This window comes from Sphingobacterium spiritivorum ATCC 33861, assembly GCF_000143765.1.
GTDB lineage: Bacteria > Bacteroidota > Bacteroidia > Sphingobacteriales > Sphingobacteriaceae > Sphingobacterium > Sphingobacterium spiritivorum.
Window position 1 is genome coordinate 1 of record NZ_GL379773.1, and the last position, 115,343, is coordinate 115,343.

At 40.6% G+C, this 115,343-nt stretch carries 95 protein-coding genes and 1 pseudogene (1 of these 96 running past the window's edge); 42 read left to right on the top strand and 54 right to left on the bottom strand.

Going from position 1 to position 115,343, the window contains the following annotated elements:
- Positions 1-356: 356 nt before the first annotated feature.
- The 8 genes from HMPREF0766_RS16305 to HMPREF0766_RS16340 form a co-directional block, all read right to left on the bottom strand.
- Positions 357-1,175: a 3-keto-disaccharide hydrolase gene (locus HMPREF0766_RS16305; protein ID WP_002999562.1), complete on the bottom strand. Its 819-nt coding sequence runs from the start codon at positions 1,173-1,175 to the stop codon at positions 357-359.
- A 183-nt stretch (positions 1,176-1,358) separates the two neighbouring features.
- The gene (locus tag HMPREF0766_RS16310; RefSeq protein ID WP_037460682.1) at positions 1,359-2,777 is read right to left on the bottom strand and encodes a TlpA family protein disulfide reductase; all 1,419 of its coding nucleotides are present in this window, start codon (positions 2,775-2,777) and stop codon (positions 1,359-1,361) included.
- 31 nt (positions 2,778-2,808) lie between these two features.
- On the bottom strand, positions 2,809-4,212 hold the full coding sequence (locus HMPREF0766_RS16315) for a TlpA family protein disulfide reductase (protein ID WP_002999565.1): 1,404 nt from the start codon (positions 4,210-4,212) through the stop codon (positions 2,809-2,811).
- A gap of 120 nt (positions 4,213-4,332) precedes the next feature.
- Complete coding sequence (locus tag HMPREF0766_RS21965; RefSeq protein WP_115388730.1) at positions 4,333-5,733, bottom strand: TlpA disulfide reductase family protein; 1,401 nt, start codon at positions 5,731-5,733, stop codon at positions 4,333-4,335.
- A gap of 1 nt (position 5,734) precedes the next feature.
- On the bottom strand, positions 5,735-7,153 hold the full coding sequence (locus tag HMPREF0766_RS16325; RefSeq protein ID WP_037460772.1) for a TlpA family protein disulfide reductase: 1,419 nt from the start codon (positions 7,151-7,153) through the stop codon (positions 5,735-5,737).
- Between the two features lie 140 nt (positions 7,154-7,293).
- Entirely contained in the window at positions 7,294-8,766 is a 1,473-nt protein-coding gene (locus HMPREF0766_RS16330) for a RagB/SusD family nutrient uptake outer membrane protein (RefSeq protein ID WP_002999570.1), read from the bottom strand.
- Positions 8,767-8,777: 11 nt separating this feature from the next.
- Positions 8,778-12,380 (bottom strand): SusC/RagA family TonB-linked outer membrane protein, encoded by a 3,603-nt coding sequence (locus HMPREF0766_RS16335; RefSeq protein WP_169311223.1) that lies wholly within the window; start codon positions 12,378-12,380, stop codon positions 8,778-8,780.
- Positions 12,381-12,562: 182 nt separating this feature from the next.
- Positions 12,563-13,714, bottom strand: coding sequence for a FecR family protein (locus HMPREF0766_RS16340; RefSeq protein WP_002999574.1), 1,152 nt, complete (start codon positions 13,712-13,714; stop codon positions 12,563-12,565).
- A 219-nt stretch (positions 13,715-13,933) separates the two neighbouring features.
- Between HMPREF0766_RS16340 and HMPREF0766_RS16345 the strand changes: the two genes are divergently transcribed.
- Positions 13,934-14,494 (top strand): RNA polymerase sigma-70 factor, encoded by a 561-nt coding sequence (locus tag HMPREF0766_RS16345; RefSeq protein ID WP_002999576.1) that lies wholly within the window; start codon positions 13,934-13,936, stop codon positions 14,492-14,494.
- Positions 14,495-14,640: 146 nt separating this feature from the next.
- Here HMPREF0766_RS16345 and HMPREF0766_RS16350 read toward each other — a convergent pair whose 3' ends face one another.
- The 5 genes from HMPREF0766_RS16350 to HMPREF0766_RS16370 all read right to left on the bottom strand — a co-directional run bounded on the left by HMPREF0766_RS16350 (position 14,641) and on the right by HMPREF0766_RS16370 (position 19,546).
- A complete protein-coding gene (locus tag HMPREF0766_RS16350; protein ID WP_002999577.1) occupies positions 14,641-15,351 on the bottom strand; it encodes a hypothetical protein in 711 nt (236 codons plus the stop codon).
- 36 nt (positions 15,352-15,387) lie between these two features.
- A complete protein-coding gene (locus tag HMPREF0766_RS16355) occupies positions 15,388-16,098 on the bottom strand; it encodes a hypothetical protein (RefSeq protein WP_002999580.1) in 711 nt (236 codons plus the stop codon).
- A 37-nt stretch (positions 16,099-16,135) separates the two neighbouring features.
- Positions 16,136-16,876: a hypothetical protein gene (locus tag HMPREF0766_RS16360; RefSeq protein WP_002999583.1), complete on the bottom strand. Its 741-nt coding sequence runs from the start codon at positions 16,874-16,876 to the stop codon at positions 16,136-16,138.
- 36 nt (positions 16,877-16,912) lie between these two features.
- Positions 16,913-17,623 (bottom strand): hypothetical protein, encoded by a 711-nt coding sequence (locus tag HMPREF0766_RS16365; protein WP_081454868.1) that lies wholly within the window; start codon positions 17,621-17,623, stop codon positions 16,913-16,915.
- Positions 17,624-18,385: 762 nt separating this feature from the next.
- The gene (locus HMPREF0766_RS16370; protein WP_002999588.1) at positions 18,386-19,546 is read right to left on the bottom strand and encodes an acyl-CoA dehydrogenase family protein; all 1,161 of its coding nucleotides are present in this window, start codon (positions 19,544-19,546) and stop codon (positions 18,386-18,388) included.
- A 226-nt stretch (positions 19,547-19,772) separates the two neighbouring features.
- On the opposite strand from HMPREF0766_RS16370, the gene amaB reads away from it, so the two are divergent.
- Positions 19,773-21,302 carry an L-piperidine-6-carboxylate dehydrogenase gene (amaB, locus tag HMPREF0766_RS16375; RefSeq protein WP_002999590.1) on the top strand — a complete coding sequence of 510 codons (1,530 nt, stop codon included), beginning with the start codon at positions 19,773-19,775 and terminating at the stop codon, positions 21,300-21,302.
- A 28-nt stretch (positions 21,303-21,330) separates the two neighbouring features.
- Positions 21,331-22,626: an L-lysine 6-transaminase gene (lat, locus tag HMPREF0766_RS16380; RefSeq protein WP_002999593.1), complete on the top strand. Its 1,296-nt coding sequence runs from the start codon at positions 21,331-21,333 to the stop codon at positions 22,624-22,626.
- 143 nt (positions 22,627-22,769) lie between these two features.
- Here lat and HMPREF0766_RS16385 read toward each other — a convergent pair whose 3' ends face one another.
- The 5 genes from HMPREF0766_RS16385 to HMPREF0766_RS16405 form a co-directional block, all read right to left on the bottom strand.
- A complete protein-coding gene (locus tag HMPREF0766_RS16385) occupies positions 22,770-24,404 on the bottom strand; it encodes a RagB/SusD family nutrient uptake outer membrane protein (RefSeq protein ID WP_002999596.1) in 1,635 nt (544 codons plus the stop codon).
- 12 nt (positions 24,405-24,416) lie between these two features.
- Positions 24,417-27,479, bottom strand: a complete 3,063-nt coding sequence (locus tag HMPREF0766_RS16390) for a SusC/RagA family TonB-linked outer membrane protein (RefSeq protein ID WP_002999598.1) — start codon at positions 27,477-27,479, stop codon at positions 24,417-24,419.
- 485 nt (positions 27,480-27,964) lie between these two features.
- A complete protein-coding gene (locus tag HMPREF0766_RS16395; protein ID WP_002999601.1) occupies positions 27,965-29,680 on the bottom strand; it encodes a GMC oxidoreductase in 1,716 nt (571 codons plus the stop codon).
- 16 nt (positions 29,681-29,696) lie between these two features.
- Positions 29,697-30,188: a gluconate 2-dehydrogenase subunit 3 family protein gene (locus tag HMPREF0766_RS16400; protein ID WP_002999604.1), complete on the bottom strand. Its 492-nt coding sequence runs from the start codon at positions 30,186-30,188 to the stop codon at positions 29,697-29,699.
- 101 nt (positions 30,189-30,289) lie between these two features.
- Positions 30,290-30,952, bottom strand: a complete 663-nt coding sequence (locus HMPREF0766_RS16405) for an HAD family hydrolase (RefSeq protein WP_002999606.1) — start codon at positions 30,950-30,952, stop codon at positions 30,290-30,292.
- A gap of 174 nt (positions 30,953-31,126) precedes the next feature.
- On the opposite strand from HMPREF0766_RS16405, the gene HMPREF0766_RS16410 reads away from it, so the two are divergent.
- The 4 genes from HMPREF0766_RS16410 (at position 31,127) to HMPREF0766_RS16425 (ending at position 35,622) form a co-directional block, all read left to right on the top strand.
- Positions 31,127-31,738 (top strand): fumarylacetoacetate hydrolase family protein, encoded by a 612-nt coding sequence (locus HMPREF0766_RS16410; RefSeq protein WP_002999609.1) that lies wholly within the window; start codon positions 31,127-31,129, stop codon positions 31,736-31,738.
- A 5-nt stretch (positions 31,739-31,743) separates the two neighbouring features.
- Positions 31,744-33,465 carry a M23 family metallopeptidase gene (locus HMPREF0766_RS16415; RefSeq protein WP_002999611.1) on the top strand — a complete coding sequence of 574 codons (1,722 nt, stop codon included), beginning with the start codon at positions 31,744-31,746 and terminating at the stop codon, positions 33,463-33,465.
- Positions 33,466-33,571: 106 nt separating this feature from the next.
- Complete coding sequence (gene bcp / locus HMPREF0766_RS16420) at positions 33,572-34,036, top strand: thioredoxin-dependent thiol peroxidase (RefSeq protein WP_002999615.1); 465 nt, start codon at positions 33,572-33,574, stop codon at positions 34,034-34,036.
- Between the two features lie 116 nt (positions 34,037-34,152).
- Positions 34,153-35,622, top strand: a complete 1,470-nt coding sequence (locus HMPREF0766_RS16425; protein ID WP_002999617.1) for a glycine--tRNA ligase — start codon at positions 34,153-34,155, stop codon at positions 35,620-35,622.
- A 45-nt stretch (positions 35,623-35,667) separates the two neighbouring features.
- Here HMPREF0766_RS16425 and HMPREF0766_RS16430 read toward each other — a convergent pair whose 3' ends face one another.
- The 5 genes from HMPREF0766_RS16430 to HMPREF0766_RS16450 form a co-directional block, all read right to left on the bottom strand.
- Positions 35,668-37,386 (bottom strand): M64 family metallopeptidase, encoded by a 1,719-nt coding sequence (locus HMPREF0766_RS16430; protein ID WP_002999620.1) that lies wholly within the window; start codon positions 37,384-37,386, stop codon positions 35,668-35,670.
- 13 nt (positions 37,387-37,399) lie between these two features.
- Positions 37,400-38,278: an AraC family transcriptional regulator gene (locus HMPREF0766_RS16435; RefSeq protein ID WP_002999622.1), complete on the bottom strand. Its 879-nt coding sequence runs from the start codon at positions 38,276-38,278 to the stop codon at positions 37,400-37,402.
- 82 nt (positions 38,279-38,360) lie between these two features.
- Positions 38,361-39,611, bottom strand: coding sequence for a DUF4369 domain-containing protein (locus tag HMPREF0766_RS16440; protein ID WP_002999625.1), 1,251 nt, complete (start codon positions 39,609-39,611; stop codon positions 38,361-38,363).
- A 140-nt stretch (positions 39,612-39,751) separates the two neighbouring features.
- Positions 39,752-42,082 carry a glycoside hydrolase family 95 protein gene (locus HMPREF0766_RS16445; protein WP_236590597.1) on the bottom strand — a complete coding sequence of 777 codons (2,331 nt, stop codon included), beginning with the start codon at positions 42,080-42,082 and terminating at the stop codon, positions 39,752-39,754.
- 92 nt (positions 42,083-42,174) lie between these two features.
- Entirely contained in the window at positions 42,175-44,055 is a 1,881-nt protein-coding gene (locus tag HMPREF0766_RS16450; protein ID WP_002999631.1) for an alpha-L-fucosidase, read from the bottom strand.
- A 192-nt stretch (positions 44,056-44,247) separates the two neighbouring features.
- On the opposite strand from HMPREF0766_RS16450, the gene HMPREF0766_RS16455 reads away from it, so the two are divergent.
- Entirely contained in the window at positions 44,248-45,744 is a 1,497-nt protein-coding gene (locus tag HMPREF0766_RS16455) for a catalase (RefSeq protein ID WP_002999635.1), read from the top strand.
- 74 nt (positions 45,745-45,818) lie between these two features.
- Here the strand turns inward: HMPREF0766_RS16455 and HMPREF0766_RS16460 are convergent, their stop codons facing one another.
- The gene (locus HMPREF0766_RS16460; RefSeq protein WP_002999640.1) at positions 45,819-46,652 is read right to left on the bottom strand and encodes a siderophore-interacting protein; all 834 of its coding nucleotides are present in this window, start codon (positions 46,650-46,652) and stop codon (positions 45,819-45,821) included.
- A 213-nt stretch (positions 46,653-46,865) separates the two neighbouring features.
- On the opposite strand from HMPREF0766_RS16460, the gene HMPREF0766_RS16465 reads away from it, so the two are divergent.
- Positions 46,866-48,038 (top strand): trans-sulfuration enzyme family protein, encoded by a 1,173-nt coding sequence (locus tag HMPREF0766_RS16465; RefSeq protein ID WP_002999645.1) that lies wholly within the window; start codon positions 46,866-46,868, stop codon positions 48,036-48,038.
- Positions 48,039-48,085: 47 nt separating this feature from the next.
- Here the strand turns inward: HMPREF0766_RS16465 and tpx are convergent, their stop codons facing one another.
- Entirely contained in the window at positions 48,086-48,586 is a 501-nt protein-coding gene (tpx, locus tag HMPREF0766_RS16470) for a thiol peroxidase (RefSeq protein WP_002999648.1), read from the bottom strand.
- Between the two features lie 163 nt (positions 48,587-48,749).
- On the opposite strand from tpx, the gene HMPREF0766_RS16475 reads away from it, so the two are divergent.
- The 3 genes from HMPREF0766_RS16475 (at position 48,750) to HMPREF0766_RS16485 (ending at position 51,832) form a co-directional block, all read left to right on the top strand.
- The gene (locus tag HMPREF0766_RS16475) at positions 48,750-49,973 is read left to right on the top strand and encodes an OmpP1/FadL family transporter (RefSeq protein ID WP_002999651.1); all 1,224 of its coding nucleotides are present in this window, start codon (positions 48,750-48,752) and stop codon (positions 49,971-49,973) included.
- A gap of 28 nt (positions 49,974-50,001) precedes the next feature.
- Entirely contained in the window at positions 50,002-51,318 is a 1,317-nt protein-coding gene (locus HMPREF0766_RS16480; RefSeq protein ID WP_002999653.1) for an SGNH/GDSL hydrolase family protein, read from the top strand.
- 97 nt (positions 51,319-51,415) lie between these two features.
- Positions 51,416-51,832 (top strand): OsmC family protein, encoded by a 417-nt coding sequence (locus HMPREF0766_RS16485; protein WP_002999656.1) that lies wholly within the window; start codon positions 51,416-51,418, stop codon positions 51,830-51,832.
- A 261-nt stretch (positions 51,833-52,093) separates the two neighbouring features.
- On the opposite strand, the gene HMPREF0766_RS16490 is transcribed toward HMPREF0766_RS16485, so the two are convergent.
- Complete coding sequence (locus tag HMPREF0766_RS16490; protein ID WP_002999658.1) at positions 52,094-52,597, bottom strand: hypothetical protein; 504 nt, start codon at positions 52,595-52,597, stop codon at positions 52,094-52,096.
- A 22-nt stretch (positions 52,598-52,619) separates the two neighbouring features.
- A complete protein-coding gene (locus tag HMPREF0766_RS16495; protein ID WP_002999661.1) occupies positions 52,620-53,669 on the bottom strand; it encodes a hypothetical protein in 1,050 nt (349 codons plus the stop codon).
- A 175-nt stretch (positions 53,670-53,844) separates the two neighbouring features.
- Here HMPREF0766_RS16495 and uvrA point away from each other — a divergent pair, with 175 nt between their 5' ends.
- The 5 genes from uvrA (at position 53,845) to HMPREF0766_RS16520 (ending at position 61,512) form a co-directional block, all read left to right on the top strand.
- The gene (gene uvrA / locus HMPREF0766_RS16500; RefSeq protein WP_002999664.1) at positions 53,845-56,685 is read left to right on the top strand and encodes an excinuclease ABC subunit UvrA; all 2,841 of its coding nucleotides are present in this window, start codon (positions 53,845-53,847) and stop codon (positions 56,683-56,685) included.
- A gap of 231 nt (positions 56,686-56,916) precedes the next feature.
- Positions 56,917-58,803, top strand: a complete 1,887-nt coding sequence (mutL, locus tag HMPREF0766_RS16505; RefSeq protein WP_002999667.1) for a DNA mismatch repair endonuclease MutL — start codon at positions 56,917-56,919, stop codon at positions 58,801-58,803.
- 20 nt (positions 58,804-58,823) lie between these two features.
- Complete coding sequence (locus tag HMPREF0766_RS16510; protein ID WP_002999670.1) at positions 58,824-59,501, top strand: rhomboid family intramembrane serine protease; 678 nt, start codon at positions 58,824-58,826, stop codon at positions 59,499-59,501.
- Positions 59,502-59,515: 14 nt separating this feature from the next.
- The gene (locus HMPREF0766_RS16515; protein WP_002999673.1) at positions 59,516-60,391 is read left to right on the top strand and encodes a rhomboid family intramembrane serine protease; all 876 of its coding nucleotides are present in this window, start codon (positions 59,516-59,518) and stop codon (positions 60,389-60,391) included.
- Positions 60,392-60,396: 5 nt separating this feature from the next.
- A complete protein-coding gene (locus tag HMPREF0766_RS16520) occupies positions 60,397-61,512 on the top strand; it encodes an endonuclease/exonuclease/phosphatase family protein (protein WP_002999676.1) in 1,116 nt (371 codons plus the stop codon).
- Here the strand turns inward: HMPREF0766_RS16520 and HMPREF0766_RS16525 are convergent.
- Positions 61,509-63,101 carry a S41 family peptidase gene (locus HMPREF0766_RS16525; RefSeq protein WP_002999679.1) on the bottom strand — a complete coding sequence of 531 codons (1,593 nt, stop codon included), beginning with the start codon at positions 63,099-63,101 and terminating at the stop codon, positions 61,509-61,511. The two genes, HMPREF0766_RS16520 and HMPREF0766_RS16525, sit on opposite strands and share 4 nt — an antisense overlap.
- A 159-nt stretch (positions 63,102-63,260) precedes the next feature.
- On the opposite strand from HMPREF0766_RS16525, the gene HMPREF0766_RS16530 reads away from it, so the two are divergent.
- The 4 genes from HMPREF0766_RS16530 (at position 63,261) to HMPREF0766_RS16545 (ending at position 66,953) form a co-directional block, all read left to right on the top strand.
- On the top strand, positions 63,261-63,830 hold the full coding sequence (locus HMPREF0766_RS16530) for a hypothetical protein (protein ID WP_002999684.1): 570 nt from the start codon (positions 63,261-63,263) through the stop codon (positions 63,828-63,830).
- Between the two features lie 155 nt (positions 63,831-63,985).
- On the top strand, positions 63,986-65,383 hold the full coding sequence (gene fumC, locus HMPREF0766_RS16535) for a class II fumarate hydratase (RefSeq protein ID WP_002999687.1): 1,398 nt from the start codon (positions 63,986-63,988) through the stop codon (positions 65,381-65,383).
- 1 nt (position 65,384) lies between these two features.
- On the top strand, positions 65,385-65,921 hold the full coding sequence (locus HMPREF0766_RS16540) for a hypothetical protein (RefSeq protein WP_002999691.1): 537 nt from the start codon (positions 65,385-65,387) through the stop codon (positions 65,919-65,921).
- A gap of 27 nt (positions 65,922-65,948) precedes the next feature.
- A complete protein-coding gene (locus HMPREF0766_RS16545; RefSeq protein ID WP_002999693.1) occupies positions 65,949-66,953 on the top strand; it encodes an acyltransferase in 1,005 nt (334 codons plus the stop codon).
- 61 nt (positions 66,954-67,014) lie between these two features.
- Here the strand turns inward: HMPREF0766_RS16545 and HMPREF0766_RS16550 are convergent, their stop codons facing one another.
- A complete protein-coding gene (locus tag HMPREF0766_RS16550) occupies positions 67,015-67,392 on the bottom strand; it encodes a DUF3127 domain-containing protein (protein ID WP_002999697.1) in 378 nt (125 codons plus the stop codon).
- A 71-nt stretch (positions 67,393-67,463) separates the two neighbouring features.
- Between HMPREF0766_RS16550 and HMPREF0766_RS16555 the strand changes: the two genes are divergently transcribed.
- The 6 genes from HMPREF0766_RS16555 to HMPREF0766_RS16580 all read left to right on the top strand — a co-directional run bounded on the left by HMPREF0766_RS16555 (position 67,464) and on the right by HMPREF0766_RS16580 (position 72,813).
- Complete coding sequence (locus HMPREF0766_RS16555; protein ID WP_002999701.1) at positions 67,464-68,642, top strand: THUMP domain-containing class I SAM-dependent RNA methyltransferase; 1,179 nt, start codon at positions 67,464-67,466, stop codon at positions 68,640-68,642.
- Positions 68,635-69,282, top strand: a complete 648-nt coding sequence (locus HMPREF0766_RS16560; RefSeq protein ID WP_002999703.1) for an HD domain-containing protein — start codon at positions 68,635-68,637, stop codon at positions 69,280-69,282. The genes HMPREF0766_RS16555 and HMPREF0766_RS16560 overlap by 8 nt, the downstream gene beginning before the upstream one ends.
- A 61-nt stretch (positions 69,283-69,343) precedes the next feature.
- Positions 69,344-70,210: a phosphodiester glycosidase family protein gene (locus HMPREF0766_RS16565; protein ID WP_002999705.1), complete on the top strand. Its 867-nt coding sequence runs from the start codon at positions 69,344-69,346 to the stop codon at positions 70,208-70,210.
- Positions 70,211-70,235: 25 nt separating this feature from the next.
- Positions 70,236-71,006: a glycerophosphodiester phosphodiesterase gene (locus HMPREF0766_RS16570; RefSeq protein WP_002999706.1), complete on the top strand. Its 771-nt coding sequence runs from the start codon at positions 70,236-70,238 to the stop codon at positions 71,004-71,006.
- A complete protein-coding gene (locus HMPREF0766_RS16575) occupies positions 71,003-71,842 on the top strand; it encodes an endonuclease/exonuclease/phosphatase family protein (RefSeq protein ID WP_002999709.1) in 840 nt (279 codons plus the stop codon). Before HMPREF0766_RS16570 ends, HMPREF0766_RS16575 begins: the two co-directional genes overlap by 4 nt.
- 200 nt (positions 71,843-72,042) lie before the next feature.
- Positions 72,043-72,813 carry a DUF4197 domain-containing protein gene (locus tag HMPREF0766_RS16580; protein WP_002999711.1) on the top strand — a complete coding sequence of 257 codons (771 nt, stop codon included), beginning with the start codon at positions 72,043-72,045 and terminating at the stop codon, positions 72,811-72,813.
- A gap of 48 nt (positions 72,814-72,861) precedes the next feature.
- Here HMPREF0766_RS16580 and HMPREF0766_RS16585 read toward each other — a convergent pair whose 3' ends face one another.
- Positions 72,862-73,263 (bottom strand): hypothetical protein, encoded by a 402-nt coding sequence (locus HMPREF0766_RS16585; RefSeq protein ID WP_002999713.1) that lies wholly within the window; start codon positions 73,261-73,263, stop codon positions 72,862-72,864.
- 138 nt (positions 73,264-73,401) lie between these two features.
- Here HMPREF0766_RS16585 and pepT point away from each other — a divergent pair, with 138 nt between their 5' ends.
- Positions 73,402-74,664, top strand: a complete 1,263-nt coding sequence (gene pepT / locus HMPREF0766_RS16590) for a peptidase T (protein WP_002999715.1) — start codon at positions 73,402-73,404, stop codon at positions 74,662-74,664.
- Positions 74,665-74,696: 32 nt separating this feature from the next.
- Positions 74,697-75,266 carry a nitroreductase family protein gene (locus HMPREF0766_RS16595; protein WP_002999717.1) on the top strand — a complete coding sequence of 190 codons (570 nt, stop codon included), beginning with the start codon at positions 74,697-74,699 and terminating at the stop codon, positions 75,264-75,266.
- Positions 75,267-75,306: 40 nt separating this feature from the next.
- Here the strand turns inward: HMPREF0766_RS16595 and HMPREF0766_RS16600 are convergent, their stop codons facing one another.
- From HMPREF0766_RS16600 to HMPREF0766_RS16640, 11 genes are all read right to left on the bottom strand, one after another.
- Positions 75,307-75,993 carry a hypothetical protein gene (locus tag HMPREF0766_RS16600; protein WP_248676769.1) on the bottom strand — a complete coding sequence of 229 codons (687 nt, stop codon included), beginning with the start codon at positions 75,991-75,993 and terminating at the stop codon, positions 75,307-75,309.
- The gene (locus tag HMPREF0766_RS16605) at positions 75,953-76,489 is read right to left on the bottom strand and encodes an RNA polymerase sigma factor (protein WP_002999721.1); all 537 of its coding nucleotides are present in this window, start codon (positions 76,487-76,489) and stop codon (positions 75,953-75,955) included. The genes HMPREF0766_RS16600 and HMPREF0766_RS16605 overlap by 41 nt, the downstream gene beginning before the upstream one ends.
- An 89-nt stretch (positions 76,490-76,578) precedes the next feature.
- Positions 76,579-77,832 carry a YeiH family protein gene (locus HMPREF0766_RS16610; protein ID WP_002999723.1) on the bottom strand — a complete coding sequence of 418 codons (1,254 nt, stop codon included), beginning with the start codon at positions 77,830-77,832 and terminating at the stop codon, positions 76,579-76,581.
- 45 nt (positions 77,833-77,877) lie between these two features.
- Entirely contained in the window at positions 77,878-78,225 is a 348-nt protein-coding gene (locus HMPREF0766_RS16615) for a nuclear transport factor 2 family protein (protein WP_002999725.1), read from the bottom strand.
- Positions 78,226-78,248: 23 nt separating this feature from the next.
- Entirely contained in the window at positions 78,249-78,383 is a 135-nt protein-coding gene (locus tag HMPREF0766_RS22590; protein ID WP_370445874.1) for a DUF4180 domain-containing protein, read from the bottom strand.
- A gap of 58 nt (positions 78,384-78,441) precedes the next feature.
- On the bottom strand, positions 78,442-78,612 hold the full coding sequence (locus HMPREF0766_RS22595) for a DUF4180 domain-containing protein (protein ID WP_002999727.1): 171 nt from the start codon (positions 78,610-78,612) through the stop codon (positions 78,442-78,444).
- A gap of 308 nt (positions 78,613-78,920) precedes the next feature.
- Positions 78,921-80,132 carry a glycoside hydrolase family 88 protein gene (locus HMPREF0766_RS16625; RefSeq protein WP_002999729.1) on the bottom strand — a complete coding sequence of 404 codons (1,212 nt, stop codon included), beginning with the start codon at positions 80,130-80,132 and terminating at the stop codon, positions 78,921-78,923.
- A gap of 28 nt (positions 80,133-80,160) precedes the next feature.
- Positions 80,161-80,742, bottom strand: coding sequence for a RagB/SusD family nutrient uptake outer membrane protein (locus HMPREF0766_RS22600; RefSeq protein WP_002999730.1), 582 nt, complete (start codon positions 80,740-80,742; stop codon positions 80,161-80,163).
- Complete coding sequence (locus HMPREF0766_RS22605; RefSeq protein ID WP_002999732.1) at positions 80,700-81,668, bottom strand: RagB/SusD family nutrient uptake outer membrane protein; 969 nt, start codon at positions 81,666-81,668, stop codon at positions 80,700-80,702. Before HMPREF0766_RS22605 ends, HMPREF0766_RS22600 begins: the two co-directional genes overlap by 43 nt.
- A 12-nt stretch (positions 81,669-81,680) precedes the next feature.
- Entirely contained in the window at positions 81,681-85,055 is a 3,375-nt protein-coding gene (locus HMPREF0766_RS16635) for a TonB-dependent receptor (protein ID WP_002999735.1), read from the bottom strand.
- Positions 85,056-85,154: 99 nt separating this feature from the next.
- The gene (locus HMPREF0766_RS16640; protein ID WP_002999737.1) at positions 85,155-86,300 is read right to left on the bottom strand and encodes a FecR family protein; all 1,146 of its coding nucleotides are present in this window, start codon (positions 86,298-86,300) and stop codon (positions 85,155-85,157) included.
- A gap of 187 nt (positions 86,301-86,487) precedes the next feature.
- Here HMPREF0766_RS16640 and HMPREF0766_RS16645 point away from each other — a divergent pair, with 187 nt between their 5' ends.
- The 3 genes from HMPREF0766_RS16645 (at position 86,488) to HMPREF0766_RS16655 (ending at position 93,383) form a co-directional block, all read left to right on the top strand.
- Positions 86,488-87,105: an RNA polymerase sigma-70 factor gene (locus HMPREF0766_RS16645; RefSeq protein ID WP_002999738.1), complete on the top strand. Its 618-nt coding sequence runs from the start codon at positions 86,488-86,490 to the stop codon at positions 87,103-87,105.
- 255 nt (positions 87,106-87,360) lie between these two features.
- Entirely contained in the window at positions 87,361-92,496 is a 5,136-nt protein-coding gene (locus HMPREF0766_RS16650; RefSeq protein WP_002999739.1) for a LamG-like jellyroll fold domain-containing protein, read from the top strand.
- A gap of 8 nt (positions 92,497-92,504) precedes the next feature.
- Entirely contained in the window at positions 92,505-93,383 is an 879-nt protein-coding gene (locus HMPREF0766_RS16655) for a PorP/SprF family type IX secretion system membrane protein (protein WP_002999740.1), read from the top strand.
- Positions 93,384-93,467: 84 nt separating this feature from the next.
- Here the strand turns inward: HMPREF0766_RS16655 and HMPREF0766_RS16660 are convergent, their stop codons facing one another.
- The 4 genes from HMPREF0766_RS16660 to HMPREF0766_RS16675 all read right to left on the bottom strand — a co-directional run bounded on the left by HMPREF0766_RS16660 (position 93,468) and on the right by HMPREF0766_RS16675 (position 99,562).
- Complete coding sequence (locus HMPREF0766_RS16660) at positions 93,468-95,246, bottom strand: acyl-CoA dehydrogenase family protein (RefSeq protein ID WP_002999741.1); 1,779 nt, start codon at positions 95,244-95,246, stop codon at positions 93,468-93,470.
- An 85-nt stretch (positions 95,247-95,331) separates the two neighbouring features.
- Positions 95,332-96,504 (bottom strand): acetyl-CoA C-acyltransferase, encoded by a 1,173-nt coding sequence (locus HMPREF0766_RS16665; RefSeq protein ID WP_002999742.1) that lies wholly within the window; start codon positions 96,502-96,504, stop codon positions 95,332-95,334.
- Positions 96,505-96,653: 149 nt separating this feature from the next.
- Positions 96,654-99,083, bottom strand: coding sequence for a 3-hydroxyacyl-CoA dehydrogenase/enoyl-CoA hydratase family protein (locus tag HMPREF0766_RS16670; protein ID WP_002999743.1), 2,430 nt, complete (start codon positions 99,081-99,083; stop codon positions 96,654-96,656).
- Positions 99,084-99,094: 11 nt separating this feature from the next.
- Positions 99,095-99,562 carry a MarR family winged helix-turn-helix transcriptional regulator gene (locus HMPREF0766_RS16675; protein ID WP_002999744.1) on the bottom strand — a complete coding sequence of 156 codons (468 nt, stop codon included), beginning with the start codon at positions 99,560-99,562 and terminating at the stop codon, positions 99,095-99,097.
- A 233-nt stretch (positions 99,563-99,795) separates the two neighbouring features.
- Here HMPREF0766_RS16675 and HMPREF0766_RS16680 point away from each other — a divergent pair, with 233 nt between their 5' ends.
- The 5 genes and pseudogenes from HMPREF0766_RS16680 to HMPREF0766_RS22485 all read left to right on the top strand — a co-directional run bounded on the left by HMPREF0766_RS16680 (position 99,796) and on the right by HMPREF0766_RS22485 (position 103,612).
- Positions 99,796-100,287: an RNA polymerase sigma factor gene (locus tag HMPREF0766_RS16680; protein WP_002999745.1), complete on the top strand. Its 492-nt coding sequence runs from the start codon at positions 99,796-99,798 to the stop codon at positions 100,285-100,287.
- Entirely contained in the window at positions 100,284-100,943 is a 660-nt protein-coding gene (locus HMPREF0766_RS16685; protein WP_002999746.1) for a hypothetical protein, read from the top strand. Before HMPREF0766_RS16680 ends, HMPREF0766_RS16685 begins: the two co-directional genes overlap by 4 nt.
- Positions 100,944-101,084: 141 nt before the next feature.
- Positions 101,085-102,047 carry an isopenicillin N synthase family dioxygenase gene (locus tag HMPREF0766_RS16690; protein ID WP_002999747.1) on the top strand — a complete coding sequence of 321 codons (963 nt, stop codon included), beginning with the start codon at positions 101,085-101,087 and terminating at the stop codon, positions 102,045-102,047.
- Positions 102,048-102,209: 162 nt separating this feature from the next.
- Positions 102,210-102,650 (top strand): annotated as a pseudogene (locus HMPREF0766_RS22745) (DUF3472 domain-containing protein); the annotation flags it as partial.
- Between the two features lie 212 nt (positions 102,651-102,862).
- Entirely contained in the window at positions 102,863-103,612 is a 750-nt protein-coding gene (locus HMPREF0766_RS22485; protein ID WP_380948237.1) for a DUF3472 domain-containing protein, read from the top strand.
- 65 nt (positions 103,613-103,677) lie between these two features.
- Here HMPREF0766_RS22485 and HMPREF0766_RS16705 read toward each other — a convergent pair whose 3' ends face one another.
- The 3 genes from HMPREF0766_RS16705 to HMPREF0766_RS16715 all read right to left on the bottom strand — a co-directional run bounded on the left by HMPREF0766_RS16705 (position 103,678) and on the right by HMPREF0766_RS16715 (position 106,159).
- A complete protein-coding gene (locus tag HMPREF0766_RS16705) occupies positions 103,678-104,442 on the bottom strand; it encodes a porin family protein (protein WP_002999752.1) in 765 nt (254 codons plus the stop codon).
- Positions 104,442-105,554, bottom strand: coding sequence for a PCMD domain-containing protein (locus tag HMPREF0766_RS16710; protein ID WP_002999753.1), 1,113 nt, complete (start codon positions 105,552-105,554; stop codon positions 104,442-104,444). The genes HMPREF0766_RS16705 and HMPREF0766_RS16710 overlap by 1 nt, the downstream gene beginning before the upstream one ends.
- A 245-nt stretch (positions 105,555-105,799) precedes the next feature.
- Positions 105,800-106,159 (bottom strand): MmcQ/YjbR family DNA-binding protein, encoded by a 360-nt coding sequence (locus tag HMPREF0766_RS16715; RefSeq protein ID WP_002999755.1) that lies wholly within the window; start codon positions 106,157-106,159, stop codon positions 105,800-105,802.
- Positions 106,160-106,369: 210 nt separating this feature from the next.
- Between HMPREF0766_RS16715 and HMPREF0766_RS16725 the strand changes: the two genes are divergently transcribed.
- From HMPREF0766_RS16725 to HMPREF0766_RS16740, 4 genes are all read left to right on the top strand, one after another.
- On the top strand, positions 106,370-106,855 hold the full coding sequence (locus HMPREF0766_RS16725) for a DUF4822 domain-containing protein (RefSeq protein ID WP_037460705.1): 486 nt from the start codon (positions 106,370-106,372) through the stop codon (positions 106,853-106,855).
- An 86-nt stretch (positions 106,856-106,941) separates the two neighbouring features.
- Positions 106,942-107,790, top strand: a complete 849-nt coding sequence (locus tag HMPREF0766_RS16730; protein WP_002999760.1) for an AraC family transcriptional regulator — start codon at positions 106,942-106,944, stop codon at positions 107,788-107,790.
- Between the two features lie 82 nt (positions 107,791-107,872).
- Positions 107,873-109,204, top strand: a complete 1,332-nt coding sequence (locus HMPREF0766_RS16735; RefSeq protein WP_002999762.1) for an amidohydrolase — start codon at positions 107,873-107,875, stop codon at positions 109,202-109,204.
- Between the two features lie 64 nt (positions 109,205-109,268).
- On the top strand, positions 109,269-109,886 hold the full coding sequence (locus tag HMPREF0766_RS16740; protein WP_236590598.1) for an ankyrin repeat domain-containing protein: 618 nt from the start codon (positions 109,269-109,271) through the stop codon (positions 109,884-109,886).
- 92 nt (positions 109,887-109,978) lie between these two features.
- Here the strand turns inward: HMPREF0766_RS16740 and HMPREF0766_RS16745 are convergent, their stop codons facing one another.
- The gene (locus HMPREF0766_RS16745; RefSeq protein WP_002999767.1) at positions 109,979-110,530 is read right to left on the bottom strand and encodes a thioredoxin family protein; all 552 of its coding nucleotides are present in this window, start codon (positions 110,528-110,530) and stop codon (positions 109,979-109,981) included.
- A 213-nt stretch (positions 110,531-110,743) separates the two neighbouring features.
- On the opposite strand from HMPREF0766_RS16745, the gene dnaK reads away from it, so the two are divergent.
- Positions 110,744-112,651: a molecular chaperone DnaK gene (dnaK, locus tag HMPREF0766_RS16750; RefSeq protein ID WP_002999771.1), complete on the top strand. Its 1,908-nt coding sequence runs from the start codon at positions 110,744-110,746 to the stop codon at positions 112,649-112,651.
- Positions 112,652-112,712: 61 nt separating this feature from the next.
- Here dnaK and HMPREF0766_RS16755 read toward each other — a convergent pair whose 3' ends face one another.
- From HMPREF0766_RS16755 to HMPREF0766_RS16775, 5 genes are all read right to left on the bottom strand, one after another.
- Positions 112,713-112,913, bottom strand: a complete 201-nt coding sequence (locus HMPREF0766_RS16755; protein ID WP_002999773.1) for a helix-turn-helix transcriptional regulator — start codon at positions 112,911-112,913, stop codon at positions 112,713-112,715.
- Positions 112,903-113,376 carry a hypothetical protein gene (locus HMPREF0766_RS16760; protein WP_002999775.1) on the bottom strand — a complete coding sequence of 158 codons (474 nt, stop codon included), beginning with the start codon at positions 113,374-113,376 and terminating at the stop codon, positions 112,903-112,905. The genes HMPREF0766_RS16755 and HMPREF0766_RS16760 overlap by 11 nt, the downstream gene beginning before the upstream one ends.
- A 70-nt stretch (positions 113,377-113,446) precedes the next feature.
- Complete coding sequence (locus HMPREF0766_RS16765; protein WP_002999776.1) at positions 113,447-114,118, bottom strand: TIGR02117 family protein; 672 nt, start codon at positions 114,116-114,118, stop codon at positions 113,447-113,449.
- A gap of 106 nt (positions 114,119-114,224) precedes the next feature.
- The gene (locus HMPREF0766_RS16770; RefSeq protein ID WP_002999778.1) at positions 114,225-115,136 is read right to left on the bottom strand and encodes a nucleotidyltransferase family protein; all 912 of its coding nucleotides are present in this window, start codon (positions 115,134-115,136) and stop codon (positions 114,225-114,227) included.
- 67 nt (positions 115,137-115,203) lie between these two features.
- On the bottom strand, positions 115,204-115,343 hold the final stretch of the coding sequence (locus HMPREF0766_RS16775; protein WP_002999780.1) for a helicase HerA-like domain-containing protein. The gene runs 1,402 nt beyond the window's last position; the window shows 140 of its 1,542 coding nt (coding positions 1,403-1,542); its start codon lies off the right edge, out of view; its stop codon occupies positions 115,204-115,206.

Consider the following 115,343-nt stretch of genomic DNA (forward strand, 5'->3'; position numbering starts at 1 on the left):
CTTTTTCACCTCCTGATCGCTATGCGAAACCATTCGGCTTAGCTCCCGTAAGGGATGGCAAAGGTAGAAATCTTTTTTGAATTGCACAAATCTTTTTTACAAAAAATATGCCCTCCCGTTATTCTAAACCTCCTTTTTTCAGTAGTCATCCCTTGCGAAACAACTATCCCTCCCTTGCGGAGTGGTGCAAAGGTAGAACTTTAATCACATTACTTCCAAATGTAATGGAAATGTTTTTCTTTACCTGAACTTAATACGCTGATAACATGCGTTATAAAATTAAAGAATTAGCCCCTGAACAATAAATACAACCTATATAATGCCGTCACAAATCTTTTTAGGTGTGCAATATCCTGCTAATGCCTGTACTGAGAAGAAAGATCCTTTATACGGATATTTCTGAAATCTACGGGTTGTCCTTCGCTTTGGAGTGCTATAAAGCCACTCTTCAAAAGCTGTCCGTCAATTTTGATTCCCGGGTCATAGCGATTGGCAACTCCCCCTCCTATCTGTGGTTTGGAATATTGTAATACCGTATCACCTTCAATAATATGGGTAATCAGCGAATCCCCCAGTACAATCAGCTCTGCACTCACCCATTGATCTCCGTCGTATGTCTTAGAAGTAGAATTGAGACAATGTGAAGCAGCTATCTTCCCTTTATAGATCACATGGGTTCCTGGCGAACACATATTACCGGTAGGTCTGGGTTTTCCGTCTCCCAACCCGCCCAGAAACTGCATCTCTACAGAGATCGGCCAGTCCTGTTCCCTGGGCATAGTCGCCGGATCCTGTGAATGAAACATCACACCGCTATTACGTAAGGTATAATCAGGCGCTCCGGAATGAAGCTCCCCTACGAATCGGTATTCAAGTTTGAGGTGGTAATAGGAATAGGGTGTTTTATAATAGAGGTGACCATATTGCTCATTGAAATCGCCGTATTCATCGTAACGGACCTGAATCATACCGTCCTGTACACGAAAGGTATGTCCATAATTGACTCCAAAATCATGATGGTGAATCTTAACATTCCAGTCATTGATATCTTTACCATTGAACAGGGATTTCCATTCCTGTGTTGTTGTATCTGTATTTTCTTTAGCTTTTTTTACAGAACAACCTCCGGTCGTTAACAGAGCGATCCATATATACAGGAATAGATTTCTTTTCATCAGGTTTTGTTTTTAAGGGTCGGCCTAAAATACAAAAAACCGGATGTATCCTCCAAAAATAAGGGACTGAAAAAATAACCAGTCCCTTATGTACACATCATCACAACACTTAATACTATACTAATATGTTTAAAAACCGATCCCGTTTAAGAAAACGGAACCGGTCCCTAGTCCTATTTTTTCTTATTCGCTTTTAAGTGCGTCTATTATTTTGTCATACGTAATGTCCTGACTAGGTCTTGGAGCATCATTATCAATGATTTTTCCATCACGACCAATAATCACATAACGGGGAATACCTGAAATATTGAATGCCTTGGCTACTACACTTTTCACACCTCCCTTTGACAACAGATGTATTCCTTCTATCTTATCTTCCGCTATAGCCTGACGCCATTTATCCTCGCTGTCATCAATGCTGATATATAAAAATATAACATCTTTGTTGTTGGCAAGTTTAGCATGCAGCTTAGGACTGCCATTTTTCATTTCATACCTGCAGGGAGAACACCAACTCGCCCAAAAATCGATGTAGATAACCTTTCCTGCAAAATCTTTCAGAGAAACTTGTTTCCCATTTATATCATTCAGCGTAAACGGAGGAGGCACAGCGCCTGCTGAAAGTTTTAAGGCCTGATCATATACACGCTGCAGTTCGGCCAACTGTTCTTTACTGCCTCCGTCAGCTGCAAACTGTTTTATATAGTCTTTGCACTGATTTACATCCTTAGCACTGAGCAACATATTATTTACAATACCAAACAAAGCCAAACTACGTATTTTACCGCTCAGGTGTTCTTTTACCTGTTCGTATTCCATTTTACGTTTTTCTGCTTCGGGTAGAGTGGAAGCACTATCCAGTTGTCCCAATTGATTCAAACGACGAAACCGTAAAAAAACAGGTAAAGTACCTCTCACAAACCTGTTATAAGTATCATGAGCTAACAACGCTTCGGAAAACTTTACCTTTTTCATAAGGTCCATATACCCCGGAGGCAATGTTTCACTAAATTTTTTATTCAGTCCCTGGCTCAGTAAGTAAGGCATTATTACTTCCATCCCCAACGCATCATAATAGAATTTGGTTCGCTGATGGTCATAAAAGCTTTTGGATACTTTAGATTTATTATTATCCAGAAAATCCAGATTTGCCTTATTCATCTGCTCGTTTTGCTCATAAAGAACATTTAACGGAATCTTTGTCGCATCCAGTTTGTTATAATTTGCCAGATAAAGATCCATCAGCTCCTTTAATACTCCGGCATTCTCTGCCCCTGTTCCCGAAAAGCTGGTATTATCTTTAAAATCTGTCCTGATCAGCAGATTATCCCCCGGCTCCAGATACAACGGTATTGATCCTTTTACAGGGTTGTCTATTGATACACGTCCATCTGTACCTCGTTCTAAAAACGTCGAAAATTCAAACATACCTGTTGCATCCGGCTTTAATTTTTGCGGCTCTGTTTTCCCGTCATCTAGGGAAACCCACATAGAATCCACCTTCAGAGGACTCACATCTAGACGTATCCGGGTTTTCTTTCCCTGTCCCCATACTATACTTACGTATATGCAAAGGAAAATTAGTGTTGCTATTTTTTTCATTTTTATCTGTATTTATTTTTGATCAGGATGTTTATTTAGCCAGTGCCTCATTGATCTTATCCTGCGTAATATCCTGGCTGGGTCTTGGTGCATTATTGTCAAAAATACGACCATCACGATCAATGATCATATAACGGGGAATACTGATAATATTAAATGCCTTAGCCACTGCACTTTTCATGCCTCCCTTTGACAACAGATGTATTCCATCTATTTTATCTTGAGCTATTGCATCCTTCCAGTCAGCATAATTATCGTCTATACTGATATACAGGAAGACTACATCCTTATTGTCCTTAAATTTGGGATGAAGTTTAGGATTTCCTCTTTTCATTTCTCCCCTGCAGGGTTGGCACCAACTGGCCCAGAAATCTATGTATACGACTTTACCTGCAAAATCTTTCAAAGTCACTACTTTATTATTGAGGTCTTTCAGTTCAAAATAAGGCGGAACTACTCCCAGTGCTGTTTTTTTGTTGTTTTCATAAGAGGCGGATACCAAACGGGCATCTTCCGTATTCATAGAATCTAAATACATATCAACCAATGGTTTGTAAACCTGAATATCTTTAGCTTCTGTTAATGATGTAATCAACAGATCTCTTCTGGCCGCACTTTTAGACTTTCCCGTATACATCTGATCCATATTACGCAGGTCAAGTCTCACATTGGCTTCTTGAGAAAAGGTGCTATCCAGCATACCTAACCGATTTTTTTCCTTATTTCTCAGGTACTTTATGAAAGAATAACTCATAAAAGATCTATAGAAGAAGTTACTCAGCAAGTTTTCATCAACTTTAACACGCTTTTGTAATTCCCAATAATCCGGAGGAATACATTCGGACAACTTCTTACCGGACAAGGCCTGACAGGTAAAAGGAATTCTCATCATTTCATCCAGTTCCTTGTATTTTGATGAAACAGACTTATATGTATAAAATCCAGGGGTTACCTTTTGTTTATTTCTTTCCAGAATATCCAATATCGGCCGCCACTTGGCAGTAACCCTACCAGACAAATCAGCGGGATTCTGACTATTGATTTGTTTATTATGCATATCGAAGTCTAATTCTGTTTTCGTGAGCAGATAATTTACCCTATTATTTTCAGCACCCCGGCCACCAAAAACGGGCATATCTCCGCTATCAATCTTAATCAGCAGATTATCATCTTTCTCTAGAAACAAAACAATTGGTGCTGGTTTAGATTCATCCATTAAAAGTATAACCGTAGGGTCAAGATCGGGTGCGATACGAAATACATATTTTCCACTCTGATCCGGCCTTGCAAATGTTTGTGTCAGACCATTATAGAGGACATAGATAGAGTCCGGTTTGGGAAAAGTAGTAATATCAACAGTGATGCTGACTTCTTTGGTCTGAGCATATCCTGCACTTACCAGCAGGCATAGCATTAATTTTATGAGGTATTTCATATGTATGTGTTTTTTCGCAGATGCGTCAAATGGCGCATCTGACTTACATTTATTAATATTTTTAGAGCATTTCCAGCATAAATAATTTATAGTAATATTTCGTATACATCAACAGGATGTTTATTTAGCCAGTGCCTCATTGATCTTATCCTGCGTAATATCCTGACTGGGTCTTGGTGCATCGTTATCTGCGATCCTACCATCCCGGTCAATAATTACATAGCGTGGAATCCCCGAAATATTAAAAGCCTTAGCCACCGGGGTATTTACACCTGATGTGGCCTGCGAAAGCAAATGGATACCTTCTATCTTATCCTCATCTATCGCCTTTTTCCAGTCATCTGCTTTACTGTCCAGACTTATATACAGAAACACGACATCCGGGTTATCCTTGAATTTTGTATGTAGCTTAGGTGAACCGTGCTTCATTTCTCCTCTGCATGGCCCGCACCAGCTGGCCCAGAAATCAATGTATACCACCTTGCCTCTGAAATCCCTCAGTGAGACATCTTTACCCTCCAGACTTTTTAGGGTAAAGTCCGGAGCCATTTTGCCGGTTGATAACTTGTCCATTACAGCATATTTTTCTCTCAGTATTTTTGCTGTAGAATCATCCGCGTATTTCGCAATATGCTCATCCAGAAGGGGCTTTACAACACTCAGTTCTTTGGCCTGATCAAGTACACTCACTATAGTTTTACTCAAGGCCTCATTCTTTACCTTACCCTCCGGATAATATTTAAGGATCATCTGATAATCCGTAAAAGCATCCTGCAATTCGTGCGGACTGTCTAACTTTCCTTGTAAAAAAAGCTCCTTTCTACGCAGATAGGGAGGATAAAAGTATAAAAGCAAGGCGTCATAAACACGATTACCCAGCAACTGATCATCATATTGAACCTGTTGATCCAATACCCACAAATCCGCAGGAGATTCTTCAGCAAATTTCCCCTTCTTACCCAGAATATAATAATAGCCATACCACATATAATCCTGTAGCTTTTGATAACTAAAACTGGTCATTGCGTAATTGTAGAATGAAGAAGTTATCCTTTGTTTGTTCTGATTAAGCAGATCTATCGGTATTTGATTGGTATTATTTAATATATCAAAAAACTCTTTTGCGGTCATTTTGCTCGCATCGATTTTCACCTTAGCTGCTTCAACAGTATTCATGATATGATTAAAAACTTCCGAGTTTTCTGCCCCTTCGCCGGTATAGGTCGTTTGCTCAAAATTCGTTTTGATATTCAACCGGTTACCATTTTCGAGAAATACATAGACCATTTTATTTTGTGGCCCTACCAGTATAACTTCTTTTGGCAGACCATCTGTCAGGTTATAAACAAACTTGCCGTCTTTATCCACTTTCGCATAAATGTCATCATAGTCGTATTTAAAGAGACGGAGCGAATCCAATTTTAGCGGACTAACGTCCACTGTTATAGTCGCCCCTTTTTGCTGTGCGTATGCAAGTATTGTCCAAACGGACAAAAAAAGAATTATAATGTTTTTTTTCATTTTATTTAGCTTTAACTGCATCCATTATTTTATCATATGTAATATCCTGACTGGGCCTTGTAGCATCTTTGTCCACGATTCTTCCGTCACGACCAATAATCACATAACGGGGAATACCTGAAATATTGAATGCCTTAGCCACTACACTTTTCATACCTCCCTTTGACAACAGATGTATTCCTTCTATTTTATCCTCCTGTATAGCCTGACGCCATTTCTCCTCGCTATCATCTATACTGATATATAGAAACACAACATCTTTATTGTCTGCAAGTCTGGCGTGGAGCTTAGGGCTGCCATTTTTCATCTCGTAGCGACAGGGAGAACACCAACTCGCCCAGAAATCGATGTAAATTACCTTACCCGCGAAATCTTGCAGAGAAACCTGTTTGCCATTCAGATCATCCAGCGTAAAAGGAGGAGGTACTGCGCCAGCAGAAAGTTTCAAGGCCTCATCATACGCACGCTGCAACTCATCCACCTGCTGCTGACTCCCACCATCAGCAGCAAACTGCTGAATATAGCCTTTATACTGAGTTACATTCTTAGCTCTTTGCAGTGTATTATTTATGATACCAAAGAGCGCCATAATACGTGATTGACCGGTCAGGTGTTCTTTTACCTGTTCGTACTCCATGGCACGCTTTTCTGTCTCAGGCTGCGTGGAAACGCTGTCCAGTCGTCCCAACTGATACATACGGCAAATTCTTAGATACGCAGGCAGATAATCTTTTACAAAATTGGTATAACCCTTATGAATGAGCAGCGAATCAGATAATTTCATTTTTTTGAACATGTCTATATAACCTGATGGAAATACTTCACTTAATTTCTTTTTCAGCCCCAGACTTAAAAGATAGGGCATTTGTATATCTTCTCCCAATGCTCCATAATAAAACTGAACCTTTTGATCTTCATAAAACTCTTTCGACACCCGGGATCTGTTTGCATCCAGAAAATCCGTATTCGCCTTATTGACCTCTGCAATCTGTTCATAAAAAATAGCTAACGAAGTCTTTGTCACATCTAACTTACCGTAATTAGTCCTATACATGTTCATCAGCTCGTTTATAACGCTGGAGTTTCCCCCTCCTTTTCCGGAAAAAATCGTATTTTCTTTGAAATCTGTCCTGATCAGCAGATCGTCCTCCGGCTCCAGATACAGATGGACTTCTCCACTGATGGGATTATCTATTGAAATCCGCGCATCTGTACCCTTTTCTACAATTGTCGAAAATGTGAATGTTCCGTTTGCATCCGGTTTTAATATTTTTGGCTCTGTCTTTCCTTCATAAACATTGACCCACATAGAATCGACTTTCAGCGGACTCACCTCTACACGTACCCGGGTTTTCTTTGCCTGTCCATATATGGCACTGACATATGCACAGAGCAGAACTATTGTTATGAGTTTTTTCATCTTATCATTTTTTTCACTTTGATTGCTATATTGACTTATCGGGTTCATGATTCATCCTCTATGTCGCAATGTCCGGCTGCTGTCAATAACACCCGGACACTTTCCTAATTGTATCTGTACTAATCTTTTTTAATTCATTTTTATGGATTTTGCGGCATACTCGGATTCGAATTCATAATGTTTAGCGGATAACGAAAGGTCAACCTCTCCGGCTTTAGCGGATATGATTTGATAATATTCCCTGCTGTATCGTATACATGATGTACCATCCCTACAGTCGATTTATAGGTATCATCCACTGATAAGCGGCGCATATCCCACCAGCGTTGACCCGTTGTGGCATACTCCCGGATTCGTTCCTCTAAGATATATTTGGTAAGTGCAACCTTATCCCCTGCCACATTTGACGGGATATCCGCAGCCCCTGCTACCGTATTCTTCATTCTTTTCTTTCGTAAAGAAAGCAGATCATTAATAGCATTGGGGAGACTGCCTGCACGGGATTCGCATTCTGCCTTTAGCAATATCATATCCGGTACACTTACCCCCATATTATTAAATCTTCCATAACCGCGCATCATATTAAGCGGATAGGTAACTCCGGGTGCCCCAAAAGGCGATTTTGTGAAAAAATTAAGCCGCAGATCTGCCGGACTATACAGTTTCACGGTCTGTGGATTGATCGGGAAACCAGATAAGAAATAGTTATAGAAATCATATTGTCTTTTTAAGTATAACACCTCTTCATCTATAGCAAGGTTCAACCTGTTTGGTCCGGTATACGGATTAATGGGATAAAAGGCTCCTCCGGGGCCAAAAGTAGTATTAAAATCATACAACCTGACCGGAATATCCGCATTGGATAACTTTGAAATAGCGGAAGCAAACAGCGGAAGAGCCTTATCAAACTGCTGCATATTCATATACACTTTCCCGAGTATAGTCTCTCCTGCAGACTGAGACATACGAAACCTGCTGATAATACGGGGAGAGAGGCTGGGGATAGCTTCTGTCAGATCGGCTATGATCAGATCATAGGCCGCCTGTACAGAGAGCCGTTCGAAGACTGTCTGTGTGACATCAGCTACTGTGATCAGAGGGATACCCGGATCTACAGCTGCAGTAGCCGCATTATAGGGCTTACCGTAAAAATTAACCAGTGTAAAATTTACCCAGGCTCTTCCGGCCAGTGCCTCGGCACGAAGCGCTTTTTTGTACTGCTCATTACCTTCCTTGGAAGCCATCACCTCATTGATTACTTTATTATAGGTATATAATTGTTGTACCAAATCGCTCAGTTCAGAATCTTCTTCGGTTGGCAGGTATATATCATCCTGATATTCAAATGCCTTGAGATCAGAGATTACCGTATATCCGCTTCCTAAAATAAGAAAAGGCTTATAAGCCGCCAGTTCATCGGACATCACCACATTAGTGCTTCGGTACATAGAAGAAAGAAAACTATGATTCAATAACCGTTCATAATCAGATGTCTTGCTGGCAATGGCCGCACCCTTTGGCACTACTTCGAGAAAATCTTTCCGGCAAGAGCAAAAGCCGGTGATTAATACCGCCAAAACGGCTATTTTAAATATATTTTTAGCGTAAAACATGTCTTTGTAATTTAAAAAGTTAAATGAACACCCAGATTGACCGCATTTTGCCCCATACGAAGAGATCTTGACCCAAATTTCGCATTCTGAAATTCAGGATCTATGCCATATGTATTGGCCTTCCATAGCATAATATTAGACATACCTGCACGTACACTCAGGCCTTCGATCTTCCATCGGCCGGTAACCGATCGTGGCAATGCATAGCTAAATGTGAGATCTCTTATTTTTATATAAGAAGCAGATACCACATTTTGCTTGCCATAAACGTAATAATCGGTATTCCTTTTCGAGCTATTGTTAGCGCTTGTGAATGCGGGGATATCGGTTATGTTCTCATCCCCCGGCTTCTGCCAGCGGTTGGCAAACTCGGCATGCAGGTTACCGCTTTGAAAATTTTGAACGTCGGAAAAGCCCCGCCCGGCAAAGTCTTCCATGTACGTACTGTTTACATCCCTGAACATCACATGCCCCAGGTTATAAATCATATTAATATTGAGTGAAAAGTCCTTATATCTGAATGTATTGGACAATCCTCCGTTCCACACCGGCTGAAATACGCCCATCAGCAGGACATCCTTTGCCTTGGGCAGACCGTCATTGTCAATACCTAAGGATACCGTATCGTTGGCAAGTCTTACAAGGGGATTTCCATCTGCATTTAAGCCTGCGTAATCATAGGCAAATACTGAGAAAGCGGCATAACCCTCCAGATATTGCTCCATCATTTGATTACGTCCTGTGGTAACGGGATTCAATAGATTTACTTTGGTCACCTTATTTTTATTGTAGGAAAGGGTAAAGGAACTGGTCCACTGAAAATCAGTTTTTTGGATATTCACCGAGTTCACCGAAGCCTCTATGCCTTTGTTGGTCATGTTACCTACATTGCCTACGATCGATGGAAAACCAGTGAGCTGATTTACTTTGAGTGACCCGATCAGATCCGTTGATTTGCGTTGATAGTAATCCAGAGAAGCATTCAGTCTGCGATCGAGGAATGCAAAATCCAGTCCTATATTCAGCGTACGGGTCTGTTCCCAGGTCAGTTTTTTATTACCGGGTGTAGTAATAAGATAGGATTGTCCCCCCGGCACATATGGATTTTGGTAAGGGTTTAGGACATCCTGACTGGAACTCTTACCGGGTAAAGGAGAGTTTCCACCTATACCATAGGTAACGCGGGCCGACAGTTCATTGATAAAACTCACATCCTGCATAATGGACTCCCTGCTTAACAGCCATTTACCTCCTACACTCCAGGCCGGTTTGCGCTGTGCGGATTTATCAACACCGAACAGGTTGCTTTTGTCTTGCCTCCAGCTCGCATTGAAGGTATACCTATTCCCATAGGTGTAACCCAGGTTGCCATAATAAGAGCGGAAGCGGAGCATTATCTCCTGCTGCGAAAAAGGATTTTCTCCAAATGTAGCGGAACCTCCTAACGCAGGGATGATTCCCACTACACCTTTTGTTCTCAAAAAATCGTAATCCAATGCGGTAAAGGTCTGCGCACTTTCATTATAGCCGTAAACCGTGCTACCTGTGATGATGTTTTTTTGCTCCTGTTGCTCATAACCTGCCAGCACATTCAACTGATGGAGCTGATTGGCTGAGGTATAATCATACACTAACTGGTTTCGGATTGTCCAGTTCTCATCGATTATATTGGATGTCCCATACCTGCCTCCGGTATTGGGCAGATTATATTTAACTGTTCCATTATCCACCTTGGCAAACCTAAGCAACTGTATATTCTGATCGTAATTGGTATTGTCATCGTAACTTGTACTGCGGTTGTTTCCGCGTATATAACCAAGCACAGCTTCATAGCGCAGCCCCTTGTACAGACTGAGCGTGAGTCCAGCCGTAAGACGCGCTATCAAACCATTACTACTGCTGGTACCGGTAAGGGCATTACTGATCGGATTGTAACGCAGGCTGCGTCCTGTGAGTTGTTCAATCTTAACCATGGATTCATGGGGCATAATACCAAGATAGGACATATCCAGATTATTACCAGACTCATCCTGAAACAATTGATAAGGCAGGAAACGGTTGTCGGGTGAGACTGCACGGTTTGAGGATATACGCTGATTAGTCAGGTCGGCAATAAGGAATGCTTTCATCCAGGAGTTAAAGGTATAATCGTTGCGGGTATTCAGCTTGAAGGTATTGTTTTTGTTCCCGGGCGTATAGTCCTGGTCTCCTGTATAGGCCAGAGATGTATAATTACTAAATTTTTCTGTACCGCCCGCAAGAGACAGGGTATGGTTAGTCAGGATCTGTGGACGGTAAAATATATCCCGCATCTGACTGAGGTTACTGATCCCTGCGAGACTATCCAGTCTGGCATCCCGCTGTGCGGCGGAGATCAATCCGCGATTGAAATCCCACATGATCTGCCTGTCGGGGGAGTAGCCTCCATCTCCGACGGCAGGAGTGTAAACGGGGTTATAAGTGGTGGAGACCGGGTCAAAAGTCTCTCTGGAAGCCTGTATAAACTGGCGGCTGTTCAATACAGGAAAGTAATCAATGTCCGGTTTGCCCTGAAAACTGGCAAAGGCATCGTATGTAATGCGCACTTTCCGGTTATTATTCCCCTTTTTTGTGGTGATCACAATTACTCCGTTAGAAGCACGAGCACCCCATATGGAAGCGGCCGTAGCATCTTTGAGTACGCTTACATCCTGTACATCCTGCGGATTGATACTGGACACATCAGCCACTGCGATACCGTCTACTACGAATAGCGGAGAGGCATTGGTATAGTTACTCCCGGTGACCAAAGTACTTAATCCGCGAATCAGAAACTGTTGTTTTCTAGAAGTCGGGGAGTTATTGATTACCAGGCCCGGTACGAGACCATCCAGACGCTGAATGATATTGGTGCTGGTAGCCCGGTTGGCCAGCACTTCCATATCCGGTTTTGCGAAAGAGCCTGCACTGCGCTCCTTTGAGATACTCTGATAACCGGTATTTACAATTACTTCTTGCAGGCGTCCGGCGGGTTTGAGACGTATAGTCCCCAGATTTGAAGCGACTTTTACGCTGTAAGACTCATATCCGACATAAGAAACAGATAAATACGCTTCTTTGCTGATATCGCTCAATTCAAACTCTCCGTTGCTGTCTGTAACAGCCGCAATCTTGCGTCCCTTAACGGTCATCGAAAAATCACCGGTTTCTTTGTTTTCAGATGAAATCCGAATAATTACGGCAATAGTAGCTCCCTGTAAGGGGTTGCCGAGAGAATCCACCACCCGTCCGCGTACATGTATCTGCTGTATATTCTCCGGCTTTTTATCGTTAACCGAAAGCGTGGATTTTTTGATAGACACAAATTTGTCTGTAATGGTATAGGTCAGAGAGGTATTGGTAAACAGGATTTTCATGGTCTCATCGAGACTGGCATTCTTGACCGATATATTGACAGAACCCATATCTTTTGCAAGATAGCTGTCAAACAGAAAATCATATCCGGTCTGTAGCCTGATTTTATACAGTACATCCCTGAAAGAACTGTTCTTTTCATTCAGGTTTACCCGTTGTCCGTATGTTGCAGCATAGACCTGCATAAAGGACAGGAAAATTATGGCGGTGGTCAGGCGCATAAAAATCAGTTTTAAGGTGTAAATTTTATACATTTGTTCAGGTATTGGTTAGTTGTGTCAAAACACGAAGAGGTTCGAAGCTTAAGTGTTTTGAGGTTAATAATTAATCGTACACTATGGTCAGGGGTGTTTCCAGCACTCCCGGCCTGTTTTTTTGTTTATAGTTTATATACGCTTTGTATTTATTTTGTCAGTAAAATCCTCCTTCCTTTTATTTCAAATTTTATATTTCCGGCCAGTTCTATTTTATGAAGGACATCAGAGAGCCGGCTGCTTCTTGCAATCCAGCCATCGAGTCTGATATCTTTTATATCGGATTCCTTATAGACAAACTCTACATCATACCAGCGTTCTATCTTACGCATGGATGCCTCAAAACTTTCCGTTCCAAACACAAAGTCCCCGTTTTTCCAGGCTATTATTTCATTGACATCAACTTGCTGCATGTATAGATTTTCTCCATTGACGACAGCCTGCTGATCAGGTTTCAATAGGAGTACAGTACCAGATTGCAGATTGTGAACCTTTACTGCCCCTTCTATCAATGTGGTTTTTACTTCTTTTTCATCCGCATAACTGCTGATATTAAAATGTGTGCCTAATACTGTTACCTTCTGTTTAGCTGTAGTCACAACAAAGGGGCGCCTCTTATCTTTCGCAACTTCAAAATAAGCCTCCCCCGTAAGGGTCACAGATCTGGAATTTTGCTCATTAAATGTTGGTGAAAAGGTCAGAGCAGAGCCCGAATTGAGCCATACTTTAGTTCTGTCCGGCAATGTCATCATATACATCTCGCCTTTGGCTGTACTCAGCGTATTCTGAGCAGTGGAAGATTTACCGGCCGACTCTTCATCATACAGGAGCCCTCCATCGGCAGTCTTTGAAATACGTGTACCATATTCCGTGACCAGTTCTCCCACAGCGGCATCTGACAAACGTATTTTCCTGCCATTGGCTAAAGTCAGGGTCGCCCCGCTCTTTCCCGGGGCTATACTGTCCTGAGACTGTACTTGCCGGGAATGCTGTTTTTCGGTTGTACTGTATCTGTAGACATAAAAACTTGCGCCCAGTAACAGGAGAACGGATGCGGCAACACTGATACGTGTCCACAACGAATAAACGCGTGTTTTATGAATCCGGCTGTTGATCCCTTTCAGCATCCTCTCCGCTAACTGTCCCTCCGTCTGTGCGAAAGATTCCGAAATCTCTATTATTCCGTCCGGATCGCTTTCATACCAGGCATTGAATACCTGAAGTTCTTCTTCGGTAATGGTTTTATCCAACCATTTAGAGGCCAGCTGTTGGTATTTTTCTTTGTCTTCAGGGCTGTACATATTCAGGCTTATTTACTACTATGTACCTTCAGAAATACAAATCCCTTAGTCCGGATTAAAATTATTTTAACTTTTTCCTTACATTGGCGAAATACACTTTAGGTTTCCAAAAAAATGAGACGGAATCAGGTTTAAGATTTTTTATACTTATATTCAAAATATTATGGAGATTCGCATATCGATTTATTCTTCCGTTATTGAAATAGATCATATAAGATCATGACCAATTATACAGCTTATACGGATTCTGAACTGATCAATGCTCTCCGCGAGGGCAATGATGCTGCTTTTACAGAAATCTACAGAAGATATTGGAAACGTCTTTTTTATATTGCCGCAAAGAAATTACATGACCCTGAAGAGGCAGAGGAAATCGTGCAACAAATTTTTGTATCGTTGTGGAACCGCAGGGAAGAACTGGAAATCAGCACCACACTCCATGCTTATCTGGCTGTTTCCGTAAAATACAGAATTATAAAGGTACTGGATAAGCATTACCATCAGCAGAAGTATGCGGAAAGTATGACTTCCAGGTTTCTCGATGATTCTACTCAGGAGTGGCTGGCCTTTCTGGATCTGAAAGATATTCTTGAGAAAAGTATTTCTGATCTGCCGGAAAAATGCCAGCTTGTTTTTCGCATGAGCAGGGAAGAACATATGTCTCAAAAAGAGATTGCCGTCGCTCTGGACATCTCAGAAAAGACTGTAGAAGCACACCTCGGGAAGGCGATAAAGACTTTAAGACAGAAATTAAGTCGTTTTCTGATGCTTCTGTTGTAAACAGGCTACCATTTTGCGAAACCTTTCGATTCCTAAAATATCTTTCATATCCGTTCAATGGCTAAATTATTATCCAAACAGTTGGCGGGGACGCCAACTGACGCAGGGGGGTATTCATATTGATTTATACTTCTTATTATTCCGGACTACTCCGGCAGATCTATGCCAATCTCCATATGCTCAGCAATCCATTTTAGATTATCTACAGCTTCCTGCCGATTGCTGTTGACCGTATATATACGTACCTCGACCTTATATCTGTATCCTTTATCAAAGGCGACCAGTACCGGATACAATCGCATCGGACTTATTGTCGGATATGCGTAGCCAACCTCCAATGTATTGTTAGTCCGCTTTTCACTCGTCATCCCCGGCCAGATTTTGCCCTCCAGATCCAGTAAACCAAAAGCATCCAGTACGTAACCTTCCACCAGATAAGCCCCTGTACCTTTAAATCCATTATAAGGATTCCAGTATTTCTTTGTCGGAGATGCAGGTTGTGTAGTACCCGGAGAGCCTTCCATTTCCTGAACCCTGATATTCTGCTGAATATGCCATTTGATAGAGTCATTATATACCTTACATGACATTACAATATTACCTTTTTTATAATAATTAACTTGATCAGAAGTAAATCCAAAAATCGCCCGTTTACCAGATCTTTCCATAAAAAAAGTATCAATCACATCAAGTGCTTCTATATGACTTATGCGAGTAAATCCTGCAGGTATAAATCCGGTTAAAAAGGTTTCCGGATCAGGCATATACAAATCTTTAAAATCCTCAATCTGCTGAACCTGAGCTTTTACTGAGCTTAACAATGAAGCAAGCATTATTAAAATAAAATATCTTTTCATATTGTTGCCTCTTATTTACATATGTCACTGCCTGAGCTACTCCGGCAGATCTATGCCAATCTCCATATGCTTAGCAATCCATTTTAGATTATCTACAGCTTCCTGCCGATTGCTGTTGACTGTAAATACCCGCACTTCGATCTTATATCTGTATCCTTTATCAAAGGCAACCAGTACCGGATACAATCGCATCGGACTTATTGTCGGATATGCGTAGCCAACCTCCAATGTATTGTTAGTCCGCTTTTCACTCGTCATCCCGGGCCAGATTTTGCCTTCCAGATCCAGTAAACCAAAAGCATCCAGTACGTAACCTTCCACCAGATAAGCCCCTGTACCTTTAAATCCATTGTAAGGATTCCAGTATTTCTTTGCCACAGATACAGGTTGTGTAGTACCCGGAGAGCCTTCCATTTCCTGAACCCTGATATCCTGTTGAATATGCCATTTGATAGAGTCATTATATACTCCACAAGACATTACAATATTACCTTTTTTATAATAATTAACTTCAGTTCCCGTATAGTTAGGCGCGGCTTTTTTACCAGATCTTTCCATAAAAAAAGTATCAATCACATCAAGCGCTTCTATATGACTTATGCGAGTAAATCCTGCAGGTAAAAATCCGGTTAAAAAGGTTTCCGGATCAGGCATATAAAGATCTCTAAAATCTTCAATCTGTTGAACCTGAGCCTTTACTGAGCTTAACAATGAAGCAAGCATTATTAAAATAAAATATCTTTTCATATTGTTGCCTCTTATTTACATATGTCACTGTCTGGGACTACTCCGGCAGATCTATGCCAATCTCCATATGCTTAGCAATCCATTTTAGATTATCTACAGCTTCCTGCCGATTGCTGTTGACTGTAAATACCCGTACTTCGATCTTATATCTATATCCTTTATCAAAGGCTAATAGCACGGGATACATTCTCATCGGATTAACTGATGGATATGCATAGGCTATCTGAAGTGTATTACTTGTTCTGGTCTCACTAATCCATCCATCCATTAACTTTAGTTCAGGTCGATGAGAGATGGGTTTACTATCATCAACTTCTAATAGTTGAAAAGCTTTCCAAAGATAAGACTCTACCATAAGAGCACCCGATCCTTTAAATCCATTGTAAGGATTCCAGTATTTCTCTGTCAGAGATACAGGTTGTGTAGTACCCGGAGAACCTTCCATTTCCTGAACCCTGATATCCTGCTGAATATGCCATTTGATAGAATCATTATATACCCCACAAGACATTACAATATTACCTTTTTTATAATAGTTAACTTCAGTACCTGTATAGTTAGATACTGCTTTTTTAACGGATTTTTCCATAAAAAATGTATCAATTACTCCAAGAGCCTGTGCAGGAGTAATACGAACAAAGCCTGCAGGTATAAATCCGGTTAGAAAGGTTTCCGGATCAGGCATATAAAGATCCCTAAAATCTTCAATCTGTTGAACCTGAGCCTTTACTGAGCTTAACAATGAAGCAAGTATTATTAAAATAAAATATCTTTTCATATTGTTGCCTCTTATTTACATATGTCACTGCCTGAACTACTCCGGCAGATCTATGCCAATCTCCATATGCCCGGCAATCCATTTTAGATTATCTACAGCTTCCTGCCGATTGCTGTTGACCGTATATATACGTACTTCGACCTTATATCTGTATCCTTTATCAAAGGCAACCAGTACCGGATACAATCGCATCGGACTTATGGTGGGATATGCATAGGCAACCTCCAATGTATTGTTAGTCCGCTTTTCACTCGTCATCCCCGGCCAAATTTTGCCCTCCAGATCCAGCAAGCCGAAAGCATCCAGAACATAGCCTTCCACCAGATAAGCCCCTGTGCCTTTAAATCTATTGTATGGATTCCAGTATTTCTTTGCCACAGATACAGGTTGTGTAGTACCCGGAGAGCCTTCCATTTCCTGAACCCTGATATCCTGTTGAATATGCCATTTGATAGAGTCATTATATATCTTACATGACATTACAATATTACCTTTTTTATAATAATTAACTTGATCAGAAGTAAATCCAAAAATCGCCCGTTTACCAGATCTTTCCATAAAAAAAGTATCAATCACATCAAGTGCTTCTATATGACTTATGCGAGTAAATCCTGCAGGTATAAATCCCGTTAAAAAGGTTTCCGGATCAGGCATATACAAATCTTTAAAATCCTCAATCTGCTGAACCTGAGCCTTTACAGAGCTTAACAATGAAGCAAGCATTATTAAAATAAAATATCGTTTCATATATGTAATATAATAATTAATTTCCATTACAATCAGGGATCACAGTTTACTGCTTGTGAAGAGATATACCTAACCTTTATAACCTTATCAACTCTATAAACCTTATTAACTCTAAAACTCTCAAAAAGCACTGATTCTTATTATATCCTGTCCTATTGTCAGCAGACAGATATGAGGTACATCCTGATAGATAACAATTATTCCTGCTTAGCTGAATGACTCTTCAGTTCTTATCCCAACCATCACTAACAGTTGGCGGGGACGCCCAACTGACGCGGTGGCTACAGAAGTGAGAACAGCAACATACGCAGGTATACCTGGCTTTATAACTTTATAACCTTATCAACTCTATGAACCTTATCAACTCTATAAACCTTATTAACTCTAAAACTCTCAAAAAGCACTGATCCCGGTTATATCCTGTCCTATTGTCAGCAGACAGATATGAGGTACATCCTGATAGATAACAATTATTCCTGCTTAGCTGAATGACTCTTCAGTTCTTATCCCAACCATCACTAACAGTTGGCGGGGACGCCAACTGACGCGGTGGCAACTGATGCGGTGGCTACTGAAGTGAGAACAGCAACATACGCAGGTATACCTAACCTTTATAACTTTATAACTTTATAACTTTATAACTTTATAACTTTATAACTTTATAACTTTATAACTTTATAACTTTATAACTTTATAACTTTATAAACCTTATTAACTCTATAAACCTTATCAACTCTATAGACCTTATTAACTCTAAAACTCTTAAAAAGCACTGATCCCCGTTATATCCTGCCCCGTGATCAACAGATGGATATCATGTGTACCCTCATAGGTAATAACCGATTCCAGATTCATCATGTGTCGCATGATCGGGAATTCACCCACGATTCCCATTGCACCCAGCATCTGCCGGGATTCTCTGGCGATCTGCAGTGCCATATTCACATTATTACGTTTGGCCATAGATATTTGTTGTGGGGTCGCTTTTCCTTCATTCTTAAGTACACCCAATCTCCAGCTCAGCAACTGTGCTTTTGTAATTTCAGTTAAGAATTCCGCCAGTTTCTTTTGTTGCAACTGATAAGATGCAACAGGCTTTCCGAATTGTTGTCGCTCCAGACTATAGCGAAGAGCAGTCTGATAACAGTCTACAGCTGCTCCAATAACTCCCCATGATATACCGTAGCGGGCTGAATTGAGACAGGAAAGAGGTCCTTTCATAGAACTGACATCGGGGAGTATGTTCGCTTGCGGTATACGTACATCTTCAAATATAAGTTCTCCTGTCTTCGAAGCCCGCAGCGACCACTTATTATGGGTCTCGGGTGTGGTAAAACCATTCATCCCTCTTTCCACAATAATTCCCTTTACTTTCCCTTCCTCATCCCTTGCCCACACGACTGCCAGATCGCACACGGGAGCATTGGTGATCCACATCTTTGCTCCGGTGAGTATATATCCGTCCCCGTCTTTGGACAGGCGGGTTTCCATTGCTCCGGGATCAGAGCCGTGATTGGGTTCTGTAAGTCCAAAACTTCCTATCAGTTCTCCGGTCGCAAGTTTTGGCAGAAATTTACGCTTCTGTTCCTCGCTTCCATAGGTGTAAATCGGAAACATAACCAGAGAAGACTGTACAGAAGCTGCAGAGCGGACAGCCGAGTCTCCGGCTTCCAGCTCCTGCATAATCAGTCCGTAAGAAAGCTGATCCAGTCCGGCTCCACCGTACTCCTGTGGGATATAAGGTCCGAGCGCACCTATTGCACCCAGTTTTTGCATCAGGCCGGGTATATCCTTATGCTGCTGTGCAGCCTCATCTATGACCGGCCGGATCTCCTTATTCACAAATTCGCGAACAGTATTCCGTATCATCAGCTGTTCTTCTGACAGTAACTCGTCTATCTGAAAATAATCGACCTCTTTCATATGTCTATAATTTGATTTTCAATGGCCATATGGAATATCCAAACTATATTCATTGGTGTTTGTACAGTCGGCAGTACATGGATATTTCATAGTTTGAAAAATGAATATAAAAATAAAGATATGAAATATTAAGACTTCTTTAGAAACAAATATTATTCATGAAATCATTATAAATTCAGAAAATAATTCCCTAATTTTAAAAAACAAACGAATAACAATTATATCCATGATCAAAAAAGAATTAGACCTGTTAGGCATAAAATCTGAAAATCCGGGCACTTCTACCGGGACGAAATGGTTTGCCAAAGGCAATAAAATCACATCTTTCTCCCCGGTAGACGGTAAAGAGATTGCTGCAGTACTTTCAACAACACGTAAAGAATACGATAAAGTTATTGAAACGGCACAAAAAGCCGCATCGGCCTGGAAAGATATCCCGGCACCAAAGCGTGGGGAAATCGTCCGCCAGTTGGGTGAGCAGTTACGTATTTTAAAACCTACTTTGGGCAAGCTCGTATCCTACGAAATGGGGAAATCATACCAGGAAGGAATGGGAGAAGTACAGGAGATGATCGATATATGCGACTTTGCCGTTGGACTGTCCCGTCAGCTCTATGGCAATACGATCCATTCCGAACGTCCCGGACACCGCATGTATGATCAATATCATCCCTTAGGTATCGTCGGAATCATTACGGCCTTCAATTTTCCGGTAGCGGTATGGGCATGGAATGCGGCTCTGGCTCTGGTATGCGGAGATGTGGTGCTGTGGAAACCGAGTGAAAAAACACCTCTATGTGCGATTGCCTGTCAGCATATCATTGCGGATATTCTGAAAAAGAATAATCTTCCGGAGGGTATTTCATCTGTCGTGAGCGGAGATGCTGAAACCGGAAAGTGGATCAGCGAAGATAAACGTGTGGCACTGGTATCAGCAACAGGCTCTACACGTATGGGTAAAGCCGTAGCGGTAACAGTAGCCGGGCGTCTGGGAAAATCTTTACTGGAACTGGGAGGTAATAATGCGATTATCGTAACGCCAAATGCGGACCTGAAGATGACTATCATAGGCGCGGTATTCGGAGCTGTCGGAACTGCAGGTCAACGCTGTACCAGCACAAGAAGGCTGATTATCCACGAAGATATCTACAAAAAAGTAAAAGACGCTCTGGTTGCAGCCTATAAACAGATCAAAATCGGAGATCCGCTGGATGTGAAGAATCATATGGGGCCATTGATCGATACGCAGGCTGTAGATATGTATACAGAGGCTATTGCTAAAGTAAAAGAACAGGGAGGTAAAATCTTGGTAGAGGGTGCCGTACTTTCGGGCAAAGGATATGAAAGTGGCTGTTATGTAAAGCCTGTCATCGCAGAAGTAGAAAATCACTTTGATATTGTACAATCCGAAACATTTGCTCCTATACTTTATCTTATCAAATATAGCGGAGGTGTAGAAAATGCTATAGCGCTTCAAAATGATGTTGCACAGGGTCTTTCTTCAGCTATCATGACTTCCAACTTGCGCGAAGCAGAATTATTCCTGAGCAACAAAGGATCAGACTGTGGTATTGCGAATGTCAATATCGGAACTTCGGGAGCCGAAATCGGGGGGGCATTCGGAGGTGAAAAAGAAACAGGAGGAGGACGTGAGTCCGGCTCAGACGCCTGGAAACTTTACATGAGAAGACAGACAAATACGATTAACTATACAACTGAACTACCGCTGGCACAAGGCATCAGGTTCGATCTATAAACGAATAACCCTATTTTAAATACTGATTATGATAAAAGAAGCGACAGTACACGAGAGATTAGCAAAACATATATTGGCCGACGGACTCCCGTTAGTGATAGACCTGGAAAAGTCACATGACTCCTATATCGTAGATATCGAGGGTAATGAATATCTGGATATGTTCAGCATGTTTGCCTCTTCGCCTATCGGCTATAACCATCCGCATATCGTTAAGAATAGCGATCTGTTAAAAAAAGTTGCCATCAATAAGCTGGCACTTTCGGACATTTATCCCAGAGAATTTGCAGATTTTGTAGATACCTTCGAGCGTGTAGCCATCCCTGCGGAATTAAGTTATTGCTTTTTCATTGACGGAGGTGCACTTGCTGTTGAAAATGCGCTGAAAGCTGCTTTTGACTGGAAGACCAGATTGAATATTTCGCGTGGTATACAACAGGAAGCCAGTGAGGTTATACATTTTAAACAGGCTTTCCATGGACGTACAGGATATACTTTATCCCTGACCAATACGAAAGACCCAAGGAAATACATGTATTTCCCGAAATTTGACTGGCCAAGGATTACAAATCCCAAACTTCACTTTCCTTTAACAGAAGAAAGTGTTACTGAAACAATAAAAGCAGAGCAACAGGCTATTCAGGAAATAGAGGCTGCTATCGCTAAAAATCCGGATGCCATAGCCTGTCTGATCCTGGAGCCTATACAGGCTGAAGGCGGTGACAACCATTTCCGTACGGAATTTTTTCAGGAATTGAGACGCATATGTGATGATCATGATATTTTGTTGATTCTGGATGAAGTACAGACTGGACTGGCATTGACGGGTAAAATGTGGGCCTATGAGCATTACGGAATTATACCAGATCTGATCTCCTTTGGAAAAAAATCTCAGGTCTGTGGCGTACTGGCGCACCGTGAGAAATTTGACCGTGTCGAAAAACATGTGTTTAAAGAATCCAGTCGTATTAATTCCACGTTTGGAGGAAATCTTGTAGACATGATGCGCTTCAAATTAATACTGGAGGTCATCGAACAGGAAAATCTTGTTCAACAGGCCGAAAGTCTGGGCGAATATTTACTGGAAAAACTGGAACAGCTCGCTAAGCGTCACAGTCAGCTTTCCAATGTAAGAGGAAAAGGACTTCTGGCGTCATTTGATTTCCAGACTGAGCAGCAAAGAGATGAATTCGTAAAGCGTGCCATGAACAATAAGCTTCTTATTCTGGGTTGTGGTGACAAAAGTATACGCTTCCGCCCGCATCTGACGGTTACGGTAGAACAATTGGACAAAGCATTGGCACTTGTTGAAAAAAGCTTGTAAGAAAATTACTGGTTTGTCTCAACTTCGTATTCCAGGTGAGCAGCAAATGCTTTGCATACTTGAGCATAAGAATATAAATTAAAATCGGGTACCTGCGCTATTTGCTCAGGTACCCGATCTTTTTTAACAAAATCCGGGATTATTTAATATCCCGGATTTTGTTGCAGATTGGGATTAATGGCCAGTTGTGCCTGAGGTACAGGATATAACTCTCTGCTGGCATCGTTTACAGGTTTATGATCCCACCAGGTAGCCGTGGTATATTTACCAAAGCGTATCAGATCTGTACGTCTTTTTCCCTCGAAGATAAATTCTCTTCCCCGCTCAGCCAGCAATTCATCCAATGTAAGGGTAGCAACAGAATACTGAGCTGCAGGCCAATCCGCAGCCGAAAAGGCTCTTTTCCTCGAATCATTGATTAACGAGACAGCCTCTGTTGTTGCCGTTCCGTTATTTTTGCGCATCAATGCTTCCGCCTTATTAAAATAGATCTCGGTAAGGCGATACAGAATATAATCATTCTCCTGATAGTTGACATCGCTCAGACGGCCGCTTTTGTATTTATTAAAGCGTGCTCCCGAATTCTCTTCCCCTTTATCCATTCCTCCTTCACTGGTCAGATCTCCTTCACTTTCTCTACGGATAGAATTAACAAATGATAATGGTTTACCGGAATATTCCTCTGTCCCCAACACAGGCGTAGTTGTTCCATATTTATACTGCGGTCCAAACAGGAACCAGTCTTTCCTGCGGATATCATTAGCTGCATAGGCATCGAATGCTGTAGGTATTACCACAAATGCATTCCAGCCTCCATAACCTACGTCTAATGCTTCTTTCATATAATCATACCCCATAAAGAATCCTCCCCAGTCAAAAGTAAATCCGGCTTTCCGGCTATACTGAAACTGGAATAAAGATTCCGGATTGGCACTGTTGGTATTGGAAAATAATGTATTAATATCCGGAGACAGCTTCGGAGCACCTCCGATACCCCCCGCCTGTCCGGATATGATCTTATCACATGCAGCAATACATTCATCCCACATAGGGGTACCACTCCATTTTTCTGCATTGAGATACAGTTCGGCCATCATGGCATATCCGGCAGCCCTAGATACCTGCCCGATATTCTGTCCGGAAGTAAGCGGCAGTTTGGGTACATTTTCTTCCAGCTCTTTCTTTATAAAATCAAATACCTCTTTACGGGGTTTAGTCGCCAGATTGGAAGGACTTTGAGAGACTTCAAGAGCGATAGGAACATTTCCCCACATATCCATGATTTTCATGTAATGGAATGCACGAAGTACTTTTAACTGAGCCAGTACAAAGTTCATCTCTTCCTGCGTCATCCCTACTTTCCGGATATCCAGCGCAGAGATATCACTCAGTGCATTATTGACATAACCTACTCCTCCCCACAGCAGCTCCCATGCGCTTAATAATCTGTTTTCAGTAATGGTCCAGGTATGATAATGCTGCCGAAAATGATCTCCGCCATCGTATCCGTGCCGTCCTTTCTGCGGCCAGGCCAGTTGATCAGAACTCAGTTCGGAGTGATAGTAATAACCGTTGCCTCCGGTTGGAGCCAGCCAGGCCTGCATATGTGTAAACGGACGTAAAGCGGCCTGCATTACTTCCAGTTTATTTTTATAGAAACTCTCTTCTTTCAAGGTACTGTACAGATTTTCGTCCAGATTGGTACAGCCTTGCAATCCGAATAGCGCTACTCCTACCCCAAAGGCAGACGCCAGATATTTATTTTTTAGTAATTTCATGATTATTTCCTATTAAAATCCAACATTAAGTCCTACAGACCATGATTTAGTACGCGGATAGAAACCTCTAGAATCTATTCCTGAGGCAAATCCTGTATCCTGCAATTCCGGATCAAGACCACTATAACTGGTAATCGTAGCGATATTGCGACCTGTCACATATACATACAGATTACGGATATAATCGGTCTTCAATTTAAAATTATAGCCCAATGTGATATTATCCAGCTTCACAAAACTTCCGTTCTCTAAATAGTAATCCGAATATTGCGGATCGTCTTTGATATTGGCATGTTTAGTAAAAGCACTTTCCAGTACATTATTCGGCAGCCATTTCTGATTTCCGAAAAACATATCTGCCGTATTCAGAATATCATATTTGAACTTACCTCTGAAAAATACGGTGAGGTCAAATCCTTTATACGAAAAGCGGTTGCTTAGAGATGCATTGAACTTAGGAACACCATTACCGATATAGGTCAGGTCATCATTGGTAATCTCTGCAGCTGTACCGGTGCTTCCGTCAGCTTTATAGAACAACCATTTCCCTTCATCTGTCAGCCCCGCATATCGTTTACCGTAAAAAGAGCCGACTTCTCCTCCTTCTTCCAGACGTATGGCATTCCCCAGATTTCCCGGTGAAGGAAGTCCTCCGAATTCCAGCCAGTTACTTTGGAAAATCTCATTCGACAACTTTGCCAGTTTATTCTTTTGGTAATTACCAGCGAAATCTACATTCCAGGAGAAGTTTTCTTTCTTAACAGCTGTTGCTGACAATTGCAGCTCAATACCTTTGTTATCCACCTGCCCGACATTATACCATATTTTAGATTGTACATATGCCGGCTGCTGTGCCCGGTATTCATCAATAAGATCTTTTGTTTTTCTGTTGTATACATCAATGGAACCTGTGATCCGGTTATTCAGAAATCCGAAGTCCACTCCGATATTTGTTTCTGCTTTTTGCTCCCATTTCAGATCCGGATTTGGATTAGCGGCAGGGCCATAGGTTTGATAATAGATACCATCCTGCGGATATACTCCTCCAGTACCCAGTCTCAGAATGGACTGATAATTCGGTATACCCTGATTCCCCGTCACTCCGTAACCAACCCTTAATTTCAAATCATTGATCACTTCTTTATTACCGAAGAAACTTTCATTTGAGATCGTCCATCCTCCTGATATTGCAGGAAAATTACCCCACTTATGATTCGCCCCGAATCTGGACGAACCTTCTCTGCGCAAAATAGCACTTACAAAATAGCGGTCCGCATAGTTATAATTAACACGTCCAAAGAAAGCCACCAGGGTATTATCTTCCTTAAAAGATCCCATTGTCGGTCTCGGAAGCTGTGCATTGGTAAGAGCCGTTCCGGAGTTCATATCCCAATCCAGAAAACCATCGGTCGTAAATCCGTTGTTAGACATTTCAAAACGCTCATATCCTGTATATTGATAACTATACCCCAATAATCCGGTAATGGTATGTTTTTCATTAAAGGTCTGGTTGTAGTCAATAGTAGATTCAATGGTTCTGGTCCAGTTCAGTTCATTCCTTTTGTAGGCATATGCTGTACCTCTGTAATCTGTATTGGGACGTTGATCCCAATCCTGGGTAGAACGGTAACGCCTGTCATTCCAGTTGTCACGGACATAGGATCCGAACACCGAAACACTTAAAGGATCAATAATTTTCAGCTTTAATTTTGCATCTCCTGAAAAAGTTTGCTGATTCCGTTCATCTATACGATATGCCAGGCGACTCATAGGATTATAGTTGTTGTATTCCTGCGTCTGATAGAATGTCCCGTCCGGATTATAGATAGGTGCGGTAGGATTACGCTGGATAGCCTGTTCAAAGTCCGGTACATTTTCACTGTCTTCATCCTTTTTACCTCCCAACATATTAGCTTTGTTAAAATTGGCGGCTATATTTCCGGAAAAGGTAAGCCTATCTTTCAATCCTGTCTGAGAAAAACTGAATCTTCCTCCAAACTGCTTTCTGCCATTCTGTTTAGCAATACCATTCGCATCCTCATAGTTGATAGAAGCTCTGTAGCTGGATTTGTCCCCGCCGCCACTCGCGATAAAATTATGGAAATTCGAAAAATTATTCTTGTCGATCAGCTCGTCAAACAGATCTGTACTGGCTCCGAGATCAGATTGCGGACGATTAAGACCTTTGACTACATACTCTCTGAACTGATCCGCTGTCAGCATATTCGGTTTACTGGCGACAAATTCTTTTTGTCCGTAGGTAAAATATTCAAACTGAGGAGCTCCGGGTTTACCCTTTTTGGTGGTAACTAATACGACCCCTCCATTACCGCGGGTACCGTAGATCGCCGCAGCCGAACCGTCCTTGAGCACACTTATGGATTCTATGTCTCCTTGCTTGACCAGATCCAGACTACCTCCCGGGATACCGTCAATAACGATCAAAGGCGAATTGGAACCCTTCAAAGATGCCATACCCCGCAATTGTACAGAAGTTCCCGAGTTTGGGTTACTTCCCTGTGCTCTGGTGATGTTAAGACCTGCTACTTTTCCCTGCACCAGTTCCATAGGATTACGCATCCCTCCCTGATTAAAATCTTTTTCCTTTACTGTCTGTACAGCTGAGGTTACTTCACTCTTTTTCTGTGTACCATACCCTACTACTACGACTTCCTCTAATGATTCGCTTTCCGGCTTTAGTTTGACAGCGATACCGGAAGTGCCCGTGACAGGTACTTCTACAGGCGAAAAACCGATATAGGAAACGATCAACGTACTCCCGACTTTGGCTTCCAGGCTGAAATTACCATCCTGATCGGTTTGTGTCCCGACAGCCGAACCTTTCAGTTTGACGGTTACCCCCGCCAGTGGAGTACCTGTTTCCGCGTCTGTTACTTTTCCGCTTACTGTTTCCTGTTCGGATTTGTTTAAATAGGTTACTTTGTCATGAACAAAGCGGCTTTCTGCTGTACCGTCTGTTGCATAAGCATAATTTAATGCGAGCAGGGATAGCGGGACTACCCACCATTTCGCTCGACGGCCCGCAGGCCGTAAAGGTTTAATGTAATAATTCATGTTTAGTTAGTATATGTTTGAAAAATCTATAATTAGTTAAAATTTACTAAAACGTTTTACCTAATAGACACAATAAAGGGCAACAGCAATACCTCCTTAATCATTCTATGTTGAACAGGTAATTTTTACAATTTATAAGGTGATTTTTCTTTTTTACTAAAACGTTTTACTTCGTGGTGCAAAAAGAACCAGCATTCACGTATACAAGAAAAAATTAAAATCGGTTTATTTTCATATGGCTATTCTAAAGTTAAGATTTAAATCTTAAAAACCGTTGATCTTTTTTCAGTTTTTAATATAACATATAACCTATGCTACAAGTACTTATTAAAATTTCATAAGTAAAAACAACAAAAAACCCCGTCTTAATATATATTAAAACGGGGTTTGTGTAGATTTTAAAGAATCTGTGTCAGATCTGGAGACAGGAAGCGTTTTCAGGCAGGAACCTGATATGATTCTGTCACAAAAGGTTTCGCATTAGTCTAAATATTTCCCTTCTTCATTTCCTGCAGCGCATAGTCAACCGCTCTGGCAGAGAAGGCCATATAGGTTAGGGAAGGATTTTGAGTAGAAGTAGAAGTCATGGCTGCTCCATCTGTCACAAATACATTCGGAACGCTGTGCATCTGATTCCATTTGTTGAGGACAGACGTTTTAGGATCATTCCCCATACGCGCTCCTCCCATTTCATGTATATCCAGTCCGGGTGCCTGACCATGGTCGTCTTGCTTTATATTGGTAAATCCGGCTTCTTCAAACATTGCTGTCATCTGCTCCAGATAGTCTTTTTTCATTTTTGCATCATTGTCGTCATATTCAACTGCAATTTTCAGCAACGGAACTCCCCAGGCATCTTTTTGAGAACTATCCAGTGTGACCTGACCGGATTCTTTCGGAATCGTCTCACCCATCATATGTGATCCTACGCCCCATAATCCATACTTTGGATTCAGAAGATTATTTTTGAAAGATTCACCGTATCCGGACTGATCTGCACTCTTTGAACGGTAAGCTCCAAATCCTGCTGCATATCCTCTCAGAAAATCTGTTTCCTGTTTATGTAAATTGCGGAATCTAGGAATATATCCTCCTCCGGCAGGATTACGGCCATCGGTAGTATAGTCCATGAAACCTTCATACTCTGCATATATACGTGCGCTGTAATTGTGAAAAGCAACATATTTACCTAACACACCGCTGTCATTGCCCAGACCGTTTTCGAAGCGCCTGGATTTGGAATTCAGCAAAATCAGATTCGTATTTAATGCCGCAGCATTTACAAAGATCACCTTTGCAAAGAAGTCCATCTCCTCTTTAGTTTCTGTATCAATGACTTTAACACCTACCGCTTTTCCCTTCGTATCATCATACAGAATAGAATGGACCACCGAGAAAGGTCTGAGTGTCATATTTCCGGTCTTCGCTGCCCACGGAAGTGTGGATGCATTAGAACTAAAATAACCTCCGAACGGGCAGCCTCGCTGACAAAGTGTACGATTCTGACATTGTACACGTCCCTGATCGAGATGAATTTTATTAGGCTTGGATAAATGCGCACAACGAGCCGAGATCACTTTTCGTTCGGGATACTTGTTTTTCATTGTTTGCTGAAAATATTTCTCCACCACATTCAACGGATATCCCGGAAGAAACTCACCATCCGGAAGCTCAGGAAGACCGTCTTTATCTCCGGCAATACCGGCAAAACGTTCGACATAATCGTACCACGGCTTCAGATCTGCATAGCGGATAGGCCAGTCAACAGCAAACCCATCGCGTGCAGGTCCTTCAAAATCAAAGTCTGACCAACGCTGTGTCTGTCTGGCCCAAAGCAGAGATTTTCCACCAACCTGATAGCCACGGATCCAATCGAATGGTTTTTCCTGTACATAAGGATGCTCCTGATCTTTTACGAAAAAGTGAGCCGCATCTTCATGAAATGCATAACAACGGTTAACAATAGGATTTTCCTGCTGCACCTTATACGGCATCTCTCCGCGGTGCTCAAATTCCCAGGGATAAAGATTAGTGGTAGGATAATCCTTGACATGCTTTACATCACGGCCTCTTTCCAATACCAAAGTCTTTAATCCTTTTTCACAAAGCTCCTTTGCAGCCCAACCACCACTTATTCCCGAACCAATGACGATAGCATCGTATGTTCTGTTCTTTACGCTGTCCGTATTTATATTTGCCATTTTCCTTGATTCTTTATTATGCGTTGATTTTCATTGCACCATTGTACCTGCCGGGAACTAATTCATAAATTAGTTTATTCTTCATGACATATTCCGAATTGAGATATCCCTGAGTAGCTCTTTTTTTGAATATCTTATAAAAAGCACTCTTTTCCTTTGCTTCTTCTTCCGACTTGAAATATGCTCCGATCTTATCTGCCGCAGCACCATCCAGATCAGATCTGTTTTTCTCCAGGCCTTCCAGGAAAGCTTTTTGATCTTCAGGTGAATGACAATCATCTACCATTTTCATTACAAAAAGGTGAAGATTTAACTTTTTACCTCCAGGAGAATCTGTCTCAGGAATAAGTACATCTACCAGATTAGCCAGAAATTCTTCATCCTTAGCAGATAACCTGATGGTATGCAGATCTATAGACGTTCCACCCTGCTCCCGCAGGCAGGAAGGCAATAACGCAAGCCCTCCAGCAATAATAAAAAGTTGTTTTACCGCAGTCCTTCGGTTCATAACATGATGTTTATAATTTGTAATATTAGAAATATTCTAACAAAAATCAAAAAGCTAAATCGATTAAAGCCAGTAATAATTTCAAGACATTCTGGATTATTTTATGAGATGTTATTTTTAAGGTGGTCCCAGACCTCCTGCAGATCTGTGAACAATTGATCAGCAATAATTAGTTTTTCCCGTTCTACTGGTTGTTTGGTAACTCCTATACAATACAAACCGGCAGCCTTAGCTGCTTTCGTTCCTGTAATAGTATCTTCAATGGCTACACAATCTTTCGGGTTTAATCCGGATTGCTTAGCGGCAAGAAGATAGGGTTCAGGATCAGGTTTTGGTGACTGTACATGGTCTCTCGTCACAATCAGCGAAAAGTAGGAGAGCAGATCATGGTGGCCCAGTACCGTATCGACAGTAGTCTGATAACTTGAAGTAACCAATCCGATTTTGACCTGATGCGCTTTCAGATGTTCCAGTATTTCCTTTGCATATGGCATCAGTGCAATAGTCCGCATATCCGATTGTGCATAAGCCGCTCTGGTACGTTTCCACATATATTCATCTGTTGTATCTACATTCCACACTCTTTTCATTGTCTCAATATTGACTGCTAAAGTGTGACCCGCAAAATGTACAATCCAGTCTTCAAAATTAATATGGATAGCAAAATCCTCCGCCAGAATAGGTTGCCAGTTTTGGAAATAAAAATACTCCGAATCTATAAGTGTCCCGTCCAGATCAAAAAATACAGCTTTAAATTTGTTCATGATACAAAGCTAAAGTTTTTGATCCGGTAAACTAAAGATTTGATATTTAAGTCTTCCCTCCGGATAAAAGACTTCTGTCTACATAACAAAACTAATACTTGTGAAAAAAAGCAAGTTTGGGTAAGTTTGTTGAGTATACGCACATTAACACTTTAGCACTATACCTCAATTGATATGAAGATAATAGCCGTAGGTCGCAATTACATTGACCATGCCAAAGAACTCAATAATCCTGTACCGAAAACTCCTGTCATCTTTATGAAACCGGATACAGCACTGTTAAAAGACAACAAGGATTTTTACTATCCCGAGTTTTCCAAAGATATTCATTACGAAGTCGAGGTTGTACTTCGTATATGCAAAGAAGGCAAACATGTATCTCCAAAATTTGCGCATACATATTATGATGCAATCGGTCTTGGTATTGACTTTACTGCACGGGATATACAGCAGCAACATAAAGAAAAGGGACTACCCTGGGAACTGGCCAAATCCTTTGATGGTTCGGCAGTCATAAGCCCTTTTATCCTGAAGGACACATTTTCAGACCCTGCTCAACTCAGCTTCAGTCTGCAGAAAAACAAAGAAATTGTGCAATCCGGACATACGAAAGATATGATCTTTTCCTATGACCAGCTGATCGTCTTTATATCACAATACATTACTTTGCGTAAAGGAGATTTTATCTATACAGGAACGCCTGCAGGAGTAGGGCCGGTCTCCATCGGAGATCGACTTGAAGGATTTATGGAAGAAAAAAGCATGTTTACCTGTCAGATTAAATAATTTAAATGAAGAAACTAAGTATATATCTGGGGATACTGGCATTGACAGCAACGTCTGTATCTGCTCAAAATATTATCAAATCCCGAACATATCCGCAGAATTATTTCAGACAGCCTATGGATATTACTCCGCAGGCTTCGGGAGGATTCGGAGAACTAAGAGGAACCCATTTTCACGCCGGAAACGATTACAGGACACAACAGCGAATCGGAATCCCGATTTATAGTGCCGCCGAAGGCTACGTATCGAGAGTCCGTGTACAGATCGGCGGAGGCGGCAACTCGGTTTATGTTGATCATCCCAACGGGTATACATCTGTATATCTGCATATGGACAGCTTCAATGATCAGCTAAGTGAAATTGTTAAAGCCGAACAGTATAAAAAGAAAAGCTTTGATGTGGATATAGACCTCCCCCGCAATAAGGTTGTCATGAAAAAGGGACAGCTTCTAGGTAAATCCGGCAATACCGGAGGATCAGGCGGACCTCATCTTCATTTCGAAATAAGAGATACCAAAACCCAAAACCCGCTCAACTCGCAACTCTTTGGCTTATACTTTGAAGATAATGTATCTCCCGTAATCCGTGGAATTACAGTGTACGATATAGGGAATGATGTATTTGATGAAAATACTCCGCGCAGGCATCAGGGTATAAAAACTATCGGAAGTGGCACTTACGGTTTAGCAGGAGGTGCTCCTATACCGGTTAATGGAAAATTCGGATTGGGCATCAATACGATTGACAGACATTCAGGAACTAATTTTAGTTTTGGTGTATATTCCATTGAACTCTTGCTGGATGATGCTCCTGTAAGTACGATCGTCTTTGAGGAATTATCGTTTGCAACTTCCCGGGCGCTCAATTCCTATATAGATTACCCCTATTTTATGAAGACGCAGGCAAAAATTCAAAAAAGCTTTAAGGATCCGAATAATACCGCACCGATCTACAAGCAGTTGAATAATCTGGGCTTTATCGAATTAAAGGATAACAATGTGCATAAAGTTGATTATATAGTCAAAGATGTGCATGGTAATACCAGCAGGATCAGTTTTAATGTACAGCAAAACCCCACGTTCAATATCAGCCGTAAACCGCAGACCGGGACAACTGTATTCAAATACGGTCAGGAAAACAATTATGCGGCGGACAATGTCCGTATAACTGTTCCTAAGGGAGTGCTCTATAATGATCTTTATCTGAACTATTCTCAGGGAGCAAAGCCAAGAGGAGGATATTCTACTCTGCAGCGTGTACACAACGATATGGTCCCGTTGCTGGACAATTATAAATTGAGTATCAAACCGGATGCTACTCTACCGGTTTCATTACAGAGTAAAGCTATAATTGTTGATGAAAGGGGCCGGTCCAAAGGAGGACGCTATGAAAATGGCTGGGTTGTAACTTCACTTCGTGATATGGGAAGCTACTATATTGCTGTAGATACGGTGGCTCCGGTCATCACGGCACGAAATCTGACAAACGGTAAAAATCTCGCAAATCAATCTAAGATAGATTTTACCATATCAGATAATCTGTCCGGTATACAGACTTTCAACGCTTATATTGACGACAAATGGGTACTGATGGAATATGATCCTAAAAATCGTCATGTATGGCACACATTTGAACCCTCGCTGTCTAAAGGTAAACATACCTTCAGACTGGAAGTAAAAGACATGAAAGATAACACAAAAATATACGAAGCGACTTTTACTAAATAAGCAAAGAGAAAGAACTTCTATGTCCCGGAATAAGAAGCATAATATTCCGGCATTATTCGTGGATCAGCATTATATTATTTACATTTAACTCTTAAATTTTTCACATATGTCAACACTTGAAACAGGAAACAAAGCACCGGATTTCAGTGCCAGAAACCAAAACGGAGAAACAGTTCATCTTTCGGATTTCAAAGGGAAGAAAGTCATTTTATACTTCTACCCAAAAGACAATACTCCTGGTTGTACAACAGAAGCCTGCAACTTCAGGGATAATTATCAGTCACTGAAAAAAGAGGGTTTTGAAATCCTCGGCGTCAGTATTGATACGGAGTCTTCACACCAGAAATTTACAGCTAAACATGAGCTTCCTTTTCAATTATTGGTAGATGAGGATAAGAGCCTGGTAGAAAAATACGGGGTATGGGTAGAGAAGAACATGTACGGTAAAAAATATATGGGGACGGCCCGTACAACCTTTGTTATTGATGAAAAAGGAAATATTGAACATATCATCAAAAAGGTAGATAACAAAAATGCTTCGCAACAGATCCGGGATCTTTACGCCAAATAATAAAGATACAGGGGGACAACACGGATGCTGCTATCCTACAGAAGCAACAACATCCTAAGTCTAACTCTGATATTATCTGAATACTAAGTATCAAATATTTCTTATATTCGCCTCTTATGAGCAAACAGACTGACGATTTTTTTAAAAGTGTAGTATCACACGCGAAGGAATACGGTTTTGTATTCCAATCAAGCGAAATATATGATGGCCTTAGCGCTGTATACGATTACGGCCAGTTAGGGTCTGAATTAAAGAATAACCTGAAGACGTACTGGTGGAAATCTATGGTGCAGTTGAATGAAAATATTGTCGGTATTGATGCCGCCATTTTCATGCACCCGACGACATGGAAAGCTTCCGGTCACGTAGATGGATTTAATGATCCTATGATCGACAATAAGGATTCGAAAAAGCGTTACCGCGCGGATCAGTTGATCGAGGATAAAATAGCTCGTTACGAAGCTGACGGAAAAACAGATAAAGCAGCTGCTTTATTAGCGGATCTGAACAAAGCATTGAATGCTGATGATCTGGCAGGATTGAAAACCATCATCGAAGAACATAATATTGTATGTCCGGTATCCGGAACCAAAAACTGGACTGAAGTACGTCAGTTCAATCTGATGTTTGCGACTCAGATGGGCGCTATGGCTGATGGTGCAGAGCAGGTATACCTGCGTCCTGAGACTGCTCAGGGTATCTTTGTGAACTTCCTTAATGTACAAAAAACAGGTCGTATGAAGATTCCGTTCGGTATTGCTCAGATTGGTAAAGCTTTCCGTAATGAAGTGATCGCCCGTCAGTTTATCATGCGTATGCGTGAATTTGAACAAATGGAGATGCAGTTTTTCTGCAGACCGGGAACTGAAATGGAATGGTACAACAAATGGAAAGAAACACGTCTGAAGTGGCATTTAGCGCTTGGTTTTAATCCGGACAACTACCGCTACCATGACCACGATAAATTAGCACATTATGCAAATGCTGCAGTAGATATTGAGTTTAATTTTCCGTTTGGCTTTAAAGAAGTAGAGGGTATACATTCCCGTACAGACTTTGACCTGAAACAACATCAGGAATTTTCTAAAAAGAAAATGCAATATTTCGATACGGAGATCAATCAAAACTATATTCCATATGTGATCGAGACCTCTATAGGACTTGACCGCTTATTCCTTACTGTATTGTGTAATTCACTGGTACAGGAAGATCTTTCTACAGATGAAAAGCAGGATTCCCGTGTAGTATTGAAATTCCCGCCGGCTCTTGCTCCTGTTAAAGCAGCTATTTTACCGTTGACCAAAAAAGATGGTCTTCCGGAAAAAGCACGTGAGATCATGGCTACTTTAAAACTGGATTACAATGTACAATATGATGAAAAAGATGCTATTGGTAAACGCTACCGTCGTCAGGATGCTATCGGTACACCTTTTTGTATCACAGTAGATCATCAGTCTCTGGAAGATAATACCGTTACGATCCGTGATCGCGATACTATGAAGCAGGAGCGTGTAGCCATTGCTGATCTGGAAAGAATAGTAAGTGATCTGGCAGGCTGGAACACGTTATTAAAAAAGTTAATATAAGCCTCTAACATAAAAAAGAGCAGTCAATGACTGCTCTTTTTTATGTTATCTGACTACTATCTGCAACCGCTCACTTACACAGGTTGTCTCTTTATCTACCTTTTGTACAAATATGCGCAACGGCTTATGAGGCTGTTTGATGGTCAGTGTATTATTCTTTCCTGTTGGCCTTACAAATTCGCCACCCAATTCATCAAATTCATATAAGGGTTTACCGTCTTCGTAACTCCAGATATAGTTATATCGTTCATCATCTTTTTCATCTACGAGGAGCAATACCTTACCCGACTCTTTTATTTTTTTAATGACCACTTTCCCCGGCGGATCTATTGCAGGAAGTATTCGCACAGTCACAGCTGTACGGGCAGATACCTGCCCCTTCCATGTACTCTCCACATAATACGTTTTACTTTCTTTTGAACGCGGAACAACAAAATTCGCGGTAGACCGCAAAAGTTCTCCACCGTAGGGCACTTCATACCACTGATAGGCAATCCCGGCTTGAGGATTTTTGACCGAGAGTGACTGATAACCATTGAAGCATGTTTCCAATGTGTCTCCCCAGGTAGATACAGGCGCTGTCAGCACAGTTTCTTTTTCGGCATGTATACTCCAGACCGCAGTGTATATATGTTTGGCATGTTCTTCTGTTCTCACCAATTTCGTATTGTCATACACGACAGCTTTGAGTTCATTCGTACCGGCATGAAACATTCCCCTATTGATATGGATCGCTTCCTTATCCGCATCTATCTGCTCTCCGTTTAATATCCATTTTACATCAAGTGTATTAGGAGAAGGCCTGATCAGACTTAGTGAAAATTTATTGACAGTATCCGCAGACAGTACCTGCGTAGTTCGGGGAGAAGTATTTTTGATAGGATTAGTGAGTTTATGAATGGTTTCGACAAATGCCTCCTGACAAACATTACAAAATGGCGCTACAAGATATTGCATCTTACAAAATTCATGTGGTCTGAACCATGTTGAGGGCGAAGCTTTAGATCCGTACGCATACACCCCAATTCCATTTGTACCGATCCAGTTTTTCCATCTTACTTTAGTAGGATTCCCTTCCTGAGAACGATTCGGGCTTTCTATAGCGTATTGGTTTCCGGCCCAGTATTCATCTGCCAGCACAGCAAAGGAATGGCCTATCTCATGTACGGCAATATCATTACTTGCGGCATTGACTGTAGCAGTTGCATATTTTCCTCCCGACCCTCCGTAGTAAGGTGAATTTACCAGAATCACAACCTGAGAGTAATTTGGAATATGGTCTTTCAATACTTTTTGAATAGCCTCTTCATGATGTGGTATGACCAAACGATGTAATCCCATATTATCAAAACTGCTTCCAAAGATCGTTTTCGGATTGGAGGCAGGAACATTTGTATTTCTGGTATACTGATTGAAACGAACGGGCATATTTCCATGTCCGTGGTCTTCTTTCGGGCAATCATTGCTCACTCCCTTGTGAATAGCTCCCGATTCTTCCGAAGGTGTGCGGATCGCAAACACATTAAAGTAACTGGTATATTGACGAAAGGGTTCTGTATTGAAAAAATAGCTGTTAAATCTCCTGGCGTCTTCCACAAAATAATCCAGCTCAGCTGCAGTATAACCATCTGCCAGAATAACCATGTTCACAATATGCTTATTAGTGCCCTGATATTGTAACGTATCGATCCTGTATTGCTGAGCAGAGGAGAGGTTAACAATTGACAGGATAGCCAATAATAAGAAGGCTCTTAATATATACATGTTACTTAGTTGTTTATAATCCTTTGGCTTTATAGGTAGTCAGATAGTCACTTGGTGATAATTTGGTTACTTTCTTAAATACTCTGTTGAAATTCACAACATTATTAAATCCGGTACGGAAAGCGATATCGGCCACATTCTCAGACAGTCCGTTGATCAGTAATTTACAGGCTTGCTCTATTCGGATTTCATTTAGAAAAGTTACATATGTCTTACGTGTATGTTTTTTGAAATACTTACAAAAAGCATGTGGAGTCATATGCGCGATAGAGGAAATCTGTTCCAGAGAGATCTTCTCTGCAAAATGCTTAAAGGTATACTGAAAGATATCATTGATACGTATTCCTTCCGCATCCGAATATTTTTTCTGTGGAATTCCGGTGTAGAGGGAGGTCCACAGCTCTATCTTTTTGCTCAGATAATCCACAAGATCCAAAAATTGTAAAAGCCTCGAGGTGCCCTCCGCAGCATTGATATCCAGAAATCTGGATTTCAGATGGACAGCATAGTCAGCCGTTAGTTTTTTACTGCCCTGTATATGTTCCAGAAATGACTTTACACTATCAAATTCGGAAAGATTCAGAAAACTTGTAAAATTATGGTAATCAAAAAAGATATGAATCGCATGGATGCCGTTCTCATTGGCCTGTTCGGACACCATATCGGCTTTCTTGAACATATGCGGTTCATCAGCATCTACAATAAAGATCTCATCCTCCTGAAAATGATGGGAGAAATTCCCGATCAGAAAAGTACCTTTCCCTTTCAGAATATAGGTTAGCTGGATTTCTTTGTGTCTATGATAATTTCCATAAAATTCAGGCAGAATATCTTCCTGAACACAAACAGAACCCTGATCCGGAACCGGAACTGTAAACTGGACAATTCTCATTTTTTACCTATAACAAAACTAATATTGCTCATTTGTCCAAATATAAGGTTTTTTTTAAGCAAAAAATGTAAAGCTAATAGCTTTACATTTTTTGAAGTTCCTTTTTCAGTGTTGTCATAAATTCCGGGGTAGCCGGATCTGCTCCTCTTAGATTCACCACTTTCAAAGTTGCGGGATTTACCCATAGATATGCGGGAAACTGAGTTACATTATAATTATTAATGATAAAATCTTTATCTGTTACATTCAACAGATAATTATTCAGCCCCATTCCTAAAGTCTTACTTCCCTTTTGCCATTCTTCAAATTGCTTTTCTACAGACAGATAGATAACAGGTACACCAAGTGCTTTCAACTGAGATTCTTTACGGAGCAATTCCGGAATATCCATCCTGGAAAACCTGTCTTTACTGGACCATACCGCTACAATCAGTAATTTATCTTTATTAAACCGGGATAAATGCAGAGAATCACCTTGTACGTTACGTGGTGTAATATTCGGGAAGGCCGGCATATTTTCATAGAAATCCTTTACACGGTCTACTTTTTCCCGTGCAGCCAGCGTCAGCGGATGCTGCTGGATAACGGGTTCCAGACTATCCAGGACTGCAGCATATTTCGCATAATTATCCTCTCTGATTGTTATAAACCGAAAAAGATAAGGTGTCATTAAAGAGGCACGATGTACCGGATTGACTACAAAAGCTGCACTGACCTCAATTTTAGGATCCAGTGCAGCTAATGCCCTGCTTTCGGCCTGCGCTGCATGCATACGGTCTACTGCACGCCCATACGCCGCATCTTGTCCCGGCCCCAGCGTCAGCAATAATTCGTTTAACTGATTTCTTTCATTCGAAAGACTATTAATTTTCTGCTTTAATTCGGCTTGTTTTCCTTCTACAGCCTCATTAAATGCAAAAAGATCATTTGATGCCTGCGAAGTTGTCTTTATAGCTGCTTCCTGAATGATATTTTTGTCCTTATAACGGATCACTTCAAAATCATAAGTACAATCATTCTCTAAAAACACAGGTAATACATATTTGAAGGGCTTGATCCCTTCTCCCTTATCTGCGCGCACTATCAGATCATAAATACCATCACTGGCCAATTCTCCCTCCAGCTCAAATATCCCGTTTTGAATAGTTGTCTTCTGAAATTGTTGCAACTGATTGTCATGATTCTGCAGATATACCTGCTGTCCTTCATTAAAAGCGACCTTTCCTGTGATTTTATATTTGATAACACCTCCCGTTTTAGGCTTATCTTTAGGATTGGAAGTACAGGATAACAATCCCGTTATAAGAAGAATACAGAAAAGATATTTTTTCATACTTGGTTATAAATTTATGCTATCGCAAATCAGGAACAAAACCTGTACTGTTACTAAATATACAAAATGAGGAGGAATTCAGCAGTCAGTCATACCTTTACGCCTTACCGGCAAAACGGAAATCAGCCTTCCTCCCTTTATTAATCCAGTTTGTGCTGCACGACCACATCATTGACCAATACAAGTGTATATCCTGTTCCTCCCGTGATTTTATATTCCAGGACGCGTCCGTCTTTCCAGATCATATCTATAGTATGACCGCCTCTCGCTTTGAGACCTTTCACCTGTCCGCTTTTCCATGCGGAAGGCAAAGCGGGCAATAAATGAATAAATCCGGAGTGGCTTTGGATCAACATTTCAGCAATCCCTGCCGATCCTCCGAAATTACCATCGATCTGAAAGGGCGGATGTGCACAAAAGAGGTTTGGATAGGTCCCGCCACCGGCACGGTAATCCGTATCATCACGATAGGCAGGTTTCAACAATTGTCTGAGGATCTCCAGAGAATGGTTTCCATCCTGCAATCTTGCCCAGAACAAAATCTTCCATGCTCTCGACCATCCTGTCCCCTCGTCTCCTCTTACAGTAAGTGTCTTTTTAGCTGCATCCACATATTGAGGAGTGATTTGTGGTGATATAAAATTGGCCGGATACAACCCATATAGATGTGAAACATGTCTATGCTGCGGCTCTACTTCTTCATAATCTTCCAGCCATTCCTGTACTCTGCCACTCTTACTAATCAATACGGGGGGTGCAAGTTGCTGAATCTGCGTACGCAGCGTATCTGTGAAAGTATTATGCTGACCTAAAATACTATCTGCGTCTATAAGATTCTTATATAGTTCTCTGACTATCTGATTGTCTATAGCCGGCCCCATCACTACAGCAGCAGTTTTTCCGTTTTTCATCCGAAAAGCATTTTCAGGAGATACGGAAGGTGAGGTTACGAGCCATCCGGTTTTGGGATCTGTCACCATGGTATGTGCATAAAAACGGGCCGCACCCTGCATAACCGGATATACCTCTTTGAGATATACACTGTCTTTAGTAAACTGATAATGCTCCCACAAGTGATTACATAACCAGCCGGAGGCCGTACTTGCCCCCCAGGAAGCCTGTTCTCCGGGAGCAGAATATCCCCATACATTTGTCATCATATACACCACCCATCCCGGAGCATTGTAATAGGCTCTGGCTGTTTTCTCTCCTGTTTTTGCGATTTTTTTGATCAGCTCTATAAAGGGAGTATGATACTCCGAAAGATTATTGACTTCCACCCCCCAGTGATTCATCTGTGCATTAATGTTGAGGTGATAATCTCCATTCCATGGGGTCTGTATCTGATGTGCCCACAGGCCCTGCAAATTGGGAGGAAGTGCTCCTTTTACATCCGGTGCAGTACTTGAAATATTAAGATACCTCCCAAACTGATAATACAGGGCTGCCAGTCCGTTATCCTGTGCAGGATTATCATAAAAGGCTCTGAGACGTTTATCTGTGGTTATGTCAGACTTATCAATATCATCTTCCAGCTGTAAATCTACACGGTTAAAAACAGATTCATATCGGGAGAGATGCTGCTTGAAGAGTTGCGGGTAAGGTGTATCATACGCCAGTTTCAATTGCTCATTTACGTATTGCTGAGGGTCAGGATGAAAGTAACTCGTTGCTGCCGCAAAGAAGATCAATACTTCTGAGGCTTTAGAAACAGTCAGTGCTGTATCCGAAGCTGCGACTTTTCCTCCTCTGTGGAATATCCTGATTTTGGATGAAAAAGAAATTCCGTCACCTCCCTTTCCATCGGGCAATACTCCTGACATGGAAAATTCATTACCTTTTGAAGTATACCGTGCCCGTTCCTCTCTGCTTAGCGATGCAGAAAAATTTAATGCTCCTTTTTTACTTGACGTAAGGCGTACTACACCCACATTCTGATCATAGGATGTAAAATATTCACGGGTATATTTTACGCCGTTGATGGTAAAGTGAGTCCGCGCTACAGCATCTTTAAGATCAAGGGATCTTTCATAGCCTGTGGGCTGATTAGTCCCCGTAAATTGCAGATTTAAAAATCCAAGATTCTGATAACATCCAAAAGGTACATTTGCCCCATTCCCGTGTCCGCTTCCTTTGCCACTGGTTACAAAATTCTTATTGACGAGTCGTTCAGCCTCATCATTTTTGCCCTCGAACAACAACTTTTGAATTTCCCCCACACTCTTATAAGCTGTGTAATTGTTGGGATCTTCTTCACTTCCGGACCACATGGATATCTCATTGAGTACAATCTTCTCCTTCTGAACTCCACCATCAGGCATCATACCAATCAATCCGTTTCCTAATGGTAATGTTTCTTCCCATCTCTTTGCAGCCTTATCATACCATAGTTTTAAGGAATTGGATTGTGCAACAACAGTTGAAAAACCAGTTAAAAATGTACAGGCCAGAATAAGGATTTTTTTTCTCATGAGCATATAATAGTTATGAAGTACCCTTGCTGACCGCTGAAGGTGAGCAATCGGCAAGGGTATCTTTTTTGTCAGTGTACTACAGGTACACCTTATGGAGTATACAATTCAAATCCTGCTGCTGAAAATGTATTACCTAACGTTTCTTTAGGTATAAATTTAAGATATTTCGTGTGTACAGGTTTATCAAAAAATATCTTTTGCAGAATCGGATTCGCTTTGATATTCGCAAATTCTCCGCTTTGGATTAGTTTCCAGTCCTTATTATTATCACTTGTATAAATCTCATATTTAGTCGGTAACCCTTCTGTACTGCCATCCTGTCTCGGAAGATACCCCAATCCGGATAAGGCAGCATTTACTTCAAATATTATTCCTTTATCAGCGTCTTTGGTTACGCCAAATGTCTGCGGATTACCATCAAAAGCTTTATCCAGTCCTGCAGCAGGATGAACAGTGTATTGTGTAGCGGAAAGCGTTTTAACAGCCGCCGCTGACAATGTAAACGGTTCATCAAATTCTTTGAACAATCCAAAATCACTCAGCGCGGGAGCGACAGGAGCATACAGATGTAATCTGAGTTTGCCGGCTTTGACCGGCTTGTCCAGTTTGATTAAACGCGTCGATCCTATACTGGTCGCTCTGGCAAGTGGAGTCCATTTATTCTGTGCCCACACTTCAATAAACACACTATCCACCCGCTGCCCCAATTTAATATTTTCACGCAGACGAATCAGATTAAACTCCTTTTCACCTTGCAATTCGATCTCCAGAGTAGGGTTATGCACATTGTCCTCTGTTGCCCAGTAGCTGTAACGGTCATTATCCAGTACATTCTCCGGTTTAAACAACTTAGCTTTTCCCCGTACGTTGGATGCCTTTAGTTTTGCTCCCTGAATCAGATTATGATGAAACGTTTCTGTTATCTTCTTGCCGAAAGCCGCCAATGAACGGACATCATTTTCATGAAGCTGTCCGGACGGCATAGGAGCCAGACCCAAATTCATATTTGCACCGCGCCCTACACTTTTCAGATAAATCTCAAAAAGCTGATTAGGCGTCTTGACTTTATCATTCTGATCCGCATGATAAAACCATCCCGGTCGCTGAGGCACATCGCATTCTGCCGGAATCCAGTATTTACCATCCCGATCTCCGGTAGGCAGATTGCTGTCATCTACGACTCCGGGTACAGGTTTTTTCCCATCCAGACTTTTAGGTGTAATAGTCGCCCAGCTAGTTTCTGCTGCAAATCCATGTTCATTGCCCACCCATCTCATATCCGGACCTACATCACTGAATATCATAGCCATGGGCTGCAGCTTACGTACGATAGGCCATGTTTTTTCTTCCCAGGCATAATAGGTAGTACGATCGACGACTCTTTTCTCATTCCTGCCACCATAATAACCGTCGCCACCATTTGCTCCGTCATGCCATGAGGTAAACAGTTCACCATAATTGGACATCAATTCACGGAGTTGCTCACGATAGGCATCAGCGTATGCCGGAGTACCATAGCGGGTATCGTTACGATCCCAGGCAGACAGATATACTCCAAATTTCATTCCTGCGCGATGAGTCGCATTCATAAATTCTTTGACCATATCCCCTTTCCCGTTCTTCCAGGGTGTAGAAGCTATATTATATGTTGTAGTAGCAGTAGGCCACAGACAGAAACCATCATGATGCTTGGCCACACTGATAAGCCCTTTGAATCCGGCACTGGCAGCGGCCTGAGCAATCTGATCGGCACTGAAATCTGAGGGATTAAACAGAGAAGTTGGTGCATCTCCGTATCCCCATTCCTTATTCTGGAAAGTTGTAGGCGTAAAATGTACTAAACTATACATCTCCATTTCATGCCATTTCAATTGTCTCTCCGAAGGGATAGCACCATATGGCTTTGGCTCTTGCTGTGCAATTAAACATGCGGGCAACAACAATGCCCCTATTAGGTTGGTAAACTTCATTTGGTAGTAAGTAAAACAAAACCGTAAAATACAGTTTTTCCGGAGAAAAAATACATAAATATAATATATAGGATCTGATTAATTATATAGAATTTATTTATAACACATTATTTTTTAGAATGTGTTATATCTAATAGATGTCCCTACTTTTGAAGAGTAAACTAAAGAGAGAAATGTATAATAATTAAGGTTATGGAAGAAAATAAAAAGAAAATTACAACTGCATCCGGTGCCCCTGTAGTAAATTATGAAGACACAATGACAGCCGGCCCACGGGGCCCGGTTTTATTGCAGGATTACTTTCTGCATGAGAAATTGGCGCATTTTAACAGAGAGCGCATACCGGAAAGAATTGTGCACGCCAAAGGTTCGGGTGCTTATGGTACATTTACCGTGACCAATGATATTACGCAATATACACGTGCAAAATTTTTGAATGAGGTCGGTAAACAGACGAGATTATTTATTCGCTTTTCTACAGTCGGGGGCGAAAAAGGATCTGCTGATTCTGAGCGTGATCCCCGCGGATTTGCGGTTAAATTCTATACAGAAGACGGAAATTATGATTTAGTAGGTAACAATACTCCTGTATTCTTTGTAAAGGATGCAAAAAAATTCCCTGACTTTATCCATACACAAAAACGTGATCCGTATACCAACTGTAAATCTCCGACAATGATGTGGGATTTCTGGTCCTTAAATCCGGAATCTTTGCATCAGGTTACTATTCTGATGTCAGATAGAGGAACACCTTACGGATACCGTCATATGCACGGGTTTGGAAGCCACACTTTCTCAATGATCAATGCCAATAATGAATTGGTTTATGTAAAATATCATTTCCGTACAGAGCAAGGCATCAAGAATCTGACCGATGCTGAAGCCGCCGACATGAGACGTGAAGATCCGGACTATGCACAGCGCGATCTGGTGGAAGCGATAGACAGCGGTAACTTCCCGAAATGGAAACTATATATACAGGTCATGACTGTAGAGCAAACCAAAACATTCCGATGGAATCCTTTTGACCTGACAAAAGTATGGTCTCAGAAAGAATATCCGCTTATAGAAGTCGGTGTAATGGAGTTAAATGAAAATCCGGACAACTATTTTGCTCATGTGGAACAAGCTGCTTTTGCTCCGGCACATGTGGTTGACGGTATCAGCTTTTCGCCGGATAAAATGCTGCAGGGACGAATCCTGTCGTATCCCGATGCTCAACGGTATCGCCTGGGAGGAAACTACGAACAAATTCCGGTAAACAGATGTCCTTTTATGGTGACAAACTATCAAAGAGATGGACTGATGACGGTCAATGGAAACAGCGGATCAGACCCGAATTATTACCCGAATAGTTTTGACGGTCATTATGAAGATCAAAGTTACAAAGAACCTGCAATCCAGTTAGACAGTACTATAGGTGATCATTATGATCGTAATGCTCCTGGAGAAGACGATCATTATACACAACCGGGAGATCTTTACAGACTGTTAGATGCTGAACAAAAACAGCATCTGATCAATAATATTGTGGGTGCAATGTCAGGTATTGAAGGGCCTAAAAAGATGGAAATCATCAACCGTCAATTGTGTCATTGGTTCAGAGCAGATATCAACCTTGGTATAGGAGTGGCACAGGGACTGGGATTAGATATGGCCGAATTGAGTAAACATATGCCACAGAAATAAGATGCAGCAAATCTCAATTGCATGCAATTGAAAAGGGCCCGGATTCGAAAGAAATCCGGGCCTTTTGTTTTACATTAATTGGATTGCTTACCGTAGCTTTCCTCATGTCGGTCTGCGGCAGACCCGTCTTCCGTCTGTCCTGCTTTCCAGTAGGAATACGCATACAGTTCATCTTTGGTCCATTCCAGTTCTTTTCGGAAATAATTGCGCAGCTCTTTTACGGTACGGTATTCCGTTGCAACATAAGCGAATTTGCGCACGTCCTGTGGTATTTCAATACTCCTTGCAAAGGAAGCCAGATCACTGCTCTTTTCGGGATTTATATTGTGTAGCCAGTGGATGCGGTATGACGCATTAGTTTCAGGTTCGATTTCATCTTCTTTGCCATGTACTTCCAGAAGTACTTCTGCATGTGCATTAGCAGGCAGATCTTCCAGAATAGCGGATATAACCGGAATAGCTGTTGCGTCTCCGATCAGAAAATACCAGTCTGCCTCTGCATAAAGAACAGAAGGATCCATATGCATCATAATACCCAGCAAATCTCCTTTTTGGGCGTGAATAGCCCATCTGGACGCGGGGCCAGCTTCTCCGTGTGCTACAAAATCGATCACCAGTTGTTTCTTTTCCACATCAATCGCCCGGTGGGTATACGTTCGTACAACCGGGGCTACTTCAGGGGCGGGATACAACCACTTTCCGGTCTCAAAATCAAATGTCGGAAAATGGATCTCATCGACTCCGGCAGGAGGAATTAAGATTTTGTTATTAACGCCTATTGTCGCATCTGCATATAAAGGAACGTCTTCTGATGTTAAAATAATCCGGATCAGATGGGGAGTCAAATAGATCTTTTCGACTACTCTGGCTTCAAACTGACCTGATTTACTTTTTGTCTTAGCTGCCATAAATTTATTGTTTTAATCAAAAGTAGCACATTATTTATAATTATTCTAAATAAGGTTGTTTTTATTTTCGATCGGTTTCAATCTTATCACAAACGAGCGCTATTACGACCAACCTCCTCAGCATCAGGAGTAATGTCTTGTGATACTAAAAAAATAATAAATCTACCATTCAAGTAGAATATAAAAAAAACAATTATGTACATTTGAACCATCATGAATAAAGATCAATCTAAAATCATACGCGAACAAGCCGATCGTTCAGCACAACGTGAGCATTCGGTTCCTTTATACTTAACCTCAAGTTTCATTTTTGATAGTGCAGAGCAAGGAAGAGCTATCTTTGCAGAAGAAGAACAAGGAATGGTGTATTCCAGATATGCCAATCCTAATACTACCGAACTGATCAATAAAGTGTGCATTATGGAGCAGGCTGAAGCGGGTCTGGCTTTTTCCTCCGGAATGGCTGCCGTATTTGCTTCCTTTGCAGGCATTATAGAAAGCGGAGATCATATTGTTTCGTCCCGTGCGATATTCGGTTCTACACATCAATTATTTACCCAGCTGTTTCCGAAATGGGGAGTAACGACTACATATGTCGATGCTGCTCATCCGGAAGAATGGGAAAAAGCAATACAACCTAACACCAAGATTATCTTTCTGGAATCTCCCTCTAATCCGGGTCTGGAATTGGTTGATCTGGAATGGCTGGGCAAATTCAAGGAAAAATATCCGAATATCATTTTGTCAATAGACAACTGTTTTGCAACACCTTATCTTCAAAAACCAATTTTATACGGTTTTGATCTGGTCATCCACTCTGCAACCAAATATATGGACGGTCAGGGGCGTGTTCTTGGAGGAATTGTGGTCGGAAAGCAGGAACTAATTGATAAACTAATGTTCTTTATCCGCCATACCGGTCCTGCATTATCACCGTTTAATGCATGGGTAATTTCCAAAAGTCTGGATACCCTTGGGTTACGTATGGACAGACACAGCAGTAATGCGCTCGCATTGGCGGAAGCTCTGGAGCATCATGCGGAAATAGAGGATGTGAAATATCCTTTTCTTCCTTCTCATCCACAATATGAACTGGCGAAGAAACAGATGAAAGCCGGAGGCGGGATTGTGACATTTGTCGTAAAAGGCGGCTTCGAAAGAGCAAAAGCTTTTGTGGATCAGCTGGAAATGATTTTGTACACTTCCAATCTTGGAGATTCACGCTCCATTGCTACACATCCGGCATCAACGACGCATTCCAAACTAACCGAAGAAGAAAGACTCAATCTTGGAATCCGGCCGGGAAGCATACGCCTTTCGGTGGGTCTTGAAGATAAAGAGGACATCATCGGAGATATCCTGCAAGCATTAGATAAAACCAAATAACATAAGAAAGGCCGCAAATGCGGCCTTTCTTATGTTATTTGATCTGTTTATTTTAATGTTGCCAAAGCAGCATCATAATCAGGTTCGTTTACAATTTCGGAAACCTGCTCTTCATACACGACCTTTCCTTCTTCATCCAGTACAATCACCACACGGCTCAATAATCCTGCTAAAGGTCCGTCCGTAAGTCTCAACTGATAAGCATCAGAAAACGAAGAGTCTTTGTATTCCGAAAGCGTCAGAACGTTACTGATTCCTTCTGCAGCGCAAAAACGCCCCTGTGCAAAAGGTAAATCTTTGGAGATACACAATACGGTCGTATTATCCAGATCCGCAGCTGCTTTATTAAAAGCACGGACTGAAGCAGCACAGGTACCTGTGTCAATGCTGGGGAAAATGTTTAAAACCACTCTTTTTCCTTTAAAATCAGTAAGTGATTTATCAGAAAGATCTCCTGCAGTCAATTTAAAATCAGGAGCTTGTGAACCAACTTTCGGAAGGTCACCTTGTGTATGTACATCACTTCCTTTGAATGTAATTGTAGCCATAAATTATTGTCTTAATATATTATTTGATACGCTTTACTTAATAGTACTAAAGATACGACCAATAAAAATATTACACAAGATTTATTATTTTTCGCCAAAAATTTATTATGTTAGCATTGTATTTTTACTATGCAAGGAAAAGTACTAACCAAATTATACAGGTATGAAGAAATTATTATTCGCTTTGCTCTGTGCTTCCCCTTCCTTACTATGGGCACAGGGATCTCAGGTAAACCTACAAAGTCCAAAATCTGTCGGTATGGGTGGAGCTGGCTCGGCTTATTTTATTGATGAAGCCTCCATCTTTTACAGTCCTGGAGCATTGGCAAAAATGGATCATAATGCAGTAATGGTAGCCGGAAATGCAGTGATGTATAAATCTGCTTTTCGCGAATCCGGGAGTTCGGTTGTCAATCACACCAAGTCTCAGATATCACCTCCTTTCTCACTTTTTGCAGCATTCGGTCCTAAAAACTCCTGGTGGAAAGCCGGTATCGGTGTATATACTCCCTATGGAGGCGGTGTAGACTGGGGTACAGAATGGGCCGGAAGATTTAGTCTTGTCAGCCTTTCCTTAAGAGCTATTTATATACAGCCTACTTTAAGTTTTAAACTGACCGACAACTTCAGTATCGGAGGGGGATTTGTGTACAACATTGGAAGTGTGGATTTGGAAAACTCTGTTCCTGTATTCTTTCCTGACGGAAGACCGGGATTAGCCACCCTGAAAGGTACAGGCACAGGTACCGGATATAATGTAGGTGTGCATTACAACCTTGAAGATGATTTTGCGATCTCTCTGAGTTACCGCTCTAAAGTCGTTACCAAATTAAAAGACGGAGATGCCCTGTTTGATGTACCTGAATCTGTAAGAAGCTCATTCCCTGAAGGCAATACGTTTACTTCTGAACTACCACTTCCTTCAACTTTTGCACTGGGTATAGCATTCCCGTTGTCTGAAAAAGTCAAAGTGGCTGTAGACGGTACATTAATCGGTTATTCGATCTACAAAGAGCTTAATTTCGATTATAAAGAGAATACTGCTGCTCTGCAGGATACCCGTTCAGCCAAAAATTATGTAAATGCAGGTTCTGTAAAAGCAGGACTTGAGTATCTGGCATCTGAAAAATTGCAGTTACGTGTAGGTGGTGGCTATATGGCAACCCCTGTACAGGCAAATTATGTATATCCGGAGACACCTGACAATACCCGTTACCTGATCTCAGGAGGATTCACATTTCATCCATCCAAGAAATTTGATGTAACAGGTTCTTTTGCTTATCAACGTATTATGCCGAGAGAAGCAAATAATGTGGAGAGTCATTTGTCCGGAACCTATAAAACTAACATTTTCGCTCCCGGGGTTTCCGTAAGCTATAAATGGTAATTTTTTCAAACGCTAAAAAGAATACGTCATGAAAAGAAATAAACTATATGTAGGGTTAGCATTACTGGTTCTGGGAGTAGCTTCCTGTAAACCGGAGATCAAAGACTTTACACCTGCCGCAGGTGGCACAGCAAACTTTAGTAAATATATAGCCGTTGGTAATTCACTGACATCTGGTTTTGCAGATGGCGGACTATACCGGGAAGGCCAGCAAGTGGCATTTACCAACCTGATGGCTCAACAATTTAAACAAGTTGGCGGTGGGGAATTTACCACACCTTTATTCAGTGAAGCACAAGCCAACGGATCCGGTTATATTCAGTTAGAATCGCTTGTAAACGGTCAGCCTGTGATGAAACAGATCACAGAAAACCTGGCTTATCGTTCTGCAAGCCCTAAGTTATTAACCAAGTATACAGATCCTATTCAGAATCTCGGCGTACCGGGTATGCGTCTGGATCTCGCTTTTGTACCACAATTCAGTTCGCTGAACATGTATTTCGAACGCTTGTTACCGGATGATCAGGTTGGCAAAAAAACATACTTTACCTATGCCACAGAGCATGATCATACATTCTTCAGCTTTTGGCTTGGAAATAATGATGCACTTGGATATGCAACAAACGGTGCGGTATACAACCCGCTTGACCCGACAACAAAACTAACGGATCTGGCAACCTTCACCGGTGCATACCAGAATTTTATAAATGGATTGACAGCCAAAGGTTCTCAGGGTGTCGTAGCTACTATCCCGGATGTAACCGCTGTACCTTTCTTTACAACAGTTACCAGAGCGGCTCTTTTAGCGGCAGCGAATGCAGCAGCTAAAGCGGCAAATCCAAATGCACCGGAGATTAAGGATATCTATATTGCAACCAAAACAACTCCAAGAGCTGCTACTGATAAGGATTACTTTGTTCTCCCTTTTTCTTCAGCAGGATTATTAGGCAAACCAAACGGTGCTAATATCCCATATGGTCTGCACCCGGCAAATCCTGTAGCAGACAATTTTGTATTGGATGAAGCAGAAGCAGCACAGGTCGTAACCCGTATCAATGAATTTAATGCAGCTATCAAGTCTATCGCAACAGCAAAAGGTCTTGCGGTAGCAGATGTGAATGCATTTTTAACTTCTGTAAAAAATGGTATCCGCATCAACGGCCTGGCTGTAAGCAATAAGTTTATTACAGGAAATGCTTTTTCACTGGATGGTATCCACCTGACTCCTATCGGAAATGCAATCGTAGCCAATGTATTTATCGATGCTATCAACAGCAAATATGGATCATCTGTCTCAAAAGTAGATGTATCACAATTCAGAGGAGTGAAACTTCCTGAAAAATAGATCTTAAAACGAATCTTTACAAAGCCGTCCCGAAATTCGGGACGGCTTTTTTATTATCCATAAAGTTTAGCTAAATTTGTATCTAAGGAGAAGAAAGATGAAAGTATCATTAAATCGGGTAAATAAAGCTGTTCACTTTGAAGCAAACAGTGAACTTTCAGATGTAAAAGTTCACATTGACGGGTCTAAAGAAATCGGTGGTGAAGGCAAGGGTGTAAGACCAATGGAATTGGTATTGATGGCCTTAGGGTCCTGCAGTGTGTTTGATCTGGTAAGCATTCTGAATAAACAACGTCAGGAAATCGAAGATATACATGTTGATGTTGAAGGTAAACGTCGTGAACAGATTCCCAATATTTTTACAGATATTCATATCAGTTTTACGCTGAAAGGTAATATTGATGAAGTAAAGGCTCAAAAAGCAGCTGAACTGGCCGTCAAAAAATACTGTTCCGTACATGATATGTTAGCAGCAGGAGGCGTGAATATCACCTATAGCATTAAGATCAATTAAGGTCGGTCTCCGATTTTTGAGAAAGCCACAGAGATATAAAGTGTGATGAAAACTATAGTTTTTAGCCCCTCAATGAAATAGCACTACTACATATTCCCTCGCCTTAAAAAAGGCGAGGGTTAGGTTTCTTAAATTCAACGGTATTAGCCGAAAACTCAAACGAAAGATTAGCACTAAGATAACCGACAACTTCAAACTCTCTCCCGATAAACCGGGATCTCTCCTTGTTGATGTCAACAGTAAGATGTATTCAGTTTTAGGTTAATCAGGCGTATTGATCAATTGTTTCAATATATCTTTTGTACTTTTTAAGTCTTTGTTTGTTCCAAAATAAACATTATCTATTCTCCAGGTCTCTTTCTTAATCAGTACGACCTCATCTTTCCAGCTTTCCTTATAACCTGTATTTGCAAACTGTACTACTACAAATGCACTGTCACCTTTGACCTTTATTGTGTCAATCTGAAACGTATCCTGTCCTTCATACACGCTTGTAAAAATATCTCCTTCTATCATCAAGGGTTTATCGTCTGGATGATCACTCTTGGCGACTTTCTCCGCATCATCTTTCTCGCGGGCTATCGCTTTGCCAATCAAAGAATCAAGATCAGGGCTAATCAGTTTACGATCGACAGCTCCGTAACGAACTTTCTTATTAAAAAAATCACTTATACTCTTCCGGATTTCAGCGTCTTCATTTTTGCTACAGCTTATTAAAAAGACAGCACACAGACAGATGACCAATGTAAAGACAGATTTTTTCATGACTTAACTTATTACGTGAATACTATTTCCCATTCTCCCGTTTTTTCCAGATCCGTTCGGCCCAGCGACCAACAAACCAAAAGGACACAGCCAGGATCAAAAAGAAAATAGTACGATTAATATTATCCCACAAATACTCCACAAACCGGGTATACAGGTTAAGAATAAAGAATACAAAACCAATCTCTCTGGTTACATTATCTTTGGTCTTCAGTCCGTAAACCACCAGTCCTGCTGATACTAATGTGGATAACAGTCCCCAATAAAAAATATGGAACTGTCTTACACGTGTCCAGGCTTCAAAGTCGCTGTAGTTTCCAAAGATGGAAAGACACCAGAGAGCAATCATTGTATACAACAACCCAATCACATAAGAAGTCGATTGAAATTCAACCAGTTTCTTAAAACGAGGCTGTACAAAAATTGCAAATGCTGTCACCAGCACTCCAAAAATAGTAAACCGCAACGGGTAATTCATCCCCCAGAACCTGAATCCCCAGTCACTATGATAGGCTGTTTCTGTGGCAAACCATATTCCCAGACTGATCAGTGTAAATGTCCAGATCAATTTGGAATCCAATTTGACAGCCAGAATACCGTAAATAGCTACAGATAATAAAAAAAGCAAGGAGAAATGCAGTTCGTTTCTATCCAGTACCTGCCCCAGAAATCCTATACTGGTAGCTGTTGAAAAAGCTCCGGCCAGCATTAATGTCTCGTTGGAAAATGTTTTTTCAGGGAACTTTTCTTTATTCCTGAATCCGAGAAAATAAAACAACACTGCAAGTGCGGCAAAGAATATAAAAAACACGATATTCGGAGCTTCGTAAAACCGTTTTACAAAGTCAAGAAAAGTATCATCTACAAATAAAGAGAGAACAGAAAACACCAGAGAAGCCAGTGCAATCCAGAAAGCATATTTGGCCAGCATTCCCCACTCAAAATTCTTAACTTCCATCGAATTCCGAAGTTCTTCCGCTACCTGTTCATTCACGTATCCATGCTTCTGCCAATGGGTGATAGCAGAATCCAACGTCTCCTTTTCCTGCTTGCTTACGTCAATTTTTTCCAATAGAGTAGTTTTTTAAAGAAACAAAATACAAAGATTAATCCAACTTATCAAAAGCATCATTTTAAAATCAAATTTCACGACTTCTTTACCATCAGGTCAATCATAATCTTTTAAAATTCTGTACCTTTGCACTTTGCTGTTTTCTGAACGGCTTAAAGCTAACTCTTGCAGGTTCATGACAAAAAAAACAACTCCGGATTTAGGCGAGCAACACGAAGTAGAGGTCTTTGGGGCACGTGTTCATAATCTTAAAAATATTGATGTTACATTTCCAAGAAATGAACTTGTTGTCATCACAGGTCTAAGCGGGAGTGGAAAATCTTCCCTTGCATTTGACACCATCTATGCCGAAGGGCAACGCCGGTATATGGAAACATTCAGTGCCTACAGCCGTCAGTTTCTGGGAGGAATGGAGCGTCCGGATGTAGATAAAATTTCGGGCTTAAGTCCTGTTATTTCTATTGAACAAAAGACAACCAGCAAAAACCCTCGTTCTACTGTAGGTACAATCACAGAAGTTTACGATTTTTTGCGCCTTCTCTATGCCCGTGCAGGTGAAGCTTTCTCTTATGTGACCGGCAAACGTATGGAGCGTATGTCCGAAGATCAGATTGTAGACCGCATCCTGGATGAATTCAACGGAGAGGCTGTAAATATCCTGGCTCCGATTGTCAAGGGTCGTAAAGGTCACTACCGCGAACTTTTCGAGCAGATCCGCAAACAGGGATATACTAAAGTACGTGTCGACGGAGAAATCGTAGATCTTGCTCCTAAAATGCAGGTGGACAGATATAAGATCCACGATATTGAAACTGTCATTGACAGGCTTACTGTAAAAGCTGAAGACAGAAAAAGGTTATATACCTCTGTTATGCAGGCAATGAAAGCAGCAAAAGGAATTATCAAGATTACAAACAAAGAGAATAAAGAACAGTTTTTCAGCCGCTATCTGATGGATGCCGAATCGGGTATCTCTTACGATGAGCCTCAACCGAATACTTTTTCGTTCAACTCCCCTTATGGTGCTTGTCCGAAATGTGACGGTCTGGGTTATGTATTCGAAATAGATAAACAGGCCGTTATTCCGGACCGTAAGCTGAGTATCCAGAAAGGTGCTATTGTACCGTTGGGCCCTGCCCGTGAATCCTGGAATTTTCAGGTGTTGAAAGCAGTAGCCAAGAAGCTTGAATTTTCGCTAACCACTCCTGTAGAAAAACTTACGGAAGAGCAGATTGACACCTTACTGTTTGGTGCAGAAGAACCGATTCCTATTACGGTAGAATATAGCAGTTATAGTGTACGCGAACACAAAGTTACCTTCCAGGGTATCTTTGCAATGCTGGAAGAACAGATGGGACGCCAGCAGGATGACAGCACATCATTGGAAGATTTCCGCACTAAAGTAACCTGCCCGGTATGTCATGGCTCCCGGCTGAAAAAGGAGTCACTGCATTTCAAAATAGATCAAAAGAATATCAGTGAACTTGCAGCGATGGATATCACTTCTCTTATGGAGTGGTTTACTGATCTGGAATCCAGACTGGATGAACGTCAACAGGTAATTGCAACTGAGATTCTGAAAGAAATCCGGGCACGTCTTGGATTTTTGCTGGATGTGGGACTAACCTACCTTACACTGGATCGCACATCGAAAACACTTTCCGGCGGAGAAGCACAGCGGATCAGACTTGCTACACAGATCGGATCACAGTTGGTCAATGTCTTATATATTCTGGATGAACCCAGCATAGGACTACACCAACGGGATAATGAAAGGCTTATAAAATCTTTGAAAAACCTGCGTGATATCGGCAATTCAGTATTGGTTGTTGAACACGATAAAGATATGATTCTCAACGCGGATCATGTGATCGATATGGGGCCCGCAGCAGGTCTTCATGGCGGACAAGTCGTGGCAGAAGGATCACCGGAAAAAATTCTGAAGGCGGATTCGCTCACAGCAGCTTATCTCAATGGCCGTAAGGAAGTCGCTATTCCTGAAAACCGCAGAGCGGGGAATGGTCAGTCACTGATCCTCAAAGGAGCCACAGGTAACAACCTGAAAAATGTAACGGCAGAATTCCCGTTGGGAAAACTTATCCTGGTTACCGGTGTGTCGGGCTCGGGCAAGTCAAGCTTAATCACAGGAACACTATACCCTATACTCAACAAACATTTCTTCCGCGCGAAGGCTGTCCCTCTTCCATATGAAAGCATCGAGGGACTGGAGCATATTGACAAGATTATTGAAATCGATCAAAGTCCGATTGGTCGTACTCCCCGTTCCAACCCGTCTACCTACACGGGTGTATTTTCGGATATCAGAACATTGTTTGTACAGCTTCCGGAGGCTAAAATACGCGGGTATAAGCCCGGCAGATTCTCCTTCAATGTGAAAGGCGGAAGATGTGAGACCTGTCAGGGTGCAGGAATGAAGATCATCGAAATGAACTTCCTTCCGGATGTACAGGTTCCTTGTGAAACATGCCACGGAAAACGCTATAACAGAGAAACTTTAGAAGTACGCTATCGCGGAAAATCTATATCGGATGTATTGGATATGAGTGTGGATGAAGGAGTTGCATTCTTTGAAAATATTCCTTCAATCTACAGAAAAATAAAAACGCTGCAGGATGTAGGCTTGGGTTACATTACTTTGGGGCAATCTTCAACTACACTTTCGGGTGGTGAGGCTCAACGTATAAAACTGGCGACTGAACTTTCTAAAAAAGATACCGGAAAAACATTTTACATCCTGGATGAGCCGACAACAGGACTTCACTTCGAAGATGTCAATGTACTGTTAGGGGTGATCAACCGTTTGGTAGATCGCGGCAATTCCGTATTGATTATTGAACACAATCTGGATGTGGTAAAAACTGCTGACTGGGTAATCGATATGGGACCTGAAGGTGGCCGCAGCGGCGGGCAGTTATTATTTGCGGGAACACCGGAGGAACTGATCAAGAATAAGAAAAGTGAAACTGCACGATTCTTAAAACTGGAAATGAAATAAACAGAAATTAAGGAGCGGTATTATCACCTGAAAATATTGCTCCTTATATCCTTCATTGCCTTATTCCTTTTCTGTATTACAATCTGAGAAGGCACATCATCCGGATTCACCGGCTAAAGGCTTTAATAACGAACATCTTGTAAACTGTTTAACAAAGATATATTGTCATTCTTTCTTCACTTTAATCTACACTAAAATTTCGGATCAATTTTTCGTAACTTCGCATAGATTATGTCAGATATTATTCAATTGTTGCCAGATGCTGTTGCGAATCAAATTGCAGCCGGAGAAGTCGTGCAACGACCTGCTTCTGCGGTAAAGGAATTGATTGAAAATGCGATTGATGCCGGGGCAGACAAAATAAAACTTATCGTAAAAGATGCTGGTAAATCAATGATACAGGTCATTGATAACGGGTGTGGCATGAGTGTGACGGATGCCAGATTATGTTTTGAAAGGCATGCTACCTCTAAAATACGTAAAGCGGAGGATCTTTTCGCCATCCGCACGATGGGATTCCGTGGTGAAGCGATGGCTTCTATCGCGGCCATCGCACACATAGAACTGAAAACCAGACGTGTAGAAGATGAACTCGGAACAGTTATTGAAATCGAAGGATCCAAAATCACAGATCAGCACCCTGAAGCCTTGTCTCCGGGAACCAGTATATCCGTAAAGAATCTTTTTTTCAACATTCCTGCAAGACGCAATTTTCTGAAGAGCAACGCTGTAGAGATGCGTCATATTATTGATGAATTCCAACGTGTGGCTCTGGCGCATCCGGAAATTTTCTTCAGTCTGCACAGTGACGGTAATGAAGTATACCATCTTCCGGCGGAAACATTGAAGCAACGGATTGTCCACTTACTGGGCAACAATTATAACCAACGACTGGTACCTGTGGAAGAAGAGACCTCCATAATTACTATCAATGGTTTTATCGGTAAACCTGAGTTTGCCAAAAAGACCCGGGGTGAACAATTTTTCTTTGTGAACAAACGATTTATAAAGGATCCTTATCTAAATCATGCTGTTCTTAATGCATACGAAGAAATACTGGCAGCAGATAGCTACCCGCTGTATGTGCTTTTTATTGACATAGATCCGGCCAAGATTGATATCAACGTTCATCCTACAAAGACGGAGATCAAATACGAGGATGACAAAGCAATCTATGCCATTCTGCGATCTGCCATAAAGCGATCATTGGGCCGCTATAATATTGCACCAACGCTGGACTTTGATCAGGAGACAGGCTTTTCAAACATGATCAGTCAAAAGCCTCTCGATGAAATTCAGGCGCCTACGATCAATTTTAATCCGGACTTCAATCCTTTTGAACCGGGCTATAAAGAATCAGCTTCCAAATCGAGATCAGACAATTATACATCCGGATTTGAGAAAAAAGCCGGAATACCGCAAAACTGGGATACCCTTTATCAGATTACTGAAAGCGAGGCAACCACCTCCACTCAGCTTCCCCTACTTCCTGCAGAACCGGAAGAAGAAGATATTGATATCAACGTACCGGAAGTCAGCGTACAACAAAGCAAACAATTCTTCCAGTTGCATAACCGGTTTATCGTATCACAGATCCACTCTGGTTTTATGATTATCGATCAGCAGGCGGCACATGAACGTATATTATTCGAACAGTTTCAGGCTCATCTGGAACAGAATCAGGGTATCAGTCAACAAAGTCTGTTTCCGCAAACAATAGATCTGAACAGCGCTGATCATGCTTTGATGGAAGAAATATTACCCGAAATTCAAAGCCTTGGTTTTCAATTACGTCCTTTTGGAAAAACAACGTATATTGTAGATGGAATTCCTGCCGATCTGGGGAGTAATGTCAATGAAGTGGCAATTATTGAACGGCTTTTGGAAGACTTTAAACATAACAAATCCGAATTGAAATTAAACAAACGGGAAAATCTGGCTCGTAGTCTTGCTAAAAGTGCAGCGATCAAACCCGGGACTCTTCTGGACAATCAAGCAATGGCAGAACTGATTGACAGACTGTTTGCCTGCGAATCACCGAATATTTCGCTGTATGGCAAACCTATAATTATTACATTTACAATGTCTGAACTTCTGGAAAAGTTTGGCAAAAATTAATTAGTAAACGAGAATTACATATGTTTCCAAATTTATCACCGGTAGTAAAGAATCTATTGATCATCAATATTATCTTCTTTATTGGATCAAGCCTGGTCTCACAATCTTATGAGTATTTAGCCGCTTTCTATCCGGACTCGCCATATTTTAAAGTATGGCAGATCATCACGTATATGTTTATGCATGGCGGGTTTACACATATTTTCTTTAATATGTTTTCCTTGCTGATGTTTGGTCCTATGATCGAACAGGTCTTGGGATCAAAACGTTTTCTTAATTTTTACCTCTTCACCGGTTTAGGTGCTTTGGTATTACAATACGGTATACAGGCGATCGAGCTTTACCAGTTAGTAGGCACTAGTTTTCCGGTAAGACAAGGTATAGACATGAATGCATTGTCTTTTGAACAAATTGCCTTTATAAAAGAAATCAACTACACTCCTTTAGTGGGTGCCTCCGGAGCTATATATGGGATTCTGCTTGCTTTTGCCTATTTATTTCCAAACATTCCGCTACAATTGATATTTATCCCTATACCGATCAAAGCAAAGTACTTTATCGGCGGATTAATCGTTATAGAAATTTACCTGAGTCTCTCACGGCCGGGAGATTCTGTCGCACATCTGGCACACGTAGGCGGTGCGCTGTTTGCATTTATATTGTTGAAAATGTGGGGTATTAGAAAAGGTATATATTAGTTAAATTTGTGAAAATGGCACAAAAAGAGTTTAAATCCTTTTGGAGAGAAACTTTTAAATCAGGATCTCCGGTTCCCATTGTTATTGTGGGACAAGTAGCTCTTTTTGTGATTATTCACCTTTTTGATCTGCTTGCAGAATTAAAAGTAATCCATTATCCGCTCTACGATAAGACCCTGCAATATCTTAGCCTGCCGGTCAGTTTTGAACATTTTCTGAAACAACCCTGGTCTGTTTTCTCTTATTCATTGGTGTATACAGGTTTGTTTCGCATTCTGTTTGACAGCTTGTGGTTATACTGGATGGGCAATCTGTTTCTGAATTTTCTCAACAGGAGACAGCTTTGGTATATCTATCTTTCGTCTTTATGTTTAGGAGGTGTATTCTACTTAGCTCTGGGTCAGATTCCTTATCTGGCAAATAGTCCGCAGACCTTGCTCAATACAGCATCCCTTCCTATCGCAGGAGTCATTACAGCAACGGCATCTCTGGTACCTTACACAGAAATGCGCCTTTTATTTCTGGGAAACATCAAGTTAAAAACAGTTGCTTATGTATACCTCGGGCTGGAAGTTATATTTTATGCATTAATTAATAAAACTGCTGCAGCAGCATATTTGTGTATTATACTATGGAGCTTTATGTTTATCCGTTCACTACAAAACGGAAAAGACTGGAGCAAGGTGTTCGCTGCAAAAAGAAAACGGATCAGCAGACTACAGGTGGTGCATCAGAAGGTCGAATACGCTAAATATTCTCATTCCACGATCAATGACCTCCCCAATCAGGAAGAAATTGATCAGATCTTAGATAAAATTTCTTTGTCTGGCTATGAAAGTTTAACTTCACGGGAAAAGGAAGTATTATTCAAAGCGAGTAAGCAAGATTAGAGGGAATGGCAAAAGTGCACCTGTTAAAAAAAAAGCTGGGTTTTCTGAGCAAGACTGTTTTCATAGCCAATTTGCTGGCTGTGGTCGCTTTGCTTCTGAGCTATTCCGCCTCTTTTATTAATCCTAAGACCTTTTGGCCACTGGCATTTTTCGGATTGGGCTATCTTCCTATTTTACTGATCAACATCGGCTTTGTAGGCTACTGGCTTATGCGAAAGCCAAAGCATGCTCTGATCTCATTTATAACGATCCTGATCGGCTGGAATCTTCTTACCAAACACTGGAATTTTAGCGGTGACCATACACAGGAGATCACAGCTGCAGATAGCAGCATCCGTGTACTGAGTTTCAATGTACATCTCTTCAAAACAGCAAAAAAAGGAGAAGAAAAAGACTTCAAACGGGAGGTATTGGGAATTATTGACAGTATCAAACCGGACGTCATCTGTTTTCAGGAATACTACAGCAAGATTAAAGGCAAGCATGTGTATGCAAAGGAACTGCGCGAAAATTTTGGTTATAAATACTGGTATTTCGAACCTGCATCTGTCAATGATTACGAGGCCTACGGACAAGCTATTTTTTCTAAATATCCTGTTATCCATTCGGGAACTATTGTCAAGAATGAGTATGGGATAAATCGTATTATCTATGCAGATATAGAGAAAGGCAAAAAAAGCATGCGGATTTATAATGTTCATCTTCGCTCCTTTGCCTTACAAAACGAGGACAAGGATTTCATTCAGAACCCTTCCGGAGAAAGCAACAAAACTGCTACCCGACGGGTTGGCCGCAAATTAAAACAGGCTTTTGCTTCACGAAGTGAACAGGCGGAAGCTTTAAAAGAACATATAGAAACGGCTAAGATTCCCTATATGGTAATGGGTGATTTCAATGATACCCCGATGTCCTATAGTGTGAATCTGATTGGTAAAGGCATGCAGAATGCGTTTCAGAAAAAAGGTTCGGGCTGGGGAGTTACTCACTATGAAATGCTTCCTATATTTCAGATTGATTATATCTTTACAAGCAAGGATTTCAACATTCTGAATTATCAGATTGTCAAAAGAAAACTTTCAGATCATTACCCGATATGGGCCGATGTGCAGCTGAAGAATTAATTTAATATCGGAGCCAATACATTGACCGCTCTTTCTACAAATACATCGTGCCTGTTGCGCACTTTGAAATACGCATCCCTTCCAAAATAAAATCGTCCAACCAGAGATTCAATATCAGTCTGTATCAATTGGTGCAAGTCATTTTCCTGTTTTTTGCTCAAAACAATTCCTTTATTTTTCAGAAAAGTCATAAAGTCTGCATACTCTTTATCTGGCAGGTGATAGCCCTGAATAAAGTTTTCAATAGAATATGCCGGAGACTTCTTGGTGAAACGCTCATACACAAACTGCTCAGTAAGACTGGATGAATTGATTTCCTGATATTTGAGACTCAATGCATTTGAATCAATTGGAACAACCACATCCGGATAGATTCCTCCGCCATTATAAACCTGATTCCCGCCTTTGGTGACAAAAGCCTGCTCATGCACGTAAGTACTGTCCATAAGCCACAAAGGCTCTGCACTAGTAGGACTTACGAATGCATTAAGTGTATATTTTTTTTGAATATCTCTGCCTAAAGGAGTAAAGTAACGGGCTACACTCAGATTGATTGTAGATCCGTCCGGTAATTCAAAGCGCTCCTGTACCAATCCCTTACCATATGAACGTCTTCCGACGATGGTACCCCGGTCCAGATCTTGTATCGCTCCGGCGAAGATCTCACTTGCTGAAGCTGAATTCTCATTGATCAGCACAGCAACTTTGCCGTCAGGAAATACCCCGTCAGCCGAAGAGAAGTAATCTTTTCTAAGCTCATTATATCCTTTGGTATACACAATAAGCTTTTTGTCTTTAAAAAACTCACTTGCCAGCTGTATAGCGGCATGCAGATAACCGCCTCCATTTTCACGAAGATCGACTATAATACTTCTGGCACCGCGTTTTTCCAGTTCTTTGAGTGCTTTTTTAAACTCCTCGGCAGTCTTCAATCCGAATCTCCGGATTTTGATATAGGCAACTGTAGGCTGGATCAGATAAGCTGCATCCAGAGAACTCACATTGACCTGATCGCGGATTACCTTTATGGGCTTACCCAACATATATCCTTCCCGTTTTACCAGCACCTGAAGAGCACTGCCTCTTTTACCGCGGATCATTTTGTCTACTTCACTCAGTGGCATACCGACACCTGCGATCGTCTTTGTGTCAATCTGCAGAAGCTGATCTCCGACTCTGAAACCGGCCTTATCCGCAGGACCGTTCGGAATAATACTTACGACGAGAAGTGTATCATTCAAATTAAAATATTCAAGTCCTATTCCTTCAAATGTACCCTCTAATGTTTCATTCAGATTTTGGGCTTCGGCAGCCTGCAAATATGCAGAATAAGGATCCAGACGTGACAAAATATGCGAAATGGCATCATCCTGTATCGCGTCCATATTGATGCTGTCTACGTAGCTGCTCGATATCAGATCCATCATCCCCTGAATTTTATACGAGTTATCCACCCCCAGCGGATCCAAAACTCCACCGGCAGCAGTTCGCTGTTCATTTGAATAATATTGACCTAAAATGAGACCCAGCATCAGCACACCACCATAAGTCGCCGCCACAAAAATATTCCGCCTTGTATTTTTTTGCATGTCTAGATTTTCCGACACAAAATTAACGAGTTTTTTAAACTTTTGAGTTAATATGTAAGAGATATTATAGTAACAAATCTATCTTTATTTAGTTTTTAATCAGGATTTTTTACCAATTTTGACACCAAAACGATAATCGAATTCAATTAACAGAATATCATGCACGAAATCGAGCCTTTTTATAATTGGAGAGACTATTATATTGCCTCTGAAGATGAACTGTCCCCTTTTTACGGAACGATCTATAACGAGTTTGAATACGACAAACAGATTTATAATTTTTTACTTCATCCGCAGTGGGATCACTTTGGCTCTTCCACCCTGTACCTCAAGGTTTTGTATGTAGATTACGACAAGGGATATACTATTATTGAATTTATCGGAGAGTGGAATGATGCCATCTATAATGACATTATGCTGCTGAAAAGAGAATTAATAGACCTGATGATCGATGAAGGAATTAACAAATTCATTTTAATAGGTGAAAATGTGCTCAATTTCCATGCTTCCGATGATCTTTATTATGAAGAATGGTTTCAAAATATAGAGGACGGATGGATTGCAGGGCTCAACTTCAGGTCACATGTCATCGAAGAATTTAAGTCTCATAATATAGACTATTACATCAATTTCGGCGGAATATTCGATCAGATGCCATGGCGTACCCTGAAACCAAAACAGCTATATCATCATGTGAATGAACAGCTGACGAGAAGACTGGGCTATTAGCAGTTGTATCTGCCGGTATCCGCAATAATCCATATAAAAACAGTATACACAAAATGATCTGCGGATGATAAGCCGTCCTTACAATCTGACAGATATCATTTTCGGTTTAAGGTTTAGTTCATTAACTTTGTGAGATAACAATAAATATAAATACTATGTCATTTAGAATCGAAAAAGATACTATGGGCGAAGTACAGGTCCCTGCAGATAAATACTGGGGGGCACAAACGGAACGCTCACGCAATAATTTCAAAATCGGACCTTCTGCATCTATGCCTCATGAGATTGTAGCAGGCTTTGCTTACCTAAAAAAAGCTGCTGCTTATGCTAATCATGAATTAGGTGTATTACCTGTTGAAAAGCGTGACGCTATCGGTGCTGTATGTGATGAAATCCTTGCCGGTAAACTGGATGATCAGTTTCCGTTGGTGATCTGGCAGACAGGCTCAGGTACACAGTCTAATATGAATGTAAACGAAGTCGTTGCTAACCGTGCTCAGGTGCTTGCCGGTTTTAAGATTGGCGAAGGCGAACCTGTCCTGAAAGCAAATGACGATGTCAACAAATCTCAATCTTCTAATGACACTTTCCCTACCGGAATGCATATTGCAGCTTACAAAGCTGTGGCAGAAGTAACCATCCCCGGTGTAGAGAAACTTCGCGATACGTTGGCGAAAAAAGCAGAAGCATTTAAGAATGTAGTAAAAATAGGCCGCACACACTTAATGGATGCTACGCCATTGACATTAGGTCAGGAGTTATCCGGATATGTAGCTCAGTTAAATCACGGTTTGAAAGCGTTGAGAAACACATTATCTCACTTATCCGAATTGGCATTAGGTGGTACTGCAGTGGGTACAGGATTAAATACTCCTGCCGGATACGACGTCGTTGTAGCTAAATATATTGCTGAATTTACAGGTCTCCCGTTTGTTACAGCAGAAAACAAATTTGAAGCTTTGGCCGCTCATGATGCCATTGTAGAAACACACGGAGCACTAAAACAACTTGCTGTTGCATTAAATAAAATTGCAAATGACATCCGTATGCTGGCTTCTGGTCCTCGTTCAGGAATCGGAGAAATCCTTATTCCGGAGAACGAACCGGGATCTTCTATCATGCCGGGAAAAGTAAACCCTACACAATGTGAGGCTCTGACTATGGTTGCAGCGCAGGTAATGGGTAATGACGTAGCTATCACTATCGGTGGTACGCAAGGTCACTATGAGCTTAACGTATTCAAGCCTCTGATGGCGGCAAACTTCCTTCAGTCTGCACGCTTATTGGGTGATGCCTGTGTATCTTTTGATGAACATTGCGCAAGTGGAATCGAGCCAAACTACAAACGCATTAAAGAACTTGTAGACAACTCCCTGATGTTGGTAACAGCTTTAAACACTAAAATAGGTTATTACAAATCTGCGGAAATTGCACAGACAGCACATAAAAACGGTACTACTCTGAAAGAAGAGGCCGTTCGTTTGGGCTATGTAACTGCTGAAGATTTTGATGCATGGGTGAAACCTGAAGACATGGTGGGAAGCCTGAAATAATATGCTGAAGATTAAAAAATCAAATTCTTCACTTTTAAAAGCATACCTGCTGCCTTTAGCAGGTATGCTTTTGATTTTTGGAAGCTGCCAGCGGCGCTCTGATATCCAGGGAAAGGGTGCAGAATATCTGCAAGGCATCTGGGAACAGGATAGTATACCACATCAGGATCAGATGCTGTCCTATACTTTGCATTCCTTCAAAATCACCTGCGACTCCATTTATACGACCATGGATGTGCATTCAACTGTACAACGCATGTCAGATAGCTGCTATCAAAACGGCAACTGGAAAGAATATGCCAAAGCTGTCTATGTAGTAAGAGGAGACAGTATGATCGTAGAGGGAGTTTATACGAAGGAAAACGGAAAACAGAAATTATCCGGTTGTTACAAGCAGGGACAATATCTGCCGAGATTCAAAATTGCTAAATACAGCAAAGATACTCTCATTCTGGAAAACCGCTTTGATCAGCGTCCAATAGTACTCCATAAAAAACAAGACATCACCTGTGTTCCGAAAAAACGCTGGGAATTGTAAATCATCCACACCTTTTTATCACAAGCCATGGCTACCCGCGCTATTTACATCAGCAATATCCGCATTTTGGCTACCATAGGTGTAATCTTTATCCATGCCACTACCGGATATCTACAAAGTGCAGCCGTGGGATCGTTTAACTGGGATTATGCGAACTGGATAAACGGGCTGACCCGTTGTGCAGTACCTTTGTTTGTAATGATATCAGGTGCATTGCTTTTGCAGAAGGATGAAAGCACTACAGATTTTTACAAAAACAGACTATTAAAAATTGTCCCGCCGTTTTTGTTCTGGACTATCGTTTATATCGTCTATTATTTCTCCCGTTACACTTCGTTTGATCAGCTGTCGTTTCAGCAAATTGTCACTATATCCTGGCAAAAAATGAGAACAGGTGCTAATGCTCATCTATGGTATCTGTATATGATATTAGGACTTTATCTTACAGTTCCCTTTTTAAGAAAGATGATCAGATCAGCCTCTTTAAGGGAAATAGAAATTTTTCTTGTGATCTGGTTTGCTTCTTTGTACATCAGTAATAAAAGATGGGAGGAATATTTCCTGAAGATAGATCTCACCTTCTTCTCCGGATACATTGGTTATTTTGTACTTGGCTATTATCTTTCGGTCAAAGACTTCAGCCGGCAAAAGATTTTTTCTTTGCTCATCTTTACTGTGGCATGTGTTTTTACAATTTATATAACTCATCACCTCAGCATAGCTCAACAAAAGTATGATCCCTCTTTCTACGGTTATGTCCTCCCTAATACCGCACTTGCTGCTGCAGGCATTTTCACTTTTCTGAAAGCGGTTTCTTCTACCCGGAATATCCCGGGATGGATGGATGCTGTAGACAAATATAGTTTTGGGATTTACTTAGCTCACATTCTGATATTGAACTATGTACATCCCCGGTTACCGGATGAGATCTGGATCAAAGTTCCTCTGGCTACTATCGCTACACTGTTGGGAAGTATGCTACTGATTTATCTGATACGCAAAATACCTTACGGAAAGTATGTTTCCGGATAAAAATAAGAAAGGCAACAATGATCATTGTTGCCCTTGCTATATATTTTAATTGCTGATCAGATTAGAAAGGCAAGTCGTCATCATCTGAACCTGAAGAAGAAATATCAACCGGTGCAGGCATATCTGCATATCCGGGAGCCGGAGCCGCAGCTGAAGAACCAGCTAATTTTGTTACTCTCCATGCCACCAAAGAATTGAAGTATGTAGTGATACCTTCTTTATTTGTCCAGGGACGACCTCTCAGGTTAAATGAAATTTCAATTTCTTCACCAATTGTAAGGTTATCGAAAATGGACGTTCTATCCTGCGTAGCTTCAAAACGAATATATTCTACAAATTGCGGGTTTTCTGCATAAGCAACGATGATATCACGTTTTTTGAATGATTCTGTTACCTGCTGAGTTGCCCCAACTTCATGTACTTTTCCTCTAATTTCCATAATGTTAAATATTAAACCGTAAAAATAAGCAATTTTTGAGTACAAGATTAACTAACTTTGTCAAAATTACTATGGAAGTTTTCAACACCCCCAATAAAATCATTATAACTTGCAATAAGAGACTTTCTCCTTATCTGCAGGAAGAAGTTCAGGCCTTAGGCTTTGAGATCAAACGCACGTTCAACACAGGAGTAGAACTATACAACTCTGTAAACGAATCTATTAAGCTTAATCTCAATCTGCGTACGGCTTCACAGATCTTGTATTCTTTAAAGGAATTCAAGGCCTCTAATCCGGAAGAATTATACAACGAACTGGTCAAAATCGAATGGGAAAATCTGATCCCGTTTGATAGTTATTTTTCTGTAACATCCAATGTAAGTAATGAGACAATTACGACACCACTTTTTGCGAATGTAAAAGTGAAGGATGCGATAGTAGACCGGATCAAAGAGAAAAAAGGTATCCGCCCGAATACGGGACCGGAGCTTAATAAGGCTGTAATTCACCTTTACTGGAAGGATGACCGTGCCGAAATCTTTCTGGATACATCGGGAGAAACACTTGCAAAACATGGCTATCGTAAGCATCCGGGAAAAGCTCCTATGCTGGAAGCACTGGCTGCAAGTACCATATTTGCGACTAAATGGGATGATAAGTCTCCATTTGTCAATCCGATGTGCGGATCGGGTACTTTAGCCATTGAGGCTGCACTTATAGCGACAAACCGCAGACCGGGACTATACCGCATGAATTACTCATTTATGCATTTTATCGGGTATAATGAAGAGGTCTTTTTTCAGGAAAGAAGAAACCTGAAAGAGCAGGTGAATAAAAAAAATACGCCAACAATAATTGCCTCCGACATTTCGGAAGAAGCTATTGAAATTGCGAAAATGAACGCACGTACTGCCGGCGTGGATCAACTGATCCATTTTGAAGTATGTGATTTTGCAGAAACATCTGTCCCTGACGAAAAAGGAGTTGTTGTATTCAACCCGGAATATGGAGAGCGATTGGGGACGCATACCAAACTGGAAATTACCTACAAACGTATGGGTGATTTCATGAAGCAGAACTGTAAAGGATATAAAGGCTATATTTTTACAGGAAATCCTGATCTGGCTAAAAAGATCGGACTTAGGGCTTCCAGAAGAACAGAGTTTTATAATGGTAAATTAGACTGTAGATTGCTGGAATATGATCTGTATGAAGGCACACGCGATAAGACAAAAGTAATTTATGAATAATATCATCGAAAAAACGGTAGCATTTGTTAAAAAAAGTCTTGAGCAGGCCGAATCCGGTCATGACTGGTGGCATATACAACGGGTGTGGAATAACACCCGTATGATTCTTCAACATGAAGAGGCTGATGAGCTTATCTGTGAATTGACAGCACTTTTGCACGATATTGCAGACAGTAAATTCCATAATGGCGATGAAACAATCGGCCCTCGTATAGCCGGAGAATTTCTAAGCAGCGAAGGTGTAGATCCTCAAATCATAGAACAGGTACAGGCGATTATTCTGAACATGTCATTCAAAGCGAGTCTGGGAGAGCGCAATTTTCATTCAAAAGAACTGGAGATCGTTCAGGATGCAGACCGTCTGGATGCAATAGGAGCAATAGGAATTGCAAGAGCCTTCACTTATGGTGGTTTTAAAAACAGGGAGATCCATAATCCAAACATTCCTGTAATGGAAAATATGGATAAAGAAGCGTATAAGAAAACAACTGCCCCCACCATCAATCACTTTTATGAAAAGCTGTTGTTACTGAAAGATAAGATGAATACACCTACTGCTAAAAAAATGGCAGAAGGAAGACATCAATATATGGAGCAATTTCTGGAACAGTTTTATGCAGAATGGGAAGGAGTAAAATAACAGTTACTTAACCGTTATTTTATTCTAAATAGGTAAATTAGTAGTCACAAACTAATTTCCTATGAATCGTTTTGCGTATGCAATAGTTCTTTTATCCACATGTATATTCCAGTTTTCTTTTGCGCAGGAAAGCGATTCTTTACTTGTATCAAATAAGCAATGGAAAGAAAAACAGCTTAAACCCGGTATTATATGGAAACAGGGTCATTTTGATAATCTCTTCAAAGCTGAACAGGAGATCAACTTCATTGAAATTGATCTTCAGAAAATAAAACAACCGATCCGGCTTGCAGGCCTGCAAACTGGATTTAAAAATACAACAACATTTGCGTCGGAAGCCAATGCGCTCGCAGCCATCAACGGTGCTTTTTTCAATACTAAAACGGGCGGTGGAACCACACTGGTCAGAATCAACAAACAGCTCATCAACGAAACTGTACTGAAAGAAGGTAAATCTCCTAAAAGAAGCTTTCGGAGTAATGCAGCATTGGCATTTGACACTAAAAAAATCGTTATTATCAAAGGTGATGACAGAGACAGCACATGGGATAAAAAAATAAAAATGCCCAATGTGATGACCTGTGGACCGCTGTTATTGCACAAATCCCATCGTGCATATCTTGATAGTAATGCTTTCAATAACAATCGTCATCCACGCAGCGCAATAGCATTAACAACAGAGCACAAACTAATTCTGATCACCGTTGACGGCCGCAATGCACAAGCCTATGGTATGTCTCTTATTGAGCTTTCGAATGTGATGAAATGGCTAAAAGGAAAAGATGCCCTTAATCTGGACGGTGGCGGATCTACAACATTGTACATAAAAGATGAAGGTAAAAATGGGATTGTAAATTATCCCACAGATAACAAGCTATTTGATCATGAAGGAGAAAGAGCTGTAGCAAATGCCATTTTAGTTTTATAAGCGATCAACAACAAATTAAACATATATGAAAAACCTGGTTTTAAGTCTGCTCATTTTAGGAGCAAGTATTTCTGCTGTATCTGCCCAAAAGAATCCTATTATTGCCCATCGTGGTGCATGGAAGAACACAAACTTACCTCAGAATTCTCTCGCTTCTCTTGATGCGGCAATTACAGAAGGCGTATTTGGCTCCGAGTTTGATGTTCATCTTACAAAAGATGATGTTCTGGTTGTAAACCACGACAATGATTTCTATGGGTTGGATATTGCCACATCTACATACGATGAATTGTTAAAGAAGAAACACCCGAACGGCGAATCCATACCTACTGCAGAAGAATATCTGAAAGAAGGTCTGAAACAGAAAAAAACAAAATTGATCTATGAACTCAAAACAAACAAACTGGGTCTGGATCGTACCTTATTAGCAGCCCAGAAATCTGTAGAGCTTGTCAAAAAGTTAAAAGGAGAAAAGATGGTAGAATATATCGCTTTTGATTATAATGCCTGTAAAAAATTTGTAGAGCTCAATCCAAAAGCAAAAGTTCATTATCTGATGGGAGATAAAAGCCCTCAGGAATTGAAGAACGATAAAATGACAGGCGCCGATTACCACTTCTCGGTTTATAAGAAAAATCCAACCTGGATAAAAGAACTTCAGAATCTGGGTCTTAAAGTAAATGCATGGACGGTAAATACAGAAGAAGAAATGCAGATTTTGCTGGATCAGAAGGTAGACTATCTGACTACAGATAATCCTGAGTTGTTAGCTGAACTTTTAAAAAGTAAAAAATGAGAAAAACAATTATAGCTACTGTCCTTGTTGCGCTTGTCAGTACGATGACATATGCACAACAGTTCCGTATCGCAACTTACAATATTCGTCAGAAAAACACGCACGATACAGGTAACATGTGGGATGAACGAAAAGAAGCATTAACGAATCTGATCAAATTTCATCAGTTTGAAATATTCGGAACACAGGAGGGATTCAATGACCAGCTAGCTGACATGGAGCGTTTATTGCCCGGGTTTAAATACATTGGTGTAGGGCGTGATGATGGCGCTGAAAAAGGGGAATACTCCGCAATTTTCTACGACACTAAACGATTTGAAGTCTCCAAGAGTGGAACGTTCTGGCTCTCGGCCACAGATATCAGCAAACCAAATAAAGGATGGGATGCCGCTTTGCCACGGATCTGCACATGGGGAATATTCAAGGATAAAAAAACAAAAAAACAATTTATCCTTATGAATACTCACTTTGATCATGTCGGTGTCACAGCCCGTAAGGAAAGTGCAAAACTGATGATGGCCAAAGCCAAAGAATTTGCAGGAAACTTACCACTCATTATTACCGGTGATTTTAATGTTTCGGAAACAGATGAAGCGTATTTTACATTAGCAAACAGTGGTATTGTCGCTGATAGTTACAGCAAAATTGACAGCAGATATGCTCCAAACTCTACCTTCAATGGTTTTGGCAAGAGCATTAAACCTGCAGAACGTATAGACCATATATTTATCACGCCTCAGTTTTCTGTTAAAAAATATGGAATCCTGACGGATACTTATGTTGGAAAATATCCTTCAGATCACTTCCCTGTCATGGTAGATCTGGTACAGAATTAAGGTTCATTCTGCTACACTGAACCGGCATACCGATTACTGACTCTGATTCCAGGAGTCAGTAATTTCTACTTCCCAACGACAGCTTGCTTCTTTAGCTGAAGACCTGCCTTTCCATTATTTTTCCTACTTTTTCAGCGGTAGATTAAACGCTACACGATTTTCGCAATCATACTGTTATCTTTGTAACAGATTTTTACGACATGAAAAAACACATTTACCTTACTCTCGCTATATCATTATTAGCCGGGTCACTCACACAAGAGACTCATGCTCAAATTCTTAAAAAAGTAACTCAAAAGCTAAATCAGCAACAACCAAAAGATACTTCTGCAAGCAAGACAACGGTGAGCAGTACGGAAATGAATTCCGGACTCAAACAGGCGCTGAGCAATGGACTGACATCCAGTATAAATTCGCTGTCCGCAAAAAATGGTTTTCTTGGGGATGCTGCTGTGAAAATTTTAATGCCACCTGAAGCACAGAAAATAGAAAAAACACTTCGAAGTGTAGGCATGGGAAAATTGTGTGATCAGTTTATTGTCAGTCTGAATGGTGCTGCCGAAACAGCGGTCAAAGAAGCTGCTCCGGTATTTGCCAATTCCTTATCTAAAATGACCATTACGGATGCTTATAATATTCTTCTGAGTGGAAAACAGGATGCCGCTACTACATTTTTCAAAACAACAACAACTCCGGAGTTAACCTCCAAATTCAGCCCTATAGTCGAAGGAGCATTAGGAAAAAATAATGTGAGTACCTACTGGACACAATTGACATCAGCCTATAATTCTCTTCCTTTATCGCTATCAAAAGTAAATACAGATCTGAATGCCTATGTCACACAAAAAGCAATTGACGGTCTTTTTATCAAGGTAGCAGATCAGGAACTAAAAATCAGAAATAATCTGGGCGGTGCACGCACAACGCCGCTGTTGCAGAAGGTTTTCGGGTGGGCTGACGGTCAAAAATAAAAAACTTATCACACATACTGCTTTGTACAGCATCAAAGCAGTATGTCTTTATAATTGTATGGACTTGATACCCCTGCCCAGGTAAGCCTGATACATCTCTGTCAGTTCCTGATATTTGAAGATAATAACCACACCTATTCCCATTAGCAGTCCCTTTACAGCCAGACTCAGCATAAAATAATCTGTGATCATAATATGCGTAGCCAACAGATAAGCACCACTCATGATAAAAAATAATCCACAGATAATAATATACAGTTTAAAAAGAATCTGCATATTTTTCCGGCCTCTTTTCAGCAAAAGATTCCATATTGGAATCAGCAGGTAACTCAGCAATATCCCTAAGCCTGTTCTAAAGCAAATTTCGTTATCACTAAAAATCAGGAAAGCCTGCACAAGTAGTAATATAACAAATGTGGTCTTATAAAACGGAAGCGCTTTGTTTTTCAAAATTTAAGATTTTACATAAAAGTAACTTAAAATAAGGCAATTACCAAATAAAAAGAGGAATGGCAGTTAAAATTCGTCAATACCTTTATAGTTTCGTAATTTTGTGCTTATCATTTTTTTAAAGCGTAAATTTTCACCATGAGTACATTTGATATCAATAGCATAACAGATTTTTCGGTTTCCGAAAGATTTCAGCGCTATGTACAGATCGACACCCAATCAGACGCCGAATCACCTAGCTGCCCTTCCACTGAAAAACAAAAAAACCTTGGCAATCTACTTGTAGAAGAGTTGCTGAGCCTTGGTATTACAGATGCGGCAATAGATGAAAATGGCTATGTATATGCTACTATTCCTTCGAACACAGATAAGAATGTTCCTAAGATCTGTTTTTGCTCACACATGGACACTTCTCCTGACTCATCAGGTAAAGATGTAAAGCCTTTGGTACACAGCAATTATCAGGGGCAGGATCTGGTATTACCGGATGATACAACTATTGTCATCAAATTTGATCAGCATCCGGATCTTGCCAATCAAATCGGCAATGATGTGATCACCGCAAGCGGAACAACTTTGCTGGGAGCAGACGATAAAGCCGGAATAGCTGAGATCATGGATGCTGCCCGACTCTTCATGAATCATCCTGAAATCAAACACGGAGATATCAAGATCTTATTTACACCGGACGAAGAGATTGGCCGCGGGGTAGATAAAGCAGATCTCAAAAGACTGGGTGCAGACTTTGCTTATACTATGGATGGAGAGCGTGCCGGAACAATTGAAGATGAAACATTCTCTGCAGACGGCGCCACAATCACGATTCAGGGTGTATCTGTACATCCGGGATTTGCCAAAGGCAAAATGCAGAACGCGGTCAAAATTGCCGGAGCTATTATCGATGCACTTCCCAAGGACAGACTTTCACCAGAAAGCACCAGTAAAAAGGAAGGTTTTATACATCCTGCAAGTGTATCCGGAACTGTTGAAAAAGCGGTTATTCATTTTATCGTTCGCGACCATATCACTTCCAATCTCAAAAAACACGAAGATGAACTGGAAGCGATTGCGGAATCTGTTATCGCACAATATCCCGGAACTACTTTTACAATAGAAGTAAAAGAACAGTACCGTAATATGAAAGAGGTGCTTGACCAGTATCCGCAGATCATGGAAATCGGGATGGAAGCTATCAAACGAGGAGGCATGACTCCTGAAAGAAGAAGTATCCGCGGAGGTACTGACGGATCCCGTCTATCGTTTATGGGCCTTCCATGCCCCAACATCTTTGCCGGAGGACATGCTTTTCATGGCAAACAGGAATGGGTATCTGTACAGGATATGCAGAAAGCGGTCATCACTATTCTGCATATTGCAGCATTATGGGAAGAGAAAGCATAAATTCTAAAATATAATTTTTGACTATATACAATATGAGCAATAAGAACGAAGTAATCGAGGCAATACAAACACGCAGAGCAGTTTTTCAAGCCAATTTCACAGATCAGGAAGTCAGCCGTGAAGATATTCTGACGATATTGGAAGCTGCAAACGCTGCACCTACACATAAAAGAACACAACCATGGCGTTTTGTAATCTTCCGCAAAGAAGGATTACAACGTTTGGGAACAGAGCTTTCCCGTATTTATAAAACGGTTACACCTGCAGAGAAATATCAGGAAAAAACAGAGATCACGATGGGCGAAAAAGCAACGTCTTCCAATGTCGCTATTGCGCTTATTGTCAATTATACAGGCGAACTGCCTGAATGGGAAGAGTTGGCTGCAACATCATGTGCTATAGAAAACCTTTGGTTAGCAGCACACTCTCTTGGGTTGGGTGGTTACTGGGCCAGTCCTGGATTAATCAATCATCTGGGAGAATTCCTGAATCTGGAAGAGAATCAAAAATGTATCGGTATCTTTTACCTGGGTCATCATCAGGCAGAGAGCAGAGAGCCGATCCGTACACCAATAACAGAAAAAATCCGTTGGGAAGAATAATAAAAAAGAAAGGATGAATCTCTGATTCATCCTTTCTTTTTTATCTTGACGGGTACACTATACGGAGTGTAGCAGCTTTACCTTCCCATTTAGGTCCCTTTTCCAGTAATGTCTTTGAGCTGTTTGCGATCTGGTCATTATCCGCTTGTTCTATGCGGATATTATAAGGTTTGCCCTTCTCATCTATCTCAAAAGAAACAGTTACACTTCCCCCAACCTCCAAACCGGGATTATTTTTATGTATATAGTTATCCAGTTGTTTCCAGCCTCCTGCCGGCACCGCTTCTCCTCCGTTCATGATAGGTTCAACCTGAATACTGTATTCTCCCACACTTAACTCTACATCTACTGTCCGTGACTGCTTTTGAACCATATAATTTTTCATCCACAGGAACACCAGTGATACCACGAATAATACAGCTGCTGCTGAGGCAATGGAAAGTCTTTGCCACCCGAAAAAGCGAACTCCTTTTTCCTGATGTTGCTCCGCTACCCGCTTATTCAGTCGTTGTTGTAGCAAACTCAGCTTTCCGATATCCACCTTATTCTGCATCCGGTATCCATCGATCGCATCCTGCAGGAAAGGGTCTTCCAGCGCTTCACGTTCCAGCTGAAACATCTCATCCTTACTCATCAATCCATTGATGTAGTTGTGAATACGTGATAATTGATAATTATTTTCCATTTTACTTCTTCTCCATACATATTTTAAGGTTGCGCTTACCATTCTGAATGTAGCTTTTCACCTTATTCATATCATACCCGGTTTCTTCTACTATATCCTTATAACACTTTTGTTCCAGATAAAATAAACGTATACAGCGCTCCTGTTCCGGATTAAGGGTTAACATACAGGTTTCCAGTTTTTCAAAATGGACTTCATCCCATAACTGATCAGAGCTGTTATCTAAAAAGTGTTCGCTTTCTGCGAGATGGTCCTCAATGTCCACCTGCTGCACACGTTTATCTTTACGTAGTTGCATCAGGCAATAGTTACGCGAAAACGTGTACAACCAGCTTTTGAAGTTGTCCACCTGATGAATTCTCAATTTGTCGATCAATTCTTCAAATATTTGCATCACTGCATCCTGACTGCGATCTGCATCATTCAGGTATTTAAAGCATACACCATACAAAAGCGACATATAAGGAGCATATAACTTGCCCAATACATCCAGTTCGCCGCTGGCACGATATTGTTGTAAAAGTTCCCTTTCTGTCATAAATAAATTATTCCTTCACTGGTATTGATGCTTTAAGGTACATTTTTCCATACAAAAAAATGGAAAAATAACCGGTCACTAATCCTGATTTACCGGAATAATACCAGCGCAATTAGCAGCGTCACTATGATATTGAAAGTCTGTGCGATCAAAAATGCGTAAAGCGGTTTTTTATTATCCTGTTTAAAAAGATCTTTAAAGTTGGTTTCTAAACCTATAGAGGTAAAAGCCAGAGCAAACCATAATCCCTGAAGGCTTTTTAAACTTCCTTTTACAGTATCCACTTTTTCCGGTGAGATGACGAAAGAGAAAAGTAAGGAAGCAAAAATAAAACCGATTACAAATTTGGGGAATCTCTCCCAGATAACTTTTAATGTAGGCTTCTCCTGTTTTGTCTCTTCATTGACGGATTTGGAATAGCTCCAGTAAATACTGATTGCAAAAGCAGCAATCCCTAACAATACATTCTGCGAAAACTTAACGATGGTACTTATTTTCAAAGCCTCCTCTCCGACCAGTGATCCGGATGCAACCACAGCACCCGTCGTGTCGATACTTCCCCCAAGCCATGCTCCGGTGACTTCCTGTGAAAGTCCCATCCAGCTGGCCATATAAGGCATAAAAATCATCATCGGTATAGCTGTGATCAATACCAGTGAGATAACGTAAGATAGCTTCTTACTGTCTCCTTTGATGGCTCCGGACGTAGCAATTGCTGCAGAAACTCCACAAATAGAAACGGCACTGGAGATCATCAGAGACATTTCATTATCTATCTTTAATTTTTTACACAGCCAAAACGCAAAATACCAAACGGAAAGAACGACAACAAGGGCCTGTATTAGTCCCAAAGAACCTGCTTTAAGGATATCACCAAAGATGACAGTAGTTCCCAGCAATACCAAACCTATCTTGACATACAATTCTGTGCTTAATGCATCCTTAAACCACTGGGGTAATTTAAAGAAGTTGCTGATCACAAGGCCTATCACTAAACTAAAAATCACGGCTTCCAGATTATAATCCTTGACAACAGCATTGCCCGCAGCAATTAGCGCTAATACAGTCAACACAAAGACTACCGGAAATACAATTAACAATGCTTTTAAAGGTTTGGACAGCAATATGGCTCCAACAATTGCCGTTCCGTAAACTGCTGCAAACTGAAAAAATATGGCTCTAATATTTTCGAAATTCAGGACATCATGCTGCAGAGACGAGAGATCTGACCAGGAAAATTTTGGCGTTGGAATAATGATTCCCGATAAAGCTAAAGCAATAATTCCCAGACCTAAAATGACCACTACCCAGTCTTCTGAAAATTGAAATTTTTGATTGTCCATAATTTTAAGGTTGATTAATTTGTGATGGTTAGGGATTCGTTGCTTTTACCCTGTATAATGAGCAAACATTTTGTTTACCTTCCCATATTCGTCAAAAAACATAACTTCAATTGCCTTTTTATTCATCACTGATTTGTAATATAGAGCAACAGAATTAACTCCCACCGTTACATCGTATAACTCAAAATGAAGGTCCGGCAATTTATTTAACGCCTTTTGCCAATAATCTGCTACAAGGTCTTTCCCTTTTAACGAACCATTATCTACACCCAGAGCCAATTTTATCATTGGGGTTGTAATTTCAATGTCATCTGAGTAATGAGATAATATGTCTTCCAGATTGTGCGTATTCCAAGAATGTATCCATTCTTCTGCAAATTTTCGTCCGTCCATATATTATGTTATTTTTTTTAGATTTATTTACTTGAAAGAACGTTTAACGCTTCCTCCATTGAATTAACAAAGTTAATATGTCTGCCTTTGTTACTTTCATAAATGAAGTCCGTTAAACTTTTACTATTGTATTTTGAGTACTCACCAACTATTGCCAACTGAACTCGATAATTAGAAAATTTTTGAAGTATTTCATCTGCTATTCCAGTTCTCAGGTCAAAAAAAATCGGGTGTTATGTTACCTTTATGAATTACTATCTTGTCAAAGCCTTGATAATATAAATTTCCTAACAAATCTAACCCGTCTTGACTTGTATTTATGATTCTTGCAGCAGATAAAATTTCGGCAATTTTAATGTTGTTTAGATTGTGTTCTTCAATTTTCATTTTGTCAGTCTGTTTATTTTACTTGTTCGTTCTACAATGACCGCTAACTAGCAGATTGATCAATAAATAATGCTGAATCTAAAAATAACGAATCACAAAAGTAATCTTTTTTACAGTAGACGCAAAGTTCTCTATATGCTCTTTCGCTTTTATTAAAGCATGTAAACAGGAAGTTACAATTCATTTTAAATATATAAACACTTCTTAGGTCAGGAATTGCTTTATCACTTAAATGCTGACAAAAAAATAGCCGGTACAAAAATATGTACCGGCTATAAATTACTGAATGAAAGATTGGCTTTCTAATACTATAACAATGCTTTATAGCGCATCAGTGCCTCTACATAATAATAGTCCGCATAAGTCAGAGGTACATCTATTTCAAAATTAGCAGGAATATGGCCTACGGAATGCTCTAATATAAAACCTCCATTAGTACCATTTTCCGCTTTGTAATTTTTCGACCCCAGACTTTTCAACATTTTTTCTGCAGCCAGCAGATACTTTTCCTGCTGTTCTTTGTTGACATATGACTGTAGCTCGAGCAAAGCTGAGGCCATGATAGCCGCTGCAGAAGCGTCCCGTTTAGCATCCGGAATATTATCAGCATTGAAATCCCAGTAAGGAATGCCGTCTTTAGGCAGATTGGGATGATTTAATATAAACTCTGCGATGTGAATGGCCTGATTAAGATAAGTTACATCTTTGGTATCCCTATACATCATAGTATAACCGTACAATCCCCATGTCTGCCCCCGCGCCCATGCGGACTCATGTCTGGCTCCCTGAGCTGTATGCCTGTTTCTCACTTCACCTGAGATGGAATCATAATCTACAACATGATAGGAGCTGTAATCGTCCCTGAAATGATGTTTCAAAGTTGTATTTGCGTGAGTTTTAGAAATATTGATATATTTCTGATCACCACTTTCACGAGAGGCCCAGTTCAGGAATTCGAGATTCATCATGTTATCAATAATTACCGGAAATTGCCATTTACTGTTGACAAGATCCCAGGACTTGATACAGCCTACTTTGCTATTGAAACGTGAGATCAGTGATTCAGCACCTGTCAACAGGATTTGCTTATAATGTGCACTTAGCTGCAGGCGATTGGCATTGCCGAAGCTACAATAGAGCATGAAGCCCAGATCATGTGTAGTTTTATCGTCCTTTTCTTTTTCAAGTATCCGGAGCACTTTATCTGCTTCAGCTTTCAATACAGAATCTCCTGCATATTCATAAAGATATAGTAATGTCCCCGGATAGAATCCTGATGTCCACCATTCCGGTCCGCTTGTTTCCAGAGAATCCTTATTTGCATAATACGTTTTAGGAAGACGACCTGGTTCATTCAGTCTTGTGGCCATATACTTATATTGTTTCACAGCATCCTTAAGCTGTGTATCTACATATGTCGCAGGTAAGTGCAACTTTCCTTTATTCTGCCCTGTTTTGGTTTGTGCAGTGAGTATTACCGATACACACATCAGCACTATAATTGAAATTAATCCCTTCATTATATATTTTTTTGTTACGGATATAATTTTAGTAACCCGGGTTTTGAGGCAACAGATTAGCATTGCGACCAATTTCTTCCTGAGGTATAGGAAGCAATGCATGAAAAGACTTCACATTTGGCTGACTTTCATAAGCTGTCGCCCCATTAAATGCCTCGACAATTACTCCCCACCGCTTTAGATCATACCAGCGTTTCCACTCAAAAGCTAACTCTACTCTACGTTCTTCACGTACAGCCTGACGGAAAGCATCCTGACTCATACCTGATTGTAAATCTGCGGGATAAGAGCGACTTCCTTCCGGGGTATAGCGAGCTCTCGCACGAACAGCATTGATATAGCTATACGCTGCAGAAGTCGGGCCTCCGTTTGCTTCATTTATTGCTTCTGCAGCCATAAGGAGCACCTCGGCATAACGGAAGATTACATATTTATTATCTGAATCCGAACCTTCCGCACTGGCATTTTTCCCCGGATAGAGGCACCATTTAGCCATATGGATTCTCGGCCATTTCCATTTCTGATAAGAGGTCATAACGCCTTTGACTGGTGTCTGGGTAAGAAAACTTACTTTTTTCCGATAGTCTTCATCAGAGACACTGTTATACATTCCTGTTGAAGGTCACTCCACCCCAGCATATCCGCATCTCTCACCCCTGTCATTGGTGCTGTATAGTCAACATTTGCATTATTTTCTCCCGTCATCTTACCTGCAAAATCTACAACCCATATATGTTCGGACTGATAGCCTAGATCCGCTTTCCACAGATTTTGATAGTCCTGTACCAACCCATACTGATAAGTAGACGCATTTTTTATAACGATTTCGGCCTGTTCAGCAGCTTCCGGCCAACGTTTTAAGATCATATATACAGAAGCAAGTAATGTATGTGCCGAACCTTTAGTTGGTCTCGCTTTCACAGCTCCCGAATATGTGTCCGGAAGATTTTTGATAGCGAATTCACAATCAGCTATAATATTCTCATAGACTTTTTCCGCAGATGTTTTACTAATGTTCGTTACTTTGGAAGGGTCGCTGACATATTCACCTATATACGGGATGTCTCCGAAGAGTTGTACCAGATGATAATAATATAAAGCTCTTAAAAGACGTGCCTCAGCTATCAATGCGGCTTTTTTTGTGTCATTCATAGTTACGGCCGGAATACCGTCTATAGCTGCATTTGCAGCTCCGATACCCAGATATGCCGTACGCCACACCGCAAGAACATCCTGATTGCTGGAGTCATGTCTAAAACTGTTCAATTGGATACGACTGGATTGTGTACCAATATCACCAATATCACAATCATCTCCCAACAGTTGAAGTACCATCACCAGACGCCGTCCATAGCTGTCTGCATTTGCCAGTAAACTATAAATTCCCATTACAGAGGCTTCTGCATCGGCTTCTGTTTTAAAATATTGTTCCGGTGTCAGAATGCTGACAGCTTTTTCATCAAGCTTTGTACAGGAAAAACTAGTAACGAGAAGTGTCGTTAATACTAAAATTCTGAATAATGTGTTCTTTTTCATGATATTTCAAGATTAAAATCCGGCATTAAAACCAAAAGTGAATGATTTGATATTCGGATAACTCATGTAATCCAGACCTATGTTTTGATTGGAGTCCTGAAAACTTACTTCCGGATCATATCCGGAATATTTTGTCCATGTCCATATATTTTGAGCACTGAAAAATACACGCAGGCGTTTTACACCGATCTTCTGAAGAGATTTTTCAGTAAAATTATAACCCAGGGCAAGATTTTTCAGACGGAGGTAAGATCCGTCTTCAATCCAGCGTGAGGAGACTTCAGGATTGTTTGCCGAATTTGCACGGGGAATGTCCGTATTGGTATTTTGAGGAGTCCAGCGCCGCAAGGCATTTTTGGTTGCATTTCCTTTTCCTGCCATCCAGTCCAGCTCCATACGGGTTATATTCAGCATATCATTCCCATATGACCCCTGCATAAAGATGTTCAGATCAAAATTTTTGTATTTCAAGTCATTATTGAATCCAAATGTGAAATCAGGATGAGGATTTCCGATGACCTTACGATCATCAGCGTTGACCACACCATTCGGCCCATCTGTCAGATTATTAGAGGCATCGCGACCGTAAATATCCTTATACCGGACATCTCCCGGTTTCTTGCCGGGCTGTGCACTAAAGTCGTCACCCTGTTGATACAGCCCGTCAAACACCCACCCGAAGAAGGCTCCGACAACTTCTCCCTCACGTAGAATCTGTGATTCAGTAGATAACATATGAGCCGGAATACTATTATAACGGATATCACCCTTAGGAAGTTGAAGGATTTTATTGCGGTTGAATGTAATGTTAAAATCAGTATTCCATTTTATCTTATCATTCAGATTAACAGTTTGCAATGCAAATTCCCATCCCTTGTTTTGTACACTACCCACATTTTGAAGAGAATTGGTAAATCCGGAATAAATAGGTAACGGAACCTGATACAGCAGGTCAACAGTCTTTTTATAATAATAATCTACTGTCAGGTTTATTCTGTTATCCAAAAACCCTATGTCCAGCCCTGCATCAGTCTGTCTTGTAGTTTCCCAGGTAAGATTCGGATTAGCTACATTCGTGGGACGGACAGCATTCACCGGCATTCCACCTATCGTAGTCAATGTTGGTGAAAAGCGAGCCAGTGATTGATAAGATCCTATTTCGGAATTTCCGGTTTCACCATAGCTTGTTCTGATCTTTAAATTACTGATTGCCTCTAAGGATTGCATAAAGGGTTCCTGCTTAACATTCCAGGCAAATGCTCCTGATGGGAAAAATGCCCATTTATTATTTTTCCCAAATCGCGAAGATCCGTCATAACGACCTGTGACTGTAAACAGATACCGGCTTTTAAAATTATAGTTGACACGTCCGTAAAAGGAAGACATCAGCCAATCTTCCAGATTCGAAAATGCATTCTGATAACTTGATCCGGCACCTAAGTTCCAGAAAGAAAAGCTATCTGAGATAAAATTACGATTATTGGCCTGCCAGGCTTCATTACGCGAACTTTGATAGGAGTACCCTGCCATCGCAGTAAGGTTATGTATATCATTGAATGTCTGATTATAGGTCAGGAAATTTTCACTAATAAGATTCGTATTCTTCGCTGCATATATAGATCCTATACCTCCGACATTTCTCCCTTCAACAAGTGCTTTAGAGGCGTAATTACCTGTACGCTCATTGCTTATCTGGATGCCAAGTGTGCTTCGGAAAATCAGGTTTTTCAGAAGACCCAATTCTATATATGTATTTCCCTGAAAGAGATCGGTAGTTACATTATTTTGACGTTCCGTAGCAACTGCTACAGGATTATCATGCGGATCGCCTACCTGTTTCAATGTATACTTGCCATTAGCATCATATACTCCCTGGGTAGGTTCAAAGCGCAGAGCAGCAGCTATTACTCCAGCTGTAGTCGTACCGCTACCGGCCTCCTGTGTACGGACACCACTTAAGTAGTTTCTGTTAAACATAAGTCGTGTTCCCATTTTTACCCGATCAGAAAAAGTAATATCCATATTTGATGTTCCGGATAACCTTCTGAAATTAGAGTTAATAATTACTCCTTTCTGTCCGTAATGATTTAATGCTGTGTAATAACGAATATTATCCGAGCCACCCGAAACAGCGAGTTGATTATTGAGCAGATTTCCTGTACGGAAGATCAGATCCTGCCAGTCTGTACCTGTTCCATAACTCTCCGGATTGGGATATGGAATATTATTGTTTCCGGAATTGATATAGGTATCATTAATATAAGATGCAAATTCTGATGCATTCAGCAACTCGAGTCTTTTACCCACTTTGTGTGTCGCCAAAGAGTTATTCAATTCTATAACCGGCTTACCTACTTTTCCTTTTTTAGTTGTAATCATTATTACACCGTTTGCTCCTCTGGATCCGTAAATAGCTGTCGCTGAAGCATCTTTTAATACTTCTACGGATTCTACATCTTCAGGAGCTGGCGGAGTACTTCCTGGAAACCCGTCAACAACATATAAAGGATCGCTGCTGGCATTTATAGAAGTACCCCCACGTATACGAACACGGGGAGCTTTTCCCGGTTCGCCATTAGTACTGGATACAGCAACACCCGGTGCACGTCCCTGCAGCGCCTGTGCTGTGCCGGCCAGTGGAAAAGCACTGATCTGCGCTTTATTAATAGAGGCTACTGATCCTGTCAGATCACTTTTGCGCTGTGTACCGTAGCCTACCACTACTACCTCTTCAATATCCGTACTCTTGCGATTTAGTCTGACGTTAAGGACAGATCCGCCCTGTACTGCTATTGTTTGTGTTTCATAGCCGACCATACTAATAATCAGTGCAGCCCTGGAACCTGGTATTTGTATTTTAAACTGTCCCTGTTCATTTGTTGTTGTTCCTTGTCCTGATACCCCTTTTACAGAAACAGTTGCACCTGCAACAGGACCGACAGAATCTGTCACAGTACCACTTATTGAGGTCTGTAAGGCCTCATTTTGCTTAGGAGGGATCGTCTTATCTTTAGAGGAATTGTGTAAATTTTCCTGTACAACAATAGTCTTCTTATTAATTGTATATACCACCGGTTGATTAATAAAACACTGCTTTAAGGCCTCTTCCAGTGACACATCCTTAAGATTCACTGATACAGGGCTACTGTTTAGCAGCATCCGCGGATTATAGAGCAAATGGTGACCACTTTGTTCACTGATCTCAAGCAACGCTTTTTCCAGTGTTGACTTTTTAATGGCCAATGTTACCTTTTGGGCGTGAACAGCGGCATTCGCAGACATCGCCCCAAGCACCATAAAAAATGCTAATAGTTTCATGATTCTCCAGATTGTTGTGCCTCTTGAAAGACCATACAGTCTTGTCTGCACATCATAATTTTTGTACATTTGGTTTACGGTTTAATGTAATTAAATAGGTTTTAATTGTATTAGCTTCAATACCGGGAGCGCTGCAATCGCTTCCGGTTATCTGATTTTAAATAGAGTTTATCCCATAACGTATATCCTCCTTCCCTCTATTCTAAACTTTACTGATCCTGTAAGCGCAAGCATATCAAGCACATCCTGCACTTCTCCGAAACGTGAAATAGTTCCAGAAAATATTTTGTCCTTCATATCACCCTGGTAGACAATTTCCACATCATACCATCGCGCTATTTTGCGCATGATACTTTCTATTCCTTCTGCATCGAAGAAAAAATTACCACTTTGCCAGGCCAGGATCTCTTTTGGATTAAATGTCTCTGTATCTACACGCTTACTTCCTTTATCATAAGTCGTACGTTGTCCGGGATTGAGATTGTACCTCTTGCTATTAACATCCAAAAGAATTTTTCCCTCAATCAGGGAAGTTTGTACTGAAGACTCTTCTACATAAGCATTCACATTAAACCGTGTACCAAGTACTGTGATTTTCTGATCTGCTGTCTTCACAATAAATGGTTTTCCATTTTGTTTCTGTACGTCGAAAAAGACCTCACCTGTAATTTCAACGACTCGTTCTTCGCCCGTAAAAGAAGTAGGAAAACGTACAGACGATTCCGCATTAAGCCATACCCTGGTTCCGTCTGACAAATCGATCTGATATTGCCCGCCTCGTGGCGTGCGCAAAACGTGGTAACTGATCTTTGAAGCTACTGAGCTAGGCTGATCGTACGTAAGCTGCCCTTCAGCATTTTTACTCGCCACTACCTGACCCTCAAATGTTAAATCACCGGTTTTCAACGCATTGAGATCCACCTCAGTACCATTGTCCAATGTAAGAGTAGCTTTGTTTCCTCCCGGAAGTATTTTTTTATTGACGACTTTAGCCCGAAGATTATTTCCGGAATCATCTTTCAGGTTCCATAACCAATAAGCTCCGAAACATAGAATTAAAACGGCTGCCGCAGTCTGAATACCCCTGTATAAAATTTTATACTTTCTGAAATGCGAAATTTTAATATGGTCTTTTATCTTGCCATGGATTCTTCTTTTCACATCTTCTTTTTTTCCCATGCGCATTTCATTCCAGTTTGTTTCCTCCAACTCAAAACTATCCTCATAGGATTCCAGCATAATATATTCTTCTTCCGTACAGAGTCCCTGCTGATATTTTTCGTATAACCGGATATATTCTTCTTTGGTTAGCATACTCTCCTCTATTTAGGTTTCTATTTCTATAGAGTGTATTTCTGAAGTGTAACACACCTGCAAAAATATTTTTTGTTTCTATTTTATTTTTTATAATTGTATATGGTAATGGTTAGACATAATCATTACTCATCCATCAAAAAACCAACTATAAATCAGATACCATCACGCTTATAAAGCAGATTCGATGCCTTTACGTAAGAAGCAATATTATCAGAATACATTGCTGACAGATCAGCAATTATGGGTGACCGTTCAAATTGAGGATTGTCAGATAGCTTTTTCTACATTATATGATCGGTTTTGGTCTCTTATTTACACAACAACATTTTCCTATCTGAATGATCGTGAAAAAAGTGAAGAAATAACACTTGATATATTTTTGAATCTGTGGAACAGGCGTCAATATCTTCAGATTCGTTCATTTTCGGCTTACCTTCGGACATGTGCCAGATATCATGTTTATAAAGTGCTGAAAGATTCAAAAGAAAATCAGATTGCATTCAACCAATATCAGGAAGTCACAACCGAAACAAGTGTTTCCAATTTAGTACTTGAAAAGATGGAACAGGAAGATATCAAATCTTCAGTTGGGGATGTTCTGAAAAAATTATCGCCTCGTTGTCAGGAAATTTTCCAACTAAGTCGTTTTGAAAATCTCAGTAATGATGAAATTGCAGTAAAGCTCGGAATCTCAAAACGTTCTGTAGAAAATCAGATAACGAAAGCTTTAAAACATTTACGGATAGCATTCGGGACATTGTCAGGTACTATCATTTTCTTAACACAATGGTTCCGATTGTAAACAGCATTTAACTTCTTCAGCCCTCCCTATCAAAGCACCAACTCTTCTCTACCCCAACTCTTCTTTCCATTTAAGTGGCTCAATCCGGTATTCTCACGACTTTAATCAGGCTAATTAAGTCTAAGATTATCCCCTATACCGGAACAGGATAGTTCAGGTCAGTCATCTCACAATTAATGGTAAAATTTGCAAAAGGGTCTCCTTCCTATGGGATACTCCTGAAAATTAACCAATTGTAAAACTCAAACATCTGATATGAAAAGAAAGTATGTTCTTTGCATGTTGTTCTGCCTGCTATTTTCGCTCGAAAATCTTCAGAACAGTTTAGCACAAACATTAGCATTTCCCGGTGCAGAAGGTTTCGGCCGATATGCTACCGGAGCACGGGGATATAGCTCCCGATCGGTATATTTTGTAACGAATCTTAATGACAGTGGTCCCGGATCCTTCAGAGATGCCGTAAGTCAACCCGGTAGATTTATCATCTTCAAAGTTAGTGGTATCATCACGCTCAGCAGTAAAATTCAAGTGGCCGCCAACACTACCATTGCAGGTCAGACTGCTCCCGGCGACGGAGTCGTACTCTACGGACGCGGAGTTTCCTTTAGCGGAGCGTCCAATACGATTAGCCGTCATCTTCGTATACGACTGGGTGTCAACGGAGGCGCCGGAAAAAATGATGATGCTTCCGGTATTGCCAACGGAACGAATATCATCCTTGATCATATGTCCTTTTCCTGGGGACTGGATGAAGTATTTTCAATCAACTGGGACAATAAAGGTAGTGAACCTGATAACATTACTATACAAAACTCTATTATCGGACAGGGATTACACCGGCACAATCACTCTGCAGGCGGACTGATTCAGACAGGTGGAAAAATCAGCATACTGAAATCGCTCTACATGAGCAATAAGACCAGAAACCCCAAAGTAAAAGGTATAAATGAGTTTGTCAATAATGTCGTTTACAATTTTGGAAATGCCAATACCACTTATGCCGATCACAGCATTTCGGCAGATGCTTATATCCTTGGAGGAGAATCTTCCGGAGAATCGAATGTGACCTTATTAAACAATTACTTTATTGCCGGTCCGGCAACTCCACAATCTAAATCAACCCCATTTTCCAGAGGAAATGGTAATTTCAACCTGTATCAGCGAGGCAACTACTATGACCGCAATTATGATGGGGTATTGAATGGCACGGAGATGCAAGCCAACAGCACCTGGTATCCGGGAATTGAGCCTGAAAATTTTAAAAATGCAGAGGATTATTCCAGCTATCCAACGATAGCCCCTGGCATGTCTGCCTCCGAAGCATACCAATGGATCGTATCTAATGTAGGAGCAACCTTCCCCAATCGCGATCAGGTAGATGCAGGTATGATCGCTGATCTGATGAGTATTGGCAAATCAGCACAATACATGTACCGTGAAACGGATAACGGACTAAGCAACGGAGGTCTGGGAGACTTCTATCCGGCACAACTTCCTGCGGACACTGACAATGACGGTATTCCGGATGAATGGGAAGAACGGTTAGGACTCAATAAAAATGATCCGTCAGATGCCTTAAAGGAAAGCAGTGCTCATGCTCCCTATCTTAATATTGAGGTATATATCAATATGCTCACAGATGAGCAACCCACTGACTTCGTAAGGCCTCCAAAAAACATCAAAGCAACGAGTCTCTCGTATGATGAGACACCTGCCAGAAGTGTCGTTACCTTGTCCTGGGAGAATAATTCGCCTGACGTAAAAACACATATTGAAAGATCTGTTGATGCTATACAATGGACTCCGGTAACCACTACAGACATCAATAAAAATACTTTTAACGACGATAACCTCAAACCTAACACCCTTTATTATTACCGGTTGAAATCAATTCACAATCAGGAAGAATCGGTATTCAGCACTGCTTTATCTCATCGTACAACAGCCATACCTACTGCTCCTGTTCCTGCTGCACAACCTTCTCCGGTTCATTTATATAACCATGTGATTCTGAATGAAGGTGCTATAGACCTTTCCTGGACTGGCAGCAGCAACACCAAAACCTACGCGGTATATTTCGGAAAAGACGCCGGTAATCTTATTTTGAAACAGGAAGTCGCTTATAGTGCAAGACCCGGGATTGTGATATCCGATTTGGAAAATAACACTTCCTATTACTGGCGGGTAGACGCCAGTAATGACAAAGGAATCACAACCGGTGAGGTCTGGACATTCAGGACGGAGCAGCTCTTTCCAAAAATGCTTGTCGGACACTGGAATTTTGACGAGACAACAGAAGAACTGGAAACAACCTTACTTGATCAGTCAGCTTTTGCCAATCACGGTGAGCTGTCCCGCACTTCAGATCTGGGGATTTCACTCCGCACGGAAGGTGTGCATAATGGAGCGCTGGATCTGAAGAAAGCCGATCCCTCCACTTATTCTGCCAGTATACCACATAAGGATCATTTATACCTCAACAACTCTTCTTTCACCATTACCTTCTGGATGAAAGCCGCTCAGGAAGATCGTCCGACTTCTACGAATAGCTCCTATATATTATGCAAAGGATCAATTACCAAAAATACGACCACAGGCGCTACCGGCAATCGATTTAATATAGAAGTAAAAGAAGAAAATTTTCGGTTTGCAATCGATAACGACAACCTTGGAAAGGATGAGATCACTGCTAAAACTTCAGATTTCTACACCGGACAATGGACACATGTAACCGTAATCCGTGATACAGAAAACAAAAAAATCAGGCTTTATCGCAACGGGAAACTGAATGTGGAGGCAACGATCAGTAAAGCAACAAGCGGCATAGGTGAATTATCCGACCTGATTATCGGAAATATAGGAGAACTGGAGTTTTTAAAACAGAACAATCTCAACTCTGCACCATATTTCGGCAAACTCGATGAACTGAAAATCTACAATTATGCATTAGCAGACTCGGCCATTCAAAGGGATTATTTAGAGCATGTCGGACTATTGGCTGCACATACTCCATTTCCTACAGATAAAGGTATTTCTTCAAGAGGAGATCAGACAACTGTCAGCTGGTCAGGTGGAGAAAATACAACTTCTTTTGATATTTACTTTGGCACGTCTGCAGATCAGCTTCATAAAGCAGCATCCTTACCCGCAACCGAAAAGAACTTTACCTTCCGATTACTTGATCCCGGCAGCATTTATTACTGGAAAGTCATCGTACAAAACAACGGGGTGAGTAAGGAAAGTCCAGTATGGAGCTTTACAGCGAATCCGAATAAGCGTGAATTAGTAGGTTATTATTCTTTTGATGATCAACAGGCAGTCGGATACGATTACAGCAAATATGCAAATCACGGAAAAACACGCTCCTTCAGTGCATCGCCTTTTGTGGCTTCGGGAAAAAGTAATGGTGCTGTTGAATTTAAAACAGCCAACGGAACAACTTCAACTAAAGCAATCGTTATACCGGCGAGAGAACAAAACAAATTTGACTACAACTCCTTCAGCATATCCCTCTGGATGAAAGGCAGCAGCAATACCTACACGACCTCCGCAACAAATGCCTACCTGATACAAAAGGGTACTTTTTCGGGTGTAGGAAGATGGTATGGTATTCAATTAAATAATAACGGTAATCTTGTTTTTGCTATTGATGACGATTCCAGCGTCAGCGGACGTGGTAAAAACGAAGTGACCACGGGGATAGCGGCCAACAATTTGTTCAATAATCAATGGCATCATATTGTTGCCGTGCGGGATGTGGAAAATGCCAAGATATCCCTTTACATTGACGGAAAATTTATCAAAACTGCCTCTGCGCTCGCACAAAATATAGGACAGGATAATGTAGACCTGCTTATCGGTAATTCTGCCGAAAATAAAATATACAGAGACCAACTGGACGAAGTAAAGCTTTACAACTATGCTTTGTCTGACGAAGATATTTCTCAATTGTATGCGACCGGTATTCCTGTAGCTCCTCCGGTATTGATTACTCCTGCACAAGATGCTGTTTTGCAAAATGCACTTAACCCTGTCTTTAAATGGAGAAGTGATGAAGAAACCTACAGTGTTTTTCTGGGTAAATCAACTGATGATTGGATCAAAATTGCGGACCACATCAGACCGGCTACATTTACGGTTCCTGAGGAACTGGAATACATACAGAGTTATTACTGGAAGGTAGAAGCATTCCGGGATACAGAAAAGGCTTCCAGCAATATTGGTAAGTTTACTACTGAAGAGCTACCCAGACCCGTTGTACAGGTCGTTCCGATAACTGTAAATGAAGGAAGTCCCAAAGGAAATATCCTGACCAGATTGCAGGCTACGAATCCTTTAAATGGTCCTTTAAAAAACTGGAAACTCCTCAAAACCGATGATCCCAATCAGAATGGTATTCCGGCAATCGAAATGGATACAAGCTCAGGCGAGGTACGCATTCTGGATCCTGCAGATTTCAGCTATGGCCTGACCCAGAGTATTAAATTTACCACTACTGTAGACAATGATCGCAAAACCAGTGAAGAAACGGAACTGACTATAAACATCAATTTTGTCAATCAGGCTCCGACTTTTCAAAACATCGCTGACCTGACATATTGCAACAGCGGGCAAGAATATGAAGTGCTGATAAACGGAATTTCTCCGGGAAAAGAATCCAGTCAGCAGACGACGCTGTCCATTCAGGCAGATCAGGCAGATCTCTTTGATGAGCTGCAGATACTTCAAACCACATCTTCTACCGGAGCCATCAGAATTATATTAAAAGAGACATATGCAGGGACAACCCGTATCAACGTTACCGTCAAAGATAATGGAGGAACAAATAACGGAGGAATAGATTCTTATACCCAAAGTTTCAATATTACAGCCACCTCTCCCCCAGAATTAAAGATCGCATATGATAACAGCAGACCTCTGTTAGAGAACAAACCTGTAACACTCAATGTGGTAAATCCGTCTGCTGATTACAGTTACGAATGGTTTGCAAACGAAAGTTCCATAGGTTCAGGCAACAGTATAACCCTAAATGCCGGCAGAGGAATCAACTATAAAGTAACCGGTAAATCTTCAGATGGTTGTATTGCCACGGCATCATTACAGTTGGATCTGATCGAATCGACTTATCAGCTGAAGATCAATAATATCATTACACCGAATAATGACGGTATCAATGATTACTGGCTGATCAAAAATATCGAAGCTGATCCTGAAAATGAAGTATATGTATATAGTCAAAACGGGAGATTAGTGTTTTCTGCACGGGATTACCAAAATGACTGGACCGGAATATCCAATTCGAGCCCTCTGCCGAATGGCACCTATATGTATAAGGTCATTTTCAATAAAAAAGAATATGCAGGCTACTTAGATATCGTAAACCCTCAATAACCTTTATTATGAACTCATATCAAATCAACAGGTATATTATTTCCTGTTATTTAACCTTTATCATACTGTTATTTTCATCTTTAGGATTTGCACAACAAGTACCTTTAGCCTCGGGATTTTTTACAGACAAATACCTCCAAAATTCGGCAAAGTATGGCATTTCTGCTGAAAACTCGCTGCTGCTTGGCATCCGTAATAATGTGGCGAACAACCATGCAAACCAGAATGAGCAATTACTAAATTTAAACCTGAACCATAATACAAATGGTTTTGGTGCAGGAATACATAATATAAATTCAGGATCGTTCAAACACACCAGTTTACAGGCTTCCTATGCCCACCATTTACTGTTTGATAATCCGGGGCATATGCTGAGTCTGGGGACTTCACTAAGTTATACAAGTGAAAATATCGATCTCAAAAAGATTGAGGGAGAGACCAATGATCCGACATTACTGGATTTCAACAGAAGAACCAATAAATTGGATCTTGATCTGGGTGTTGCATACAGCGTTTCGGATGTTGATATACAGCTCTCTGTCAATAATATTCTGGCGAAGAAGACCACTTATTTTCTGGTCAATAAAAGCAGGCTCTTCAGCAGTGTCAGCTATACAATAGAAACAGCAAGCCGTCTTCGGTTTTCTCCTCAGGTATCTTACCGGAAATTATTAAATGATAATGATGTCCTGGATCTGGGTGGAGCTGTTGCATTCAACCCAAACTTTCAACTGTTTGCGCTCTACCACAGCAATCAAAATATAACAACAGGAATGAATCTGAATATTAAAAAGTTTAAGTTTAATTTTGCTTATCTGAAAGGCACATCGGGAATTCAGAGAAATACCGCGGAATGTCTGGAATTTGCCTTAGGTTACCGATGGTAATGTAAAGTCAATAATGGAAATTACATCATAAAAAAAGCCAGCGTGCATAAACACGCTGGCTTAACAACCTAAAACAATAAAAGATTAAAAACAATATTTATTCTCCTCAATCAGCTTTTTGGCAATACGCTGACGGGCATCTTTAACATTAAATGGTTCTGCCTTTGTAAATCTGCGCAGACCTACCAGCATCATTTTTAATTCATCTCCTTCTCCAAAAGAATAAAGTGCCTCTTTACCTGCAGCATTTATTTTATCAATCGCTGTATACAGATATACTTTAGCAATATCGGTAGCATAAGCTGCTGCATCTGCTCCCTGTGTATGGAAGATCTTCTCGGCACGTAACAGGACAGATTCGGATACATATACGTAACCGATTATGTCTGCAATATTCATGAGGATTTCCTGTTCTTTGGACAGGGACATCATCAATTTCTGAACAGCTGCACCTGCAATCAGCAACCCTGCTTTTTTGAGATTAGCCAATATTTTTTTCTCTGCTGCAAATGGTGTTTCATCTTCATCTCCGAAATCAGGAATAGACATCAGTTCACCCGCGACAGCTGTCGCAGGTCCCATCAGATCCAATTCCCCTTTCATCGCACGTTTCAATAGCATATCTACCACCAAAAGACGGTTTACCTCATTTGTTCCTTCAAAAATACGATTGATACGAGAGTCACGGTATGCTCTTTCCATTGGTGCATCTGCCGAATAGCCCATACCTCCGTATATCTGTACGCCCTCATCTACAACATAATCCAGCATCTCTGATCCCCAGACTTTGATAATAGCACATTCGATAGCAAACTGTTCCACAGATTTTAGTTTGGCTTTTGCCTCATCCATTCCTCCTGCAACCAAAGCATCATAGGCATCATCAATATTTTGTCCGGCACGGTATGTAGCTGATTCTACAGCAAACAAACGAATGGCGGCTTCTGCAATTTTATAGCGGATAGCTCCAAACTTAGAAATAGGCAGGTTAAACTGCACACGTTCGTTTGCATATTTTATGGCTTGTGTCAATACACCTCTTGACGATCCGATAGTCGCTGCACCTAGTTTGATACGTCCGATATTCAGGATATTAACTGCAATTTTAAACCCGTTTTCGCGATCTGAAAGCATATTCTCTACAGGAACGGCACAATCATTAAAAAAGATCTGACGCGTAGACGACCCTTTGATACCTAACTTATGCTCTTCAGGATTCATGGTGATACCACCAAAATCTTTCTCCACAATAAATGCAGTCAGATTTTTATCATCATCAATCTTAGCAAATACGATAAAGATATCTGCAAAACCACCATTGGTGATCCACATCTTCTGACCATTGATAATATAATGAGTGCCTTCTGCATTCAGTTTAGCCGATGTACGACCTGAGTTCGCATCCGACCCGGAGTTAGGCTCTGTCAGACAGTATGAAGCCTTCCATTCTCCGGAAGCCAGTTTAGGAATATACTTTGCTTTCTGCTCTGCATTTCCATAGTAAAGAATCGGTAGAGTACCAATTCCGGTATGGGCAGACAAAGCTACAGCAAATGAATAACCCGAACCGACGGCATCTGCAACTAACATTGACGTATTAAAATTCTTACCAAAACCACCATATTCTTCGGGTATCGACACGCCTAATAATCCCAGTTCGCCGGCCTTATCCATCAGACTTGGCATTAGGCCTTCTTCCTGTGCATCTATACGTTCCAGTTTATTGAGAACTTCAGTATCCAGAAAGTCCAGACAAGTCTGACGAATCATCCTTGCTTCTTCATCGAATTCCTCCGGAATAAAAATATCTGTATACGGTGTTTCTCTAATCACAAATTCACCGCCTTTGATTGCTTTGCTCATAATATTCAGATTTTAGTAGTGTATATTGCGATCGTTTCCTCCGTCCGGACATACATCCTACAACTTTTATAATTCTTATTTTATACTATAATAACTCAAATATTCCTGCTGCTCCCTGTCCTGTACCCACACACATGGTAACCATACCATATTTTTTGTTGCGACGCTTCAGTTCATTCAGTACCTGCACGGTTAGCTTTGCTCCGGTACAACCAAGCGGATGTCCTAATGCAATAGCTCCTCCATTTACATTGACCTTTTCTTCATCCAGTCCCAATTCACGTATGATCGCCAGAGATTGTGAAGCAAATGCTTCATTCAGTTCAATCAGATCAATATCCTGCAGATTTAATCCTGCCTGCTCCAAAGCTTTTGGAATGGCGTAAATCGGACCTATCCCCATAATACGGGGAGGCACTCCAGCAACAGCATAACTCACTAAACGTGCGATAGGTTGCAGATTTAATTCCTTCATCTTTTTCTCCGAAACAACCAGTACGAAAGCTGCGCCGTCAGATGTCTGTGAAGAATTCCCCGCTGTCACGCAGCCGTCTGCAGCGAATACAGGTTTTAATTTGGATAATACTTCCAGTGTAGAATCTGCACGAGGACCTTCATCCGTATCTACGACATATTCGCGTGTGGCAATCTTACCATCTTTCAGGTAGTTTTCTTTAACAGTAACAGGAACAACACCATCTTTCAGATGGCCGTTTTTGATTGCTTCGACGGCGCGCTGGTGCGATCGTAAAGAAAATTTATCCTGATCTTCACGATTCACATTATATTCTTTAGCAACAGCTTCTGCCGTAAGCCCCATCCCCCAATACCAGTCCGGATTTTCTTTTGCAACTTCCGGATTCGGCACAATTTTCCAGCCTCCGAACGGCATACCCGACATCACTTCCACTCCTCCGGCAATAATACAATCTGCCATTCCGGATTTGATCTTTGCCACAGCTGTTGCAATAGTTTCTAATCCTGATGCACAGTAACGGTTAACGGTGACACCCGGAACTTTATCTGTCTGCAAACCCATTAACGAGATCAGGCGGGCTACATTCAGTCCCTGCTCCGCTTCAGGCATTGCATTACCGACGATTACATCGTCTATTTCTTCTTTATTGAGATTGGGCACTGAGGCTACCAAATGCTTGATAACATCTGCCGCTAAATCATCTGCCCGTGTAAATCGAAATCCTCCTCTCGGAGCCTTCCCGACTGCGGTACGATATCCTGCTACAATGTAAGCTTCCATATTCTTATAGTAGTTAGTAATGAGTTATTGGTATCGCCTACTGCGACACCTATCCTCACCAATCCTTTTATTTTAATTATTTTTTTCTTTATAAAGCATTGATGTTTATAACAGATTTTTGTATTTCATCAATACCTTTTTTGAGAATACTAATTTCGTAATGCCTTGCCTTTGGTCAGCATAAACTGAATTCGTTCCAGTGTCTTTCGCTCAGCACACAATTCCAAAAATGCTTTTCTTTCCAGATCAAGGAGATATTGCTCTGACACCTCCGTCGGTGCAGACAGATCTCCGCCACACATCACCCAGCCTAATTTTTCTGAAATTTTCTTATCATGATCTGAAATATAATTACCGGCACGCATGGAGCTTGCACCAACATATACTATACCTAACCCCTGTTTACCAAGAACTTTAATATCATTACGCGGAGCAGGTTGTACATATCCGGCATCGGCCAGTTCCAATGCTTTCTCTTTTGCATCTGCCAGCAGACGTGCCCGGTTCATCGTAATGGCATATTTGCCTTCCTGAAGATATCCCAGCTCAAATGCTTCGACGGCAGAAGTTGAAACTTTTGCCTGACCGACTGTAAGGAAACGATCTTTCAATGTATTCTGAACGATCTGATCATCTCTATATTCATCAGAAGCCCGCAATGCAAATTCTTTGGAACCTCCTCCTCCCGGAATCACACCGACTCCAAATTCAACCAGTCCCATATACGTTTCGGCATGTAGTTGAACGAAATCTGCATGCATAGAAAATTCACAGCCGCCACCAAGAGTAAGCTGGAATGGAGCTGCCACGACCGGAATCGAAGAATAACGGATACGCATAGAAGTATTCTGAAAAGCACGCACAGCCATATTCAGCTCTTCATAATCCTGTTCAACAGCCATCATAAAGATCATCCCGATATTGGCACCTGCTGAAAAGTTCTTTCCATCATTGGAAATCACTAATCCACGATACTCTTTTTCGGCCAGATCAATGGCTTTATTGAGTCCCTGAATAACATCGCCACCAATGGTATTCATCTTCGTATGGAATTCACAATTGATGATACCATCACCAAGATCTATAATCGAAACTCCTGAATTTTTCCAGATTGTTTTTGTTTCGCGGATATGATCCAGTACAATCAGATCTTCTGCACCCGGGATTGCTTTATAAGATTTGGATGCAATATCATAATAATGTCTTACACCATTTTCAACTTTATAGAAAGATTCATGTCCGGCATCCAGCATATCATGAACCCAGGCTGCAACCTCACCGGTCTGTCCCGGAAGACGTTTTTCTTCCGCTTTGATTTTATCAATCGTCTCTCTTACGCCTAATGCATCCCATACTTCAAAAGGACCTATTTCCCAGCCAAAGCCGGCACGCATGGCATCGTCTATACGGAAAAAGTCATCTGTAATCTCCGGAACTCTGTTAGACACATATTCAAACAATGGATAGTGCATCGCCCTGAACAACTCCGCTGCTTTATCTTTACCCTGTTCATAGACTTTCATGCGTTTGCGGATATCTTCTACCTGCTTCGTCGCCTCCAGTGTCTGCGATTTCACTTTTTGCTGAGATCCGAATTCCAGTGTTTTGAGGTTTAAGGAAAGTATTTCGGAATTACCTTTGGCATCTTTTACTTTTTCATAAAAACCCTTTTTGGTTTTCTCTCCAAGCCATTTGTTTTCAACCATTTTAGTGATGAAACCCGGCAATTGAAAGACTCCTTTAGCTTCGTCTTCCGGCGCATTCTGCGCCAAACCATTGGCAACATTTACCAATGTATCCAGTCCTACCACATCTGCTGTGCGGAAAGTGGCTGATTTGGGGTGACCCATTGCAGGACCTGTATATTTATCAACTTCCTCGACTGTAAGGCCTAAAGGTTCGACCAGATGGGTCAGTGCCAACATGGAATACACACCTATTCTATTACCGATAAAAGCGGGTGTATCTTTACATAAAACCACAGTTTTACCCAAAAATTTATCACCATATTCCATCAGGAAGTTTACGACCTCTTTTTTGGTATGAGGCGTAGGAATAATTTCTAATAATTGCAGATAACGTGGCGGATTGAAAAAGTGTGTTCCGCAGAAATGATCTTTAAAATCTTCACTTCTTCCTTCCGTCATCAAATGAATAGGAATACCGGATGTATTGGAAGTGATTAACGTTCCCTCTTTACGGAATTGCTCTACTTTTTCAAATACGGATTTTTTGATATCCAGACGTTCAACAACGACTTCAATCACCCAGTCTGCATGTGCGATTTCCTTCATGTCATCGTCAAAATTTCCGGTCTTTATCCTTTTGACAAATGACTTACTGTAAATAGGTGACGGATTGGATTTAATTGCAGTCTCCAACGAGAGGTTGACGATGCGGTTGCGTACCGGTTTGCTGTCCAGAGTAAGGCCTTTCGCCTCTTCTGCCGGCAGCAATTCCTTTGGCGCAATATCCAAAAGCAAAACTTCCAGTCCGATATTGGCAAAATGACAGGCGATTCTTGACCCCATCACTCCAGAACCTAAAACGGCTACTTTTTTAATACTTCTGTTATTCATCCTTTTATATTTTATGTTGCGGCAATATTATCCGCAGCGTTTGATTGTACTTCTTCCTGATAGTCTTTTGCCAGTTCATTTATTTTGATGAGTGTCTTAATCAGTTGAGCACGTTCTCTGGCACTGATATTTGCTTCCAGGTATTGATTAAAGCTACGCACCACATCCTTAGCAATTTTTCGCTTCTCTTTACCCAACTCTGTCAGATAGACCTTGACAGACCGCTTATCCACGTCACTCGCTTCTCTGTAAATAAAACCTAAGGTCTCCAGATTATTTAACACTCTGGACAAGCTCGTTGTTTTTACACCTGTCAAATTTGCAATTTGTGAAACAGGAGTGCCTTCTTTGTGTATATTTATCAAGATATACCCGGCAGCCTGCGTAAAACCGTACTGCGATGCGATCGTATTGTATTTATTGGCCACAGTCTGCCAACCGGTTTTCATGAAGTAATCAATTGTATTATCCTGACTCATAATTTATTTTTAGCTATTTTACTATGCAAGCATAACAAATTTAATTTATTTATTTGGACATTCCAAATCACATCTGTTAATTTTTCGATAAATCTTTGTCTGATTCTGATACTTCAAAAATAGATTAAACAAGCACAGGACAGATTTTATTCATTTTTACTATCAATTGTAATGTTTTTACCTTTTTCAAGACTAACAGATAAAGTAATTTAAAGAAGGCATCCAACTATAACATGGACATCGAAAAAGAATTTATCGGATTAATAACTTCCAATCAGGCCATTATCCATCGTATATGCTGCATGTATGTGGACAACAGAACGGACAGAGAAGACCTGTTTCAGGAAATAATACTGCAAAGCTGGAAGTCTTTCAAAAGCTTCAGAGGTGATTCCAGATTTCAGACCTGGCTATATCGTGTAGGGCTGAACACGGCAATCACCTACATAAAACGGGATCGTAAACATATGGATGCAGAGCTACAGTTTACACAGGAAAGCTATTGCGACATTATCTATCAGGAGAATGAAGAGATTCTGGCTATGTATCGGGCGATTGGTCAGCTTTCAAAAATCGAGAAGGCACTCGTTGCCCTTTATCTGGAAGACTACAGTTATAAAGAAATCGGAGATACAATGGGTATGACGGCCAATCATGTGGCTGTAAAAATATCCCGGATCAAAGAAAAATTAAAGGACCTCAGTAAAAAACAGCTATCATTATGAAATTAGAAGATCTTAAATATAACAACAGACAGAATAGTCCAACTACTTCATCTGCCCTATTGTTTCTTCCGCAAGAAGCAATTGAAAAATTAACAACACAGAAACCGACTAATCTGCTCGATACAATAGATGAAAACCTGAAGAAAAATATCCGCTACCGGTCGCTGTTCATTCTTGTAGCCACCGGCATTCTGTTGTATAATTATGACAACACGTTCTGGGGCTGGTATTTTATTCTGGGATCATTGGTAGAAGCCGGAATGACCTATATCGCCTATAAACTGCGTAAAAAAATTCATGAAAGCTTTGAAACCGATCTTCCGTTATCGGATCGGTTTATTCAAATACAGGAATTGATTCGAAAATACCTGAAATTCAACAAAACAGCACGAGGAAGTATTCTTGTAATATTAGCAATAGCTGTATCCTTAAAAAACATACAGTCCTTTGATTTACCATCTCTGTTTTCGGGTGATGTAATTTTAAGATTCTTCATTCTTGGACTGATTTTCTATTTCATACATTTTTATAGTTTTAAAAAATTCGCAAAACCACATCAGGATATGCTGGTGGATCTGCACTATTATCTTAAAGAATTAGAAGAACTGCCTCAGGAAGACATTCAAACCCATACACAGAAGAATGCCGGAGAATAAGCCGGCATATTAAAAATGTGGAAAACTTTTTTGTTTTACAAATCAATAAGTTAAGATCAAAACGCCTGCACTTATTCACACGGGTGTTAGAAAATTCAAAATTAATTCAATTACCTTTGTTCGTACAAAAACAGAAATAGTATGGCATTAGTTAACATACCCAGATTAGATTTACTGAATTACACTTCAGGTTCTAAAGAACAACGCGAACAATTCATTCAGGATATTGGTAAGGCTTTTAATGAAACCGGATTTGTGACGATCGCCAATCATGGTCTTTCCAAAGAGTTGATTGATGAATTGTATCAGGTGGTTCCTGCATTTTTTGCTCTTCCGGATGACACCAAATATCAATATGAGTTTCCTGAATTGGCAGGACAACGTGGCTACACTACAAAAGGCCGCGAAAAGGCTAAAGACTCTAAAACTCCGGATCTGAAAGAATTCTGGCAAAGAGGCCAAACGATTGTAGGAGAAGAATACTCAAAAACAGACTTTCCGGATAATCCTGAAGTCAAAGAGTTACCTCGTTTCAATACGATCACTGCAGAAGTATATAAAAAACTGGAAGATACAGGACGTCAGTTATTGAAAGCGATCGCCACTTATCTTGATCTGGAAGAAAATTATTTCGAGCAATATGTTATCAACGGAAATTCTATTTTGAGAGCGATTCACTATTTTCCGATATTACATCCCGAAGAACTTGCCCCTGATGCTGTACGTGCAGGAGCACATGAAGATATCAACCTAATCACGCTTTTGATAGGAGCCAGTGCAGATGGTCTGGAAGTATTGACTAAAGATGGCGAATGGTATCCGATTAAAGCTAAAGGAGAAGATATTGTGATCAATGTAGGGGATATGTTGCAAAGATTGACAAATAACAAACTAAAATCCACAACACACAGAGTTGTCAATCCTCCTTTGGAAAAAATGGGAACTTCAAGATTTTCAATTCCGTTTTTCTTACACCCTAAATCTTCCATGAGTCTGGCTTGTCTTTCATCCTGTATTGATGAAAAACATCCTAAAGCATACCCGGATTATACTGCCGGAGAGTATTTAGATGAACGGTTAAGAGAAATTGGCTTAAAGATGTAATCTCAGCCCGATAAAAGTAACTTTTGAAGGAGGAAATGTAGGATTTCCTCCTTTTTTATTTTGTTTTACAGCAATCAATCGATTGCACAACCTGCTCATAATCTTATTATTATACAGTAAAAGAAATAACTTTGATCCTGACATCATAACCAATCGCTAAACATGATATTAAAATTTTTCAGGATCAGCCCACTGTTGCTGTTCATATTCCTTTGCGAGACATTAAATGCACAGGAAAAAACATTTACCATTCCCGCAAACAAAGCCTATGCGGTTCCTTACACTCCTGATGAAAAGGAAGTAGGAGTATCTGTTCCGGTGGGTTACCCTGAAGACAAGGGTAGTATTTCGAACTGGACAAACAAAAACCGCAGTATTGTCTGGTATCTTTATCAGACTGCAGGTACTTATTACCTGGATTTCGACAATACCACCGCAAAAGGTAAAAATCTGACGTTTAATTTAAAAATGAGCCCTTGCTACGCTCCTTTGCAAATCTCGCCGTCTCAAACACAAATTGTCTTTAAAGGGCAAGGCAGACAAACCCGGACATCAGCAGGAAGTATCCTGATAAATCAAACCGGCTACTATAAGTATGAGCTTTCTCCTCAATCCGAGCCCTCAAATGCTATAGTCATTCATAACCTGATCTTCAAAAGTACAACCGATAATGCACATGTCAATCATACCGACTATCAATCCACACCTTCCGTTCATATCAACTTTAGCTCAGCAGCGGCTACGACTAAGTCATACAACTGGCTTTATGAAGAAGTAAATGTACCACAGGGTGCAGCCCGCTTCATACCTTCTATATGGCTATCGGTTTCTACAGAGGCTATCTCGGCATGCAGACGAATAGCAAAACAGAAAGAAGAGTGTTGTTTTCAGTATGGGACAGCAAAGATGCAGAGCATGATGCAACGACTACTCAACATGATTATGTATCTCTTGTAGACCGGTCGGAGACCACTACTGTCAATTCATTTGGTGGAGAAGGGACAGGAGGGCAATCTTATGTCAAATCTGCAAACTGGAAAACCGGGGAAACTGTAGCTTTCCTAATGAATGTACTGCCTCAGGAAAACAATTCTGTGATCTTATCTGCATGGTATAAACTTGCTTCTCAGCAGCAATGGAATTATATTGCCTCCTGGCGTGCTCCAAAAGAAAACAGATATTTTAACGGTTTTCATTCCTTTTTAGAAAATTATGGATATCCGAATGGTCAGCTTCGCCGTGAAGCAGATTACTTCAATGCATGGGGCAAGGAAAATGAATCAGGTAAATGGATCAATTTTAATAAAGTTCGTTTCAGTAATACGGATGGTAAGGAAGGCCAGCGGGTCGATTACGAACAAGGAGTATCTCCGCGTAATGCAAAGCATTTCTATATGTCCAGCGGAGGATATACACCGACAGTCAAGACTGCAAATGAAATTCCTTTGGCTACAGAGCCTCCGCTTAAGGATCTTTCCGCTTTTGAGAATCGCGTAAAAGAAGCCCTGAAAAATGAAGCTCTGCATAAAAACAGCGTGAAGGGCAAAACGTTGAAAAAGAAATAAAAAAATCCCCATGCGCCAACTCTTAAAATTAGCAGACGCATGGGAATTATAACATTATACAAACTCTACAATTTTATTCCTACTCCAACATTCAGGAAAATGTTATGAAGACCGAAACTTATACTTTCGAATCCTGTTTTCATTATATTATTAAATCCGTAGTCAAATTGTGCCAGTGCAAAATAACGTCTGGAAAAATTATAGTGTGAGCCCAGGCTCATTCCTACGTCCAACGTACGAACACTTCTCTTAAAATCATAATCTGCCTTGTCCACATTGATTTTATCTCCTGTAGGATCATCCTTGCGCATATATCCATTAGTCGCTGTACCGGTGAATTTCTTTTTTACTGCAAATGCGAAATAAGGTCCTGCCTGAAAATCCCATTTTTGTGATAGCCTGAAAGTTGCCTGTACTGGTACAGAGAGGTACAGGTTTTCTACATTAGTCTCAATATCACCTGTATAGTATCCTTTGATATTTTCTTCCGGATCTTCGTTGGCATTAAATGTAGTTTTATATCCTTTTACTGTTGCCTCCGTATTCATGCCCTTGCCTTCAAAGGTCACCCCCAGACTTATGCCCCATTTATGATCTATATTATATAACGTCTTTACCCCCACAAAAAATGGAAGAGCCGGAGCATAGCTTCTGATTTTACGGATCTCAGCAGGCAAAGATAGGGGTGCAGAACCTCCGATCTTCGTACCCAAATCCACAGAGAACCCAAATTTGCCGGATACACTATCCGCAGGAAGATGATTTTCTGCCTTTGCTGTTATTGAAAGAATAACAAACAAGATTGTTAATATATGGTATATCGGTTTCATTATTTTGTAATTATTTGTACATCATCAACAATTAAAGTACTTCCTATTGCTCCCTGAAAGTTATCTCCGTCCTTACTCGCAGACATCACTATTGCAATCCCGTATTTGAGTTTGTTAACATCAGCTATATTAACATCCTTTACATACTTAAATGGAATACTAAACTTAGTAAAACCTTCACCTGCAGTAGCTTTTCCACTTTCTAACTTTGCTGTTGCCACTACACTTTTACTTGTCCAGACATTCTCGCCACTGAGATAGCTTTTTTGAGTTTCCTTCATCAAATCATCTATATTGTAAAAGACTGCATAGATGGTACACTCATCTTCACCTTCCACAGGTTTGGACGCACTGTTGATCAGCTGTTTGCCGGGAGTATATCTGTAATAACCTTCAAACGTCTTTGGGACATTATTATATGGCAATCCGAAACGAGTAGCTTTTAGTGGAGAAGCCAACGCCATTGTTACATCAAAGACTCCTATGAAAAGATTTCCTGCAGCTATTGGTTTTCCGAACATTGCCCCGAAAGGTCCTGTAGATTTAGTTTCTAAAAGAGCTGCGGACTTTCCACTTCTGCTTTTATCGGTGGCTCTTGTAGGATACATTTCCGGTTTTTTTTCTCCAAACAGAGAAATTGCAAAACCTGGATTTCCCGATGACCAGTTATTAAACGAATTGTTATTTACTATATCAAAGAATTCATGGTACTTATTGGTTTCATCCGTTCTGAAGTTTTCAAAATCAAATTTAGAAGGCACAAAACCATCCGTCACCTCAATAATACTAACCAAGTATTTTTTCTCAAACCGCTTATCCTGAGAGGTTACTTTATATGTTACCACTTTATCAGTATTCTGTCCCACATCAGTTGTAATAGTCGCTCCTGGTGAGAGGTCAAATTTCAACTTATAATCAGGGCTTCCAGCTTCTTTTGGTTTGACATATATGGTTACCGAATTATTCGTAATAAGAGGCTCCGTGATCAAACTACCCTGCTCCAGATACACCGCAGTTATGTCCGCCTCCATATTTAATGGCTCATCTTTAATACAGCTATTGAGTAAGAACATGCTTACCGCTATACTTATAATTACAATTTTATTTAACATTTCTTTAAATTATTTTCACAAACATATTATAAAACATACAAAAACACAGCATTTCAATAAAATTATATAACAAATAATTATATTTCTACAACTAAGCGTCAGCAGAAATCACCAATTCATGAGATAATGAATACATTTATGACAAAGAAAATTCAGGTTATAAAACCAAATAATTGCTGAAATGATAAGCGGTAACCTCTTTTCTTAAATCCGAACCGCTTGCTTTAAACAGACAGACTTCTTTTTTATAAAGAGAGCGTCTCTCTGATCTTCAGAGGAAGGGCTTTTACTATGAGGTCATAGCTATGATCTATCAGTACAAATAATTCTTTGTCCGAAAGAACTTGATTGGCAAAGACCGTATTCCAATGTTTTTTGTTCATATGGTAACCAGGTAAAACAGTAGATTCGTACTTTTCACGCAGTTCTACAGCGTATTCGGGATCACATTTGACATTGAACGACAACTTATCAATCTGATCCAGTCCGACCAGCAGAAAAACTTTACCTGCGACTTTGAAAACCAAGGTATCCGGGCCAAAAGGCAGCTCTTCAGTTGCTCCCTTTTTACAAATACAATATTCCCGTAATTGTTCGATGTTCATTACCTGTATAAATTGAATGCTAAAATTAACTATTAAATCTGAAACTTATAGCCTGAATATTATTATAATGGTTTTGCAGCTTATTTATGGAAGAATCTCTTCTAACCATCTCCAACTGTTACTAATAAAATTCACAAGTTTATCTTCGCTTTTCACAATAACGGGAGTTAAGGGAGAGATAATTTTGCAGAACACTAAATATAAATGATTATGAGATCTTTAAAAAACTTAGGACTAATTGTGCTGACTCTTGTAAGTACAACTTTATTATTCAGCTGCAGTGATGATGACAAAGAAGTCACACCAGTACTCACACCAAGCGAAATATTGGCAAGTACAGCCTGGGAAACGACAGGAGCAAAAAACAACAAAGGAGAAAATGTAGCTCTGACAGATGCTAATGTTGCAGGAGCTGTTGGTTATGCTTATTACGACATTAAGGGTACTTTTATTATCTATGATCTGAAGGATGTATTCCGGATTCAGGGAGACTGGTCTGTTTCAGCAGATGGTAAAACCAGAACCCTGGTCGCCAAAAATCCCGAAACACAAGCCGTGCTATTTACAAGGGTTGTTGATATTTTAGTACTGACACCGAAAGAATTCACTTACCGCTTATACCCAAACAGCAGTGATCGCACCGTGTATTATGATATTATACACACACCGACCACTCACGCTAAACCAAATAAATAATAGCTCTCATAAAAATGGCCGGTTTCCCTATTTTCCACCGGTCATTTTTTTACCAGATTTAACGGAATATTTTGTAATTTCCAAATATGGTAACAAAAGAAACCTTTGCAACATTAGAACTCAAAGAGTTTCAATTTGATCCCAGATCAGATTACAGCTTGCTTTACCATGGCTCACACGGCAGGAATAAAATAGAGAAAGCACACAAACATGATTTTTATCTCCTATTTTTAATCGAAAAAGGCAATGGCATACACAGCATAGATTTTGTAGATTATCCTGTATCGGATTTTCAGATTCATATTTTATTTCCGGATCAGATTCACAAGTGGGATCTCGGAGAAGAAACTTCAGGATATCAATTGATGATCAGCAAGCGTGTGTTTGAAACATTCTCTACATCCATGCAGTTTTCTTTTCTCTTGTACCAGAGCCATCCGGTCCTTCAGCTTTCCCAGCCTCTGTTTCATGATATACTTTTTGAATATGAGAGTTTGAAGCGAGAACTTGCCTTGCATCCTGTTTACTGGGATATTGTATATTCCAGAAGTAAACTCATAACCCAACTGGTAAACCGGGAGATTGAACGCAAATTTGATGACATCTCCTTATACCGGACAAACCCCATTCTGCTGCGATACCACTCTTTAATAGATTATCATTTCAAAGAAGAGAAAACAGTCACCTTCTATGCAGATAAACTAAACATTTCGGCCAATTACCTAAATATTCTGTGCAAAAACAATCTTAAGGTAACAGCCTTATACCTTATACAGACACGTACGACTCTCGAAGCCAAAAGGTTGTTGCACAGTTCACAGCAATCTATTAAAGAGATTACATTTGAGCTGGGATTTAATGATATCGCCTACTTTTCCAATTTCTTTAAAGGGCAGACAGGTGTTTCTCCACGTCAATTTCGGGAGCAGTTATAATTTTCACAAGTTCTGGAATAAATCTCTCATTAATTCGGCTTCGAAGGTTCTTAACTTTGTTAAACACATCTCAAGTCGTCCTATGCATTCAATATCAAGAAAAGATTTTATAAAGAGTTCGTCTCTGCTGCTGGCAGGTGGCAGCGTCTTAATGGGAGAAGCTTCTCCTGCAAAACAAGCTATTCAGATGGAAACTACCAGCAAACACAAAAATTCAGCATTAGTTCTCAAAAACGTCAGACTGGAAACAGGTTTTGAATACGAAAATGAGGAAATAGTTGGAACCAAAACAGACTTGTTTACTTTGGAATTTGAAAACGGAAAAATAAAAGCCATACTTCCTAACAAGCCTGATACTGAAGCTATAGATGCAAAAGGATTATTAATGCTGCCTGCAATGAAGGATATGCATATTCACCTGGACAAAACTTATTACGGAGGACCGTGGAAAGCCAGATCTAAGAAAAACAGATCAGTCAAAGATATGATAGTCTTTGAACAGAAGCTGATGCCTCAACTCTTGCCATCATCGACTTATCGTGCAGAAAAGCTGATCGAACTCTTACAGTCTCATGGTGTGAATTTTGCAAGAAGTCATGTCAATATAGAGCCTGCGTCCAAACTTGATTCCTTAAAAAATCTACAGGTCGCTATTGAGAACAAAAAAGATTCTTTCGGTACAGAATTGGTTGCCTTTCCGCAACATGGGATATTCTATTCGCACTCGGAACAATTAATGAAAGATGTCGCTACTATGGATATAGATTTTATCGGTGGATTAGACCCGTTCTCTATTGACGGAAGTATCGAGAAAAGTATTGACTTTATTGTACAACTGGCTTTGGACAATAATAAAGGTATAGATATACACCTTCATGAAGGAGGAGAGTCCGGGCTCAAAACGGTAGAATACCTTATTCAAAAGGTTATGGAAAATCCGGCATTACAGCATAAAACATTCTTAAGTCATTGTTTTGTGCTGGCTAAATTAGAGAATCAGAAACTACAGGAGACTGCCGAAAAATTAGCAAATGCTCATGTAGGCATTATATCTACTGTTCCGTTTGGAGGTATTATTATGCCTATCCCTACACTTTACAAATATGGTGTAGATGTACGTACAGGTAATGACAGCATCATAGATCATTGGAACACATTCGGATCGGGCAGTATTCTTCAGAAGTCCAATCTAATGGCTCAGTTATATGGATACTCAACAGAATTTGAGTTATCAAGATGCTTAAAGATTGCAACTCATAATATTCTTCCACTCGATGATCAGGGCAGCAGACAATGGCCTCAGATCAACGATCAGGCAGATGCTATTCTGGTAGACGCAAGCTGCTCCGCAGAAGCTGTAGCGCGGATATCGCCTGTCAAATCATTAATTCATCAGGGTAATATTATTTATTAATATCATTATGAATCATTTTTTATTGTTTTTTTCCATCATTTTTCTAAACGCTTGCGAGGCAGATATGAAAACCGAAACGTCATCACAACTTCAGACTTCTATTGTAGAAGCTGTTAAAGCAAATCAACTGGCAGAAGTAGAATCCCTTCTTAAAAACGGGGCCGATGTCAATTCAAAAGATAAAAATGCCAAATCTTTGTTATTAATTGCCACCCAATCCCGATACATAGAGATGGCGAGATTACTGGTTAACAACGGTGCTGATGTCAATCTGCAGGATGATATTTTCGACAGCCCGTTTCTTTATGCCGGAGCTGCAGGGTATACGGAATTAGTACAGCTTTTTCTTGAACACGGAGCCCGTTTCGATATATACAACCGCTACCATGGCACCGCTTTGATCCCTGCTTGCGAAAGAGGACATCTGGATGTTGTAAAATTACTGTCCGGAACTCCGAAATTTCCCATTAATCATATTAACAGACTTGGATGGACAGCTTTAATGGAAGCCATAGTCCTCGGAAATGGCAGTGAAGTTTATGTCGAAATCGTGAATACGTTGGTAAAAGCCGGTTGCGATATCAACATTCCGGACAAAGATAATGTAACAGCTCTGGAACATGCCAAAGCAAGAGGATATACCGCTATTGCGCAGGTCCTGGAAAATGCTGGCAAACGATAGACTTCAAAATATTCAACCTACCTGTTGAAAAACAGAAACGTCCTGCAAAATTGCCGGACGTTTCTGTTTTATATAATGTACCGTTAAACAAATCAACTTAACAGCTTGATCAGTTCACGTTGAATCTCTTCCCCTTTATCCTGATTGTACCATTTTTGGATTTCCTCTTTGATTTCTTCAAACTCAGCTCCTTTTGTTTTCATTTGCATAAATACGGCTGTACATCCATCAGGTCGCGGACCCCATACTGCCAGATCTTCTCCGGCTTCATTACGAATAATCAGCTTTGGAACAGACTTTCCCCCATTGGTCAGATACTGCTCAATTAAAAAAGGAGCTGTATCCCTCAACTGAATATCCAATTCAATATTCGGATTGTCTTTGACCATCTTATAGATCATCGGAACAGAGTGTGCTGCATCTCCGCACCAGGGTTCAGTAATCAGAATCCAATGTTGCTTTGTCGTAATAGTCCCGAAAAAAGCCTTTGCTTCTACTGAAGGTTCAAACTTTTTCAGCCAACGGCTCATTCTGCTCCAGTTCATTTTGGTATAGTGAAAATATTCTTCATCCTGATATGCTGCATGTGCTGCTGGATTATGGAGAATGTCTTCGAAATACGCTAAGTATGCTTCAAATTTCATGATCTGCCTTCTATAATGTTTTTTGAGAGTGCAAATGTGACAAAATAAATAAACCAAAGCAATAAAGACAGTGCATTAAAACAATGATATGACAGTTTGTCACGCAAAATATCGTTTAAGATCATATTTATACGATTTTGAACGAAAGCTGCCAATTGGCATAAGGGTTGATAATAGTATTGCGAAACATTAAAAATAAATAAAATACAAGATATGTCTAAAATTATAGGAATTGACTTAGGTACTACGAACTCATGCGTTGCTGTAATGGAAGGTAACGAGCCAGTAGTTATAGCCAACAACGAAGGTAAACGTACTACACCTTCTATCGTTGCATTTGTTGATGGAGGAGAGCGCAAGGTAGGTGATCCTGCAAAACGTCAAGCAATTACAAATCCACACAAAACGGTTTATTCTATCAAACGTTTTATGGGTACATCTTATGATGAATCTGTTAAAGAAGCAGAACATGTACCATATAAAGTCGTAAAAGGTGATAATAATACACCTCGTGTAGAAATTGACGACCGCAAGTATACTCCTCAGGAGATTTCAGCTATGATTCTTCAGAAAATGAAGAAAACCGCTGAAGATTTCTTAGGTCAGGAAGTTACAGAGGCCGTTATCACTGTACCTGCATACTTTAATGACGCACAGCGTCAGGCGACAAAAGAAGCAGGAGAGATCGCAGGTCTGACAGTAAAACGTATTATCAATGAACCTACTGCTGCTGCATTGGCATACGGTCTGGATAAAGCGCATAAAGACATGAAAATCGTTGTCTTTGACTGTGGTGGTGGTACACATGACGTTTCAGTCCTGGAATTAGGTGATGGTGTATTTGAAGTAAAATCTACTGACGGTGATACACACTTAGGTGGTGACGACTTTGACAATGTGATCATCAACTGGTTGAACGACGAATTTAAAAATGAAAATAATGGCTTTGATCTGAAAAAAGATCCTATGGCATTGCAACGTCTGAAAGAAGCTGCTGAAAAAGCAAAAATTGAATTATCAAGCACAACTTCTACAGAAATCAATCTGCCATATATTACAGCTGATGCTACAGGTCCGAAACACCTTGTACGTACATTATCACGTGCTAAATTCGAATCTTTGGCTGCAGATCTGATCCAACGTACTATCAAACCTTGTGAATCTGCATTGAAAAATGCCGGATACAGTAAATCTGACATCGATGAAATTATCCTGGTAGGTGGTTCGACTCGTATTCCTGCAATTGTGGACGCTGTTAAAAACTTCTTTGGAAAAGAGCCTTCAAAAGGTGTTAACCCGGATGAAGTAGTAGCATTAGGTGCTGCAATTCAGGGTGGTGTATTGACAGGTGAAGTAAAAGATGTATTGTTATTAGATGTTACCCCTCTTTCATTGGGTATCGAGACAATGGGTGGCGTAATGACCAAATTAATCGAAGCGAATACAACTATTCCTACGAAAAAATCTGAAACATTCTCTACAGCATCTGACAATCAGCCTTCTGTAGAAATTCATATTCTTCAGGGAGAGCGTCCAATGGCTGCTCAAAACCGTACAATCGGTCGTTTCCACCTGAATGATATCCCTGCAGCTCCTCGTGGAGTGCCTCAGATCGAAGTAACATTTGATATTGATGCCAACGGTATCATCAAGGTTTCGGCAAAAGATAAAGCAACCGGAAAAGAGCAAAATATCCGTATTGAAGCATCTTCAGGTTTGTCTGATGAAGAAATCCAAAAAATGAAACAGGAAGCTGAAGCAAATGCGGATGCGGATAAGAAAATCAAAGAAGAAGCAGATAAAATCAATGCTGCAGATGCTTTAGTATTTTCTACTGAAAAACAACTAAAAGAATACGGAGATAAGATCTCTGCAGACAAAAAAGCAACTATTGAAGCTGGTTTAGAGAAATTGAAAACTGCTTATGCTGCTAAAAACTTTGCAGATATCGATACTGCTTCAGCAGAATTACAAGCTGCATGGAATGCTGCTTCTGAAGAAATGTATGCAGCATCTAACAATGGTGCACAGCCTCAGGGTGATGCCGGACAAGGCCAGCCAGGTGGAAATCAAGGCGGAGCAGATGATGTAACTGACGTAGATTACGAAGAGGTAAAATAACAACCTCCTTTTTACATAACAAAGCCCGAAGGTAATACCTTCGGGCTTTTGTTTTGAAGTTCTAATCTCCCTCATCCAGTTCAAATAATTCTTCAACAGACTTATCCAAAGCCTGCGATATTTTTAAAGAAAGTACTGTCGAAGGAACATACTTACCTGCTTCTAATGCATTAATGGTTTGCCTGCTCACATTTACCAAAATGGCTAATTGCTCCTGAGAATAGCCCTTTATCACCCTGTTTATTTTAATATTATTCTTCAACTGCAGTTTTCCTGTTTAATTTAAAAATACTAATATGAAAAATGATAATATAAAATAACAGCAGTTCCTGAGGAAATAAAGATATGATCCTAACGAACGTAGTACCATAAACAAAAACAGTAGCTATAAAACAAAAAATCAAGGCATAAATAATAGCCCAGGACCACGAAAACAACCGGACTGAATTAATCATCTCATCCTCAACTTTATTCCTTGAAAAAGCGATGGCTGCCAGACCAAAAAGAGTTAAACTAAGAAACAAAGTCAATGTAATTTCCACCTCCATAAACTTCAGAAATCCTTTTTCACTCATAAAAGGATCATTGATAAGAACAAAAGATTTGGTATAGATACCTTCTCCTCCTCTTTCTATTGTATCAATTACATAAAGAACCAGAGTGAGTGTAAATAAAATCACTCCTATCCAACGGAAATACCGGGGTAATAAAGGAATTTTTTTCATAATGAGTTTAGGGTTTACATTTGTTATTAAAACAAATGTAAAACAAACATTACATAATGACAAATAAACTTTACTTTTTATAATGACTTAATATTCCTTTATCCAGTGTTGCCCATATACCGGCAGGCATATTTGCTCTTTTTAATCCCTGATTGGTCCAGGTATTACAGGAATAGAACATACTATAAGCACCTTTAGCCTCATAGAAGGCGTCTGAATTTGTATACTGAGCTTTTGTCTGTATCACAATTGGGTTTCCCTGACTATCATAATCCAATGCTTCCTTAACATGATCTATAAGCGCATGATATTGCACTGTATCGATCATCCATTTATAACAGAGTTCATCTTCCACGATACGCTTATAGTAGGTTACATGCAATGCCGTTTCTCCGAGACCTGTTGCTGCCACAAAAGCTGTAGAAGCTTTAAGATCTTTCCATTCCGGTGTATTCAGATAAAATCCCTTATCTCCCCAGCCTATACTCACAAAATTATAGACTGTATCTTTACTTACATTATTACTGTAAGGGAAGATAGTTGCCCAGTCCATATTGTCCTGCTTTACAGGAAGTACAATATCTGTATGTACGCCATTAGACATAATGTATACCGTGATGGTCTTTGGTGCATCTGATGTGGCCGCACGGGCGGGTATCCGGGATAGAATACGTTCTGCTAACCAGTAAACTAATACAATGGCGATGATAGAACCGAAAATTATCATCAGGATTTTAAACATTTTTCTGAGCACAGGCTTATCGTGTTAGAGATTGTTAACTTATTATCAAACATAAAAAAATCCCGCAACATATTGTCACGGGATTTCTATTAATCGTATCTATCGCTTAAAATAATTTTTCCGGATAAGCTCCGTCCGCTACAAGCTTAGAGATGCTTTCCTGAACGATCTCTTTATCTTCTTTATATGTTACTCCAAACCATTTGGATGAAGTCGGAATTACTTTAAAGTCTGTCTGTCCTGTCTGTACCAGTGCATCTGCTACAGAAGGGATAAAGAATTCTGATTTAGGATCATCCGCATTTTCTTCCACAAATGTATGGAACATTTTTTCAGCCTGCTCAAATACTAATGGTGTGAAACCCCAGAAGTTCATAGAAACACGGCTATTCGGATCCAGCTCTGTCTCTACTCCGTTTTCTTCAAAAACGATTTTCTTCTCCCCATCGATATCCTTATAATAGATCTTTGTACGCTCTGTCACACTCTTCATATGACCTGAGTCCGAGACTTCGCAGACACCTCTGGATACATATCCGTGATCGGACAAAGTGTTATCTACACGGAATCCCATGAGAGCCATTTGCTTATCCGTCACTTCTGTTGTAAGGAATTCCGCCATCTTCACAAAGGAATCCGTTCCGTAGAAATCATCCGCATTGATAACACAAAAAGGCCCATTGATCTGATTTTTTGCACTTAATACTGCGTGTGCCGTACCCCACGGTTTAGAGCGCTCTATCTCTCTATCTATTCCAAATTTCTTTAAATCGAAATCCTGAAAGGCGTAATCAACTTCAATCTTACCGCTCAACTTAGCGTCAAAGACTTCTCTCATTTTATCAAGAAATTCTTCTCTGATAATAAACACGACTTTTCCGAATCCGGCTTTGATCGCATCATAGATAGAATAATCAATAATAGTCTCGCCGTGAGGACCAAAACCATCAATTTGTTTTAAAGAACCGTAGCGACTAGCCATTCCCGCAGCTAATATCAATAAAGTTGGTTTACCCATATTTTTTATTATAGTTTACAAGTTGAAAATAACAGTGTTACTGAAAGTTGCAAAGATACAATTTCTATCATTTTTTCTTTAGAAAAGCTGTTAAAAGTCCGTTAGCCAGTTTACTTAGTAACTTTACTCCTTCTCTGGCCAATGTAGTGGTGGCTGTTTTCTGTGCTGCCTCCAGTGGTGTCTGTCTTCTGGAAGCTGGACGCCCCG

What these genes read in the sequence shown, in the direction of transcription:
- HMPREF0766_RS16305 (WP_002999562.1), bottom strand. Translation starts at nt 1,175, where the DNA reads ATGAAAAGAAATCTATTCCTGTATATATGGATCGCTCTGTTAACGACC.
- HMPREF0766_RS16310 (WP_037460682.1), bottom strand. Translation starts at nt 2,777, where the DNA reads ATGAAAAAAATAGCAACACTAATTTTCCTTTGCATATACGTAAGTATA.
- HMPREF0766_RS16315 (WP_002999565.1), bottom strand. Translation starts at nt 4,212, where the DNA reads ATGAAATACCTCATAAAATTAATGCTATGCCTGCTGGTAAGTGCAGGA.
- HMPREF0766_RS21965 (WP_115388730.1), bottom strand. Translation starts at nt 5,733, where the DNA reads ATGAAAAAAAACATTATAATTCTTTTTTTGTCCGTTTGGACAATACTT.
- HMPREF0766_RS16325 (WP_037460772.1), bottom strand. Translation starts at nt 7,153, where the DNA reads ATGAAAAAACTCATAACAATAGTTCTGCTCTGTGCATATGTCAGTGCC.
- HMPREF0766_RS16330 (WP_002999570.1), bottom strand. Translation starts at nt 8,766, where the DNA reads ATGTTTTACGCTAAAAATATATTTAAAATAGCCGTTTTGGCGGTATTA.
- HMPREF0766_RS16335 (WP_169311223.1), bottom strand. Translation starts at nt 12,380, where the DNA reads ATGCGCCTGACCACCGCCATAATTTTCCTGTCCTTTATGCAGGTCTAT.
- HMPREF0766_RS16340 (WP_002999574.1), bottom strand. Translation starts at nt 13,714, where the DNA reads ATGTACAGCCCTGAAGACAAAGAAAAATACCAACAGCTGGCCTCTAAA.
- HMPREF0766_RS16345 (WP_002999576.1), top strand. Translation starts at nt 13,934, where the DNA reads ATGACCAATTATACAGCTTATACGGATTCTGAACTGATCAATGCTCTC.
- HMPREF0766_RS16350 (WP_002999577.1), bottom strand. Translation starts at nt 15,351, where the DNA reads ATGAAAAGATATTTTATTTTAATAATGCTTGCTTCATTGTTAAGCTCA.
- HMPREF0766_RS16355 (WP_002999580.1), bottom strand. Translation starts at nt 16,098, where the DNA reads ATGAAAAGATATTTTATTTTAATAATGCTTGCTTCATTGTTAAGCTCA.
- HMPREF0766_RS16360 (WP_002999583.1), bottom strand. Translation starts at nt 16,876, where the DNA reads ATGAAAAGATATTTTATTTTAATAATACTTGCTTCATTGTTAAGCTCA.
- HMPREF0766_RS16365 (WP_081454868.1), bottom strand. Translation starts at nt 17,623, where the DNA reads ATGAAACGATATTTTATTTTAATAATGCTTGCTTCATTGTTAAGCTCT.
- HMPREF0766_RS16370 (WP_002999588.1), bottom strand. Translation starts at nt 19,546, where the DNA reads ATGAAAGAGGTCGATTATTTTCAGATAGACGAGTTACTGTCAGAAGAA.
- amaB (WP_002999590.1), top strand. Translation starts at nt 19,773, where the DNA reads ATGATCAAAAAAGAATTAGACCTGTTAGGCATAAAATCTGAAAATCCG.
- lat (WP_002999593.1), top strand. Translation starts at nt 21,331, where the DNA reads ATGATAAAAGAAGCGACAGTACACGAGAGATTAGCAAAACATATATTG.
- HMPREF0766_RS16385 (WP_002999596.1), bottom strand. Translation starts at nt 24,404, where the DNA reads ATGAAATTACTAAAAAATAAATATCTGGCGTCTGCCTTTGGGGTAGGA.
- HMPREF0766_RS16390 (WP_002999598.1), bottom strand. Translation starts at nt 27,479, where the DNA reads ATGAATTATTACATTAAACCTTTACGGCCTGCGGGCCGTCGAGCGAAA.
- HMPREF0766_RS16395 (WP_002999601.1), bottom strand. Translation starts at nt 29,680, where the DNA reads ATGGCAAATATAAATACGGACAGCGTAAAGAACAGAACATACGATGCT.
- HMPREF0766_RS16400 (WP_002999604.1), bottom strand. Translation starts at nt 30,188, where the DNA reads ATGAACCGAAGGACTGCGGTAAAACAACTTTTTATTATTGCTGGAGGG.
- HMPREF0766_RS16405 (WP_002999606.1), bottom strand. Translation starts at nt 30,952, where the DNA reads ATGAACAAATTTAAAGCTGTATTTTTTGATCTGGACGGGACACTTATA.
- HMPREF0766_RS16410 (WP_002999609.1), top strand. Translation starts at nt 31,127, where the DNA reads ATGAAGATAATAGCCGTAGGTCGCAATTACATTGACCATGCCAAAGAA.
- HMPREF0766_RS16415 (WP_002999611.1), top strand. Translation starts at nt 31,744, where the DNA reads ATGAAGAAACTAAGTATATATCTGGGGATACTGGCATTGACAGCAACG.
- bcp (WP_002999615.1), top strand. Translation starts at nt 33,572, where the DNA reads ATGTCAACACTTGAAACAGGAAACAAAGCACCGGATTTCAGTGCCAGA.
- HMPREF0766_RS16425 (WP_002999617.1), top strand. Translation starts at nt 34,153, where the DNA reads ATGAGCAAACAGACTGACGATTTTTTTAAAAGTGTAGTATCACACGCG.
- HMPREF0766_RS16430 (WP_002999620.1), bottom strand. Translation starts at nt 37,386, where the DNA reads ATGTATATATTAAGAGCCTTCTTATTATTGGCTATCCTGTCAATTGTT.
- HMPREF0766_RS16435 (WP_002999622.1), bottom strand. Translation starts at nt 38,278, where the DNA reads ATGAGAATTGTCCAGTTTACAGTTCCGGTTCCGGATCAGGGTTCTGTT.
- HMPREF0766_RS16440 (WP_002999625.1), bottom strand. Translation starts at nt 39,611, where the DNA reads ATGAAAAAATATCTTTTCTGTATTCTTCTTATAACGGGATTGTTATCC.
- HMPREF0766_RS16445 (WP_236590597.1), bottom strand. Translation starts at nt 42,082, where the DNA reads ATGAGAAAAAAAATCCTTATTCTGGCCTGTACATTTTTAACTGGTTTT.
- HMPREF0766_RS16450 (WP_002999631.1), bottom strand. Translation starts at nt 44,055, where the DNA reads ATGAAGTTTACCAACCTAATAGGGGCATTGTTGTTGCCCGCATGTTTA.
- HMPREF0766_RS16455 (WP_002999635.1), top strand. Translation starts at nt 44,248, where the DNA reads ATGGAAGAAAATAAAAAGAAAATTACAACTGCATCCGGTGCCCCTGTA.
- HMPREF0766_RS16460 (WP_002999640.1), bottom strand. Translation starts at nt 46,652, where the DNA reads ATGGCAGCTAAGACAAAAAGTAAATCAGGTCAGTTTGAAGCCAGAGTA.
- HMPREF0766_RS16465 (WP_002999645.1), top strand. Translation starts at nt 46,866, where the DNA reads ATGAATAAAGATCAATCTAAAATCATACGCGAACAAGCCGATCGTTCA.
- tpx (WP_002999648.1), bottom strand. Translation starts at nt 48,586, where the DNA reads ATGGCTACAATTACATTCAAAGGAAGTGATGTACATACACAAGGTGAC.
- HMPREF0766_RS16475 (WP_002999651.1), top strand. Translation starts at nt 48,750, where the DNA reads ATGAAGAAATTATTATTCGCTTTGCTCTGTGCTTCCCCTTCCTTACTA.
- HMPREF0766_RS16480 (WP_002999653.1), top strand. Translation starts at nt 50,002, where the DNA reads ATGAAAAGAAATAAACTATATGTAGGGTTAGCATTACTGGTTCTGGGA.
- HMPREF0766_RS16485 (WP_002999656.1), top strand. Translation starts at nt 51,416, where the DNA reads ATGAAAGTATCATTAAATCGGGTAAATAAAGCTGTTCACTTTGAAGCA.
- HMPREF0766_RS16490 (WP_002999658.1), bottom strand. Translation starts at nt 52,597, where the DNA reads ATGAAAAAATCTGTCTTTACATTGGTCATCTGTCTGTGTGCTGTCTTT.
- uvrA (WP_002999664.1), top strand. Translation starts at nt 53,845, where the DNA reads ATGACAAAAAAAACAACTCCGGATTTAGGCGAGCAACACGAAGTAGAG.
- mutL (WP_002999667.1), top strand. Translation starts at nt 56,917, where the DNA reads ATGTCAGATATTATTCAATTGTTGCCAGATGCTGTTGCGAATCAAATT.
- HMPREF0766_RS16510 (WP_002999670.1), top strand. Translation starts at nt 58,824, where the DNA reads ATGTTTCCAAATTTATCACCGGTAGTAAAGAATCTATTGATCATCAAT.
- HMPREF0766_RS16515 (WP_002999673.1), top strand. Translation starts at nt 59,516, where the DNA reads ATGGCACAAAAAGAGTTTAAATCCTTTTGGAGAGAAACTTTTAAATCA.
- HMPREF0766_RS16520 (WP_002999676.1), top strand. Translation starts at nt 60,397, where the DNA reads ATGGCAAAAGTGCACCTGTTAAAAAAAAAGCTGGGTTTTCTGAGCAAG.
- HMPREF0766_RS16525 (WP_002999679.1), bottom strand. Translation starts at nt 63,101, where the DNA reads ATGCAAAAAAATACAAGGCGGAATATTTTTGTGGCGGCGACTTATGGT.
- HMPREF0766_RS16530 (WP_002999684.1), top strand. Translation starts at nt 63,261, where the DNA reads ATGCACGAAATCGAGCCTTTTTATAATTGGAGAGACTATTATATTGCC.
- fumC (WP_002999687.1), top strand. Translation starts at nt 63,986, where the DNA reads ATGTCATTTAGAATCGAAAAAGATACTATGGGCGAAGTACAGGTCCCT.
- HMPREF0766_RS16540 (WP_002999691.1), top strand. Translation starts at nt 65,385, where the DNA reads ATGCTGAAGATTAAAAAATCAAATTCTTCACTTTTAAAAGCATACCTG.
- HMPREF0766_RS16545 (WP_002999693.1), top strand. Translation starts at nt 65,949, where the DNA reads ATGGCTACCCGCGCTATTTACATCAGCAATATCCGCATTTTGGCTACC.
- HMPREF0766_RS16550 (WP_002999697.1), bottom strand. Translation starts at nt 67,392, where the DNA reads ATGGAAATTAGAGGAAAAGTACATGAAGTTGGGGCAACTCAGCAGGTA.
- HMPREF0766_RS16555 (WP_002999701.1), top strand. Translation starts at nt 67,464, where the DNA reads ATGGAAGTTTTCAACACCCCCAATAAAATCATTATAACTTGCAATAAG.
- HMPREF0766_RS16560 (WP_002999703.1), top strand. Translation starts at nt 68,635, where the DNA reads ATGAATAATATCATCGAAAAAACGGTAGCATTTGTTAAAAAAAGTCTT.
- HMPREF0766_RS16565 (WP_002999705.1), top strand. Translation starts at nt 69,344, where the DNA reads ATGAATCGTTTTGCGTATGCAATAGTTCTTTTATCCACATGTATATTC.
- HMPREF0766_RS16570 (WP_002999706.1), top strand. Translation starts at nt 70,236, where the DNA reads ATGAAAAACCTGGTTTTAAGTCTGCTCATTTTAGGAGCAAGTATTTCT.
- HMPREF0766_RS16575 (WP_002999709.1), top strand. Translation starts at nt 71,003, where the DNA reads ATGAGAAAAACAATTATAGCTACTGTCCTTGTTGCGCTTGTCAGTACG.
- HMPREF0766_RS16580 (WP_002999711.1), top strand. Translation starts at nt 72,043, where the DNA reads ATGAAAAAACACATTTACCTTACTCTCGCTATATCATTATTAGCCGGG.
- pepT (WP_002999715.1), top strand. Translation starts at nt 73,402, where the DNA reads ATGAGTACATTTGATATCAATAGCATAACAGATTTTTCGGTTTCCGAA.
- HMPREF0766_RS16595 (WP_002999717.1), top strand. Translation starts at nt 74,697, where the DNA reads ATGAGCAATAAGAACGAAGTAATCGAGGCAATACAAACACGCAGAGCA.
- HMPREF0766_RS16600 (WP_248676769.1), bottom strand. Translation starts at nt 75,993, where the DNA reads ATGGTAAGCGCAACCTTAAAATATGTATGGAGAAGAAGTAAAATGGAA.
- HMPREF0766_RS16605 (WP_002999721.1), bottom strand. Translation starts at nt 76,489, where the DNA reads ATGACAGAAAGGGAACTTTTACAACAATATCGTGCCAGCGGCGAACTG.
- HMPREF0766_RS16610 (WP_002999723.1), bottom strand. Translation starts at nt 77,832, where the DNA reads ATGGACAATCAAAAATTTCAATTTTCAGAAGACTGGGTAGTGGTCATT.
- HMPREF0766_RS16615 (WP_002999725.1), bottom strand. Translation starts at nt 78,225, where the DNA reads ATGGACGGACGAAAATTTGCAGAAGAATGGATACATTCTTGGAATACG.
- HMPREF0766_RS22595 (WP_002999727.1), bottom strand. Translation starts at nt 78,612, where the DNA reads ATGAAAATTGAAGAACACAATCTAAACAACATTAAAATTGCCGAAATT.
- HMPREF0766_RS16625 (WP_002999729.1), bottom strand. Translation starts at nt 80,132, where the DNA reads ATGAAGGGATTAATTTCAATTATAGTGCTGATGTGTGTATCGGTAATA.
- HMPREF0766_RS22600 (WP_002999730.1), bottom strand. Translation starts at nt 80,742, where the DNA reads ATGTATAACAGTGTCTCTGATGAAGACTATCGGAAAAAAGTAAGTTTT.
- HMPREF0766_RS22605 (WP_002999732.1), bottom strand. Translation starts at nt 81,668, where the DNA reads ATGAAAAAGAACACATTATTCAGAATTTTAGTATTAACGACACTTCTC.
- HMPREF0766_RS16635 (WP_002999735.1), bottom strand. Translation starts at nt 85,055, where the DNA reads ATGTACAAAAATTATGATGTGCAGACAAGACTGTATGGTCTTTCAAGA.
- HMPREF0766_RS16640 (WP_002999737.1), bottom strand. Translation starts at nt 86,300, where the DNA reads ATGCTAACCAAAGAAGAATATATCCGGTTATACGAAAAATATCAGCAG.
- HMPREF0766_RS16645 (WP_002999738.1), top strand. Translation starts at nt 86,488, where the DNA reads ATGCCTTTACGTAAGAAGCAATATTATCAGAATACATTGCTGACAGAT.
- HMPREF0766_RS16650 (WP_002999739.1), top strand. Translation starts at nt 87,361, where the DNA reads ATGAAAAGAAAGTATGTTCTTTGCATGTTGTTCTGCCTGCTATTTTCG.
- HMPREF0766_RS16655 (WP_002999740.1), top strand. Translation starts at nt 92,505, where the DNA reads ATGAACTCATATCAAATCAACAGGTATATTATTTCCTGTTATTTAACC.
- HMPREF0766_RS16660 (WP_002999741.1), bottom strand. Translation starts at nt 95,246, where the DNA reads ATGAGCAAAGCAATCAAAGGCGGTGAATTTGTGATTAGAGAAACACCG.
- HMPREF0766_RS16665 (WP_002999742.1), bottom strand. Translation starts at nt 96,504, where the DNA reads ATGGAAGCTTACATTGTAGCAGGATATCGTACCGCAGTCGGGAAGGCT.
- HMPREF0766_RS16670 (WP_002999743.1), bottom strand. Translation starts at nt 99,083, where the DNA reads ATGAATAACAGAAGTATTAAAAAAGTAGCCGTTTTAGGTTCTGGAGTG.
- HMPREF0766_RS16675 (WP_002999744.1), bottom strand. Translation starts at nt 99,562, where the DNA reads ATGAGTCAGGATAATACAATTGATTACTTCATGAAAACCGGTTGGCAG.
- HMPREF0766_RS16680 (WP_002999745.1), top strand. Translation starts at nt 99,796, where the DNA reads ATGGACATCGAAAAAGAATTTATCGGATTAATAACTTCCAATCAGGCC.
- HMPREF0766_RS16685 (WP_002999746.1), top strand. Translation starts at nt 100,284, where the DNA reads ATGAAATTAGAAGATCTTAAATATAACAACAGACAGAATAGTCCAACT.
- HMPREF0766_RS16690 (WP_002999747.1), top strand. Translation starts at nt 101,085, where the DNA reads ATGGCATTAGTTAACATACCCAGATTAGATTTACTGAATTACACTTCA.
- HMPREF0766_RS22485 (WP_380948237.1), top strand. Translation starts at nt 102,863, where the DNA reads ATGGCTATCGGTTTCTACAGAGGCTATCTCGGCATGCAGACGAATAGC.
- HMPREF0766_RS16705 (WP_002999752.1), bottom strand. Translation starts at nt 104,442, where the DNA reads ATGAAACCGATATACCATATATTAACAATCTTGTTTGTTATTCTTTCA.
- HMPREF0766_RS16710 (WP_002999753.1), bottom strand. Translation starts at nt 105,554, where the DNA reads ATGTTAAATAAAATTGTAATTATAAGTATAGCGGTAAGCATGTTCTTA.
- HMPREF0766_RS16715 (WP_002999755.1), bottom strand. Translation starts at nt 106,159, where the DNA reads ATGAACATCGAACAATTACGGGAATATTGTATTTGTAAAAAGGGAGCA.
- HMPREF0766_RS16725 (WP_037460705.1), top strand. Translation starts at nt 106,370, where the DNA reads ATGAGATCTTTAAAAAACTTAGGACTAATTGTGCTGACTCTTGTAAGT.
- HMPREF0766_RS16730 (WP_002999760.1), top strand. Translation starts at nt 106,942, where the DNA reads ATGGTAACAAAAGAAACCTTTGCAACATTAGAACTCAAAGAGTTTCAA.
- HMPREF0766_RS16735 (WP_002999762.1), top strand. Translation starts at nt 107,873, where the DNA reads ATGCATTCAATATCAAGAAAAGATTTTATAAAGAGTTCGTCTCTGCTG.
- HMPREF0766_RS16740 (WP_236590598.1), top strand. Translation starts at nt 109,269, where the DNA reads ATGAAAACCGAAACGTCATCACAACTTCAGACTTCTATTGTAGAAGCT.
- HMPREF0766_RS16745 (WP_002999767.1), bottom strand. Translation starts at nt 110,530, where the DNA reads ATGAAATTTGAAGCATACTTAGCGTATTTCGAAGACATTCTCCATAAT.
- dnaK (WP_002999771.1), top strand. Translation starts at nt 110,744, where the DNA reads ATGTCTAAAATTATAGGAATTGACTTAGGTACTACGAACTCATGCGTT.
- HMPREF0766_RS16760 (WP_002999775.1), bottom strand. Translation starts at nt 113,376, where the DNA reads ATGAAAAAAATTCCTTTATTACCCCGGTATTTCCGTTGGATAGGAGTG.
- HMPREF0766_RS16765 (WP_002999776.1), bottom strand. Translation starts at nt 114,118, where the DNA reads ATGTTTAAAATCCTGATGATAATTTTCGGTTCTATCATCGCCATTGTA.
- HMPREF0766_RS16770 (WP_002999778.1), bottom strand. Translation starts at nt 115,136, where the DNA reads ATGGGTAAACCAACTTTATTGATATTAGCTGCGGGAATGGCTAGTCGC.